This window comes from Streptomyces sp. NPDC018833, from assembly GCF_044390825.1.
In the GTDB taxonomy this organism is placed as follows: domain Bacteria; phylum Actinomycetota; class Actinomycetes; order Streptomycetales; family Streptomycetaceae; genus Streptomyces.
The window spans coordinates 284,439-397,394 of record NZ_JBIRZM010000005.1; the positions used below are offsets into that span (position 1 = coordinate 284,439).

The 112,956-nt window shown below is 70.9% G+C and carries 101 protein-coding genes, 1 tRNA gene and 8 pseudogenes (2 of these 110 running past the window's edge); 54 read left to right on the forward strand and 56 right to left on the reverse strand.

Annotated features, from left to right (window positions below):
• The 7 genes and pseudogenes from ACH5AF_RS13325 to ACH5AF_RS13355 all read left to right on the forward strand — a co-directional run.
• Window positions 1-370 carry the end of a nucleic acid/nucleotide deaminase domain-containing protein gene (locus tag ACH5AF_RS13325; protein WP_398901723.1) on the forward strand. Its footprint begins 521 nt before the window's first position, so 370 of the gene's 891 nt are visible here — the last part of the coding sequence; its start codon lies off the left edge, out of view; its stop codon occupies window positions 368-370.
• A gap of 281 nt (window positions 371-651) precedes the next feature.
• Window positions 652-2,241, forward strand: a complete 1,590-nt coding sequence (locus ACH5AF_RS13330; protein ID WP_398901724.1) for a hypothetical protein — start codon at window positions 652-654, stop codon at window positions 2,239-2,241.
• Window positions 2,242-2,398: 157 nt separating this feature from the next.
• Window positions 2,399-3,961 (forward strand): nucleic acid/nucleotide deaminase domain-containing protein, encoded by a 1,563-nt coding sequence (locus tag ACH5AF_RS13335; RefSeq protein WP_398901725.1) that lies wholly within the window; start codon window positions 2,399-2,401, stop codon window positions 3,959-3,961.
• A gap of 46 nt (window positions 3,962-4,007) precedes the next feature.
• A complete protein-coding gene (locus ACH5AF_RS13340) occupies window positions 4,008-4,532 on the forward strand; it encodes an SUKH-4 family immunity protein (protein ID WP_398901726.1) in 525 nt (174 codons plus the stop codon).
• A 376-nt stretch (window positions 4,533-4,908) separates the two neighbouring features.
• A pseudogene (locus ACH5AF_RS13345) lies at window positions 4,909-5,082 on the forward strand (transposase family protein); the annotation flags it as partial.
• Window positions 5,083-5,322: 240 nt separating this feature from the next.
• Window positions 5,323-5,787, forward strand: coding sequence for a tyrosine-type recombinase/integrase (locus ACH5AF_RS13350; RefSeq protein WP_398901727.1), 465 nt, complete (start codon window positions 5,323-5,325; stop codon window positions 5,785-5,787).
• A gap of 6 nt (window positions 5,788-5,793) precedes the next feature.
• Window positions 5,794-6,864: an ATP-dependent DNA ligase gene (locus tag ACH5AF_RS13355; RefSeq protein ID WP_398901728.1), complete on the forward strand. Its 1,071-nt coding sequence runs from the start codon at window positions 5,794-5,796 to the stop codon at window positions 6,862-6,864.
• Between the two features lie 81 nt (window positions 6,865-6,945).
• Here ACH5AF_RS13355 and ACH5AF_RS13360 read toward each other — a convergent pair.
• Window positions 6,946-8,030: pseudogene (locus ACH5AF_RS13360) on the reverse strand (AMP-binding protein); the annotation flags it as partial.
• A gap of 235 nt (window positions 8,031-8,265) precedes the next feature.
• Between ACH5AF_RS13360 and ACH5AF_RS13365 the strand changes: the two are divergent.
• Entirely contained in the window at window positions 8,266-8,526 is a 261-nt protein-coding gene (locus tag ACH5AF_RS13365) for a hypothetical protein (RefSeq protein ID WP_398901729.1), read from the forward strand.
• Window positions 8,527-8,548: 22 nt separating this feature from the next.
• Here the strand turns inward: ACH5AF_RS13365 and ACH5AF_RS13370 are convergent, their stop codons facing one another.
• Window positions 8,549-8,983 (reverse strand): YchJ family protein, encoded by a 435-nt coding sequence (locus ACH5AF_RS13370; RefSeq protein WP_398901730.1) that lies wholly within the window; start codon window positions 8,981-8,983, stop codon window positions 8,549-8,551.
• A 113-nt stretch (window positions 8,984-9,096) separates the two neighbouring features.
• Here ACH5AF_RS13370 and ACH5AF_RS13375 point away from each other — a divergent pair, with 113 nt between their 5' ends.
• Window positions 9,097-10,890 (forward strand): FAD-dependent oxidoreductase, encoded by a 1,794-nt coding sequence (locus ACH5AF_RS13375; protein WP_398901732.1) that lies wholly within the window; start codon window positions 9,097-9,099, stop codon window positions 10,888-10,890.
• A 72-nt stretch (window positions 10,891-10,962) separates the two neighbouring features.
• On the opposite strand, the gene ACH5AF_RS13380 is transcribed toward ACH5AF_RS13375, so the two are convergent.
• The gene (locus ACH5AF_RS13380) at window positions 10,963-12,222 is read right to left on the reverse strand and encodes an acetyl-CoA carboxylase biotin carboxylase subunit family protein (RefSeq protein ID WP_398901908.1); all 1,260 of its coding nucleotides are present in this window, start codon (window positions 12,220-12,222) and stop codon (window positions 10,963-10,965) included.
• On the reverse strand, window positions 12,125-13,489 hold the full coding sequence (locus ACH5AF_RS13385; protein WP_398901734.1) for an MFS transporter: 1,365 nt from the start codon (window positions 13,487-13,489) through the stop codon (window positions 12,125-12,127). The genes ACH5AF_RS13380 and ACH5AF_RS13385 overlap by 98 nt, the downstream gene beginning before the upstream one ends.
• 176 nt (window positions 13,490-13,665) lie before the next feature.
• Between ACH5AF_RS13385 and ACH5AF_RS13390 the strand changes: the two genes are divergently transcribed.
• The 5 genes from ACH5AF_RS13390 to ACH5AF_RS13410 all read left to right on the forward strand — a co-directional run bounded on the left by ACH5AF_RS13390 (window position 13,666) and on the right by ACH5AF_RS13410 (window position 18,125).
• Entirely contained in the window at window positions 13,666-15,012 is a 1,347-nt protein-coding gene (locus ACH5AF_RS13390; RefSeq protein WP_398901737.1) for a 6-phospho-beta-glucosidase, read from the forward strand.
• Between the two features lie 92 nt (window positions 15,013-15,104).
• Window positions 15,105-16,160, forward strand: a complete 1,056-nt coding sequence (locus ACH5AF_RS13395; protein ID WP_398901738.1) for an NAD-dependent epimerase/dehydratase family protein — start codon at window positions 15,105-15,107, stop codon at window positions 16,158-16,160.
• Window positions 16,157-16,840, forward strand: a complete 684-nt coding sequence (locus ACH5AF_RS13400) for a glycosyltransferase family 2 protein (RefSeq protein WP_398901740.1) — start codon at window positions 16,157-16,159, stop codon at window positions 16,838-16,840. The genes ACH5AF_RS13395 and ACH5AF_RS13400 overlap by 4 nt, the downstream gene beginning before the upstream one ends.
• Window positions 16,837-17,463: a DUF2064 domain-containing protein gene (locus ACH5AF_RS13405; protein ID WP_398901742.1), complete on the forward strand. Its 627-nt coding sequence runs from the start codon at window positions 16,837-16,839 to the stop codon at window positions 17,461-17,463. The genes ACH5AF_RS13400 and ACH5AF_RS13405 overlap by 4 nt, the downstream gene beginning before the upstream one ends.
• Window positions 17,460-18,125 carry a class I SAM-dependent methyltransferase gene (locus ACH5AF_RS13410; protein ID WP_398901743.1) on the forward strand — a complete coding sequence of 222 codons (666 nt, stop codon included), beginning with the start codon at window positions 17,460-17,462 and terminating at the stop codon, window positions 18,123-18,125. Before ACH5AF_RS13405 ends, ACH5AF_RS13410 begins: the two co-directional genes overlap by 4 nt.
• A gap of 165 nt (window positions 18,126-18,290) precedes the next feature.
• Here ACH5AF_RS13410 and ACH5AF_RS13415 read toward each other — a convergent pair whose 3' ends face one another.
• On the reverse strand, window positions 18,291-18,923 hold the full coding sequence (locus ACH5AF_RS13415; RefSeq protein ID WP_398901744.1) for a TetR/AcrR family transcriptional regulator: 633 nt from the start codon (window positions 18,921-18,923) through the stop codon (window positions 18,291-18,293).
• A gap of 62 nt (window positions 18,924-18,985) precedes the next feature.
• On the opposite strand from ACH5AF_RS13415, the pseudogene ACH5AF_RS13420 reads away from it, so the two are divergent.
• Both ACH5AF_RS13420 and ACH5AF_RS13425 read left to right on the forward strand, forming a co-directional pair.
• Window positions 18,986-19,374 (forward strand): annotated as a pseudogene (locus ACH5AF_RS13420) (class I SAM-dependent methyltransferase); the annotation flags it as partial.
• Window positions 19,375-19,500: 126 nt separating this feature from the next.
• The gene (locus ACH5AF_RS13425; protein ID WP_398901925.1) at window positions 19,501-19,821 is read left to right on the forward strand and encodes a hypothetical protein; all 321 of its coding nucleotides are present in this window, start codon (window positions 19,501-19,503) and stop codon (window positions 19,819-19,821) included.
• Between the two features lie 152 nt (window positions 19,822-19,973).
• Here ACH5AF_RS13425 and ACH5AF_RS13430 read toward each other — a convergent pair whose 3' ends face one another.
• Window positions 19,974-20,834, reverse strand: a complete 861-nt coding sequence (locus tag ACH5AF_RS13430; RefSeq protein ID WP_398901745.1) for a helix-turn-helix domain-containing protein — start codon at window positions 20,832-20,834, stop codon at window positions 19,974-19,976.
• Between the two features lie 148 nt (window positions 20,835-20,982).
• On the opposite strand from ACH5AF_RS13430, the gene ACH5AF_RS13435 reads away from it, so the two are divergent.
• A complete protein-coding gene (locus ACH5AF_RS13435) occupies window positions 20,983-21,585 on the forward strand; it encodes an NADPH-dependent FMN reductase (protein WP_398901747.1) in 603 nt (200 codons plus the stop codon).
• Window positions 21,586-21,686: 101 nt separating this feature from the next.
• Here ACH5AF_RS13435 and ACH5AF_RS13440 read toward each other — a convergent pair whose 3' ends face one another.
• Both ACH5AF_RS13440 and ACH5AF_RS13445 read right to left on the reverse strand, forming a co-directional pair.
• Window positions 21,687-22,115, reverse strand: coding sequence for a hypothetical protein (locus tag ACH5AF_RS13440; protein WP_398901750.1), 429 nt, complete (start codon window positions 22,113-22,115; stop codon window positions 21,687-21,689).
• The gene (locus ACH5AF_RS13445) at window positions 22,115-23,185 is read right to left on the reverse strand and encodes a molybdopterin-dependent oxidoreductase (protein ID WP_398901909.1); all 1,071 of its coding nucleotides are present in this window, start codon (window positions 23,183-23,185) and stop codon (window positions 22,115-22,117) included. Before ACH5AF_RS13445 ends, ACH5AF_RS13440 begins: the two co-directional genes overlap by 1 nt.
• A 290-nt stretch (window positions 23,186-23,475) precedes the next feature.
• On the opposite strand from ACH5AF_RS13445, the gene ACH5AF_RS13450 reads away from it, so the two are divergent.
• From ACH5AF_RS13450 to ACH5AF_RS13460, 3 genes and pseudogenes are all read left to right on the forward strand, one after another.
• Window positions 23,476-24,870, forward strand: coding sequence for a glycosyltransferase 87 family protein (locus tag ACH5AF_RS13450; protein WP_398901910.1), 1,395 nt, complete (start codon window positions 23,476-23,478; stop codon window positions 24,868-24,870).
• 4 nt (window positions 24,871-24,874) lie between these two features.
• Window positions 24,875-25,333 (forward strand): annotated as a pseudogene (locus ACH5AF_RS13455) (anhydro-N-acetylmuramic acid kinase); the annotation flags it as partial.
• A 187-nt stretch (window positions 25,334-25,520) separates the two neighbouring features.
• Window positions 25,521-27,458 carry a M64 family metallopeptidase gene (locus tag ACH5AF_RS13460; RefSeq protein ID WP_398901752.1) on the forward strand — a complete coding sequence of 646 codons (1,938 nt, stop codon included), beginning with the start codon at window positions 25,521-25,523 and terminating at the stop codon, window positions 27,456-27,458.
• On the opposite strand, the gene ACH5AF_RS13465 is transcribed toward ACH5AF_RS13460, so the two are convergent.
• The gene (locus tag ACH5AF_RS13465; RefSeq protein ID WP_215177112.1) at window positions 27,451-27,687 is read right to left on the reverse strand and encodes a DUF397 domain-containing protein; all 237 of its coding nucleotides are present in this window, start codon (window positions 27,685-27,687) and stop codon (window positions 27,451-27,453) included. The two genes, ACH5AF_RS13460 and ACH5AF_RS13465, sit on opposite strands and share 8 nt — an antisense overlap.
• Window positions 27,688-28,548 (reverse strand): helix-turn-helix domain-containing protein, encoded by an 861-nt coding sequence (locus tag ACH5AF_RS13470; protein ID WP_398901753.1) that lies wholly within the window; start codon window positions 28,546-28,548, stop codon window positions 27,688-27,690. It abuts the gene before it with no gap.
• A 127-nt stretch (window positions 28,549-28,675) separates the two neighbouring features.
• Between ACH5AF_RS13470 and ACH5AF_RS13475 the strand changes: the two genes are divergently transcribed.
• The 3 genes from ACH5AF_RS13475 (at window position 28,676) to ACH5AF_RS13485 (ending at window position 29,958) form a co-directional block, all read left to right on the forward strand.
• On the forward strand, window positions 28,676-29,149 hold the full coding sequence (locus tag ACH5AF_RS13475; RefSeq protein ID WP_398901755.1) for an ATP-binding protein: 474 nt from the start codon (window positions 28,676-28,678) through the stop codon (window positions 29,147-29,149).
• Between the two features lie 101 nt (window positions 29,150-29,250).
• Window positions 29,251-29,622 carry a hypothetical protein gene (locus tag ACH5AF_RS13480; RefSeq protein WP_398901911.1) on the forward strand — a complete coding sequence of 124 codons (372 nt, stop codon included), beginning with the start codon at window positions 29,251-29,253 and terminating at the stop codon, window positions 29,620-29,622.
• 42 nt (window positions 29,623-29,664) lie between these two features.
• Window positions 29,665-29,958: a hypothetical protein gene (locus tag ACH5AF_RS13485; RefSeq protein ID WP_398901756.1), complete on the forward strand. Its 294-nt coding sequence runs from the start codon at window positions 29,665-29,667 to the stop codon at window positions 29,956-29,958.
• Window positions 29,959-30,120: 162 nt separating this feature from the next.
• On the opposite strand, the gene ACH5AF_RS13490 is transcribed toward ACH5AF_RS13485, so the two are convergent.
• A complete protein-coding gene (locus tag ACH5AF_RS13490; RefSeq protein WP_398901757.1) occupies window positions 30,121-31,056 on the reverse strand; it encodes a transcriptional regulator in 936 nt (311 codons plus the stop codon).
• Window positions 31,057-31,299: 243 nt separating this feature from the next.
• On the opposite strand from ACH5AF_RS13490, the gene ACH5AF_RS13495 reads away from it, so the two are divergent.
• The 5 genes from ACH5AF_RS13495 (at window position 31,300) to ACH5AF_RS13515 (ending at window position 36,941) form a co-directional block, all read left to right on the forward strand.
• Entirely contained in the window at window positions 31,300-31,932 is a 633-nt protein-coding gene (locus ACH5AF_RS13495) for a helix-turn-helix transcriptional regulator (RefSeq protein ID WP_398901758.1), read from the forward strand.
• Window positions 31,933-32,011: 79 nt separating this feature from the next.
• A complete protein-coding gene (locus ACH5AF_RS13500; RefSeq protein ID WP_398901912.1) occupies window positions 32,012-32,542 on the forward strand; it encodes a toxin-antitoxin system, toxin component in 531 nt (176 codons plus the stop codon).
• A 3-nt stretch (window positions 32,543-32,545) separates the two neighbouring features.
• Window positions 32,546-33,733 carry an MAB_1171c family putative transporter gene (locus ACH5AF_RS13505; protein WP_398901760.1) on the forward strand — a complete coding sequence of 396 codons (1,188 nt, stop codon included), beginning with the start codon at window positions 32,546-32,548 and terminating at the stop codon, window positions 33,731-33,733.
• Entirely contained in the window at window positions 33,730-35,172 is a 1,443-nt protein-coding gene (locus tag ACH5AF_RS13510) for an FAD-dependent oxidoreductase (protein WP_398901761.1), read from the forward strand. Before ACH5AF_RS13505 ends, ACH5AF_RS13510 begins: the two co-directional genes overlap by 4 nt.
• 479 nt (window positions 35,173-35,651) lie before the next feature.
• Window positions 35,652-36,941, forward strand: coding sequence for an ROK family protein (locus ACH5AF_RS13515; protein WP_398901762.1), 1,290 nt, complete (start codon window positions 35,652-35,654; stop codon window positions 36,939-36,941).
• Window positions 36,942-37,070: 129 nt separating this feature from the next.
• Here the strand turns inward: ACH5AF_RS13515 and xylA are convergent, their stop codons facing one another.
• Window positions 37,071-38,243: a xylose isomerase gene (gene xylA / locus ACH5AF_RS13520; protein WP_398901763.1), complete on the reverse strand. Its 1,173-nt coding sequence runs from the start codon at window positions 38,241-38,243 to the stop codon at window positions 37,071-37,073.
• A 168-nt stretch (window positions 38,244-38,411) separates the two neighbouring features.
• Between xylA and xylB the strand changes: the two genes are divergently transcribed.
• Window positions 38,412-39,896, forward strand: a complete 1,485-nt coding sequence (xylB, locus tag ACH5AF_RS13525; RefSeq protein ID WP_398901764.1) for a xylulokinase — start codon at window positions 38,412-38,414, stop codon at window positions 39,894-39,896.
• A gap of 567 nt (window positions 39,897-40,463) precedes the next feature.
• On the opposite strand, the gene ACH5AF_RS13530 is transcribed toward xylB, so the two are convergent.
• Window positions 40,464-41,102: an ATP-binding protein gene (locus ACH5AF_RS13530; RefSeq protein ID WP_398901765.1), complete on the reverse strand. Its 639-nt coding sequence runs from the start codon at window positions 41,100-41,102 to the stop codon at window positions 40,464-40,466.
• 211 nt (window positions 41,103-41,313) lie between these two features.
• Between ACH5AF_RS13530 and ACH5AF_RS13535 the strand changes: the two genes are divergently transcribed.
• On the forward strand, window positions 41,314-44,235 hold the full coding sequence (locus ACH5AF_RS13535; protein ID WP_398901766.1) for a LuxR C-terminal-related transcriptional regulator: 2,922 nt from the start codon (window positions 41,314-41,316) through the stop codon (window positions 44,233-44,235).
• A gap of 428 nt (window positions 44,236-44,663) precedes the next feature.
• Here the strand turns inward: ACH5AF_RS13535 and ACH5AF_RS13540 are convergent, their stop codons facing one another.
• Together ACH5AF_RS13540 and ACH5AF_RS13545 are read right to left on the reverse strand one after the other, a co-directional pair.
• Window positions 44,664-45,239, reverse strand: a complete 576-nt coding sequence (locus tag ACH5AF_RS13540) for a cysteine dioxygenase (RefSeq protein ID WP_398901768.1) — start codon at window positions 45,237-45,239, stop codon at window positions 44,664-44,666.
• Between the two features lie 112 nt (window positions 45,240-45,351).
• Window positions 45,352-46,257 (reverse strand): LysR family transcriptional regulator, encoded by a 906-nt coding sequence (locus ACH5AF_RS13545; RefSeq protein ID WP_398901769.1) that lies wholly within the window; start codon window positions 46,255-46,257, stop codon window positions 45,352-45,354.
• A gap of 138 nt (window positions 46,258-46,395) precedes the next feature.
• On the opposite strand from ACH5AF_RS13545, the gene ACH5AF_RS13550 reads away from it, so the two are divergent.
• Complete coding sequence (locus ACH5AF_RS13550) at window positions 46,396-46,521, forward strand: hypothetical protein (RefSeq protein WP_398901770.1); 126 nt, start codon at window positions 46,396-46,398, stop codon at window positions 46,519-46,521.
• Between the two features lie 461 nt (window positions 46,522-46,982).
• Here ACH5AF_RS13550 and ACH5AF_RS13555 read toward each other — a convergent pair whose 3' ends face one another.
• From ACH5AF_RS13555 to ACH5AF_RS13565, 3 genes are all read right to left on the reverse strand, one after another.
• A complete protein-coding gene (locus ACH5AF_RS13555) occupies window positions 46,983-47,627 on the reverse strand; it encodes a hypothetical protein (protein WP_398901771.1) in 645 nt (214 codons plus the stop codon).
• Between the two features lie 128 nt (window positions 47,628-47,755).
• Window positions 47,756-48,202, reverse strand: coding sequence for a DUF3995 domain-containing protein (locus ACH5AF_RS13560; protein WP_398901772.1), 447 nt, complete (start codon window positions 48,200-48,202; stop codon window positions 47,756-47,758).
• Window positions 48,203-48,337: 135 nt separating this feature from the next.
• A complete protein-coding gene (locus ACH5AF_RS13565; protein ID WP_398901773.1) occupies window positions 48,338-48,952 on the reverse strand; it encodes a DUF2867 domain-containing protein in 615 nt (204 codons plus the stop codon).
• Window positions 48,953-49,078: 126 nt separating this feature from the next.
• Between ACH5AF_RS13565 and ACH5AF_RS13570 the strand changes: the two genes are divergently transcribed.
• Window positions 49,079-49,642 (forward strand): TetR/AcrR family transcriptional regulator, encoded by a 564-nt coding sequence (locus ACH5AF_RS13570; RefSeq protein WP_398901774.1) that lies wholly within the window; start codon window positions 49,079-49,081, stop codon window positions 49,640-49,642.
• 113 nt (window positions 49,643-49,755) lie between these two features.
• On the opposite strand, the gene ACH5AF_RS13575 is transcribed toward ACH5AF_RS13570, so the two are convergent.
• From ACH5AF_RS13575 to ACH5AF_RS13600, 6 genes are all read right to left on the reverse strand, one after another.
• Window positions 49,756-50,106, reverse strand: coding sequence for a hypothetical protein (locus ACH5AF_RS13575; RefSeq protein WP_398901775.1), 351 nt, complete (start codon window positions 50,104-50,106; stop codon window positions 49,756-49,758).
• A 39-nt stretch (window positions 50,107-50,145) separates the two neighbouring features.
• Window positions 50,146-50,697 (reverse strand): GTP-binding protein, encoded by a 552-nt coding sequence (locus ACH5AF_RS13580; protein ID WP_398901776.1) that lies wholly within the window; start codon window positions 50,695-50,697, stop codon window positions 50,146-50,148.
• Between the two features lie 25 nt (window positions 50,698-50,722).
• Window positions 50,723-51,088 (reverse strand): DUF742 domain-containing protein, encoded by a 366-nt coding sequence (locus ACH5AF_RS13585; RefSeq protein WP_398901777.1) that lies wholly within the window; start codon window positions 51,086-51,088, stop codon window positions 50,723-50,725.
• Entirely contained in the window at window positions 51,088-51,492 is a 405-nt protein-coding gene (locus ACH5AF_RS13590) for a roadblock/LC7 domain-containing protein (protein WP_398901778.1), read from the reverse strand. Before ACH5AF_RS13590 ends, ACH5AF_RS13585 begins: the two co-directional genes overlap by 1 nt.
• The gene (locus tag ACH5AF_RS13595; protein ID WP_398901779.1) at window positions 51,489-53,834 is read right to left on the reverse strand and encodes a nitrate- and nitrite sensing domain-containing protein; all 2,346 of its coding nucleotides are present in this window, start codon (window positions 53,832-53,834) and stop codon (window positions 51,489-51,491) included. The genes ACH5AF_RS13590 and ACH5AF_RS13595 overlap by 4 nt, the downstream gene beginning before the upstream one ends.
• Window positions 53,835-54,156: 322 nt before the next feature.
• Window positions 54,157-54,552, reverse strand: a complete 396-nt coding sequence (locus ACH5AF_RS13600) for a hypothetical protein (protein ID WP_398901780.1) — start codon at window positions 54,550-54,552, stop codon at window positions 54,157-54,159.
• A gap of 66 nt (window positions 54,553-54,618) precedes the next feature.
• Between ACH5AF_RS13600 and ACH5AF_RS13605 the strand changes: the two genes are divergently transcribed.
• Window positions 54,619-55,107: a DUF6924 domain-containing protein gene (locus tag ACH5AF_RS13605; RefSeq protein WP_398901781.1), complete on the forward strand. Its 489-nt coding sequence runs from the start codon at window positions 54,619-54,621 to the stop codon at window positions 55,105-55,107.
• A 435-nt stretch (window positions 55,108-55,542) separates the two neighbouring features.
• Here ACH5AF_RS13605 and ACH5AF_RS13610 read toward each other — a convergent pair.
• A pseudogene (locus ACH5AF_RS13610) lies at window positions 55,543-56,027 on the reverse strand (ATP-binding protein).
• Between the two features lie 413 nt (window positions 56,028-56,440).
• Here ACH5AF_RS13610 and ACH5AF_RS13615 point away from each other — a divergent pair.
• The gene (locus tag ACH5AF_RS13615) at window positions 56,441-57,127 is read left to right on the forward strand and encodes a tetratricopeptide repeat protein (RefSeq protein ID WP_398901782.1); all 687 of its coding nucleotides are present in this window, start codon (window positions 56,441-56,443) and stop codon (window positions 57,125-57,127) included.
• Window positions 57,128-57,336: 209 nt separating this feature from the next.
• Here the strand turns inward: ACH5AF_RS13615 and ACH5AF_RS13620 are convergent, their stop codons facing one another.
• Entirely contained in the window at window positions 57,337-57,771 is a 435-nt protein-coding gene (locus ACH5AF_RS13620) for a hypothetical protein (RefSeq protein WP_398901783.1), read from the reverse strand.
• Window positions 57,772-57,915: 144 nt separating this feature from the next.
• Window positions 57,916-58,365 (reverse strand): DUF6336 family protein, encoded by a 450-nt coding sequence (locus ACH5AF_RS13625; protein ID WP_398901784.1) that lies wholly within the window; start codon window positions 58,363-58,365, stop codon window positions 57,916-57,918.
• Window positions 58,366-58,598: 233 nt separating this feature from the next.
• Between ACH5AF_RS13625 and ACH5AF_RS13630 the strand changes: the two genes are divergently transcribed.
• A complete protein-coding gene (locus tag ACH5AF_RS13630) occupies window positions 58,599-59,402 on the forward strand; it encodes an N-formylglutamate amidohydrolase (RefSeq protein WP_398901785.1) in 804 nt (267 codons plus the stop codon).
• A gap of 68 nt (window positions 59,403-59,470) precedes the next feature.
• Here ACH5AF_RS13630 and ACH5AF_RS13635 read toward each other — a convergent pair whose 3' ends face one another.
• Window positions 59,471-59,710 (reverse strand): hypothetical protein, encoded by a 240-nt coding sequence (locus ACH5AF_RS13635; RefSeq protein WP_398901913.1) that lies wholly within the window; start codon window positions 59,708-59,710, stop codon window positions 59,471-59,473.
• A 486-nt stretch (window positions 59,711-60,196) separates the two neighbouring features.
• On the opposite strand from ACH5AF_RS13635, the gene ACH5AF_RS13640 reads away from it, so the two are divergent.
• From ACH5AF_RS13640 to ACH5AF_RS13650, 3 genes and pseudogenes are all read left to right on the forward strand, one after another.
• Window positions 60,197-60,340: a hypothetical protein gene (locus tag ACH5AF_RS13640; RefSeq protein ID WP_398901786.1), complete on the forward strand. Its 144-nt coding sequence runs from the start codon at window positions 60,197-60,199 to the stop codon at window positions 60,338-60,340.
• A pseudogene (locus tag ACH5AF_RS13645) lies at window positions 60,337-62,428 on the forward strand (UvrD-helicase domain-containing protein). Before ACH5AF_RS13640 ends, ACH5AF_RS13645 begins: the two are co-directional and overlap by 4 nt.
• 75 nt (window positions 62,429-62,503) lie before the next feature.
• Entirely contained in the window at window positions 62,504-62,956 is a 453-nt protein-coding gene (locus ACH5AF_RS13650; protein WP_398901787.1) for a hypothetical protein, read from the forward strand.
• Window positions 62,957-63,138: 182 nt separating this feature from the next.
• On the opposite strand, the gene ACH5AF_RS13655 is transcribed toward ACH5AF_RS13650, so the two are convergent.
• Window positions 63,139-64,905: a DUF262 domain-containing protein gene (locus tag ACH5AF_RS13655; RefSeq protein WP_398901788.1), complete on the reverse strand. Its 1,767-nt coding sequence runs from the start codon at window positions 64,903-64,905 to the stop codon at window positions 63,139-63,141.
• A 443-nt stretch (window positions 64,906-65,348) separates the two neighbouring features.
• On the opposite strand from ACH5AF_RS13655, the gene ACH5AF_RS13660 reads away from it, so the two are divergent.
• Window positions 65,349-65,573, forward strand: a complete 225-nt coding sequence (locus ACH5AF_RS13660; RefSeq protein WP_398901789.1) for a hypothetical protein — start codon at window positions 65,349-65,351, stop codon at window positions 65,571-65,573.
• A gap of 25 nt (window positions 65,574-65,598) precedes the next feature.
• Complete coding sequence (locus ACH5AF_RS13665) at window positions 65,599-66,348, forward strand: hypothetical protein (protein WP_398901790.1); 750 nt, start codon at window positions 65,599-65,601, stop codon at window positions 66,346-66,348.
• 47 nt (window positions 66,349-66,395) lie between these two features.
• On the opposite strand, the gene ACH5AF_RS13670 is transcribed toward ACH5AF_RS13665, so the two are convergent.
• Window positions 66,396-66,480: transfer RNA gene (locus tag ACH5AF_RS13670), tRNA-Leu, on the reverse strand.
• Between the two features lie 164 nt (window positions 66,481-66,644).
• Between ACH5AF_RS13670 and ACH5AF_RS13675 the strand changes: the two genes are divergently transcribed.
• On the forward strand, window positions 66,645-67,955 hold the full coding sequence (locus ACH5AF_RS13675) for a DUF2254 domain-containing protein (RefSeq protein ID WP_398901791.1): 1,311 nt from the start codon (window positions 66,645-66,647) through the stop codon (window positions 67,953-67,955).
• A gap of 197 nt (window positions 67,956-68,152) precedes the next feature.
• On the opposite strand, the gene ACH5AF_RS13680 is transcribed toward ACH5AF_RS13675, so the two are convergent.
• The 21 genes and pseudogenes from ACH5AF_RS13680 to ACH5AF_RS13780 all read right to left on the reverse strand — a co-directional run bounded on the left by ACH5AF_RS13680 (window position 68,153) and on the right by ACH5AF_RS13780 (window position 94,234).
• Entirely contained in the window at window positions 68,153-68,818 is a 666-nt protein-coding gene (locus tag ACH5AF_RS13680) for a class F sortase (RefSeq protein WP_398901792.1), read from the reverse strand.
• 143 nt (window positions 68,819-68,961) lie between these two features.
• Complete coding sequence (locus ACH5AF_RS13685) at window positions 68,962-69,444, reverse strand: sortase (protein ID WP_398901793.1); 483 nt, start codon at window positions 69,442-69,444, stop codon at window positions 68,962-68,964.
• Between the two features lie 600 nt (window positions 69,445-70,044).
• A pseudogene (locus ACH5AF_RS13690) lies at window positions 70,045-70,382 on the reverse strand (aldehyde dehydrogenase family protein); the annotation flags it as partial.
• 172 nt (window positions 70,383-70,554) lie between these two features.
• Window positions 70,555-71,181, reverse strand: a complete 627-nt coding sequence (locus ACH5AF_RS13695) for an HAD family acid phosphatase (RefSeq protein WP_398901794.1) — start codon at window positions 71,179-71,181, stop codon at window positions 70,555-70,557.
• Window positions 71,182-71,371: 190 nt separating this feature from the next.
• On the reverse strand, window positions 71,372-72,532 hold the full coding sequence (locus tag ACH5AF_RS13700; RefSeq protein WP_398901915.1) for a sugar phosphate isomerase/epimerase family protein: 1,161 nt from the start codon (window positions 72,530-72,532) through the stop codon (window positions 71,372-71,374).
• A gap of 52 nt (window positions 72,533-72,584) precedes the next feature.
• The gene (locus tag ACH5AF_RS13705; RefSeq protein WP_398901795.1) at window positions 72,585-73,973 is read right to left on the reverse strand and encodes a nucleotide pyrophosphatase/phosphodiesterase family protein; all 1,389 of its coding nucleotides are present in this window, start codon (window positions 73,971-73,973) and stop codon (window positions 72,585-72,587) included.
• Entirely contained in the window at window positions 73,970-75,142 is a 1,173-nt protein-coding gene (gene eboE, locus ACH5AF_RS13710; protein ID WP_398901796.1) for a metabolite traffic protein EboE, read from the reverse strand. The genes ACH5AF_RS13705 and eboE overlap by 4 nt, the downstream gene beginning before the upstream one ends.
• Window positions 75,143-75,156: 14 nt before the next feature.
• A complete protein-coding gene (locus ACH5AF_RS13715; protein WP_398901797.1) occupies window positions 75,157-76,005 on the reverse strand; it encodes a TatD family hydrolase in 849 nt (282 codons plus the stop codon).
• Window positions 76,005-76,643: an EboA domain-containing protein gene (locus ACH5AF_RS13720; RefSeq protein ID WP_398901916.1), complete on the reverse strand. Its 639-nt coding sequence runs from the start codon at window positions 76,641-76,643 to the stop codon at window positions 76,005-76,007. The genes ACH5AF_RS13715 and ACH5AF_RS13720 overlap by 1 nt, the downstream gene beginning before the upstream one ends.
• Window positions 76,637-77,518 carry a sugar phosphate isomerase/epimerase family protein gene (locus ACH5AF_RS13725; protein WP_398901798.1) on the reverse strand — a complete coding sequence of 294 codons (882 nt, stop codon included), beginning with the start codon at window positions 77,516-77,518 and terminating at the stop codon, window positions 76,637-76,639. Before ACH5AF_RS13725 ends, ACH5AF_RS13720 begins: the two co-directional genes overlap by 7 nt.
• Window positions 77,515-79,422, reverse strand: coding sequence for a UbiA family prenyltransferase (locus ACH5AF_RS13730; RefSeq protein ID WP_398901799.1), 1,908 nt, complete (start codon window positions 79,420-79,422; stop codon window positions 77,515-77,517). The genes ACH5AF_RS13725 and ACH5AF_RS13730 overlap by 4 nt, the downstream gene beginning before the upstream one ends.
• Window positions 79,419-80,582, reverse strand: coding sequence for an inositol-3-phosphate synthase (locus ACH5AF_RS13735; protein ID WP_398901801.1), 1,164 nt, complete (start codon window positions 80,580-80,582; stop codon window positions 79,419-79,421). The genes ACH5AF_RS13730 and ACH5AF_RS13735 overlap by 4 nt, the downstream gene beginning before the upstream one ends.
• A 94-nt stretch (window positions 80,583-80,676) precedes the next feature.
• Window positions 80,677-84,480: a ThuA domain-containing protein gene (locus ACH5AF_RS13740; protein WP_398901802.1), complete on the reverse strand. Its 3,804-nt coding sequence runs from the start codon at window positions 84,478-84,480 to the stop codon at window positions 80,677-80,679.
• Window positions 84,481-84,712: 232 nt separating this feature from the next.
• A complete protein-coding gene (locus tag ACH5AF_RS13745; RefSeq protein ID WP_398901803.1) occupies window positions 84,713-85,720 on the reverse strand; it encodes a sugar phosphate isomerase/epimerase family protein in 1,008 nt (335 codons plus the stop codon).
• 12 nt (window positions 85,721-85,732) lie between these two features.
• On the reverse strand, window positions 85,733-87,013 hold the full coding sequence (locus ACH5AF_RS13750) for a Gfo/Idh/MocA family protein (RefSeq protein WP_398901804.1): 1,281 nt from the start codon (window positions 87,011-87,013) through the stop codon (window positions 85,733-85,735).
• Between the two features lie 190 nt (window positions 87,014-87,203).
• Window positions 87,204-88,250 (reverse strand): substrate-binding domain-containing protein, encoded by a 1,047-nt coding sequence (locus ACH5AF_RS13755; protein WP_398901805.1) that lies wholly within the window; start codon window positions 88,248-88,250, stop codon window positions 87,204-87,206.
• Between the two features lie 80 nt (window positions 88,251-88,330).
• Window positions 88,331-89,353, reverse strand: coding sequence for an ABC transporter permease (locus tag ACH5AF_RS13760; protein ID WP_398901917.1), 1,023 nt, complete (start codon window positions 89,351-89,353; stop codon window positions 88,331-88,333).
• Window positions 89,354-89,467: 114 nt separating this feature from the next.
• Window positions 89,468-90,991: a sugar ABC transporter ATP-binding protein gene (locus tag ACH5AF_RS13765; protein WP_398901806.1), complete on the reverse strand. Its 1,524-nt coding sequence runs from the start codon at window positions 90,989-90,991 to the stop codon at window positions 89,468-89,470.
• A gap of 405 nt (window positions 90,992-91,396) precedes the next feature.
• Window positions 91,397-92,578 carry an ROK family protein gene (locus ACH5AF_RS13770; RefSeq protein ID WP_398901807.1) on the reverse strand — a complete coding sequence of 394 codons (1,182 nt, stop codon included), beginning with the start codon at window positions 92,576-92,578 and terminating at the stop codon, window positions 91,397-91,399.
• Between the two features lie 220 nt (window positions 92,579-92,798).
• On the reverse strand, window positions 92,799-93,260 hold the full coding sequence (locus ACH5AF_RS13775) for an NUDIX domain-containing protein (protein ID WP_398901809.1): 462 nt from the start codon (window positions 93,258-93,260) through the stop codon (window positions 92,799-92,801).
• A 26-nt stretch (window positions 93,261-93,286) separates the two neighbouring features.
• A complete protein-coding gene (locus ACH5AF_RS13780) occupies window positions 93,287-94,234 on the reverse strand; it encodes a beta-ketoacyl-ACP synthase III (protein ID WP_398901810.1) in 948 nt (315 codons plus the stop codon).
• A gap of 381 nt (window positions 94,235-94,615) precedes the next feature.
• On the opposite strand from ACH5AF_RS13780, the pseudogene ACH5AF_RS13785 reads away from it, so the two are divergent.
• A pseudogene (locus ACH5AF_RS13785) lies at window positions 94,616-94,827 on the forward strand (Fe-S-binding domain-containing protein); the annotation flags it as partial.
• A gap of 5 nt (window positions 94,828-94,832) precedes the next feature.
• Window positions 94,833-95,672 (forward strand): formate dehydrogenase accessory sulfurtransferase FdhD, encoded by an 840-nt coding sequence (gene fdhD / locus ACH5AF_RS13790; RefSeq protein WP_398901811.1) that lies wholly within the window; start codon window positions 94,833-94,835, stop codon window positions 95,670-95,672.
• Between the two features lie 131 nt (window positions 95,673-95,803).
• On the opposite strand, the gene ACH5AF_RS13795 is transcribed toward fdhD, so the two are convergent.
• Entirely contained in the window at window positions 95,804-96,208 is a 405-nt protein-coding gene (locus tag ACH5AF_RS13795; RefSeq protein ID WP_398901812.1) for a (2Fe-2S) ferredoxin domain-containing protein, read from the reverse strand.
• Between the two features lie 904 nt (window positions 96,209-97,112).
• Here ACH5AF_RS13795 and ACH5AF_RS13800 point away from each other — a divergent pair.
• The 3 genes from ACH5AF_RS13800 to ACH5AF_RS13810 all read left to right on the forward strand — a co-directional run bounded on the left by ACH5AF_RS13800 (window position 97,113) and on the right by ACH5AF_RS13810 (window position 99,520).
• Window positions 97,113-98,333, forward strand: a complete 1,221-nt coding sequence (locus tag ACH5AF_RS13800) for a cation:proton antiporter (protein WP_398901814.1) — start codon at window positions 97,113-97,115, stop codon at window positions 98,331-98,333.
• 22 nt (window positions 98,334-98,355) lie between these two features.
• On the forward strand, window positions 98,356-98,715 hold the full coding sequence (locus ACH5AF_RS13805) for a hypothetical protein (RefSeq protein WP_398901816.1): 360 nt from the start codon (window positions 98,356-98,358) through the stop codon (window positions 98,713-98,715).
• Window positions 98,716-99,043: 328 nt separating this feature from the next.
• The gene (locus ACH5AF_RS13810; protein ID WP_398901817.1) at window positions 99,044-99,520 is read left to right on the forward strand and encodes a hypothetical protein; all 477 of its coding nucleotides are present in this window, start codon (window positions 99,044-99,046) and stop codon (window positions 99,518-99,520) included.
• A 27-nt stretch (window positions 99,521-99,547) separates the two neighbouring features.
• Here the strand turns inward: ACH5AF_RS13810 and ACH5AF_RS13815 are convergent, their stop codons facing one another.
• A complete protein-coding gene (locus ACH5AF_RS13815) occupies window positions 99,548-100,711 on the reverse strand; it encodes a PucR family transcriptional regulator (protein WP_398901818.1) in 1,164 nt (387 codons plus the stop codon).
• 153 nt (window positions 100,712-100,864) lie between these two features.
• Here ACH5AF_RS13815 and ACH5AF_RS13820 point away from each other — a divergent pair, with 153 nt between their 5' ends.
• From ACH5AF_RS13820 to nhaA (ACH5AF_RS13835), 4 genes are all read left to right on the forward strand, one after another.
• Entirely contained in the window at window positions 100,865-102,223 is a 1,359-nt protein-coding gene (locus tag ACH5AF_RS13820) for a nodulation protein NfeD (protein ID WP_398901819.1), read from the forward strand.
• Window positions 102,220-103,011 (forward strand): slipin family protein, encoded by a 792-nt coding sequence (locus tag ACH5AF_RS13825; RefSeq protein WP_398901820.1) that lies wholly within the window; start codon window positions 102,220-102,222, stop codon window positions 103,009-103,011. The genes ACH5AF_RS13820 and ACH5AF_RS13825 overlap by 4 nt, the downstream gene beginning before the upstream one ends.
• Entirely contained in the window at window positions 103,008-103,520 is a 513-nt protein-coding gene (locus ACH5AF_RS13830) for a DUF3040 domain-containing protein (protein ID WP_398901821.1), read from the forward strand. The genes ACH5AF_RS13825 and ACH5AF_RS13830 overlap by 4 nt, the downstream gene beginning before the upstream one ends.
• A 103-nt stretch (window positions 103,521-103,623) precedes the next feature.
• Window positions 103,624-105,060, forward strand: a complete 1,437-nt coding sequence (gene nhaA, locus ACH5AF_RS13835; RefSeq protein WP_398901822.1) for a Na+/H+ antiporter NhaA — start codon at window positions 103,624-103,626, stop codon at window positions 105,058-105,060.
• A 241-nt stretch (window positions 105,061-105,301) separates the two neighbouring features.
• Here the strand turns inward: nhaA (ACH5AF_RS13835) and nhaA (ACH5AF_RS13840) are convergent, their stop codons facing one another.
• Both nhaA (ACH5AF_RS13840) and ACH5AF_RS13845 read right to left on the reverse strand, forming a co-directional pair.
• A complete protein-coding gene (gene nhaA / locus ACH5AF_RS13840; protein WP_398901823.1) occupies window positions 105,302-106,600 on the reverse strand; it encodes a Na+/H+ antiporter NhaA in 1,299 nt (432 codons plus the stop codon).
• Between the two features lie 288 nt (window positions 106,601-106,888).
• Complete coding sequence (locus tag ACH5AF_RS13845; protein ID WP_398901824.1) at window positions 106,889-108,427, reverse strand: alanine/glycine:cation symporter family protein; 1,539 nt, start codon at window positions 108,425-108,427, stop codon at window positions 106,889-106,891.
• A 401-nt stretch (window positions 108,428-108,828) separates the two neighbouring features.
• On the opposite strand from ACH5AF_RS13845, the gene ACH5AF_RS13850 reads away from it, so the two are divergent.
• Window positions 108,829-109,041 (forward strand): hypothetical protein, encoded by a 213-nt coding sequence (locus ACH5AF_RS13850; protein ID WP_398901825.1) that lies wholly within the window; start codon window positions 108,829-108,831, stop codon window positions 109,039-109,041.
• Between the two features lie 115 nt (window positions 109,042-109,156).
• Window positions 109,157-110,032 (forward strand): potassium channel family protein, encoded by an 876-nt coding sequence (locus ACH5AF_RS13855; protein ID WP_398901826.1) that lies wholly within the window; start codon window positions 109,157-109,159, stop codon window positions 110,030-110,032.
• A gap of 32 nt (window positions 110,033-110,064) precedes the next feature.
• Here ACH5AF_RS13855 and ACH5AF_RS13860 read toward each other — a convergent pair whose 3' ends face one another.
• A complete protein-coding gene (locus ACH5AF_RS13860; RefSeq protein ID WP_398901827.1) occupies window positions 110,065-111,129 on the reverse strand; it encodes a PucR family transcriptional regulator in 1,065 nt (354 codons plus the stop codon).
• Between the two features lie 238 nt (window positions 111,130-111,367).
• Between ACH5AF_RS13860 and ACH5AF_RS13865 the strand changes: the two genes are divergently transcribed.
• Window positions 111,368-111,973 carry a hypothetical protein gene (locus tag ACH5AF_RS13865; protein WP_398901828.1) on the forward strand — a complete coding sequence of 202 codons (606 nt, stop codon included), beginning with the start codon at window positions 111,368-111,370 and terminating at the stop codon, window positions 111,971-111,973.
• Between the two features lie 49 nt (window positions 111,974-112,022).
• A protein-coding gene (locus tag ACH5AF_RS13870) for an SPFH domain-containing protein (protein WP_398901829.1) crosses the window boundary here: on the forward strand, window positions 112,023-112,956 show its beginning. 1,112 nt of this gene lie beyond the right edge of the window; only the first 934 of its 2,046 coding nucleotides appear in the window; its start codon is at window positions 112,023-112,025; the stop codon falls past the right edge of the window.

Below are 112,956 nucleotides of genomic sequence, written 5' to 3' on the forward strand. Positions count from 1 at the left end.
GCCGCGTGTCCTGGACGATGTGCGACACACCCTCAACTTCCCCTTCCACGCGGCCTTCGAGTTTCGGATGGACGACGGCCGGCAGGAAATCGTGACCGACGCGACGGGGCCGGGACGCGCGCACCCGGAGGAACGTATCTGGCAACGCCTGTCCGCATCCGGCATTCGCCCCGAGCAGGTCACTCGCGTGTACTGCGAGCTGGAGCCGTGCCTGATACCCGGCCACTACTGCGCTGTCTGGATGCGCACCACCCTCCCCCACGCCGAATTCACCCACAGCTTCGACTACGGCGAGACGGCGGAATCCCGGGAGACCGGCTTCAAGGAACTCCTCGTCGAGGCGGCCAGGCAGGCGCGGGAGGGGCAGTGACCGGCGGCGTCTCCGCAGGGGGCGGGACGGGTGCGGCCGGTATACGCCTGCGCAAGCCGGGGGCCGGTCGCGAACCCGCGGCGGGCGCCCTGGTCAGTTGGCTGACCGATCCCCGAGCTCCGCGCCTGTGTGCCGTAACCGGCCCTGCGGGCGCGGGAAAGTCGCACCTGCTGGCCTGGCTCGTCGAGCACGGTGGCACACGAACCGACAACAGCGCCCCTGACCGAAGAGTGCATACCGTGGCGCCGCTGCGCGAACGGAGCCTGCGAACAGCGAGCTGGATGTTCGCCGACGACCTGGGGCTCGTTGCCCGGGCGCCGCACGAACTGATCGCGTCCCTGGCCTCAGATCCTCGCCGTACCGTGTTCGTCGTGCCCGAACTGCACGGAGCGTACGAGCCCGTGGACATCGTCGAGCACCTACTGCTGCCGCTCCTGACACTTCCCCACGTGCGGATGGTGATCGAGACGCGGACCGATGCTCCGTGCACGGAGGTGCTGGTCGGCTCCGTCGCCGGTCCCGCTGTCATGGATCTGGCCGACCCCCGCTGGACCGACCGGGCCGGCTTCGACCGGTGGGCCGCCTCGATCGCGCCAGCCACCGCTGACGCGAGTTCGGACCTTGTCGAGGTGACCGATTCCTACCCGTCGCCGGGGCGGGCTCTGGCCTGGACACCCGACTCGACAGCGCGCCCCGTTCTGTCGTCCTTCGACGCCGGCACACTCCTGGCCGCCGATCCGTACCGGGTAACGGCTCGGCTCGAGGAATCCGAACGAGCAGGGGAGCACCTCGGCGAACTGGGCCGCGCCTGGATTCGCGCCGGACAGTCCCTGAGCCTCGTTCAGTCGCGCGCTTCGCGTGCTCTTGTCCTCCTTGCCGCGCTCGGAGGAAGTGGCGCCGCGCACGCTGAGGCAGCCTCGGATGTACGGGCACGGCTCGCCGAGGATGCAACACTCGGCCCATGGCGGGTCGTGTGGTCGACCACGCGGGACGACGACGGCCCCGGCTGGCCCGGGCCCGTCGTCGCCATGGCGCCGGGGACGGCGCAGCGCGGCGGACAGGTGCTGATTGCCGGTCTGTCAGGCGACGTGAAGGGCATTCCTGCTCAGGGCGGGGTTCCGCACGCTCGGCTGGCTGCGGACACGACAGGCACCCCCTTGGCCGTGTTCGGGCTGCCGGACGGAACCGTGGTCGTGCTCGACGAGTGGGGCCGGGTCCACACGGTGGGTGAGGCCTCGTATCCGGTCGGCGGAGGACTTCGCGGGCTGCTCGACGCGGCAGTGGACGAATGGAAGCCACTGCGGGAAGCCCTTCTGGAGTTCCCCGGCCGCGTGCCGGGAGACGCGCGCCTGACTGCTGCCTGTGCGGTACAGGGGGGCGCCGCATTCGGGGACGAGACGGGTCGGGTGCACGTACTCGTCCGACAGCCGTCAGAGCACCCGGGAACACCGGATGTCCTCACAAGGCAGGTTCACGAGGGCCCCGTCACCGCCCTTGCATCGCTCACCCTGGCTGCCGACGGCGGTGCGGAGGGACCGTGCCTCGTCTATTCCGGCGGAGCCGACGGGAACGTCCACGTGTGGGGCATGGGCTCCGAACCGCTTGAGGTCCCTGTCCAGGCCCGGCCGCACCCCGTGACCGCCGTGTCCGCTGGTGGCGACGGCGGCGCAGCGTCCGGCACGGCGCTCGCCGTGGCCTGGGCGGACGGTCTCGTGCGGCACGAAGTGCTGGACCCGGGATCCGATCACTCCGAATCTCGCACCGCCGTACGGGAGTTCCGTCCTGGGCCACCGGTTCGTGCGCTGTGCTGCCTCGACCGCTACGTGGTGATCGGCACCGACGAGATGACCGTGGTGATGGAACCCCGCTGAGCTCCTCGGCCCCGGTGTCGAGGAGAGCGCGTGAGGATTCTGTCTCACCTGTGTCACCGTCAGTCGGCATGGCCCGTAAGTCAGTTGGGTCCCACACCCGTACCCATACACTCGATGGAGTGATTCCGGGTTCACGCGTTGACGACGGGGGTCGGGTATGGGTGTCCAGCTGCCTGAGGATCTGCGGGACGTCCTCGAACTCGTAGGCATCGACTGGCCGGACATCGACGAGGACGAGCTGCGCGACACGGCGCGGGAGTACCGCGAGTTCTCCCAGGAGCTGCTGGACACCGTCCGCGACACCAACAAGGCCTGCAGTAACGTCACAGCAGGTAAGAGCAAGGGCGTCGCCGTGGACGCCTTCAAGACTCGCTGGGGCAAGGTGTCCGGCCAGGACATGAAGAACCTGGCCACGGCAGTCGACCTGCTCGCCGACGCCATGGACAGCGGGGCAGGCTACGTCACGACCTGCAAGTACGTGATCATCGGCGACCTGACTGCCGCGGCGGCGACCATCACCGGCAGTGTCATCGCCGCGTTCTTCACCGGCGGACTCACCGCGCTCCTCGGGGCGGCCGCTGCGGCGGCACTCAAGATCGCCGTCAGAGAAGCCATCGACCTCCTGGTCCAGCAACTTGTCGACCTCGCCGTCCAGAAGATCGAGGCCGAGGTCCTCTCCAAGCTGGAAGGCCTGTTCGACGACAACGTCGAATCGGGTGGACACGACGAGAACGGCAAGCTGCTGCCCGAGGGCTCGGATGCCGTGGGCCAGGACCTGTGGATCGAATTCGCGGAGTTCGCCGACGCCATCGACCAACTCGGCAAGGAGCACGGCCGGTTCCAGAACAAGAAGACCAAGTTCGACGGCCGGCGGGAGAAGCGCAGCATCGTCTCGAAGAAGGACGACCGCTTCTCCAAATTCGGCCAGGCCATCGACAAGGCCGAGGACAAGGTCGAGTCGACGACGCTCAAGATGTCGAAGGAGATCGAGAAGAACGTCGACGGTCTCGACAAGACGAAGAAGAGCAACGACAGCACTGACAAAGACGTCAAGGACAAGATCGACAAGTGCGACTACAAGAAACTGCGCCGCGACGACGACGTTCCCATGTACCTGCTGTCGAAGGACGGCACGGTGCAGGAGCTGCTGCCCAACGGAAAACTGAAGCCGCTCTCCGCGACTGACGATTCAGGCATTCACGACCTGCTCCAGCCGAACGGAAAGGCGTGGCGCCCGAAGGGGGCCGAGGAGCGCGAGATCGCAAAAATTACGCAGAAGCACCCGGGCAAAGTGACATCAACCAAGGTCGACGCATACAACGACAGGTTGGGGCATGCCACACAACTCGCGCGCAAGGCACGGGACGACTACAAGACCAGCAACAACTACGCGTCCGGCTTCTACGTGGATCCCGACACCGGGAAGAGAATGATCTTGGTCGGTCACAGCCAGCAGGGCCTGCATTCCGAGCGCTCCATCGGATACCCTCTCATGGACAAGGGGAAGGAGGCCGGTCTCAAGACGGTTTTCACAGAGCGGGCTCCATGCCAGTCGGGGACGAACTGTGAGCGTTGGCTGGACAAGTACTTTGCTTCAAAAAACCCCTCCCTGGAAGTTCATCATGCCGCCGAGTACGACTCCTCGGAGACAGACGGCAAAAAGCGGAACAAGCCACATCTGGACTACATAGAGGCACTGAAGAAGAATCATGGAAGATAGCTCCCCAGGAAGTGATATCCCGACCGCCCGGCTGACACACGAGGATGTGATCGCGGCATTCGGTCTGGACGGCGTCGTCTTCTTCCCGCGTCCGACGGGAGAGTCTTCGGAATTCCCTGAGTCTGCCCAGTTCTTCCTCAGCAGCACGGGACTGCCGAACGACTACTTCTTTCTCTCGGCCGGCGTTTCGACATCGCCGGGTGATGCCGTCCACGTCGGCCCGTGGGCTGACAGCGAGGACTTCGACTTCGACGTCCCGGATGTGTGCCGCTCCTGGCTGAGAGTCGGCTACTTTCCTTGTTCCATCGCGGCGCTCGATCCCGCCGACGGCAGAATCTACGGGTTCTCGCACGACGGTGACGGACAGCCTGTTCTGATTCATCGTGACCTCGACTCCCTCGTGCGCTCCCTCCTCGTGCTGAAAAAGTTCTGCGAAGAGCGTGAGGAGAACGAGGACATCGCCCCGGACGAGCTGCGCAGGCGAATCGAGGCATTCGACCGTCTCCCCTTCGCCGACGCGAAATCCGAGTGGAACGCGATGCTCCAGGAGATCGAGGACGGAATCTTCTGAGGTCACGTCGTAGCGGATCGCCGGACCGCACCTGTCCCGCACCGCCGTATACGGAACCGAGGCCAGGGGATTGATCGCAAAGGCCCTCGATTCCGTGGGCTGACCTGCCAAACTACTCGCCGGTATTGGTGACTGCAATGGGCACCCAGAACTCGTATGCATTCGGCGGATCCCACGGCCCTTCCGGACCTTCGGGATCCAACCCGTCATCCGTGAATTCACTGCGGAAAATCATCAAAAGCCTCCCTGAAATACTGCGGACCCCCCTCCATGCCCTCAGCCTTGATGGGGGAGTACCGGAACGGCCAGAGGGAGCTCCCTGGCAGAGCACCGTCGTGAATCCGAAGCCATGCCACAAGGTGGGCATGAAGCGGAACGCGCGATGCCGGGCCGGACCCACGATCTGACCGCGGCTCGCGCCCACGGCATCGTCCAGGCCTGCCTCACCAGACAGATCCTTGTTCTCGCCGACCGCGCCTACCAGGGCGCCGGCGCCACCGTCCGCACCCCGTACTACCACCACCGCGAACAGCCCGAGCACTACCAGCAGAGCCGACACCCGGGCGGCCTTTGTCGATGACCTCTGCCAGCCCCAGGTACCGGGCAGCCCTGCTGCTCGCGGCGGGGGGCGGGCCGCGGCAGGGGGAACTGGCTGGAACCGCGCCACATCCCGCCGGGCAGATCGAGGTACGGCAGTAGCTCGCCGTCGTCGGCTGTAAGGGTGTCCACATCGCCCCCGTGAAGAAGTCAAGCAGTCGCCGGATCGTCTCGGTACCGGTTGCCGTCACCGATGCGCCAGGCCCACCTGAAGGCGTGCCCAGCCCCTTCCCGCGCCCTGGCTGACACCAGCGACGGCACACGGAGAGAGCGCAAGGTCCGGCTCGCATTCACGACCGATTCCGGCGACCCCGTCCAGCGGTCGCCGTGCGCGAGGACGTGGCGCAGGATCGTCAAGGAAGCGAGCGCGAAGGAGGCAATACGAGATGGAATCACGCTCCACACCCTCCGACACACGTACGCCTCGCTACTCATCAAGCACGGGGAATCCGTCAAGGGCGTGCGGAAGCGTCTGGGGCACTCATCGGCGGCGGTCACGCCGGACACTTACAGCCACCTGTGGCCGGACTCGGACAGCACAACCCGACGGGCCGTTGAGCAGGGGCTCAGCGAGACCCAGGGAGAGAAACCCGGGGCGGCACCGGGACAGACTGAACCACGAAAGGTTCCAGTCACGATCCGTAGTTTTGGCAGGTGAAACGCCATGGATCTGCCCGTGATGCCGCCCGTGAAGCCGATGCTGGCCAAGTCCGTGAAGAAGATCCCGCCCGGAATGCAGTACGAGGCGAAGTGGGACGGCTTCCGGGCGATCGTCCACCGCGACGGCGACGAACTCGTCATCGGCTCCCGTACCGGCAAGCCGCTGACCCGGTACTTCCCCGAGCTGGTCGACCAGCTCCTCGGCCAGTTGCCCGGGCGCTGCGTCGTCGACGGGGAGATCGTGATCGCGCACGAGGGCCGGCTGGACTTCGACCGGCTCACCGAGCGCATCCATCCGGCCGACTCCCGGGTCCGCATGCTCGCCGAGCGCACACCCGCGAGCTTCGTCGTCTTCGATCTGCTCGCCCTCGGGGACGAGTCCTTGCTCGACGCACCGCTCACGGCACGGCGGACCACCCTGGAGCGGGCCCTGACGGGCGTCCGGCCGCCGGTCCATCTCGCCCCCTCGACGACGGACGTGGCGGTGGCGGAGCAGTGGTTCGAGCAGTACGAGGGCGCCGGCCTCGACGGGGTCGTCGCCAAACCGCTGGATCTGCCGTACCGGCCGGACACCCGGCTGATGTACAAGATCAAGCACGAGCGGACCGCGGACGTCGTCGTGGCCGGTTACCGCTTCCACAAGAGCGGCCCGGTCGTGGGCTCGCTGCTGCTCGGGCTGTACGACCATTCCGGGGCGCTCCAGCACGTCGGCGTGTGCGCCGCGTTCTCCGTGCGGAAGCGTCAGGAGCTGGTGGAGGAGCTGGAACCGCTGCGGATGGAGGACGTCTCGGAGCATCCGTGGGCACGCTGGGCCGAGGAGAGCGCGCACGAGAGCGCGCGGCTGCCCGGCGCTCCGAGCCGCTGGTCGGGCAAGAAGGACCTGTCCTGGGTGGCGCTGCGGCCCGAGCGGGTGGTGGAGGTGGCGTACGACCACATGGAGGGCGACCGCTTCCGGCACACCGCGCAGTTCCGACGGTGGCGGCCCGACCGGGAGCCGTCCAGTTGCACGTACGAGCAACTTCAGGAGCCGGTGCGGTACGACCTGGACGAGGTGCTGTCGCCTCCCGGGCGGTGAACGGCGTTCCGCGCGCCCGGTGGGCGCGGGGAGGGCCTGCTTCCGGTGGGCTCGGGCCCTGCCGGGCCGGGGGGCGGCGCCGCCGAAGCCGGGTCCTCTGCCGGTGCCCAGGAACCTGGCGAGATACGCCTCCGCGAACCGTACGCCGAGGCGGTGGGCGCGGTCGAAGGAGGCGCCGCGGCCGATCCTCTCGGCCGTGGCCCGGCCGGTGTCGTGGATCTTCTCGAAGAGATGAGGGCCGCCGACGAGGAAGGTGGGCCGGAAGCTCCGCAGCTCCGGCCTGAGCTCGTCGGTCTTGATGCTCGGGCAGTGGCCGAGCTCGATACGGGCCATCAGACAGGCGATCTGGATGGTCCGGCCGAGAATGTGGGCGAGCGGCAGGAACAGGAGCGTGGACGCCGTCTGCCCGGTGACCGCCTGGAGACGGGGTGCAGCAGTTCCACGGTGTTGGCGGCCTCGGCGTGCAGGTTCGCGTGGGTCAGGACGCAGCCCTTGGGCTTCCCTGTGGTGCCGGAGGTGTAGCAGAGGGTGGCGATCGTGTCGGGCGTGAGGACGGCCCGCCGCTTCGTGATCTCCTCCTCCGGGACGTCCCGGCCGAGTGTGGCGAGTGTCTCCATCGCCCCGTCGTCGAAGATCCACACCCGGAACTCCCCGTCGAGCCCCCGGGCGGCGGCGGCCACGGTCGCCGCGTGCTCGGCGGACTCGGCGACGACATGCCGTGCGCCGCTGTCGTGCAGGATCCAGGCCACCTGCTCGACGGAGGAGGTGGCGTAGACGGGGACGCTCTGGCCACCAGCTGCCCAGATCGCGAAGTCGATCACGGTCCACTCGTAGCGGGTGCGGGACATCACGGCGGCCCGTCCGCCCGGCTGAAGCCCCGTGGCGATCAATCCCTTCACGGCCGCCGTGACTTGGCGGGCGAAGTCGGCGGCCGTGACGGGGCGCCAGTGACCATCGTCACCCTTGCGCCTGAGGGTCACCGATGCGGGTGCCTCCGCGGCGTTCGCGTAAGGTATGTCGGCGGTGCTGCCGGAGATGGACGGCCGGGCGAGATGTGCGGTGCGCACCTCTCGTACGACGCCGTTCTCCCTGACCAGTTCCACCGGGACGCGGTCGGCGAGATCGCTGTGCTTTTTCGCCCTCTTCAGATCCTTGTGTACGCCCATGGTCGGCTCCTGTTCGCGGCTCTCGCGTTGCGCGGGCGGGGAGTTGACGGACCTCGGCACTTACTCGGGGGTCAACTTACTCTCGCGTATCGACAAAGCAACGGGGCGCTCAGCAACCGATGCCACACAAAGACACCCCCGCCGCGGAACCCGGACAGCGCTCCGGTAGTCATGGAGGGGTGGGAGGCCGACCGACCGACGGACTCCCGACGGAAAAGCAGACAAGGACTTCGACGTGACCGCCTCCAACCTCGTCCCGGTACCGATCCCCGACCGCGTGGCCGTGATGATCGGCTCCTGCATGCCGTCCCATGTCCTGCACGCCGAGATCGAGGCCGAGTGCGCCGCGCGCGAGGTGTACCGGTTCCGCGGCCCGCTGTGCGCCGACGACCGGGCCGACCGCGAGCACGCACTGTCCGCGCTGGCCCGGGCGAACAAGGTGCTCGCGGCGTACGACCCCCGGCTCGCGGTCAGGCCCGGCCGCACCCACTGGTGATCGCCGGCTGCCCGGCGGCCGCTCACTCGATGAAGGTGCCGTCCACGTAGACCCACGCCCCGTTCTCGCGGGTGAAGTTGCTGCGTTCGTGCAGTTCTCCGCGCTTGCCGTGGTGCCGGTAGCGGGCCCGGAAGGTGACCGTGCCGTTGGTGTGGAGCGCGCTGCCGTCCGTGACGTCGGTGATCTCCAGGCTCGACCACTGCATCCCCGGATCCAGTTTCAGATGCCGGGGCCTGGTCGAGGAGTGCCAGGTGCGCAGCAGATACGCCGCGTCCTGGGCGGCGAAGGCGCTGTAGCGCGAGCGCATCAACAACTCCGCGGTGGGTGCCGTCTCCTCGCCGCTGTGGAAGCGGCCGCAGCACTCCGCGTACGTGGCGGGCAGGCCGCAGGGGCAGGGCGATGCGGGGGTGAGAGCGGGCGTTTCGGTGCGCCCGGGGCGCTTGATGCGTCGTGCCATGGCTCCATTTTCCGCCATTGAAGGAATGGGCCCACGCGTGGCTTCCGGGTCACGAGGGTTCTTCGTATGCTCCTGCGCCGGACGCGAAAAGTTACCGTCGGTAAGGGGATCGGATGGACGGTTCGGGCACCTCACGACGCACCTCACGACGCACGTCACGACGCACCCTCATCGCGGGAGCCGCCGCGGTCGGCGGCACCGCGGCGCTCTCCTCGGTCGGGGGCGTCGCCGCGGCGGCCCCGGCCCCGGCCCCCGGGTCGGTCGCCGTGCTCGGCGGCGGCGTCGCGGGGCTGACCGCCGCGCACGAGCTCGCCGAGCGCGGCTTCCGCACCACCGTCTACGAGCGGCGGGCGCTCGGCGGCAAGGCCCGCAGCATGGACGTGCCCGGCAGCGCCCGCGGCGGGCGCAGACCGTTACCGGCCGAGCACGGCTTCCGCTTCATCCCCGGCATCTACCACAACCTCCCCGACACCATGCGGCGCATCCCCTTCCCCGGGAACGCCAACGGGGTCTGGGACAACCTCGTCGCCCCGCCCGAGATGTCCCTCGCCCGCACCGGACGCGAGGATTTACGCATCCCGCTCCCGTGGCCGGGGCACCGGCCCGCCGAGCTCACCCTCGACGAGATCCGCCGCGCGCTCACGGCGATGCTGGACACCGCGCTCGGCATCCCCGTCCACGAGACGGCGTACTTCGTGAATCGCGTACTCGTCTTCCTCACCAGCTGCGACGAGCGCCGTGACGAGGTCTGGGAGCGCACGCCCTGGTGGGACTTCATCGGGGCCGAGCGCATGAGCCACGACTATCAGCGCATCCTGGCGATCGGGATGACGCGCAACATCGTGGCCACCAAGGCCGAGGTGGCGAGCACGCGCACGGTCGCCACGCTGCTGGAGGCGTTCGTCTTCAACGCGCTGGGCCGCGGCGCCGACGGCCCCCTCGACCGCATCCTGGACGCCCCCACCAACGAGGCGTGGATCGACCCCTGGGTGGCGCATCTGGTCTCGCTGGGCGTCCGGTTCGCGGTTGGCTGGACCTTACGGGAGATGGCGTACGGCGACGGACGGATCACGGCGGCGGTCGTCGAGGACCCGCAGGGGACGCGCGGCTCGGTGACCGCCGACCACTACGTCTGCGCGCTGCCCGTCGAACACGCCCGGCGCACCTGGGGTCCCGCGCTGCGGGCCGCCGATCCGCAGCTCGCCCGCTGCGACAAACTGCACACCGACTGGATGACCGGCATCCAGTTCTATCTGACCGAGAGCGCACCGCTGCTGCACGGGCATCTCAACTGCGTCGACTCCCCCTGGTCGCTGACGGCCATCCAGCAGGCGGGGCACTGGCCGGACCGGGACTTCCCCGCCGACTACGGCGACGGGGTGGTGGTGGACTGCCTGTCCGTCGACATCTCCGAATGGGACCGGCCCGGGATCCTGTACGGCAAAGCGGCCAAGCAGTGCACCCGCGCCGAGGTCGCGAAGGAGGTGTGGGCGCAGCTGAAAGCCGCGCTCAACGACACGGGAAGGACCGTTCTCAAGGACAGCGCCCTGCACTCCTGGTTCCTGGACCCCGGCGTCGACGGCCTCGGCACGCCGCACCCCACCAACGAGGACCAGCTCCTGATCCATCCCGTCGGCACCTTCCACAACCGGCCCTCCGCGGCCACGGCGGTCCCCAACTTCTACCTCGCCGGGGACTACGTGTCCGTCGACATCGACCTGGCCACGATGGAGGGGGCCAACGCCTCGGCGCGCGCCGCGGTCAACGCCCTGCTGGACCGCACCGGTTCGGCCGCGCCCCGGTGCACCGTCACCCCCCTGTTCCGGGCGCCCGAGCTGGAAGCACTCAAACGGCACGACCGCGGCCGCCACCGGTGGGGCCTGCCGAACGCCTTCGACCTCGGCTAGTTCCCGTCGGCCGCAGAGGTGGCAGAGAGAGGGGGTGTCCGCCCGGTCACGGACGGACACCCCGGCGGCGTCTCAGACGCCCACGCCCACCGGGGTGCGCAAATGCGCCGGGGCGATCAGGCGGTTGTTGGGGTTGTCGCCCAGTGGCTCACCGTTGACGATCGTGTTCCGGCGGGCGTCCATGAGCGCCGTGTGCAGTTCCTCCGCCGAGCCGGCTGTCACCACGAACAGCGTGACGCTGTCCAGCTGGTCCGAGCGGCCGGTCAGCCGTGCGCCGATCTCCTTGGTGATCCGTACGTGGCGCGCGGCCGGGGGAACCGTGATGTCACGCAGCTCGGTGGTCCCGGGCCGGGGCAGCACGAGGCACTCGGCGGCCCACCGCACCGGGTGGAGCCCGGCCAGATCCGGCGCGACCCCGCAGGCGAGGTCCGTCAGCAGTTCCTCGTAGGGGCTTCTCAGAACCTCCGAGAAGGCGAGCACCGCCCCGGCGCCGGCGACCCGCAGGTTGAAGTCGATCAGCTCCACGGGGCCGTCGTCGGGGACCATCACCTCCAGATGGGTGGGGCCGTGGGTGATGCCCAGACAGCGGTGGAACGCCACGGCCGCCTCGGCGATCTCGTCGTACCGCGGGTGCCGGTACGGGAAGACCGCGGCCTGCTCGACAACGGGGTCGTCGGCGAGTACGTAGCGGCCGAGCATGCCGATCACGTTCACCTCGCCGCCGTACACGAGCGACTCGACGGACAGCAGCTCGCCCTGAGCCTTCTGCTCCAGGACGAATTCACCGGTCCGCAGGACGTAGTCGCGGGTCATCCCGGCGTCGAGTGTGGTGCGTTCGATGTCCGCGGCGGCGGTGCGCAGCGCGTCCAGGGAGTCGACGGTGTAGCACAGGGCGCTGCCCGTGCCGTGCACCGGCTTGAGGATCGCCGGTCCGTCGAAGCCCCAGGTGTCCCAGAGCAGGGCGCCCGAGAGGGTGGTGGAGCGCAGCCGGGACAGTCCCGCGGCACGGAGCCGGTCGCGCACCCTGGCCTTGTCGAGCGCGGCGTCCAGGGTGGCGGCACCGCTGGTGGGCAGCCCGAGGAGGTCGCGGAACTCCGCGTCGTAGGGCAGCGCCGCTTCGAACGCGGCGTAGGTGCCCACGACGTCGTAGCGTCCGTGCAGGTCGTCGAGCGCCGCGCGCACCCCGTCGGCGTCGGACCAGCCGGCGATCGGGACGAACTCGTCCACGACCCCGTCAGGGACGGCGTACGGACCCTGCCGCGGCAGCGGGCTCTGTCCCACGACCACCACCGCCAGGCCGCGGGCCTTCGCCGACCTGGCCACCAGCGCCACGTGATTGACCAGTTCCAGCAGGACGAATGCTTTCCGCATGACGACTCCCAGATCGGTGTGCGCGGGCTTCCCAGCCGATGACCAGCAGGGAGATGAGGACGAGATCGAGGGCGACGGCCCACTCGGCGCCGAGTGCGTCCATGCCCCAGGAGAAGACGAAGCCGAAGACGGCCATCAGGCTGTAGCCCACCGCCGACATCAGGCCCACGACCGAGGACACCTTGGCCTCGGGGGTGTGGGCGATGAGCCGCTTGTACTGATGGGCCCAGACGACCTCGCCGGCGAGGACGACGGCGACGAACGCGGTGAGCGCGAGGGCAAGGCTCGACCGGGAAGAGCCGAGCACCGCGTACATGCACACCGCGAAGCCGGTGACGGCGAGGTTGAGGAGCCGCTGGCGGTGCTCGGGCACGAGGCCGCGGCGGCTGAGGTACTGGTAGAGGAACAGACCGGCGATGACCGCCAGGGACTCGGCGGTGAAGAACAGCGCCGTGCCCGACTCGCCGAGCGAGAACCAGAGGTCGGGGACGGCGGTGATCAGCACTTCGTACGTCGCCTGGAACGCGGTCACCGCGAGGACGATGTAGAAGGCGGCGGTCGAGACCGCCGGGGTCGCCGCGATGATCCGCGCGGCCGACCTGACGTTCTGAGCGGCGCTCTCCCGCTTCGCGCCCGCCGCGGCCCGGGCCTCGTCGATCCGCGCCCGGTTGGGGCGTACGCACGCGAACAGGGCGGCCGAGACGAGGAACGTCGCCACATCGATGAGCACTACGGTGCCCATGCCGGTGAAGTTGAGGATGATCGTGCCGACCGCGCCCGCGGCGGCGATCGCGATGAACAGACTGGAGTTGAGCACGGCCGAGTAGATGTCGGTCTGCTGCTTGTCGAAGAACTGCACCAGGGCCTTGACCCGGGCGGCGTTGACGGCACTGTTGAGCAGGGCCCGGACGAAGATGACGCAGACCGCCACCGGGAACTGGTCGGGCGTCAGGCAGGCCAGGAACGCAAGCGTGACAGCCGCGGCCGCCAGGTTGAGCCGCAGCAGCAGGCGTTTCGCATCCGCACGGTCGATGTACTGCGTGGTCAGCAGACCGACGAAGAGATTGGCGATCCAGTCCGCGGCGAAGACGGCCGAGGCCAGGGTGGCGCTGCCGGTCTCGCCGTAGACGAAGGCCACATAGGAGATCATCAGCAACTTCGACCCGAACAGCGAGATGAACGACGCGGCGTAGGTCAGCAGGAAGTTGCGGTCGAGGTAGACGCGCATGCGGGCGCTCCTTGATGAGGGCTCCGTGACGTGGGGTCTGGACGCCGACGACCGTAGACAGCGCCACTCGAACAGGGGAACGGCCGCCTGGGGACTTCATCAATTCCCGTGCGTGACGTACCGCCGGGAAAGGGCGGCGCCGACGTCCGGGAAGGGTGCCGACGTACCGTACGGGGATGAAGCTCACGATTCTCGGCGGTGGCGGATTCCGGGTGCCCCTGGTGTACGGGGCGCTCCTCGGCGACGGCGGTCAGGGCCGGATCACCGACGTGTGCCTGTACGACGTGGACGCCGGCCGGCTCGGGGCCATGGCCAGGGTGCTGGAGGAGCAGGCCGCCGGACGCCCGGACGCGCCGCGGGTCTCGGTCACCACGGACCTCGACGAGGCAGTGCGCGGCACGGACTTCGTCTTCTCCGCGATCCGGGTCGGTGGCCTCGAAGGGCGCGTGGCCGACGAGCGGATCGCGCTGGCCGAAGGGGTGCTGGGGCAGGAGACCGTGGGCGCGGGCGGCATCGCGTACGGGCTGCGTACGGTCCCCGTGGCCATGGGCATCGCCCGCCGCATCGCGGCGCTGGCACCCGAGGCGTGGGTCGTCAACTTCACCAACCCGGCGGGTCTGGTCACCGAGGCGATGAGCCGGGTCCTGGGCGACCGGGTCATCGGCATCTGCGACTCGCCGGTCGGGCTCGGCCGGCGGGTGGCCCGGGTGCTCGGCGCCGATCCCGCGACCGCCTGGGCCGATTACGTCGGGCTCAACCATCTCGGCTGGCTGCGCGGGCTGCGCGTCGGCGGCCGGGATCTGCTGCCGGGGCTGTTCGCCGACCCGGAGGCCCTCGGCTCGTTCGAGGAGGGAATGCTGTTCGGGGCGGACTGGCTCCGCTCGCTGGGCGCGGTCCCCAACGAGTATCTGCACTACTACTACTTCAACCGGGAGACCGTCCGCGCCCACCAGGAGGCCAAGCAGACCCGGGGTGCGTTCCTGCGGGACCAACAAGCCCGGTTCTATGAGGAGATGAAGCGTCCGGGCAGGCCGGCGCTGGCCATCTGGCGGCGCACGCTCGCCGAACGGGAGGCCACCTACATGGCGGCCAACCGGGAGGCCGCCGGGGTGCGCGAGCGCGCCGAGGAGGACCTGGAGCCGGGCGGCTACGAGCAGGTGGCGCTCGCGCTGATGCGCGCCGTGGCGCGCGACGAGCGCACCACCCTGATCCTCAACGTCCGCAACCGCGGCACGCTCTCCGTCCTCGACGAGGACGCCGTGATCGAGGTCCCCTGCCTCGTGGACGCGGGCGGGGCGCATCCCGTCGGTGTCGACCCGCTGCCTGGGCACGCCACCGGCCTGGTGACCTCCGTGAAGTCGGTGGAGCGCGAGGTGCTGGAGGCGGCGGGGAGCGGATCGCGTTCGGCGGCGGTCAAGGCGTTCGCCCTGCATCCGCTCGTGGACTCGGTGAGCGTGGCCCGCCGCCTCGTCGACGCCTACCGCGCCGAGCATCCCGGTCTGGCGTATCTGCGCCGCCCCTGAGGTCCCCGCCCGACGGCACCACTCCTTACGGACCTGTGACGCACCGGCGCGGACCGGCCGTCTTTGCGTCCCCGGACCGTAGCGTCGGCCGTATGCGTGTACTCGTCACAGGAGGCGCGGGCTTCATCGGCTCGCAGATCGTCACGGCCCTGGCGGCGCGCGGGCACGATCCGGTCGTGCTCGACGCCCTGCTGCCCGCCGCCCATCCCTCGCCCCCACGGCTGCCGGAGGCGGAGTGTGTGATCGGGGACGTACGCGACCCGGACGTCGTGACCCGTGCGCTGCGCGGCGTGGACGCCGTGTGCCACCAGGCCGCGATGGTCGGCCTCGGCACGGACTTCCGTGACGCCCCCGACTATGTGGGCTGCAACGACCTCGGGACCGCCGCCCTGCTGGCGGCGATGGCCGGGGTCGGCGTCGGGGACCTCGTGCTCGCGGGCTCGATGGTCGTCTACGGCGAGGGCCGCTACGACTGCGACCGGCACGGTCGGGTCCGGCCGGGTCCCCGGGCCGCCGTGGACCTCGCGGCCGGGCGGTTCGAACCCCGGTGCCCCCAGTGCGGCGCGGAGCTGACGCCCGGCCTGGTCGGCGAGGACGCGTCCTGCGACCCGCGCAATGTGTACGCCACGACGAAACTGGCCCAGGAGCACCTGGCCGCGGCGTGGGCGCGGTCCACGGGCGGCCGGGCGGTGTCCCTGCGCTACCACAACGTGTATGGCCCCGGGATGCCGCGCGACACCCCGTACGCGGGCGTCGCCTCCTTCTTCCGCTCGGCGCTGGAGCTCGGCGAGGCCCCGCGGGTGTTCGAGGACGGGCGGCAGCGGCGGGACTTCGTGCACGTGCGGGACATCGCGGAGGCGAACGCGATCGCGCTGGAGGCCGTGCACGGCCGGGAGCCGGGTGTGCTCGGCGCGTACAACGCCGGCAGCGGCACCCCGCACACCGTGGGTGAGATGGCGGCGGCCCTGGCCGAGGCCCGGGGCGGGCCCGCCCCGGTCGTGACGGGCGAGTTCCGGCTCGGCGACGTACGGCACATCACCGCCGACTCCCGCCGCCTGATGACCGAGTTCGGCTGGCAGCCGAGGATCACGTTCGGCGAGGGCATGGCCGCGTTCGCGACGAGCGGGATGCGGGGGGCGCGGTCGTGAACGTCGATGTCGTACTGCCCTGTCTCGACGAGGCGGCGGCGCTGCCGTGGGTGCTGGAGCGGATTCCGGCCGGGTGGCGGGCGGTCGTCGTCGACAACGGGTCGACGGACGGTTCGGACCGGATCGCGCGGGAGCTCGGTGCCTATGTGGTCCGGGAGCGGCGGCGGGGTTTCGGGGCGGCGTGTCATGCCGGGCTGCTGGCGGCCGAGGCGGAGTACGTGTGCTTCTGCGACTGCGACGCGTCGCTCGATCCGGGGTTGCTCACCGGCCTCGTACGCCGCGTGGCGGGCGGGGAGTGCGACCTGGTGCTGGGACGGCGGCGGCCGCGGGCCCGAGGGGCGTGGCCCCTGCACGCCCGTGCGGGCAACGCGGCCCTGTCGTGGATGCTGCGGGGGCGGACCGGGCTGCGGCTGCACGACCTGGGTCCGATGCGGGCGGCCCGCAGGACGGACCTGCTGGCGCTGGATCTGACGGACCGGCGCAGCGGCTACCCGCTCCAGATGGTGGTGCGCGCGGCGGACGCGGGGCTGCGGGTGTGCGAGACGGACGTCCCGTATCTGCCGCGAACCGGGAAGTCGAAGGTCACCGGCACCTGGCGCGGCACCTGGCACGCGGTGCGCGACATGCGGGCGGTGCTGGCGGAGAAGCCTCGCGTGCCGACGGCCGGTGGCGCGCGGTGAACGGGACGCTGCTGGTGATCGCCAAGTCGCCGCTGCCGGGCCGGGTGAAGACCCGGCTGACGCCCGCGTTCTCGCCGCAGCAGGCCGCGCGTCTGGCCGAGGCGGCGCTACGGGACACCCTCGACGCCGTACGGGCCACGCCGGCACGTCGGCGTGTGCTCGTCCTGGACGGCGCGCCCGGCACATGGCTCACGCCCGGTTTCGACGTGGTGGCGCAGTGCGGGGGCGGCCTCGACGAGCGGCTGGCGCACGCGTTCGGGCTGTGCGAGGGTCCCGCGCTGCTCGTGGGCATGGACACTCCTCAGCTCACGCCCGCGATGCTGGCGCCGGGGCTGGAACTGGCGGCGGACGAGGCGGCGTTCGGGGCGGCCGAGGACGGCGGCTTCTGGGCGCTCGGCCTCGGCGCGCCGCGGCCCGCGCTGCTGCGCGGCGTGCCGATGTCCACGCCGTCGACGGGGGCGGTGCAGCGGGCGCGGCTGGTGAAGGCGGGGCTGAGGGTCCGTGAACTGGCCGTGCTGCGCGACGTGGACACGGCGGACGACGCCTTCGCGGTGGCCGCCCTCGCTCCGCGGTCCCGTTTCGCGGCGGTCCTGACCTCGCTCGCCGGGGCCGGGGCGCGATGACAGCCCCGGCCTGGCAGGCGGACCCGTACACCGACGCCCTGCGCACCGAACGCGGCCCGCTCTTCCTGCGGCGCCCGGACGGCTGGCTGCTGCCCCTGGACGTCGAACGCTGGTGCGCGGAACCGGACGACGCGGACCGGACCGTGCTGGACCGCTGCCGGGGTGCGGTGCTCGACATCGGCTGCGGGCCCGGCCGACTCGTCGCCGCGCTCGCCGTGCGCGGACGGCCGGCGCTCGGCATCGACGTCAGCCCCGAAGCGGTGGCCCGTACGACACGCATCGGCGGCAGCGCTCTGCGCCGCTCCGTCTTCGACCCGCTGCCGCGGGAGGGCGCCTGGGACACCGCCCTGCTGATCGACGGCAACATCGGCATCGGCGGCGATCCGGTTGCCCTGCTGGCGCGGACTGGCGAACTCCTCTCCATGCGGGGCGGGTTGATCGTCGAGACCGCGCCGGTCGAGGTGGACGAACGGGCGGAGGTCCGCGTGTTCGCGGGCCCGGGCGCGGAGGGCGCGCTGTTCCCATGGGCACGGGTGGGTGCGGGGGCGCTGCGGCGGTACGCGGGCGCGGTGGGGTGGGGGGTGGTGGAGTCGTGGGAGTCGACGGGGCGGTGCTTCGTGCGGCTGGGGCGGGGGTCTCCCTCACTCGTCCCCTTCCCGTAACCGGGGCCGGCGCACTGACGAAGGCGGACTTCGACCGGCGGGCCGCGGGCTGGCGGGCCGCGGGCCGGCGGGCGCGAGCTTCAGGGCTCCGACCCGGGACCGCTTTCGCGGTGTCGTCGCCCCCCACACGAGTAGTTCCTCTGTGGGCAGTGATCCGAGCCGGTTCTAGGTGGAGCAGAGCTGGAGGCGCAGGGTGTCGTAGGCCCACCGTTGCCACTGTTCGGGTGACCAGCCGCGCTCGTGCACGAACAGCAGGTAGAGCTCCGGGCTGAGCAGACCGAACAGCACGTCGGCGGCTCGCTCGACAGGGAGCCCTTCGCGTGCCCCTTCCTTGGCCATCAGGGCTTTGGCTGCGGTGGCCTGCACGGTGAATCGCGGGTCCTCGTCCTGCCGCCACAGTTCGGCGATCTCGGGATCCATCGCAGCCGCGGTGTCGATCACCTTCATCATCGGCGCGACACGTTCGAGGATCTCCCGCGTCCCGCTGATATGCGCCTGAAGTTGTGCGTCGGCGGTTTCGGCGGCCAAAGCGTTGACGAACCACGGCCTGTCCATCGTGGCCTCGGGCTCATCGTCACCGGCGATGGAGATGTCGACGAGCTCCTTCAGCAGAGTCCGCTTGTTACCGAACACGAAGTAGATCGTCTGCACGGCTACGCCCGCTTCGGCCGCGATGTCCTGGAGCGTCGTCACGCCGTAGCCACGCTCCACGAACAGCGCGCGGGCGGCCTCCAAGATACGCCGCCGCGTCTCCCGGGCCTTCAGAGTCTGCCTGCCGACCCTCTTGACATCACCCATGACTGCACTCTATCTCTAGAGTCAAGCTCTAGAGTTGAACTCTAGTAACCTGAGGAGCGTCGATGCAGCCGATCGTCAACACCCAGCAGGCACAGGCGTGGAACGGACATGAGGGGGCACACTGGGCCGCCAATTCCGACCGCTACGACACGCTGAACGGCGGATTCAACGAAGCACTGTTCGCGGCGGCCGCGATCAGCGACCGCGACCGCGTGCTCGACATCGGATGCGGTACCGGCCAGACCACCCGCCTGGCCGCACGCCAGGCCGCGTCAGGGCAGGCCGTGGGGATCGACATCTCAGCGCCGATGCTGGATCGGGCGCGCGCCATCGCCGCCAGGGAGGGCATCGACAACGCATCTTTCGAGCGGGGCGACGCGCAGGTACACCCCTTCCCTCCGGTGGTTACGACCTGGCCATCAGCCGGGGCGGGGTCATGTTCTTCGCCGACCACATCGCTGCGTTCGCCAACATCGGCCGTGCGCTGCGGCCCCGCGGCCGACTCGTCTTCATCAGCCCGCAACTGCCCGCCCCCGACGGGGACTCCGCCCACGTCTTCGCTCCGGTGAACGCGCTCATGCGCAAACCCTCCCCCGCACAGCAGGGCATGATGTCGCTCTCCGACCCCGCCCGCATCCAAGAAGTGCTCACGGCCGCCGGATTCATCGATGTGACGGCGACCTCTGTCGAGGGGGCCGTCGACTGGGGGCGGGAAGCCGGCGAGGCCGTGGACTTCTTCTTCGCGATGGGACCAGTCCGCTTCAACCTCGAGGGCGTGCACGAAGAGGTCGCCGAGAAGGCCCGCGCGCAGGTGAAGGCGGCGCTCCAGCCCTACGCAACCCCCGAAGGAGTCCGGCTGCGCGGCGCCGTCTGGCTGGCCACGGCCACCCGTCCCTGACCTTCGCCATACGGCACCACGTCAACAATGCCCCGGAATCGGATGGGCCGCCCACAGACCCAGATCGGCCACTGCCCGAGTAGCCGTCCGCGCGCGGGGGCAGCGCCCCGGAAACCGTCACGCGCACGGGACAGCAGCGCCCCCGGAAACCGTCACGCGCCCGTCGGGAGCGCGCGGAGGGCGCCCGGGCGGCGGCCCGTCAGGGTGTCCAGGGCGTGGCCCGTCGCCTCGTCCGCCGGAAGGTGGACCAGCAGGCGCTGGTCGTCGTCGGCGGGGAGTTCCAACGTCTCGTAGGACAGTCGCAGGGCACCCGCCTCGGGATGCGTCAGGCGCGCGACGCCGTTCGCGCGCGGCAGGCCAGGCACGGACCGGAGGCGGTCCGCGAACTCCGGTCCCGCCGTCACCGTCAACTCGTCGACGAGCTGCGACACATGGGGATCGGCGCGGAACGGCCCCTGTTTCAGCGCCGCCACCTGTTCGTCGGCCACCCGGCCCCAGTCCGGGTACGCCTGTCTCGCCCGGGCGTCGGTGAACACGAACTGCGCCAGGTTCGGTGGGTCGCCGTCCAGCAGGCCGAGTGGGCGGACCAGGCGCTCGTAGCCCTCGGTCCAGGCGAGCAGTTCGCCCAGGCGGTTGAGCACGACGGCCGGGGCCGGCTCCAGGCGGTCGAGGAGCGCGCGGACAGTCGGCCGCACCAGCCGGTTGACCTGGGCGTCGCCCATGCACGTGAAGCTGCCGTCCGCTCCCTTGGAGAGCCGGTACAGATGGATCCGCTCGGCAGGGGCGAGGCGCAGCGCGTCGGCCAGGGCGGACAGCACCGGCGGGGACGGCCTGCGGTCGCGGCCCTGCTCCAGGCGCGTCACGTACTCGACGCTGACTCCCGCGAGGGTGGCCAGCTCGGAGCGGCGCAGGCCGGGGGTGCGGCGGCGCGGGCCCGCGGGCAGGCCGACGTCCGCCGGTGCGAGGGCCTCGCGGCGGTTGCGGAGGAACAGTCCCAGCTCGTTGTCGCTCACTCCTGGAACGTAACAGCCGTGCGCCGGCGGATCGTGGCCCTGCCACTACCAGCCTCGGCCCGGCCTTCCTGCGCCGCGGCCGGGCGGGCAGGTTGGTGTCCGCGCCGCTTTCCGGGCGCCGATTCCGATCTGTACAGGGAGCATCCCCATGTCCGAGAACAACCTCCGCCTCGCCGTGCTCATCGGCAGTGTCCGGGAGGGCCGCTTCGGCCCCGTAGTCGCCGAGTGGTTCGCCGAACAGGCCCGACAGCACGGCCGGTTCACCGTCGACGTGGTCGACCTCGCGGACACCGACCTGCCGCTGAAGCTGCCGCCCGTGCCGCCCGCCCTTCAGCCCGAGATGGACCGGCCGGCCGGGATGGCGGACCTGACGCGGCGGTTGAAGGCGGCCGACGCGGTCGTCGTGGTGACGCCGGACTACAACCGCAGCTTCCCCGCGGCGCTGAAGGCGGCCATCGACTGGCACTACACCGAGTGGCAGGCCAAGACGATCGGATTCGTCGGGTACAGCGGTGCGAGCGGCGGCCTGCTGGCCATCGAGCAGTTGCGCCAGGTGTTCGGCGAACTGCATGCGCACTCGGTCCGGGACTACGTCAGCTTCCCGCGCTACTTCGAGCTGTTCGCCCCCGACGGCACGCTGCGTGACCCAGAGGGCCCGGGGGGCGCCGCGAAGGTGCTGCTGGACCAGCTGGAGTGGTGGGCGACCGCACTGAACGACGCCCGGCGAGCGCGGCCGTTCGTCACCGCCTGAAAAGGCCGGCGGGGGGACAGTCTGAGACGGGTGGCAGGGCTCGTCGCCGTCTGAAGCGGCTGGCTGGAGTCGTCACCGCCGGAAAACGGCCCGGCCGTTCGTCACCGCCTGAAACGGCGGACGCGCCAGTGGGGGCGGAACCGGGCACGACGGCTCCACAGCCACCGGCCGCCTACCAGTGCCGCCGTCGCCAGGGCGACGGCCGCCAGTGTCAGCAGCCAGTTGCGCGGGTAGTCCAGCGGCAGCACGGACGTGTTCCGGGGCGTGCCGGGGCGCAGCAGCACCGGCAGGGCGACGAGCGTGAGGCAACCCGCCGTGATCAGCGCCCCGCGCACGGTCCCCCGCGCCGGCAAGCCCGCCACGAGCAGGCCCACGCCGAGCACGAGGGGTGCGACGATCCCGTCGTGGATCACGATCGCTCCGGCCAGCCAGAGGGCGACGTCCCTGATCTGTCCACCGTTCACCAGGAGCGAGGCGCCAACGCCCATCAGGGCGAGGCCCACCGCGCCGGTCAGGAGCCGCAGACGCATCACAGCACCTCGATCCTGCTGACCCACTTGGTCTGCAGCACGCCGGGACGGTTCGGGGCGATGATGCGGGCCGGGTAGCCGTGGTCCAGGGAGAGCACCTCGCCGTTGAGGCGCAGGGCGAGCAGCGTGAGCGGGTCCTCCGTGTAGCCGGCGCCCATCTCCGTCACGCGCCATGCGCCGCGGCGTTCGAGGGAGGTGATGCGCAGGGCGGAGCCGGGCGGGGCACCGGCCCGCTCCAGCAGGTCCCTGATGCGTACGCCGGTCCATCGGGCGTCCTTGCTCCAGCCCTCGACGCAGGCGATGGGCAGGGTGACGGTGTGCTGGGGCAGGGCGGCGAGTTCGTCGAGGGTCAGTGTGCGCGGGCGGGGGCCGGACACGGTGAGCCGCCAGTCGGTGACGGCATGTGCCGTCACCCCGGCCACGGCGGCGGTGCGGTTGACCGGCAGGCCCTGCGGGCCGTGGTCCGGGTGGCGGGGCGCGAGCAGGTCGAGCCGCCGCAGCGGGGTGAACGCCTGGCCGACGGTCGTCACGGTCACCGCGCCGACGGCCGCGGCCAGCCCGATCATCAGCGAGCGCCGGTCGGGCCCGTCCGCGGCGGGCAGTTCGAGCGTTCCGGGTGAGCGTCTGGACCAATGCGCCTTGATCTCGGGGTGCTTCACGGCGATGTGCAGGACGAGCGCGCCGGTGAGCAGCCACGCGACGGCGAAGTGCACCGGCACGAAGGAGAACGGCCACGGGTACCACTGGACGGTGTTGAGCAGCCCGGTGGCGAGCTGGAAGACGGACGCGGCCACCAGCACGGCGATCGACAGCCGCTCCAGTGCGTGGCGTACGGACTTGAGCGGCGGCCACACGAACAGCCTCGGGTACACGGTCCACAGCTTCGCCAGGAGCAGCGGGACCGCGGCGGTGCCGCTCGCCACATGCAGCCCCTGGGTGACGCGGTAGCCCCAGTACGGTCTGCTGGGCAGCGCGTCGGCGAGCCATCCCGGCGGGTTCTGGAGGTAGTGGCTGATCAGGCCGGTCACGAAGCACACCGCGAACGCGACGCCCAGCCACCGGCCGATCATGGTCGCGGTGCGCGCGTCGTGCAGACGGCCGGAGAAGGTTGGCAGCGGCGGCCGGGGCAGGCGCAACCTGGGCAGCGGCGGCCGGGGCAGGCGCAACCTGGGCAGCGGCGGCCGGCGCAGGCCCCGGAGCCGCCCGGCGACGGCCGCACCGACCGTTCGGATCCTCATGTCTCCATGAGACCTCCGCGAGGGCTCGCGTGGTGCGGTCCGACACCTTACGGAATGCGGACATCGCACCCCGCGTCCCGCGTCCGGCGTACTCCGGCTGCGACGCTGGGCCGGTGATCACGATGCGTACCCTCCTCGCCGCCGGTCTGCTGGCGGCGCTGACCGCCACCCTGGCCGCGACCGTGCTCAGGGGCGGTTTCGTCACCGATCCCGCCGGCCTGTCGTGGTGGTACGCCGCGTGCTGGGTCCTGTTCGCCGCGGCGGCGGCCGCGGTGCGGCGGGCGCCCGTGCGGCATGCGGTCGTGCTGGTGCTCGTGGGCGGTGCGGCGGTCGCCGCGACGGGGCTGCTCGCCGAGCCGCGTACGAGTACGGACTCCTACCGCTACGCCTGGGACGGCAGGGTGCAGGCGGCCGGGATCTCGCCGTACGACCATCCGCCGGCCGATCCGGCGCTCGTGGACCTGCGGGACGCGTGGCTGTTCCCGTCGGGCGCGGAGTGCGCCGAGCCGGAGCGGCACCGCATCGCGGGCCCTCGCGGCGAGACGCACTGCACACGGATCAACCGGCCACGGGTGCACACCGTCTATCCGCCCGTCGCGCAGGGCTGGTTCCTGCTGGTGCACGCGGTGTCGCCGGACGACGTGCGCCACAAGGCGCTGCAGACGCAGGGCGCGCTCCTCGCGGTCGGCACCACGGCGGTGCTGGTCCTCGTCCTGCGCAGACGAGGCGACCCCCGCATGGCCGCGTACTGGGCGTGGTGTCCGGCCGTGCCGGTGGAAGCGGTGAACAACGCCCATGTCGATGTCCTCGGCGTGCTGCTCTCGGTCGCGGGACTCGCGGTCGTGGTGCGCAACCGGTGGGGCGGCGGGGTGCTGCTCGGTGCGGCGGTGGCCACGAAGCTCCTGCCCGCGGTGGTGCTGCCAGGTGCGCTGTCGGGTGTGCGGCGGATCCGGGACGCGGCGGCCGTGCTGCTGCCGGCCTCGGCGGTGGTCGCTGTGTCGTACCTGCCGTACCTGCTGCTCTCCAAGGGGTCGGTGCTGGGTTATCTGGGCGGCTACGCCGAGGAAGAGGGGTACGACGACCCCGCAGCCCGCGGCCGGTACGGGCTGCTGCGGCTGGTCCTGCCGGACGCGTGGGCGCAGGCCGCCGTCGCGGTGGTCATGATGGCGGTGGTGGCGTATGTGCTGTGGCGCGGGGCTCCCGAACGGCCCTTCAGCGGCGCGCTGTTGGTGACGGGGACGGCGTTCCTGCTGATGACCCCACGCTATTCGTGGTACGCACTGCTGCTGGTCGCCCTGGTGGCCCTGGACGGGCGGTGGGAGTGGCTGGCGGTGGCGGCCGCGGGCGCGGCGCGCTATGTCGCGGCGTCCGCCGTGGCGGACGTGGATGTGCTGGGCAACATCGCGTACGGGGCGGCGGCCGTCGCGGTGCTGATCGGCGCCGCCGTCCGGCGGTCGGCGCACCGGCCGCAAGCCGGGCGGGATCGCCAATGCGACGGCCGTCCCTGCGTCGGGTGATCCGGTGGCCTTCGACACGGGCCCGGCGAACGCCCTGCTGGATGCGGCCGCCGGGGAACTGACCGGCGGCCGGGCCAGGTACGACGCGGACGGCGCGCTCGCCGCGGCGGGCAGGGTCCACGGCCCGCTGCTGGAACGGCTGCTCCAGGAGCCGTACTACTGGCGGCCGTCGCCGAAGACGACGGGCAAGGAGCTGTTCCACCACGGCTGTCTAGGGACGGTGCCGGCCGGGTTCGGGGCGCTCCCGCCCGAGGACGTCCTCGCGACACTCACCCGCCTCACCGCCCGCACGGTCGCGGAGGCGGCGCGTCCACTGGGCGCGACCGAGGTCGTCGCCCCGGGGCCGCGGCACCCGCAATACGGTCCTGGTGGGATGCTCCGCGCCGAGCCGGCCGGGATCCGCCTGCGCACCTCCGACGAACTGGGGGTGTCTTCGGCGGCGAAGGAGGCGTACACCTTCGCCGTACCCGGGTTCCTGACGGTGCACGGACTGCCGGGGGGCCTGCCGTCGTGCACGGGGCCCGGGGGGCACGCGCGCTCGGTTCGATCACGCCGGAGCGCCTGCCACCGCGGCTTCCCCCGCCTGGGAAGGATTTCTTCAACTCCCTCGTATTTACTGTCTGTTGATCCCACGCGTACGCTGCATCACCATGACCTCATCCGTCACACGGGCGCGCGGAGCGGCGCTGTTCGCCACCGCGGGCGCAGTGCTCGCCGCGCTGTTCCTGGGCACGGGCGCCCCCTCGGCCACGGCGGACGCCGCCATGACAGACACTCTTGTGCCGGAGGCTTCTCCGACTCAGGCGGCCAGGGTCGTGCCGGTGCAGACGACGGGCCCCGCCGAAAAGCGCTTCAACCTGGTGGTCCTCGGGGACGGCTATACGGCGGCCGAGCTGCCCGAGTTCCGTGCGGACGTCGAGACCCACCTCAATGTGCTGTGGTCGACGGAGCCGTTCGCCTCCTACCGTTCGTACATCAATGTATGGGCCGTGGAGGTCGCTTCCGCCGAGTCCGGCGTCGACTGCGACCCCGGCCTCGACGCACCGCGCCGGGACACCGCGCTGGGCATGGGTTTCTGGGGCGGCTGCAACGCCGGCAGCGTGCAGCGACTGCTCACCGTGGACAGCGGCGCGGCGACCGCCCTGGCCGATATGGTGCCGGGAACGGCGAATGCCAACCGGCAGATCGTGGCCCTGGCCAACAGCGACACCTACGGTGGCGCGGGCGGCACCTACGCCACCGCCTCGGGCGGCAACGCCCTGTCCTCACTGATCACCCCGCACGAGATCGGCCACTCGCTCGGCGGGCTCCAGGACGAGTACGACTACTACGCGCGCGGGGTGCCGGGCGGCGCCTACAGCGGCGGCGAGCCGGCGTCCGCCCACCACACGCTGCTCACCGAGGAGCAGATGCGTGACCGGCGCGCCAAGTGGTGGCGCTGGCTGGGCGAGGAGAGCGAGTCCGGCGGGGTCATCGGGCGACACGAGGGTGGGATGTACACCACCAAGGGTGTGTGGCGGCCGAGCAAGCACTCGATCATGAAGACCCTCGGGTACCCGTTCGACCAGGTCGAGCGCGAGGTGATGGTGCAGAAGATCTCGGCCAGGGTGAAGCTCGTGCAGGGCCACGCGCCGAACTCCGCTCCCGTCGGGGACGACCGGACGGTGTGGGTGGACACGTTGCACCCTGTCGGCGGTGAACTCGCAGTCGTGTGGCGGCTGGACGGGAAGCGGCTGCGTGCGGTGGGTGACGCCCGCACGGTCGACCTGCGCCGTCTGCGCCTTTCGCCCGGCTCGCATACGCTCACCGCGACCGTCACGGATCCCACTCCCTTCGTACGCGACCCGGCCGTACGCGCTTCCGCGGCTCTGACGCGCACGGTGAGCTGGACGGTGGACACCTCGCTCGCCACCGCGCCACAGGACTTGGCGGCTACGTTCACGGAGCACACCGCGACCGCTGCCCCGGTCGGTGCCGCGTCCGTGGTGTACGCCGAGACCACGCACCCCCTCGACCGCACACCAGCGGTCCGCTGGACGCTCGACGGCCGTCCGGTCGCCAACCCGGGCAACGACCGCGACCTGGACCTGGGCGCCCTACGGCTGCGACCCGGCACGCACCGGCTGACGGCACGGATCGCGGGCACGGACCAGGAACTGACGTGGAGCGTGGACGCGTCGGCGGCCACCGCCGCGTACGAGCTGTCCGAGCCGCTGCGGACGGTCCACCGGCCGGGCCGGCCGGTGGAGTACGTCTACGACGGTCCGTTCACCATGCGGCTGACCGCCCGGGACGACCGGGACGGTTATGTGGTGCGGCAGTTCAGGGTCGACGGCGACGGATGGCAGACGTACTACGGCTGGCCCACCGACGGCGACGCTCCCTACCGGTTCACCCCGCAGGGAACGGTGATCGACGGTCTCGTGTACGGAAAGCTGGGCACGCCCCGCGTGGTGCCCTGGGACGACGCCACACCCGACTACGGCAGCCACACCGTCGAGTACCGCACGGTCGACGCGGCAGGGAACGTCTCGTCCGCGCAGCGGTTCCTGGTGACGCTGCTGCCCCCGCGGCAGCAGGTCAGCTGACCAGGAAATCCGCTTTGCCGGACTTCGCACCCTGGATGAAGGCGGCTATCTCGTTGGTGGTGTAGATGAGCGCCGGACCGTCGGGATCCGCGGACTGACGGACCGCGACCCGGCCGTCGGCGAGCTTCATGGTCTCGACGCAGTTGCCGCCGTTGCCGCCGCTCCAGGGTTTGTGCCAGCCGTCCTCGCCCAGCTCGGCGGCGGGCATGCCGTTGTATATGCGACTCATTCACAACTCCTTGCGGAGATCGTTCAGGATCTCCTTCGTACGGTGTGCCGTCGCAGCCTGCGCCGCCATGCGGTCCATGACCTCCAGATGCGTGGCGACCTCGGGGCGCGCGTCCAGATAGACGGCACCGGTCAGGTATTCGCTGTAGACCATGTCCGGGAGCTCGGGCATGGCGAACCGGAAGAGGACGAAGGGCCCGTACGTGCCCGGGTGGTGGCCGCTCGCGAACTCGGCGAGCTGCAACGTCACATGGGGCAGCCGGGTGCTGTCGAGCAGCTTCTCGATCTGTGCCCGCATCACGCCTGGGCCGCCGACGGGCCTGCGCAGCACCGTCTCGTCCATGATCACCCATAGTCGGGGCGCATCGGGCCGTGCGAGCAGCGCCTGACGCTCCATCCGCAGCGCGACGTGCCGGTCGATCTCATCCGCATCGGTGTGACCAATGGCTCCGGCGTACATGATCGCCCGTGCGTAGTCCTCCGTCTGCAGCAACCCGGGCACGAACTGCGGTTCATACGCACGGATGAGGCTCGCGGCACCCTCCAGGCTGACGTACATGCTGAACCAGCCGGGCAGGACGTCGTGGAAGCGCTGCCACCAGCCTGGCTTGTTCGCTTCCTCGGCCAGCTCCACAAAGCCGCGGGCCTCCTCGTCGCCGATTCCGTAGGCCCCGAGGAGCAGTTGGACATACGGAATCTTCAGGGCGACCTCGGCCGTCTCCATCCTTCGGATGGTTCCGGGGGCGACGCGGAGGACCTTTGCCGCCTCCTCGCGCCTGAGACCGGCGCGCTCCCGCAGATCCTGCAGGCGCTTGCCGAGGACGACCTGGCCCACGGTGGGGGCGGACCGCGGTTCACTCACTTCGAGACCTCCCCACGTGCTCTTGTGCGAGCAGTGTGCCACGGCGGCTCAACGATGAATATGCCCACTCTGCATTTTCCACAGTGACTCTTGCCAATGTGCGCGTTCCAGCGGGAGACTGGGACGTGTGAACCGTGACGCGCTCACCACCCCCCTCCTGGACGCGAGTCCAGACACCGCCCCCACGTCCCGATACGGCTTCGAGGTGCCGGCGCGCGTCGAATCCGTCTCCTGCGCGAGACGACGGGTGAGTGAGCGGCTCGACCACTGGGCCATCGGCGGTGACACCCGTGACACGGCCCTTCTGATCGTCTCCGAACTGGTCACCAACGCGGTCGTGCACACCGGAGGCCATCTGGTGTCCTGTCAACTGGCCCTGGAAGGCGGTCATTTGCGCATCACGGTGCAGGACCAGGGCTCCGCCCCGAGCGGCCCCCGCGTCTGCCACGGCCTGGAGGAGGAACGCGGCCGCGGACTGCTGCTCGTCGAAGCGGTCAGCGCCGCCTGGGGGACGTACGACCGCGAGTGCGGCACGGGCCGTGTCGTCTGGGCCGAACTGCCCTACGGCAGCGCGCCGTTCGAAACCGCGTGGCCGTGCTGAAGATCCTGGCGACGCTCCTTGCCCGGGGTGTGCGCCACGAGCCGCCCGGCCGGACGCCACACCGGCACCGGCAGCCGTGGCCCGTACAGCAGTGTCATCGCCTGGAGGCCGCACTCACCCGCCTGCCCCTGCCCGACTCGCCGCCCGCGTCACTGGGCTGCGACGCCGTGGGGGTGCCCGCCCGTTTCGGCTTCAGGCTCCTCGGCAGTGTGCCGCGCAACGGCTGCGTCTTCGCCGACGACCAGTGGTGGTGGTGGATCGTCCCGGCCGGGTCGGATCTCGACCTGTTGTGGCCGCTGCCGGCGCACTACGCCCGGGGCGCCCGCGTGCCCGGCAACACCCCGCGGCTGATCCGCGGTCCGCACGGCACGAGCCCCTACACGCCTCCCCTCCCGCTGTATCTGATGGCCTGCCGGCTCACCGACACAGCACCGAAGTGGCCCGCCAAGGCGAGCAGCACACAGAGTGTGTGATCCGCCGGACGGTCCCCGGGACCCTGCGGATAGGCTTTCGACATGTCAGAAGCCGATACGAGCCCGGAACGGCAGGGGCTCACACCACGCCAGGCCCGCCATGTACGCATAGCCCTCTCCGCGGCCATCATGATCGCGGTCGGTGCCGTCCTGGTGCTGCGGCTCGGCAGTACGCACTCGGTGCTCACGCTCGGCTTCTACGGCATGGCGCTGATCCTCTCCGGCAGCGCGCTGGTCCTCAGCCGCGCCGGCCGCACCCGCTGGGCCACGCTGGTGCTGGGCGTCGGTGTGGCGGTGGCCATCGTCGCGGAATGGGCGGTTGCCGCGATGCGCTGAGGCACGGCGGGGTCCGGACCGCAGCGCAGGCGCCGGAGTACGTGCACAGAACCCCGACCGCCGCGCAGCCCGTGGAGATCCCGCGCGGGACCCGGACCGCCGCTCGGCGACCAGAGACTGAAGGGAACGGAGCCGCGGTTGAGAGCGCGTGCGGGGCCCCGTTCAGCCGCCCGAGACCGCCCGCAGATGCGCCCTGCCGCGGGCCACACCCGGTGCTGCCGAGCGGTTCTCGCGGAGCACCAGGGTGAGCCGGGTGTACCCCTTGCCCTGGAGCGTGGCGGGCGTCTCGTCCACGATCCGGCAGTCGGTGCGCCCCCAGCGGGGGTCGGGGTGGTTCACCGGCCGTACGGCTCCGTCGTGGTGGATCGCCGCCGCGCCCACCGCGCTCATCCAGAGCGGCAGTCCGCACCGGTAGGCCGCATCCATGATCGGGTCCAGCGCGATGTCGTCACGAATGGCCGAAAGGCCGTCGTCCTCGCCGTCGCCGTCGCCCTCCAGGGCACCGGCCAGCTGTGCCATCAGCGGCAGGCACCAACTGGTCTCGTGCTCGGCGAGCACCGTGCGAGCGTCGGGGTGGAAAAGCGCGAAGCGGAGGAAGTTCTGGTGGGGCATGGCCGTGGGATGCGGGCCCATGTTGCGGAACAGGGCATCGAAGGCCGGGTTGGTGTGCACCACGTCCCAGCCCCGGTCGAACAGCAGCGACGGCAGCGGCACGGCGTCCATCAGGGCGGCGTAGTCGCGCAGGTAAGCCTGGGTGGCGGGGTCGGCGGGCTCCGCGGGCCGCGGGCCGGACGCGGGCACCGGGGGGCGGACGGGAACGGGCGGGTGGGGAGGCCCGGCAGGGCGGACCGGGGCTGGCCTGCGGACCGGCCCCGAGGGCGGAACCGGACCCGACGGGCGCAGCGGGGCGCTCCACTCGCGGAAGCTGTCGCGGTCGCCGTCGATCCTGCGGAGCCGGCCGCGCAGCCCGGCGTCCGTCTCCAGGGCGTCGCCTTGTCGTCTCGTACGGGCGCTGCCGCGGGTGGTTCCCGCGCGGCCGGGGCGTCCCTGACCTCCAGGGCGTTCGACGCCCGCCTCGTACGTCATCGAGAACGCCACCCTTCCGAAGCTTCTCGAAGTCCTGCCAAGTCCCGCTGTGGCAGCCCCCTTTGGATCTTCATACTGCTTGGCGATCCTCTTACCGCCAAGGCAACTATGTCAACTATCGTGGCATTCCCCGGAGTTCAACGCGCGATTCGCGCCACAGCTGTGGCAAGACCTGGTTGCATTCACTCGAAGCGGTTAATCTCCCGGCAGCCCCTTGAATGCGGGGCCGCCTCGTGCGATCTAGGAGACCTACAGGTGACGGACGGCTTCTCGGTTCCGGGTCCGGCCGCCGGTGACCCTCTGTCGGCATCGGTCGCCCGGCTTGCCGACCTCGCGGACAAGCTCGGAATCAGCCACGACGAGGTCTTCGACGTCGATCCGCTCTCCGAGGCCTCGGGGGTGCCGGCCGATGTGGTCCGCGCCCTGCTGGACGGGCACCCGGCCGGCGAGACGGACCTCCAGGCCCGCTTCCTGCAGCGCTTCGATCTGCTGCGCAGGACCCGGCTGAAGCCCAACGGCCGCCGGTACACCCAGCAGGAGATCGCCGACGGCGCCGGCATGTCGCGCCAGCAGGCGGGTGCGCTGATCAACGGCGACCGACGACCGACCATGGAGCACTGCGACGCGATCCAGCGGTTCTTCAAGGTCCATGCGGGCTTTCTGACCGCTGACGACTCCGATGCGCTGGTCGGCGCCCTGCACGCCACCGAGCAGAGTCTGCTTCAGGACATCGTGGGTGAGAGCGACCCGCTGGAGCGGCTGTTGCAGGACCATGGGGTGCGGGGCATCGCCTGGCGGGCGGCCCAACTGCCCACCGACAAACACCGGGACAAGGTCACGGAGTGGCTCGACCTGCTCCTCGAGAGCGTCAGGCCGACGGACCCCTGATTTCCGGACAGGCTGGGAGTCAGGACGTGTCCCGACGCGTGCGCGCGGGGAAAGGAGAGCGGTGAGCATAGGCAAGGACATGCGCCGACTGTGCGGCGAGCTGGTCGCCGGGATCGACCTGCCGGCCCCCGCCGCCCCCGCCGATCTCTACGGTGCGCTGTGCGCGGGCATGAGCAGACACCGTGGCAGGCCCGTCCGTTACCGCATGGCCTCGTTCCCGCCCGGCACCGCCAGCGGTCTCTGGCTGGACATGGCGGAACAGGATCTGATCGTCATCGAGGAGCGCACCGCCCCCGACCACCAGCTGGTCATTCTCGGTCATGAGCTGTGGCACATGAAGGCCGGGCACTGCAGCCACCACATCGAGGGCGCCGCCGTCGCGGCACGCCTGCTCACCGACGAGGCCGACCTGCAGGCCACGGTGCTCAAGGTCGCCGCCCGGTCCCGCTCCGACCAGGCCGAGGAGCGCGAGGCGGAGAGCTTCGGGCTGCTGCTCGGCAGCAAGTGCCGTGCCTGGCTGGCCGGTTCGACCGGGCGCGGCCCGGTGCGCCGGGAGTGTCTCGCCGGACGCATCGAGGCATCCCTGGGATACCGCGGGCCACAGGGCTGATGCGTGGACGGACCCGACTACTACATACCGGCCGCCGCCCTCGGCACCGCACTGGCGTTCAAACTGCCGGGGATGCTCCGCGACTGGCGTGACCCGCTGCTCCGTTCCGTGTGCGCCCTGCTCGTGCTCGCGGCCTGCACCTTCTTCTTCGCCGCGCCGCCCACCATCGCCGCGGTCAACCGCATCACCGGCATTCCCAACGTCTCGGCCCCCCTGGTCTACTGCATCCTGGCCGCGTTCAGCGCCTCCTGCCTGGTCCTGCTGGTCAACTGGCGCGGCGGCCCGCCGGAGGAGACCCGGCGCGTCTCCCTGCGCTGGGTCGTCTGCTACGGCGTCGTGGTCGTGCTCCTGATCGTCCTCTTCGTCCTCGGCGACGCCCCCGAGGAGCGGCTGCGCGACCTCGACACGCACTACGCCACGACCCCGTACATCCGCGAGATGATCGTGCTGTACCTGGTCGGGCACAGCGTGGCGGCCGTCGGCATGACGGCGCTGTGCTGGCGCTGGTCCCTCCGGGTGTGCGGCTGGCTGCGCGGCGGACTGGTGGTCATCGTCTTCGGCTCGCTGTTCAACCTCGCGTACGGGGTGAGCAAGTTCTCCGCCGTCTTCGCCCGCTGGGCCGGCCACGACTGGGACGCGCTCAGCACCCTGGCCGCGCCGCCCCTCGCCTCCATCGGCGCGCTGCTCAGCGCCATCGGGTTCATCCTGCCGCTCGTCGGCCAGCGCCTGTCCGACAACTGGTACGCCTGGGCGGCCTACCGGCAGCTCGGGCCCCTGTGGCGGGAGCTGCGCTCCGCGGCCCCTGCCGGCACACCCACGGTACGCATCTCCGTCCTCGCCCCCGTCGAACTGCGCGTCACCCACCGCGAGTCCGACATCCACGACGGTCTGCTCCAGCTCGATCCGTACTTCGACCGCGGGCTGCGGACGAGCGCGTACGAGGAGGCGGTCGCGGCCGGCGCCGACCCGCGGGAGGCACAAGCCGTCGCGGACGCCGCGATGGTCGCCGCCGCGCTGCGGGCCCGTGCCGCCGACCCCGAGGGCGAAGTCATAAGCTCGGCCCGGACCTACACGTCCGAGGCGGCACAGGGACCGCGCGATCTCGTGCGGATGTCCCTGGCACTGCGTCATTCCCCCGTCGTCGCTGCAGCGCGCGTGCGCGCGGCCAGGTCAGAGAGCGGCACCCGATGAGCGATCCTGTGAGAACCGGCCTCGGCGCGCCCCGTACGGCGGTCGTGATCGGCGGCGGTCTGGCCGGCATGCTGGCCGCCGGCGTCCTGCGCCCGTACGTCGACGAGGTCACCGTCGTCGACCGCGACGCGCTGCCGGACGGGCCGCACGCGCGCAGGAGCCTGCCGCAGGCCCACCATGCCCACCTGCTGTGGTCGGGCGGTGCGCGGGCAATCGAGGCGCTGCTGCCCGGCACCACGCAGCGCTGGCTCGCGGCGGGCGCCCGCCGCATCCCGCTGCCGACCGGCCTGGTGTCCATGTCGGCGCTGGGCTGGTTCCGCCGCTGGCCGGAGATGCAGTTCCTCATCGCGTGCAGCCGTGACCTCCTCGACTGGGTGATCCGCGAACAGGTCACCGCCCGGCCGGGGATCACCGTTCTGCAGCGCACCGAACTGCTGGGCCTCCAAGGCGACACGACGCGGGTCTCCGGCGTACGGGTGCGCGGCGCGGAGGGGGACGAACGAGTGCTCCCCGCCGACCTGGTCGTGGACGCGAGCGGCCGCGGCTCGCGGACGCCCGACTGGCTGAGGGCGCTCGGCGCCGGCGAGGTCCGCGAGGAGAAGGTCGACTCCGGGCTCGCGTACGCCAGCCGTCTCTTCCGGGCGCCCGCGGGGACCGCAATGTTCCCCGTGGTCAATGTGCAGGCGGACGCGCGGGAACCGCGGCCGGGGCAGACCGCGACCATCGTGCCCATCGAGGGCGGCCGCTGGCTGGTGACCCTGTCCGGCACCCGCGGGGGCCAGCCCACCAGCGCCGCCGACGAGTTCGAGAACTTCGCCCGCTCGGTGCGTCACCCGATCGTCGGCGAGCTGATCGCCCACGCCGAGCCGCTCACCGACGTCGTGGTCAACCGCAGCACGGTCAACCGGCGGCGCTACTACGAGAAGGCCGCCGACCTGCCGGAGGGCTTCGTCGCCATCGGCGACGCGGTCGCCACGTACAACCCGGTCTACGGGCACGGGATGTCGGTGGCCGCCCAGGGCGTGCTGGCGCTGCGCGAGGCCCTGGCGTCCCGGGGCGTCGGTGCGCCGGGCCTCGCCCGCGCCGTGCAGCGCGCCGTCGCCGGCCCGGTCTCGACGGCGTGGGACCTGGCCACCGGGCAGGACATCCTCTACCCGGGCGCGATCGGCAGGGAGCCGGGCGCGAGCGCGCGGGTGCTGCGGACGTACGTCGACCGCCTGATGCTGACCGCGACCGGGCGGCCCCTCGTCACCAAGGCGCTGTTCGACGTGATGACGCTGTCCGCCCCCATCGCCTCACTCCTCAGACCGGAGATAGCGCTGGCGGTGCTGCGCGGACCGAAGCTGCCGCAGCTGCCGGGCCCGCCGCTGACGACAGACGAACGGCGGCTGGCGAAGGAGCGCCGGGGCGAGAGGGAGCCGGACGCGGCGGAGGCGTGAGGGGTCGGAGGCGGAGGGGTCGGAGGCGTGAGGGGTCGGGCCCGGTTGGTTCGGGCCGCGATACCGACGGGCAGTCCCGGCCGGGTCGTTGGCGCGACGGGACGACGGGCTCGCGGAGTCGTGATGCCGGAGCCTGTCGGCTGGCCGCCCCGGCCGGAGGCTTGTGCGACGCCGCGACGGACCCGGTGACAAGGGCGAGCGGCGTCCGGTCCGGCCGGGGGCCTGATGCGACGGGACGGGGGCGCGGTGCCCGGTGCAAGGTGCCTGTCGGCTGACCGCCCCGGCCGGAGGCTTGTGCGACGCCGCGACGGACCCGGTGACAAGGGCGAGCGGCATCGGGTCCGTCGATGCGCCGTAGGTCCTCGGAGGCCCGTCCATCGGGTTCGCCACGGGCCGTCCGTGCGGCCCCCCTCGGGCTGATCCGGAGGTGGCCGTTGCCGTATTGCGGCGGCGCGGCATCGCTTAGGCTCGGCCGCAATATGAACGGCAATCACACAGGCGCGGGACCGGGCAGCGGCGCGAGTGGCCGGGCGGGGCGTCACGCGCCGACTCCACTGGGGCCGAAGGCCGACCGGGAGACGGTCCGGCGGCACAACCTCAGCCTGGTCCTGCGCGCCGTCCGCGACGAGGGTGAGACGACCCGCGCCGGTGTCGCCGCACGGGTCGGGCTCACCCGTGCGGCCGTGTCGTCACTGGTCGAACAGCTTCTTGAGAGCGGCTTCCTGTCGGAGTCCGGCAAGACCTTCAGCGGCCAGGCAGGACGGCCCGGCACGGTGCTGAAGGTCGCTCGCACGGGCGTCGCGGGCTGCGGCGTCGAGATCAACGTCGACTACGTCTCCGTGTGCGTGGTCGACCTCGCGGGCACCGACCGCGTGCGCCTCGTGGAGCACCTCGACAACCGGGGCGCACCGCCCGGCCTCGTCCTCGGCCGCGCGGCCGGCATCGCGGCGCGCGCGCTGGCCTCGGCCGCCGAGCAGGAGCTGCATCCGGTGGGGGCGGCGCTGGCGCTGCCGGGCCTGGTCGCGGAGGGATCCGTCCGGCACGCCCCGAACCTGGGATGGACAGCGGTCGCGGCCGAAACCCCGTTCGCCGAGGCCCTCGCCGCGCTGCGGCCAGGTGCGCCCGCCCTGCCGGTGGGATCCGAGAACGAGGCCAACCTCGCGGCGCTCGCCGAGCTGTGGTTCGGCGGTCTCGGCGACGTACGCAGCTTCCTCTATCTGACGGGCGAGATCGGCGTGGGCGGCGCGCTGGTCCTGAACGGCGAACTGCTGCGCGGCGCCCACGGATTCGCGGGTGAGATCGGGCATGTGTCCGTCTCGGACGACGGCCCCTTGTGCCGCTGCGGTTCACGCGGCTGCCTGGAACAGTACGCGGGCCAGTCCGCGCTGCTGCGGGCGGCGGGCATCGACGAAGGAGCCGGCGCGGCGGGCGTGGTGGACCTGGAGCGCCGCGCCCGCGCGGAAGAGCCCCGGGCGGTGGCGGCGCTCACGCAGGCGGGGGAGATGCTGGGCCGGGTGCTGTCGGGAGCGGTGAATCTCTTCGACCCGGACGCGGTGGTCCTCGGCGGGATCTACAGCCCGCTGCTGCCGTGGCTCGCGCCGCCGACGGGGGCGGAACTGTCGACCCGGGTGGTCTCGGGCCTCTGGCCGCCGGGCAGCACACGCCTGCGCGCCTCGTCCCCGGCGGCGGACGCGGCACGGGGCGCGGCGGCCCTGACGGTCCAGGACGCGCTGGCGGACCCGATGGGGTACGGGGGGCGGGGTCGCTGACGCGGGGGGTCGGTTCCCCACCCGCCCAGGATCAGGCCCCGGGCGACGAGATACGCGGCCCCCTCGCCGAGGGAGGCGTACGCGTACGAGTAGGGGCTGCCCGCCACCGGCGGCACGCCGCTCCCTGGTTCAGCCGGCCACCCCCAGGAGGTGGTCCATCGCCAGCTGGTCCAGGCGCTCGAACGCCATTCCCCGCTCGGCCGCCGCGTCGACGTCGAACTCCTCGTACGCGCCCCGGTCCGCGAGCAGCCCCGCGAGGCCGTCGTCCGCCGTCGGGCGGGCCAGTTCGTCCAGTCGCGCGGCGCGCAGCGCCTGCCACACCTCCGGATCGGCACGGAAGGCCGCCGCGCGCTCCTTGAGGATCAGGTAGTTGCGCATGCAGGCGGCCGCCGACGCCCACACGCCGTCGAAGTCCTCGGTCCTCGGCGGCTTGAAGTCGAAGTGGCGCGGGCCGTCGTAGCCGGCCGTCTCCAGCAGGTCGACCAGCCAGAACGCCGCCCGCAGGTCGCCCGCGCCGAAGCGCAGGTCCTGGTCGTACTTGATGCCGTTCTGGCCGTTCAGGTCGATGTGGAAGAGCTTGCCCGCCCACAGGGCCTGCGCGATCGAGTGCGGGAAGTTGAGCCCGGCCATCTGTTCGTGGCCGACCTCCGGGTTGACGCCGTACAGTTCGGGCCGCTCCAGGCGTTCGATGAACGCGAGCGCGTGGCCGACGGTCGGCAGCAGGATGTCGCCGCGGGGCTCGTTGGGCTTGGGCTCGATCGCGAAGCGCAGGTCGTAGCCCTGCTCGGTGACGTACTCGCCGAGCAGGTCGAACGCCTCCTTCATACGGTCCAGGGCGACACGTACGTCCTTGGCCGCCCCCGACTCCGCGCCCTCGCGACCGCCCCACGCCACATACGTCTGCGCGCCGAACTCGGCCGCGAGGTCGATGTTGCGGATGGTCTTGCGCAGCGCGTACCGGCGCACGTCGCGGTCGTTCGCCGTGAAGCCGCCGTCCTTGAAGACCGGGTGGGTGAACAGGTTGGTGGTGGCCATCGGCACGACCAGACCCGTCTCGTCCAGCGCCTGCCGGAAGCGCTTGATGTGTGACGCGCGCTCACTGTCGCTCGCGCCGAAGGGGATGAGGTCGTCGTCGTGGAAGGTCACTCCGTACGCGCCGAGACCGGCGAGCCTGCGGACCGATTCGGCGGGATCCAGGTGGGGCCGCGTCGCGTCGCCGAAGGGGTCACGGCCCTGCCAGCCGACGGTCCACAGACCGAAGCTGAACCGGTCACCGGGGGTGGGTGCGAAGTGTTCCGTCATGGCCCTGTCCACCTTTGGAGCGCTGGTTTGTTTTCTTACCTCACTAATGATGCACGCTCCCGCCACGCTCACAGAAGCCCCGCGCCCTCTGGTGCACCCGACCGGACGTGGCGTAATTTGTTCCCCGTTCGGCCAAATAAGGGCCATGCCGGAACGAGAGGTGGGGCAATGCCGACAGACGCGGTCGTCATCGGGGTGGACAGCTCGACCCAGTCCACGAAAGCGGCGTTCACCGACGCCGCCACGGGCCGGCTGCTCGCCGTGGGCCGCGCCCCGCACCGGGTCGACGGCGCGGGCGGCGCGCGCGAGAGCGATCCCGAGGTCTGGTGGCGGGCACTGCGCGAGGCGGTCGCGGGCGGCCTCAAGGAACTGAGGGCCACGGGTGCCGACGCGGCCGCGATCAAGGGCATCGCGGTCGCCGGCCAGCAGCACGGCCTCGTCGTCCTCGACCGGGCCGGGACACCGCTGCGCCCCGCACTGCTGTGGAACGACACCCGCTCGGCGCCCCATGCCGCGGCGCTGATCGACGCACTGGGCGGCCCGGACGCCTGGACGGCGCGCACGGGCTCGGTGCCGGTCGCGTCCATGACGGCGGCGAAGTGGCAGTGGCTGCGGGAGAACGAGCCCGCTTCCGCCAAGGCCGCGGCCGCCGTACGGCTCCCCCACGACTTCCTGACCGAGCGCCTGGCGGGCACCGCGGCCACCGACCCGGGCGACGCGTCGGGCACCTGCTGGTACTCCACCGCTACGGGCGCGTACGACCCCGAACTGCTCGCCCTCGTCGGCCTCGACGCCGCCCTGCTGCCGCCCGTGGCGGCGACCGGCGGCACCCGCGTCGGCACGCTCACGGCCGCGGCCGCGGCCGAGCTCTGCCTGCCGGCCGGGACCGCCGTGGCCGCCGGCACCGGCGACAACATGGCCGCCGCGGTCGGTCTCGGCCTCGGCGGTCGGGGGCTGCTCGACCATCCGGCGCTGAGCCTCGGCACATCGGGCACGGTCTTCGCCGCGACCCGCACCCGGCCCGCGTCGCCTCTGCTCGCCGGATTCGCGGCGGCGGACGGCACCTACCTGCCGCTCGCCTGCACCCTCAACTGCACACTGGCCGTGGACAAGATCGCCGCGCTGCTCGGCCTGGACCGCGACGCGGCCGAGGCGGGCGGAGAGCTGGTGGTCCTGCCGTACCTCGACGGCGAACGCACGCCCGATCTGCCCGCGGCCGCCGGTCTGGTCACGGGCCTGCGGCACACCACCACCCGTCAGCAGATCCTCGGCGCGGCCTACGAGGGCGCGGTGGTCACGGTGCTCCGCGCCCTCGACGAGGTGGTGCGCGCCTGCGGCGAGGACCCCGCGTCGCCGGCGGCGGCCGCGCGCCCGCTGCGCCTGGTCGGCGGCGGCGCGAAGGGGCGCCACTGGATCGAGACGGTGCGCCGCCTGTCCGGCCGGCCCGTGCTGATCCCGAACAGCACCGAACTGGTGGCACTGGGGGCCGCGGCACTGGCGGCGTCGGCGGCGACGGGCGAGGACGCCGTATCGGTCGCGACGGACTGGGGAACGGGCGACGGCAGGGAACTGCCGCCACTGGACCGGGACATGGAGACCTGGGACCGGGTCTCCTCGGTGCTGACCCGCGCGACACCTGCGCTGCTGAGGTGATGTGAAGGTGGCGGTCGGGGGCTCGCGAGGTGTGCCGCCCACGACGACGGCGGGCCGCGGACGGGACACGCGCGGCGGGGGCACGCGAAGGGCTCCTGCCCCGCTGAGGTGACGCCCCGTGGCGCGCGGCCCGCGGCGGCGTGGCGCCCTGCTGACCCGCGCCCATGAGCGGTGCGACCGCCGACGGCCACCGCGTCATGGTGACGCGACGCGCGCGGCGGGGCCGCGCGGCGGCGCATCCGCCGACGGGATACGCGCCAAGCGGGCGGCGGGACGACGCCGGGCCCGCTGACATGACACGCGCAAGACCGGAGTGCACCGTACCCCTGGTGACCTGATGGCCCCGTGGCGGGCGGACCGCGACGGCCCCTGCCCGCTGACGGGACACGCGCGGGACGGGTGGCCCGCTGCGGCGCCGCGCCCTGCGGGCTTGACGTCCACGAGCCGTGAACCGGCCCGCCCGCCACCGTGCCCGCCGGCCTGGCAAAGCCCGCCGGCCGTGGCCGGCCCACGGCAACGTGCCCGTTGACCCGGCAGCACCCACGGGCGATGGCCCGCCCTTCACCGTCACGTCCGCAGGTCGAGGTCCAGGTCCAGATCGAGGTCCTCGAGCTCCAGTTCCGCGTCCACGTCCAGGTCGAGGTCCTCGTCCCCGAGGCCGAGATCCTCGTCCAGGCCCAGGCCCTCGTCCAGGTCCAGTTCGTCGAACGGATCGAGGTCCAGGGCGGGCGCGTCGCCGTTCGGGCGGGGATCGCCGCGCAGGGCGATCTCGGCGCGGACCACGCTGCCCGTTTCCGTGCGGTGCGCGACTGTGCGGGCCGCGTACGCATCGACGAGGCGCAGGCCGCGCCCGCAGGGCACGTCGGCGTCCAGCGGCTCCTGCCGCGGATTGGGGCGCGACTTCCAGCAGCCCGCGTCCATGACCTCGACGGTCAGCGCCTCGCCTCGGACACTGATCACCGCGGACACCCATGGGCTGCCGCTGTGCATCACCACATTCGTGACGAGTTCGGTGACGATCAAGGACAGCGCCTCGTCCAAGTGCTCGGCGAGCCGCCACCGATGTGCGACCGCCCGGACGAAGCGCCGTAGTGCGCGCGCGGCCTCCGGCGAGGCCGGCATCGCGCAGTGGGCCAGGCTTCGCAGAGCAGAGGTGGGTCCGGCCCCATCCGGGTCCGGGTCCGGTGCACGTTCTATGGCAATCACTTGGGCTCCTGTTCGGCCGGGCTGCGTTGCCCTGACCAAGGTCCAGCGGCACGGGAGGGCGGTACGCGCCTCTCCGGGCCGTCGACAGCCATGCAGATCTTCTGCGGCAGCTCAACATTGGTGGCCGTGCACGAACGGAGCAATCAGGGACACTGAAACCCGTATACGTAAAGAATCGAATTGCCCCGAAACCTCCTAGGAGAGTGATTCGGTGGACACTCTGAGTGACCTCGCGGCGGACCTCTGGCTGACCCGTGTGCTCACCCACGGCGGCGAGGAGGCCGGCCGCACCCGCGAGTCGGCTCTGTTGCTGGTCGAGGGCGCGGCCGGCACAGGCAAGTCGCGGCTGGCGCGGCGACTCATCGAGGCCGCGCGGGCACACACGGACACCGAGGCCGCCCGGCCGCACACCGTCACCGTGACCTTCTCCTCCTTCGGTGTGTCCGTGACCGACTTCGGTGTGTCCGTGACCGAGTCCTTCGGCGTGCCCCCGACCGAGCAGCACGGCCGCCCCACCCCGCCCACACCGCGCACCCCTGCCGCGGCGTCGCGGCCCGCCCGTCCACCGGCGCGGGAGCCCGGCGCCGACCTGTCGGCCGCCCTGGCTCCTCTCCTCGCGGCCGGCAGCCGGGACACAGCCGGGGCCGCGCGGGCCGTCGGCGCCATCGGCGACCGGCCAGTCCTCCTCGTCGCCGAGGACCTCCATCTCGCCGACGACGCCTCGCTGGACCTGCTGCGCCGTCTCGTCGCGCAGCCGCCCCCCGGACTGGCCGTGGCCCTGACCTACCGTCCCGAGGAGCTGCGCGACCCCGGACTCGCCCTGGGGCGCGGCGCCTGCTACCCCGCCGCGCTCACCGTGCAGCGGATACGGCTCACGTCCCTCGACGTGGAGCAGGTACGCGAGCTCGTGGAGGAGGGGCTCGGCGCGGACTGCGGTCCCTCGGAGCTGTTCGCCCGGATACGGCAGCGTTCCGGCGGCAACCCCCAGGTCGTCACCGATCTGGTGCGGCTGCTGCGCGAGACCGGGGTACCGCGCGAGCGGTACTCGCTCAGGGACCTGGACAGCGCCGGTGTCCCGCCCCGTCTGGCTGACCTCGCCCTCGCCCGTACCACGGCGCTGGAGACGGGGATGCGCCGCGCCGCCTGGGCCGCGGCCGTGCTCGGCGACCCCGCCGAGGCCGAGGAGGTCACGGCGGTGGCGGGGCTCGCGGGCGAGGAGGGCATCAGCGCTCTCGTGGGCGCGCTGCGCGGAGCCGTACTGACCGAGGACGAACTCGGCAGGTACGGCTTCTTCGTACCGCTGGCCGCAGCGGCGGTGTACGACGAGGTCCCGGGCCCGGTCCGCCGCCGGATGCACCGCAGGGCGGCCGCCGTGCTCGCCCGCAGGCAGCCGGTGCCGTGGGGCGCGCTCGCCCGGCACCGGCGCCACGGCGGCGAGATCGGCGGCTGGCTGCGCTCGGTGGAGCGGGCCGCGCTGGAACGGGCGGCGGCGGGCGACCACCAGGCGGCGATCGACCTGCTGGAGGAGACGCTGTCGCTGCCCACGGTTCCGCCGCAGGCCCGTGCCCGTCTGGCGCCGCTGCTCGCGCACAGTGCGGTGCTGGGACTGCGTTCCGAGCAGACGGTGAGCGTGCTGCGGCAGATCGTCGACGATCAGACGCTGCCGCCCGCGGTCCGTGGCCAGATCCGCCTGGACCTGGGCCTGCTGCTGTGCAACCAGGCCGTGGCCGGGATGCAGGGCTGGCTGGAGCTCCAGCAGGCGGTGGAGGAGTTGCAGGAGCGGCCGGTGATGGCGGCCAGGGCGATGGCCGCGCTGGCGATGCCCCTGCTGTCGACGGTCCCGCTGGAACGGAACCTGTACTGGCTGGAGCGGGCCGAGAAGGCGGGCGCGGACAGCGGTGATGAGGAGGCACGCACAGCGGTGGCCGCCAACCGCGTCGGCACGCTGATGTACGTGGGCGACCCGTCCGCGTGGCAGGCGCTGGAGCTGCTGCCGAGGGACACCGACGACGCGGTGTACCAGCAGCATGTGGCCCGGGGGCTGTGCAACGCGGCGGACGGCGCGATGTGGCTCGGCCAGCTCTCCCCCGCCCGTGAACTGCTCGTGGAGGGCGTGGAGCTGGCGGCCCGCAGCGGCGCGGCGTATGTGGAGCAGGGGGCGGGCGGCACATCGCTGCTGCTCGACTGGGCCGCGGGCGCCTGGGGGGATCTCACCGCCCGCGCCCGGGCGTTCGTGGCCGAGTCGGACACGATGCCGGGCATGGCCCTCGACGGCCGCATCGTGCTGGGGCTGCTCGCGCTGTCGAAGGGCGAGTGGCAGCAGGCGACGGCGTGGCTGGCCGGCGAGGGCCCGCGCGCACCGGACGGGACGTCCGTGCCGCACATGGCGACCGCCTCCGGTGCCCTGATCCGTATGGCGCTGGTGCGCGACGACGTCGACACCGCCGTGGAGGAGGCGTCGATGGCGTGGGACCGGCTGCGGGACAAGGGAGTGTGGGTGTGGGGCGCGGAACTGGCGCCGTGGGCCGTGGAGGCGACACTGCGCGCGGGCCGGCGGGCCACGGCGCAGAGCATGGTCGCCGAGTACGCCGCGGGTCTCCAGGGCCGCCAGGCGCCCGCCTCGGACGCGGCATCGCAGTGGTGCCGTGCGCTGCTCGCCGAGGCCGACGGCGACCCGGGCGGGGCGGCGGAGCTGTTCCGGCAGGCGGCGCTCGTGTACGCGGGACTGCCGCGGCCGTACTCGGCGGTCCTGGCCACCGAGGGCGCCGCCCGCTGTCTGCTGGACGGGGGCAGGGCCACGGAGACTGCGGTCACCGAACTCACCACATGTGTCCAGCAGTTGACGGAGCTGGGGGCGGTGTGGGACGCCGCCCGCATCCGGGCGATGCTGCGCGCGCACCAGCCCGCGGACGGGCAGCGTCCCCGCGGCCGCCCCGCTTACGGGGACCAGCTGTCACCGCGCGAGCAGGAGGTCGCCGATCTGGCGGCGACCGGGCTGACGAACCGGGAGATCGCGGCGACGCTGCACCTGTCGCCGCGCACGGTGGAACAGCATGTGGCCCGGGCCCGCCGCAAGTTGGAGTCACAGTCACGGCAGACGCTGTCCCGGGCGCGTTCACAACGTGCCGAGTAAGGACGGCCGGGGCGTGGCGTGGTTTCTTTGCGTATCCGTAGATCGGCGGTACGGATGGCGGGCCGGAATCAGTGGCCGTAGCGTCCTGCCGGTGCCCGGGGCCACCGGGTGTCGAACGGCCGTGCCGACCCCCCACACCGACGGCGGCGCGGACGTACGGCCATGGGAGCCCGGCCCCCGGGCACGACGGCCGCCGCGCCGCCGCTGCTCGCACTCGGTCACGACGGGCCGAGGGGCGGTGCGGCGGGCCTTCGCGGTGAGGCGGGCGTCGGGGCGGTGCGGCGGGCCTTCGCGGTGAGGCGGGCGTCGGGGCGGTGCGGCGGGCCTTCGCGGTGAGACGGGCGTCGGGGCGGTGCGGCGGGCCTTCGCGGTGAGACGGGCCCTCGGGGCGGTGCGGACCGTGCGGGGGTGGCCCCTCGGCCGAGCGTTCACCGATCGGCCGGCAGGTCGTAGACGCGGCGGACGCTGGTGCCGAGACGGAAGATGTCGGCGCCGTAGGCATGCAGCGATATCGCGGTCCCCGGCCCCGCGTTCCGCACACGGTGGATGTCCCCGGGTGGCGCGAAACCGCAGAACTCGCCCTGCCGGGAGACCACATCGGCGGTGGCGACGAGCCGCGCCGCCGTATGCGGGCCGTCGGCGGGGACGAGCCGGTAGCGCCGTTCGTACTCCTCCCCCTGGTGCACTCCCGTGGTGCACCAGGACACGTGGTCGTGCACCGGGGTGCCCTGTCCCGGGAGCCAGACGAGGGCGACGAGCGAGAAGCTGCCGTCGTGTTCGGCGTGCAGAAGGTGCTGGCGGTAGCGCTCCGGATCGCTTGCGCACTGCTCCGGCGTGAGCAGGTCGTCCGCGCCGAGGTGCGGTGCGAGGCGCTCGCCGACGAGTTGGGCCGTCGGGTCGGGCGGCAGGCCGCGCCCGACCGCCTCGCGAACGCCGTCGATCAGCGAGTCGAGGCGGGCGGTGGTGCGGGCGGCGGTGAACGCGGTGGGAGGTGGTGTCGTCATACGGGCAGCGTCCGGGCGCACCCAATGTCACGTCCAACAACGATGTCCTGGGTTCTCCCAAGCAGCGCTTATGGACAAGGTGGTGGAGACGGCTCCTTCGTCCGTGCTGCGGTCAGCAGCCGACCTTGTTCGCGGCCACCGTCCGCAGTTCCTCCAGCACGCGCGCGGTGGCCGGAATGCGCAGGTGCTCCCGCAGCACATAGGCGAAGATCTTGCGGTGCGAGAAGGGCTGGAGAGGACGGCCGGCGACCTTCTCGTGGCGCATGAAGTTCAGGACGAGCGCGGGGGTCATCGCCACCCCGAGACCCTCGGCGACCAGGCTCTGCACGGCGAGGTTGTCGTCGGTCATGAAGGCGATGTCGGGTACGAAGCCGGCTTCGGCGCACTCGTGGAGCAGGTTGGCACGACAGCGCGGGCAGCCGGCGATCCAGCGCTCGCCGGCCAGATCGGCCAGTCGCACCATGCGTCGCCGCGCGAGGGGGTGGGGCCGTGGCAGCAGGACGGTCAACCGGTCCTCCAGGAGCGGCATCTCGACCAGCTCGCCGGGCACCTGCTCGCGCAGCCCGGGATAGCTGAAGGCGAGGGAGATGTCGCATTCACCGCGCGCCAGGCGGTGCAGCGACTCGGGCGGCTCGTTCTCCAGCAGGTCGACCCGGATACCGGGGTGGGAGGCGGTCAGCCGGGCGAGCGTCTCGGGCACAAGGGTGGAGTTGGCGCTGGGGAATGCGCACAGGCGGACCCGGCCGGAACGCAGCCGGGTCAGGGCGTTCATCTGCTCCTGCGCGGCCGCCATGGAGTCCAGGATGCTTCGCGCGTGCCGTGACAGCGCCTCTCCCGCCTCGGTGAGCCGCATGCGGCGCCCGACGCGTACGAACAGGGCGGAGCCGACGTCCCGTTCGAGGGCCTTCATCTGCTGGGTGACGGCGGGCTGGGTGTAGCCGAGGACACGGGCGGCGGCCGAATAGGAGCCGGTCCTGACGACTTCGTGGAAGGTCTTGATGTGCCGGGAATCGAACACCAGCGCATCATAGGCGGGGGCGCACCATAAGCGGGATTTGGGGTGGCGCTCGGGGTAGGCGGCGGGGCGGCCGGGACCGCCCCCGTGGGGCCCGTGCTCCCGTCCTGCGGCTTGCGGGCCACGGCCCCGTACAGGGAGATGACCGCGTCCTCGTTGACGACCGCGTCCCGCGACAACCCGAGCACGCGGACGTTCTACAAGTCGCTGGGGTTTGCGGAGTTCGATGGGAAGATCGTCTATCGGGTGGACACCGGTACGGCATGAGGGTGGGGCTGGGCGGCTGTGAAGGAAGAGCGCTGCGAGCGCCGCGGCTTTGTCATCGGGCTGGGCTGTGCGTGCCCGCCTGACGGGTCCGCGCCGAAGGCGCGCCTCACGAACCGTTCGAGGCGGGAGTGGCGGCGCTTCCCCGCGAACACGATCCTGGTCTCACCGACGCGGTACGCGCACCTGCCCGGTGCCTGTACCCACCTGACCGAGGAGTTGGTGACGGCCCCGCGCTGGGGCTGGATCCCCGAACCGCCGCCCGGGCTCTGGAACCGGTTGAGCAGCGGTTGCCCGGCGACCGCCACGGAGGGGAACACCGCGAGGCAGGCGGTACGTCGGTGCGAGGAGTGCCAGGCGACCTCGGGTCGGTAGGCGTCCAGTCACTGTGCGCTTCGCACCAGTCGCCAGTAGAGGGCCTGACCACAGCGCGGCCCAGACCTCCACCCGCACTGACCCCGTTGTCATCCACGCAGCTGGGTCGGTGCCCCCTGGGCAGGGAGTTCCGGCTCGTTCCACCCGTTCATGGGTGTGCCCGACGGGTAGCGGGCGCACTCGGAGTACGCGACGACGCCGAGACGGTCACGGGGGTACGCCTCGACCCAGACCGTGTCGTCAGTGCCAGGGGGCTGCGTACGCAGTTGGATCGCGTGATTGACGCTCTCGTATGTGGTGACTTTCCAGCCGTGCTCCGTCAGTTGCTCCCGTGCCCGTCGCAGCGCCGTCTGTGCCTGACCCCAAGAGACACCCTTCAGCGCCCACTCGCTGCTCACCTTGACCACACCGGGCATGCTCGGCGGGGTGTCGTTCAACTGCTTGGAGAAATGCTTCAGACCTCGGTAGTTGCAGCTGGAGCTGGCCTCCTGACCGCCTCCGGGCCAGTCGGGGTCCAGTTCGGCATCCGGCAGACCAAGCGCGTCGTAGAGGGACTGGGTGTGACCGTCCAGTCGCAGGGCTGTGGCAGAGGGATCCTCGACGGGATACGGATCGCCCTCCCAAAGCCGCTCGGCCCACTGGGCCAACCCCACCGCCACGGCCACCACCAATACCGCAGAGGACGCAACGAGGATCTTCCGGTGCGGTCCGAGGCGGTTGCGCCGCTGTGTCATGCGCAGCATCGTGCGTCAGACACCGCGCGGCCGGCATGAGTACCCGTACTCAGTATCACCTGCACGAGTCCTGCCCGAGCGCCGACCTCGTCCGTGTGCGGTGGGGTCAAGGGGCGTGGGGCCAGGCCTCATTCCGTGACAGGCGACAGCTCGCGAGCGCGCCGGGGCGCGGCCAGCCCGACGGTCACGGCGAGGAGGCCGAGCCCGATGCACAGCGGCGAGTACAGGGCGGAGTTCCACGTCTGGAACTCGCTGGTGGCGTCCGAGTTCATGAAGTAACCGCCCAGGCCGCGCAGGAACATGACGCCGGCCAGGACGTGGATGCCGAGGCGGCGCAACCGCTCTGGGCCGATACCGGGAATGTGCTCGCTGACCATGAGAGTGAGCACGGCACCGCCGATGAGCGCCGCGCCCACCAGCGCGGTGGGCACATCAGGCGGCATCTGGCCGCTGTCCTCGCCGACCAGGGTCCTGGCGAGCGTCTCCGCGTCCTGCAGGGGCCAGGGGGTGAATATCCAGACGACGTGGAGGCAGCCGATGGCCGCTAGGACGCTCGCCAACGTTGTGGGAACCACGGTCCTGACCATCTGTCTGCCTCGCTCCGCGACTTGGGATATTCGTTACGTATGCAGTAATGCCAAACCTTGTCCCGTATAAGAGACCGAAGATCAAACCGTTGCCCAGTCAGCCCCTGTCGGTGCCGGCAGCGATCACGGTTGAGGGCTGGCGCCCTCGGGGAGCAGAAGTGCGCGGTCCCGCCAGGCGCGCTCCCACTGGCGGGTCAGTGCCGGGTAGACGATCAGGTAGCGGAATGGCGCGATGAAGGCCATGTACAGCCGCCCGAACCGGCCGTTGGGCTTGACCATGACCGCCATCCGCAGTTCGTGGTCGCCGTCACCGGCCGGCACCCACCCCAGGTGCATGAGGGTGTGGACGGTCTTGTTCGCCAGTTCGCGGACGGACTCGTTGCCGAGCTCGTACACGGGGGTGAACGGGGTGCCGCCGGAGTCGGAGCCGTCCACGGTTTCGCGGAAATCGCGCGGCAGCCGGTCGCGCAGCGGTTGGACCCGCGACCCAAGGCCCGCCTTGCGTCTGTCCCATCCGAGCAGGGCACCGAGCTTCCAGCGCACCGCGAACAGGAACCGGACCGGAGGGGTCTGCTTGGCGAATCCGCCGCCCGCCCGCATCGCGGCGAGCATCACGGGGAAGTCGTCCGGCCCGGCGCCGGGGGTGCGGAAGGACCACACGTCCTCGATCTCGAAGTCGCGGGCGAACTCGTGGAGCCGCCACGGCTGATCGGTATGGGAGGTGCTGGGAAGTTTCATGGCCACCGCCGCCTTTCCGGCCTCGGGACGTCGCCGCCGCGCCCCGTTATACGCTTACGTATAGAACGAGGCTAGATCGAATATGCGGTTGCGTATATCCGGTGGACGGGTGAGGTGGAACACATCATGGGCGCTGCTCGCACACCGCCCGGCAGGTGGGTGGAGGAAGGTCTGCGGGCGCTGGCCGACAGTGGTCCGGACGCCGTCAGGGTCGAGGCGCTGGCGAAGCGGCTCGGCGTCACCAAGGGCGGGTTCTACGGGTACTTCCGCGACCGCGAAGCGCTGCTGGAGGCGATGCTGGACACCTGGGAGCGGGAGAGCACCGACGAGGTGATCGACCGGGTCGAGCGCGAGGGCGGCGACCCGAAGACCAAGGCCCAGCGTGCGGGCATGCTCACCTTCTCCGACGACCGGCTGCTCCCCATCGACCTCGCGGTCCGTGACTGGGCGCGGCGTGACGAGGCGGTCGCCGAGCGCCTGCGACGGGTGGACAACCGGCGTATGGCCCTGTTGCGCGAGATGATCGGCACCTTCTGCTCCGACCCCGACGAGGTCGAGGCCCGCAGCCTGATCGCCTTCTGCGTGGCGATCGGACACCACTCGCTCGCCGCCGACCATGACGGCCGCACCCGGGCCGAGGTTCTCGCCCGCGCCGGCGACCTGATCCTCGACCGCACCCGCGGCCGGTAGGGCACCCGGCCCGGGACTGGGGACGGCCACCGCCGACAACTGCGTGGAAGCCCCCCGGCCTTGGTGCGGGAGGTGATGGGCCGCTGGAACAACTCGACGTATTCCTCGGCACGTTACCGGTTGCCGACCGGCAGCGCGACGCGCTTGACCACCACACCGTGACGGTCACGTGCGATGGCCATCGGCACATTGCCGGAGGGATCGTCGACGGCGGGCCGCCCGTCGGTGGATTCGGCGACGGTGCACTGCCCGTCGGTGGATTCGGCGACGGTGCGCTGCCCGTCGGTGGATTCGGCGACGGTGCGCTGCCCGTCGGTGGTTCGGCGCCGGCACAGGCGCCGCCGAGGGCGAGGAACAGGGCGGCGGTGGCGGCGAGGGCGGTCACGCCCCGCCGGCGCCCACTGCCCCACCGGGCCGGGCCGGCGACACGCCGGCCCGGCCCGTGCCAGCGCTGACGCGTCCACGCGGACGCGTCCACGCCGATGTCGCGGCGGCTTCCTCCTTCAGACGGACGCGGAGGTCTTCGCGTTGGCGATGAGCGTGTCGAGGAGCGAGAGCAGGGCGCCTAGGGCGTCCTGACGGGAGCGGGCGTCGAGCAGGAGGATGGGCGTGTTCGGGTCACGCAGATGCAGCGCCGCCCCGATCTCCTCCGGCGTGTACAGCTGCTCGCCGTTGAAGCAGTTCGCGCCGACCACGAACGGAAGCCCGCGGTTCTCGAAGAAGTCGACTGCCGGGAAGCTGCGGTCCAGGCGCCGGGTGTCGACCAGCACGATCGCTCCGAGAGCCCCGTTCAGCAGGTCGTCCCACATGAACCAGAAGCGCTCCTGGCCCGGCGTACCGAACAGATAGAGGACGACGCCGGCGTCGGTGAGGGTGATACGGCCGAAGTCCATCGCGACGGTGGTCACCGTCTTGGACTCGATGCCGTCGAGGTCGTCCACGCCGACACCCGCGGCCGTCAGCCGCTCCTCCGTACGCAGCGGCTCGATCTCGGACACCGTCTCGACCAGCGTCGTCTTGCCGACGCCGAACCCCCCGGCGATCAGGACCTTCACGGGGGCCGCTTCCTGGGCAGGGGATTCATATCCGGGCAAGGCTGTCCCTGATTCTCATGAGCAGGTGGACATTGGTGGTCTCGGCCTCCGCCAGCGGCGGCCGGTGGTGGATCAGCCCGCGGTCCACGAGTTCGCCGAGCAGGACCGTCATCGGAGTGAGTCGTATGTGCATCCGGGCCGCGATCTCGGCGACCGCCCGCCCGTCCGGCGCCGGGCACATGGAGAGGATGGCCTGCCACTCCGTGGGCAGGCCACCGTGGGCGTCCGCGGCGACCGCCGCCGTGATCGTGGTGTCCATGGTCAGGACGGTGTGCGGAGCGGCTGTACGGCCATCGGTCAGTGCGTACAGCCGCGTCCGGCGGCGGCCTCCGTGCTGTGGATCGTCCGGCATTACGACGTGGACGCCTGGCTGCGCTCAGGTGTGCCCAGCCACTCGCCGAGCGCCTGCGCGGTCCGCACCGCCTCGCCGCCCAACTCCCCGAGCCGTGCCTTGCGGGAGGTAACGACGATGAGCGTGCTGCCCTCCCCGCACCCGACGATGCAGAGATACCTGTCGTCCATCTCGACCAGCTGGCGGATCACCCGGCCACCGTCGATCTCCCTGGATATCGCCTTCATCGTGGCCGCGATTCCGGAAGACGCCGCGGCTATGCGCTCCGCCTGTGGCCGGTCCAGCAGGTACGCGCTGAGCTTGATCCCGTCATTGGACAGGAGCACGGCTCCCTGGACACCGGCGATCCTGCTCAGATTGTTGTCCAGGATGCTGTAGATCATGTCGTTCGATGTCGTCGTCATGGCCGATCCTGTCGGAGCTCTTGTTCCACTGTCTGGGTTCCGTGTTCGTAGTCCGCCCATGCGTCGGCCACCTCTTCAGGTGTCGCCGTGTTCTGACCGACCACAGGTTCCGGTGCGCGTGGCTCGCGCAGTTGCTCGGCGATATGGGTCTGCGGGACACGCTCGGGCAGGGAGGGCCGCGAGTCGCCGTCCGACGCCACGGGCCGCACCGGGAGCGTGCTCTCCTGCGACCGCTCAAGCCTCCGACGGCTCGGCAGACCGGACCCCGAATGCAGAACCAGCTCGGGCTTGCGTTCATCGAAGCGGCGCGGCACGGGGACGGGCTCGGCGGGCACACGCTCGGCGGGAAGGGGCTGAGAGGGAACGGGCCGCACCGACTTGCTCGGCTGTTCCCGCTCGGTCGGCACGAGGAGCTCCTTGGGAATGATCACAATGGCCGACGTCCCGCCGTACACCGACCTGCGCAGCGTGACCGTGGCCTGGAGTTGCTCGGCGAGGTGGCCGACGACGAAGAGACCCAGCCGGTGTGCGTTCTCCGCCAGGACGGCGTACGGCGGGGCCGAGTGGAGCCGCCTGTTCATCTCGTCGTAGCTCGCGGGGGTCACTCGCGGACCGCGGTCCTCGATCTCGACCGACAGACCGTCGGCCACCAGGTCAGCCCGGATGACGACCTTCGACTTCGGCGGGGAGAATCGGGTGGCGTTGTCGAGCAGCTCCGCCAGGAGGTGGCTGATCTGGCTGATCACACGCGGTTCCACGCTGATCTCGTCCAGGGCCTGCCGCTCGATCCGACGGAAGTCCTCGACCTCCGCGGCGGCCTCGCGCAGCAGGTCGGCGACGCGCATGGGCTCGGTGTGCGGGTCGGGGATCTCGCCGCCCGCCAGGATGAGCAGGTTCTCGATCTGCCGCCGCATGCCCACCGTCAACTGGTCGGATCGCATCAACTGGGCGAGGAGCGCTTCGTCGTGGCCGAAGGTGTCCTGGAGGTCCTCGGTGAGGCTCAACTGGCGGCTGACCAGGTTTCCGGTGCGTGAGGCGATGCCCGCGGCGAACATGCCGAAGCCGTGTCGCTCGTCCGCGAGGGTCCTGTGCCCGTCGACGGACACGGCGACGACCCGGGCGAACGCGTCGCTGATACGTCCGACTTCGTCCCGGTCTCCGTGGACCGTGGGCAGCGTGTCGGCTGCGACGAACTGCCCCCGCTGCAGGCGGTCGACGACGTCCGGCAGCGTGTGCTCGGCAATGGTCACCGTGCGTTCGTGCAGACGGTGCAGGCGGCGCAGCACCGAGCGTGTGATGAACACGACGACGGCTCCGACAAGCAGCAGCGCGCCGCCGCTCGCCGTGATCAGCCAGGCGACCTCCGCCTCGAGCTCCGACGCCTTGGCGTCGGCCTGCGCGAGCAGCCCCCGCGCCCGGTTGGCGTTCAGCGTGTCCGACTGCGGCGCCCACTTCGCGCGCGCGGCCGGCCAGCCGCTGACGTCCCTCGGCAGCTTCACGCCGAATCGGGTGTCCGTGTGCTCGGACACGACCTCGTCCTCGATGCGGGTCTTGGTCTGCCACGCGTCCGAGTGGGCCATCTGCGCGTAGAGCTCGTTGTCCTCCGCAGGCAGGTACGGCACGATCCACATGTCGTACAGGTACCTGTGGGCGCCGATGGCGTTGACGATGTCGGCGAACCTGGAGGTGGTCAGCTCCCTGGACGGCCCGGCCTGCGCGAGGATCGTGTCCTGCTGCGCCATCATCTCGGAGGCCGAGAACATGGCGACGACCACGCGGCCTTCCTGAGTGAGCCCGCCGTCCTCCGTGTGGCTGAACTCGTCCTGGTAGAAGCGGACCATCTGGCTGATGACGCCGGTGTAGTAGGCGATCGTACTGTCGGCGCTGCCGCTGCGGGCGTCCGCGCGTTCGCGGTAGGCATCCAGGTCGTCGAGGCCTTCCCGCACCTCCTGGAGGCGACGGTCCGCCTCCTCGGATCGCGTCCCACCGGTGGACGACGACCGGCGGAACTCGGCGGCGGCCCGGTCCGTGGTGGCACGCCGCTTCCGCAGGTCCTCCTCGGGCACGGAGGAGCCCGCCCACAGCGCGGCAGTCATCGTCCGCTCGGCCTGCATCTCGACCATGAGCTCGTACAGGGGTACGCCGATCCGCTCACCGGCCACCACGTCGGCGCGCAGGTGCTGCGCATGGTCCCGCAACCCGTCTGCGGCAACGAGGGTTTGGGCACCCATCGCCACGGTGGGAACCACCGCCAGCCAGATGAGCAGCGTACGCAGACGCAGGGTACGGCGCCGACGAACCGTCGACCGGCCTGGTGACCCTTCGGGTTCTATGGGAGACATCAATCCTCGGGAGCGGGGAAGTGAGCGAAGGGCCCGTAACCGGGCCGGGCACAGCCCTGGGGAGGGGGCTGGGGGAACGGCCGGTCCGGCTTCGGGGACGTAGGGGTGCCGATCATAACCAGCCACACCGAGAAAAGAGAGCTTGCAGCACTGGCCAATTACATGGTATAGGCTCCGGGAGCGTTGCAGATCACAGGCTGCGTCGGACCAACCGGTGCACCCTCGAAGGGATCCGGCACCGCAGACCCCCTCACCTGACGGCCGGCCATTCCGGTTGGACGCACTTCGTGCACTACGCGACCGAAGTCCGAGCCCTGATGCTCTATCCGCACGAGGCCGGGCGTCTGTCGTCCCGGACGATGCGCAGCTTGTCCTTGGCCAACTTCAGCACCTGCCGCCCACCCGCGTCCCACAGGACGACGGTCCCGCCCGCATCGCCCACCTTGAGGTAGGGGCGCCAGGGAACGAACTCGCCACCCTCGACGGGTATCCCCGCAGCATTGCCGATGGGATGGGCGCACACCCATTCCGGGGCGATCCCGAAGTAGGCGACAGGAGTGCGGCCGCCCTTCGCCGCCGCCACCGCCTCAGTGCCGGCTCTTCCGGCGGACAGCATGCCGAGTTCCAGGGCACCCTCGAGCAGCAGCACGAGACTCACGACAGCGAGCACGACATTGCCGAACCAGCGGTCCTTCACGTACAGGTGCAGGTGCTTCATGTATGCCGGGCCGTGTCAGTGGTCCGTGAGAGAGTCGGCTCTCACCATGCACCACGGGAGTGACACATGACCGTACTGCGCAAGATCACCGGGCGAGACGAATTCGCTGCGCTGATCATCCGGACCGCATTCGGCGACGAGGCCGCGTGGCAGGCAGTGGTGGCGGATCTGGCTCAACCGTGGGGAGACGAGGGCGAGTACGAGGCCGACGTCCACCTCGTCGACGATCCCGCCTGGGCCGGTGCGACACCCAGCGACGTCGTCGCCGCGGTACGGGCCGACGAGGACCTGAGTGTGGTGTTCCTCGCGGACAGCGTCACGATGCAGTGCGCGCAGCGGGGGCTGTTGGCCCTCGCCGTGCATGACGAGGACGCGGATCTCGACCCGGTGCACGACCAGGAGCTGATCGGCGACCCGCCACCTCGGGAGTTTCGGACCGTTCCGGCAGGCGTCCACACCGTGCACGCGAACCTGTCGATCGCCAACATGGACTTCGAGGACTTCGCCGAGGCGGCGCTCACCGATCCGGACGGTGTCTTCCGGTCCTTCTCGTAGGACCGCGGGCCGCTGCGAAACGGTAGCGACGGTTTGCCAGTTGGGATGCGTGTAATGGGTGTGCGTTGGCCGTGCGTGAGCCGGACGACGAGCTCGATGCCGTTCTGCCGGCAACCCGGTGACCATCCATGTAAAGCGTCGTCAATTAGCTACTCATATGAGGCACGTATGCCTAGCACAGCCGGCCGTCCGGTTCCCGTTCCTCGCGGGCCGTAGTGCAGACGCGTTCGCCCGCGAGGAGCCACCCCTGTCAGGTCGGGGTTGCTTCTCCAGGTCCAGCCGGAATGACGGGCAGGTGTCCGGGTCGCCGTTCCTGTCTGCCCGAATGCGTTCGGCCCGGGGTTCTCGCACCTTCGTGAACACTGTGCCGTTCGAGGCCGCCTCCCGGCATCGCGCTCGCTGCCGAATCCCGGGACCGCCGGACCCGCACGCGAGTCATTCAGCGTGCCGGACATCAGGGGCCGGAGCCGGTTCGAGCGTTGCCCATACCGTCTTCCTCGCGGGCGGCTCCGCGCTGAAGTCGACGCCCCAGCGGGTCGCGAGCGCCTCCACGATGAGCAGTCCTCGCCCGCTCTCCCGGTTGTCCCGTCACCTGATGCGGGAGTGGCCGGCACAGGAGGCAGGCGCTCGGCGCGCACATCGGTCACCTCGACACGCAGGACGCCTTGGGTGTCCAGCAACAGGGTGAGCCTGAAGTCTCCGCCGGGTCCGCGCCCGTGCTGGACGGCGTTGGCGGCCAGCTCGGCCACGATGTGCTCGGCGGCCTCGGACGGCTGCCGCCAGTCGGCGAGCTGTCGCTCCGTCAGCCGCCGTGCGAGCCGGGCTCCGCGCCGGGTGGGCGACAGCAGCACGGTGAAGCGCCGGCCCTCGCGAGCGGACTCGGAAACGGAGGGGGAAGCTGGTGAAGACCGGGAAGGCATCTGTACGTTCACGTCACTCAGCGTGTGTGACGGATCACCGCGCCAACCAGTACGTCGGCCGGTACCGAGACGGCCGGTACGGGTATGGCCAGGGCCGGTACCGGGGTGTCCCGTCGAATACGGCCCGTCCGCGGCCCGGTTGCTGATCGGCCACGGCCACAGCTCGGGCCACTCGCCGACGCACCCCCTCGCCTGCTTTGCGATCCCCCGAATCTGTCCTGGCCAGGCATGATCACGTAACCTCACGGCCTGTGAAGATCGCACGGATGATACGGGGCCGCTCTCGGGAAGCGGCCGCCCTGGAGCGCCTCCATCAGCTGTGGAAGGAAGGCAAGTACGAGGAGGTCGAGGCCCGGGCCAGAGCGCTCGAGGCGGAATCGGGGCGTCGGCGCAGACGAGACCGGGGGGTCGCTGTGGCGCGGCACGCCAAGGTGCTGGCCACGGCGGCGGCCTGTGCCCACGGGCGCGGGGCGCAGGTGCTGGCCGAGCTGGAATCTCTCACGGCGGAGCTGAATGAGATGGCTGGGCCCGGGCGGCTGCTGCTGTTGATGATCCGGAGCAACCACATGTTGGTCCTCAACAGTGAAGGGCGCTACGGAGAGGCGGAGGCCGAGGGGCTGGACATACTGCGTGACCTGACTCGCATCAAGCATCTGGCACCGGTGTGGCACGTCGAGTTGTGCGTGTTGGACAACCTGGTCGACGCTCTGTGCGGGCAAACCCGCTACGAGGAAGCCGAGGCCATCGCCCGGGGGGATCTGCCCAGAGCCGAACGGGGCACGGTCACTGCTCTGCACTGCGGCCTGGTGCGCAGCCTGAACGGGCAGGGACGGTACGACGAAGCGCTCACCGAGGCGCGCCGGTTCGCACCACATTGGGATCGGGGCCTGAGCGGGAGCCTGGGTCTTGGCACGGCCGCTGCCCTGCATGGTCTGGGGCGCCGAAGCGAGGCGGAGACGGCGGTCCGTGAGGCCCTGACCGACTGCGAGCGGTTTCTGCATCCGGACCACTCCCGTATCCGGGAAGCCCGCACGCTGCTGGCCCGCATCACAGCCGACGAACCACCGGCGCCAGCAGCCGAAGAGGCCGCACTCGGCTGATCATTCCAGGCCAGACCGGCTTCAGCCGGTCTCGAACCGAAGAGTCGCGGCGGCGGTCACGGCCGCGTTCGTCGCCCTCGCGTGCGTACGACACTGGTGGTACGCGATTCCTCTCGTGCTGATCCTCACGGCCGTGGTGCGGATGGTGTTCGCACCGGGGCCGTGACGCCGGTGCAACCACACCTTCCGGCTCACGCTCCGCCGCGCCGCTACGGCTTGCTGCCACCCCGCAGTGACGACAGGACGACTCGCCCGTACGGGGTCGTCAACGCGCCTGCCGTCGCGGCGACGGACAGCCCCAGCGCCAGCAGCAGGTGCGTCACGGAGTTGTCGCCGAGGACCTGGAGGATGGTCAGCGCGGTCGTCAGGGGAAGGCCCAGGATCGTGAGGATGCCGAGCGCTCCGCTGATCTGCTGGCTTTCGCGGGTCTGGACGAGTCGGCTGTAGTCGGCGGCCTCGGCGAGGATCTCGGTGAAGCGGGCCGGTAGGCGGTGTTGTTCCTGGAAGGCGAGCAGCAGGTCGTTCGCCGGGCCGTGGGCGGTCAGGTGCTGCCGCCAGTAGGTGCTGCGGAAACGGGCGCCGTGGACGGGGGCAGCCGAGTTCCTTCCTCGTCGAGGCGGGTACTTCCGGCTGAATCGGCGCACGGACGCATCCGCCGAAGGAGATGTCTGTCAACCTCCGTGTCGACCTGTGGCCCAGCCGCGAGGCGGTGAACGGAACGGCAGCGGCCTGTCATTCGTCGGGCGCTGCCGGTCGCAAACACGACCTGGGCAGCGCGGACAGTGATGTCAGGAACCGTAGAGGAAGCTGTCGTACGGCGCGTTGTCGACCAGGTGGTAGAGGCCGAGCGCGCCGGGAAAGAGCACAAGGGCGGCCACACCCATCCGTACGAGTGCGGGCGCCATGATCATGACGCCGCCCGTCTGCCCGGTGATGGTGCGCCAGTCTCGCCAGCGCCTGACGTCCCCCGCACAGGCTGCCCAGAACAGGCCCCCGAACACGATGGCGACCCCGGAGCCGACCATGGCGAATCCCGCCACCACGGCCAGGAACGTCTCGCGGTCGTGATGATCGGCGACGAACAGGGAGCCGACGGCCAGCAGGGCAACAGCGGCGATCCCGTGCACGGCTCCGCGCAGGACCACGTCCTTGAAGCGCAGCCTCGGCAGCCTTACGCCGTCCTCGTCGGTCATCGGTTCAGAGGTGGGCTCCGGTGCGGTTCGCTGGGTGCGCGTCATGACGGCACGCTACCCAGAGCTCGCGGGGCGATGCGAGCGGGTCTCCCAGGCGGGGACGGCTTCCTGCCCCGTCCGGTCGTCCGGTCGTCCGGTCGCCCAGCCGGACCCGTGTGTCGGACCCTCCCGTTAAAGTCGTTCCCCGGTCGTCCGCACCGCGCGGCCAGGCCCCACCACTGGTGGGGAGGCGTGCTTGCCTCCCCGAGCTCGATCCACACCACCCGTGAGGAACGCTCGTGACCGACACCCCGACGTCCTTCCGGCTCCTGCCCGGTGCCGCCGACTCCCCCGTCGTCCTTCATGTCCCCCACTCGTCCCGTGCCCTACCCGCCGACGTCCGGCACGGGATCGTGCTCGGCAACGAGGCGCTCGAGAGGGAGTTGGACCACATCACCGACTCCCACACCGCGGAGATCGCCGCCGTGGCCGCCTCCGTCTGCAAGACCACACCCTGGCGGTTCGTCAACCAGCTGTCCCGGCTGGTCGTCGACCCCGAGCGTTTCCCCGATGAGCGGGAGGAGATGCTCGCCGTCGGGATGGGCGCGGTCTACACGCGGACCACGCACCGTGAGGCGCTGCGGCCCGACGGGTACGAGGGCAGTGACCTGGTCCGGCGCTATTTCGAGCCGTACGCCGCCGCCATGACCGCGGCCGTCGACGCACGGCTCTCCGCCGCCGGGCGGGCCGTGGTCATCGATGTGCACTCGTACCCGACCGAGCCGCTGCCGTACGAGCTCCACGCCGGCGGTCCCCGGCCGCCGATCTGCCTCGGGACGGACCCGGTCCACACGCCGGCCGGTCTCCTCCAAGCCGCGCAGGAGGCGTTCTCGGGGTTCGGCGGTACGGGGCTCGACAGCCCGTTCGCGGGGACGTACGTGCCGTTGAAGCACTACGGGCGGGACGAGCGTGTCAGTGCGCTGATGATCGAGATTCGGCGCGACGTGTACATGAAGGAGCCCGGCGGTGAGGCGGGACCCGGTCTGGAGGCGCTCGGCGCTGCTGTGGCCGGCCTCGTGGAGGCCGTCGGCGCGTTGGGGTGATCCGCTCCTTACGCGCGTGCCGCGCACGGCCCGCTTCCGGCGACGCCCCGCCGGTCAGGCGCGTATGTTCATACTGACCGGCCAGGAGCCCGTGGGCGGTGTCCAGCCCTGGAGTGTGGCCGGGATGCCGACGCGCGTGTCGCAGTTGATGACCTGGAAGTGCAGGTGTGCCCCGTCGGCCGCTCCCGTGGCGCCGACCAGCCGATGGTCCGGCCCTGCGGGACCCGGTCGCCCGTGTTGTAGAGGGCGCGGTTGAGATGCGCGTGGTGAGTGCACTGGCCGTTCGGGTGCCGGATGATGACCTCGATGCCGTTCTGCCAGTACGGCGACCAGCCCGAGACGAGGACCGTGCCCCCTGCGCGGCGGAGACCTCATGGTTCGCCGGGAGCCCGAAGTCCCACGCGTATTCGTTGTACGGGCCGGTGTGCGAGTACGTGCCCTCCGGCCCTTGGGTCACCAGGTAGGACTCGCCCGACGGGTAGGGCAGTTCGTAGTAGTGGTCGACGGCTGCGGCGGGAGGGGCTCACGCCAGGCCGATGCCTGTGACCGCCGCCACCGCACTGACCGCGGCGGCAATTCTGCGCAGGACCGTGTGGGCATGGCGCACCGTGCGCCCTCCGTTCTCGTGAACGACCGGACCAGGCTTGGTTGCCCTCTCAACTGACCTATAAAATAAGGAGGTTGAGGAAAGGGCGCCGTTCAACCTCGGCGCTCCGCGACCCGCCCTGCCTCGGCCGGAGGTCCGGTCTGGCAGCATTCCGCTGCGTATCGGCCGAGAACGAAGGAGAAGCCGGATGAACGGTGGCCCGCATTCCGTGGAGCGACCCGAGCGCGCCTTTCCCACCCCCAACGGGCTCGTCGGCGTCGGTGTCGTCGTACTCGATGCCCGGGGCGCGGACCTCACTTCGCTGAACTCCCCAAGCTCCAGCCCCCGGTGAGAAAGGGTGTGCTCGACGCCTGGGAGAAGTTCAACCGGCTCACGCTGGACCAGCTCTTCCAGGATCAGGGTCTGAAGCTGGAGAGCCTCGTGAAGGCGAAGGACAAGCAGATCCGGACGATCCGCATCGACCAGTTCTGGCGCGGTGTGGTGCTCGCACCGCCCTCCGGGGACACCTTCGTCCTGCTGAGGGTCATGGCTCACGACAAGGCCATCGCCTGGGCCATGAAGCAGAAGTCCAGCATCAACGAGGTGACGCGCGCGGTCGAGATCCGGGACGCGGCGACCCTGGACGAGATCACGCCGGCGTACGAGCGGGTGGCCGAGTCGTCGCCGAAGCCACGGCTGTTCGCGAAGTTCTCCGACGGGGACCTGAAGGCTCTCGGCATCGACGACGAGACACTGCGGCAGGCGCGGTCGCTCGTCGACCAGGAGCAGCTGGACGTCTTCGCGCCGCTGCTGCCGCAGGACCAGCGGGAGGTGCTGCAGTACCTGGCCGCGGGCTGCACGGTGGAGGAGGTCTGGCAGGACATCGTGGCTCCGGCGCTTCAGGCGTCCACGCAGCCGGTGGACACGGGGGACTACGAGACCGCGATCCAGTACACGCGGGCGCGTATCGCGCTGGTGACGGCTCCCGAGGAGCTGCGGGACATCCTCGAGAAGCCCTTTGCGGCCTGGCGGGTGTTCCTGCACCCCTCCCAGCGGAAGGTGGCCTACCGGGCGTCGTACTCGGGCCCCGCGCAGGTCACGGGCGGGCCTGGCACCGGCAAGACCGTCGTCGCGCTGCATCGGGTGAAACACCTGCTCGGCCACCTGCGCGAGGGTGACCGCATCCTCCTCACCACCTACACCAACGCGCTCGTGGGCGCACTCCGATCGGGCCTGGAGTCCTTGGTGGACGACCCGGAGCTGCGCGAACGCGTGGACACGTCCACCGTCGACGGCTTCGCGAGCCGGGTCGTCGCCGAGGCACCGGACGCGGTCCCGCTGCGGCCGCTGATGAACAACGAGGAGCTGAGCCGCTGGGGCAAGGCCGCCAAGGTGACGGGCTTCACCGGCAGCGCGCAGTTCCTCGCCCAGGAGTACCGGCATGTCGTCCTGGCGCAGGGCATCACCACCCTGGCCGAGTACGAGGCGGCGGACCGGCGGGGCCGGGGCAGCCGGCTGACAACCGCCGAACGGCCGCTGGTGTGGGAGACGGTGGAGCGGTTCACGGCCGACCTGGCCGCGGACGGCGCCCGGACCTGGCTCCAGACGTGCGCGGAGGCGGCACGGCTGCTGGAGGCGAAGGGGCCGGCGTACCGGCACGTCGTGGTGGACGAGGCGCAGGACCTCCACCCGGCGCAGTGGAGGCTGCTGCGCGCGGCCGTCCCCACCCACCCGGACGACCTGTTCATCGCGGGCGATCCGCACCAGCGCATCTACGACTCGCGGGTGTCGCTGAAATCGCTGGGCATCAAGGTGACCGGACGGTCGGTGAAGCTGCGCAAGAACTACCGCAGCACCCAGGAGATCCTGCGCTGGTCCACCGCCCTGCTGATCGGCCGCCCGATCACCCAGCTCGAGGACGAGGGCCGCAACGAAACCCTGCTCGGTTACCGCTCCGCCCTCCACGGCGACGGCCCCGTCGTACGGGACGCGTCGACCGAGGAGGCCGAACTGGACCTGCTCGTCGATCAGGTGAGGGCGTGGATGGACGCGGGTGTCGGCGCGGGGGAGATCGGGGTCAGCGCCCGGTTCAACAAGACGTGCGCGAAGGCGGTCGCCCGCTTGAAGGACGCCGGCGTTCCCGCCGCCACCCTGCGCGCCGCCGACGCCTCCCCCCCAGGACGGGACGACCGTGCGCGTCGGGACCATGCACTCGTTCAAGGGCCTGGAGTTCCGCTGCGTCGCGGTCATCGGCGTCACCGAGGACGCGCTGCCGTTCCCGAAGGCGGTCACACCGCCCGAGGTGGACTCCAAGCAGCACGAGACGGACATGCTGTCGGAACGCTGCCTGCTGTTCGTCGCCTGCACAAGGGCCCGCGACAGCCTGTACGTCTCCTGGTCGGGCAAGCCCAGTCCGTTCCTGGTGGAGGCGGGAGTGTAGAGCGAGTTCCTCACTGTCTGGTTCTGCCGACATGGGTCCGGCAGACCCTCTTCGTCAGAGCTTCGTGTCCCGCACATGGACACGGACATGGACACGGAACAAGGCGATCGCCACCCGTGGCGCCTCCGCAGCCGGCCTGCCCACCCGTACTCAAGCGACGCGATCCGCGCTTCGGTGAACGGGCTCATCAACCGAAGCCGCCTCACCTGGGAAACAGGAAGCTGCGCGGCCGACGGCGTTCTTCACTTTCCGGCCCGTCCGGGCGAGAGAACGGTCCGCCTCGTCTGCTACACGCCCTTCGTACTGCCCAAGCCGAAGAAGCAGCGGGTCGTACATCTGCCGAGCGCCTCTTCACGGCACGGCGTCGCGGGGCACCTGATGAAGATAGAGCACCTGGGCAAGCAGGCCAGCGATACGGCCCAGGCCGCGTACGCCGAAGCTCATCGCAGCGCCGGCCTGACCGGGACTCATCAGCTGCCGAAGGGACACACCTACGTCAAACCTCACAAGCGCGGAGGCCTGACGTAGGCAGGCGGATGGAGGGGCCGTCCCCTACCGAATGCTCTGCAACAACCGTCCCGTTGCAGTGACGGTCCAGAAGTTCCATCCGTTCCGATTCGGATTGACGTGCGGGTTCAGGGCGTGGACCACGGCGACCGCCGCCCCGCTGGGAGTCTCGTACTCGCCTCCGCCCGGACCGGAGGGGATCCTCACGACGCGGGACGCGGGATCGTAGTAGGCGTCGACGCGCCGGTCTTCGTAGACCGCGTGGATCTCAACACCGTGCTTCGGCGAAGTTCTTGGACCTCCGCCCCGACGAGCGTGGGTGCGGTCGGTTCCTCCACGATCAGCTGCTCGTCGGCAGGCAGCTCGTCGGTGTCCCGGTGGGTGGCCTGTGCGTCGTAGCGGGGAAGACCCAGCAGCTCGTTGAGGACGTTGGCCAGCAGACTCCGCCGTGCCGCCAGGAAGTCGGGGAAACGGTCCAGGGACCGCAACTCCGGATCGCCGGGGATCCACTGCTCGGCCAGGCGCTCCGGCGCGATCCCCGCCATGTAGTCGACGGGCAGCCTGGAGGAGATCATCTTGTTCGTCTGACCGGTGACGAAGGCCAGGTTGGCGAGGCTGTTCCACTCCTCCTTCGCGTATGTCCCCTGGACTCGGGCGCGCGGGAACACGTGATGGAATTCGATCTTGGCGCCGCTGTTCATCGGCTGGTCGCTGATGGCGATGTTGGTGGCCCAGTCCCGCGCCGTGCTCCGCAACGCGGCGATGTAGAGCAGTTTGAAGAAGGGATGCGTGGAGTACTTCTGCTCCAGGTCCCTCGGATGGAGGGCGCTGTCCCGGGACCGGGTGCCGGAGGCCCGGCGGATGAGTTCGGCGAACAGGCCCTCGCCCTCACGCGATTTGATCAGCCTTGCCTCCGCGTCGAGCTTGCCCTCGACCTGCAGCGAGTAGTGGCTGAACGCCATCGCCGTGTACACCCAGCGGCGCAGCAGCTGAGCCTCCCCCGGACGCAGTTTGCCGTCCCGGTGGTGCAGCAGCAGGGCGGGCACGATGGTGACGTTCGGCGACGAGAGGACCTCGGACCGGGGGACCGCGCACTCGCCCTTCAGGAAGTCGATGGCGAAGCGCAGCGCCCTCTCGGTGGCGTGCCAGGCCTCCTTCAGCGCGGCTTCGTCCATGTCCGCCCCGATGAGCTTGATGTGATGGGCGCCGGTTCCCGCGAGAAGGCTCGTGAGACGCAGGACGGCTTCCCTGTTCAGGGCGAAGTTGCTGTCCTGCAACTCCTGGTGGAAGGCGTCCATGGTGTCCAGGCCGTCGGACCAGCGCGCCGCGATGGCGCTGTAGACGAGGTCACCCTTGGACAACCTTCGACCGCCCTTGTTCAACCGGGCGAAGAGTTCGGCGACCTCCTCGTAGTCGTCGGACTCGTAGGTGATGACGGCGATCTCCTGCTTGCGGATGTCGTGCACCTTCTGCAGGCGCTGCATCCATGCGCCGAAGTGCGGGGTGGAGTAGTCGACCCCGGCCGCTTTGAGCACCTCGTGGTACTGCACGTTCTCCTGCAGCAAGGTGGAAACGGGGAACAGGAGCGGGTCCTTGCCTTGGATCGCGCTCGGGTTGACGAACTCCTCGGTGCGCACGTCGAAGCGCAGGTCGATGAGCCGGCCGTCCGCCTTCGACTCAGGACGGTACACCCAGGCGAGGGAGGTCAACCGCTGTTGCCCGTCCAGCAGGTAGAGAGGCTGGTGCGCCGACTTGTCGGCCTGGACGACGGCAGCCGTCTTGAAGGGGACGGTCAGATTCGTCTTCCACAGCAGCAGGGCACCGACGGGGTAGCCCCGGTAGAGGGAATCGAAGAGATCGCGTACGTCGGGCCTCATCCAGACGAAGTCGCGCTGGATGGAGGGAATGACGACCCTGCCCTGCAACAGGTCCTCGATTTGAGAAGCGATCTTTTGGTTTGCCAGCCCCATGCTGCCCCCAGCCGTGCGTGCTCCGCCACACACACGCTATCAACTGCCGAGAAGGGCCAACTGCGGCCGAGCGGTACCGGTTTCGCTTACCAGCGTTGTCGCGTGCCCCGCTCGGCCCTCCGGATGCCCGTACGCACGCTCCGGCACCACGCGCGGGGACACCACCACGCCGACTCGTCGGTGAGTAGTCGGTGACGCGGCCGAGGCGGACCGGCCCCGGCGGACTATGCCCGGGACCACGCTCCCTTTCGCCGTGCGGCGATCCGTCGCCGTACACCACCCCGCTCATACGTCCCTCGACCGTCCTCAACGGCGTTGCCGGTGCCCTCCCACAGCGCGCGGAGGAGCATGCGCCGCGAGCGCCGGGCGCGGCCGGGGTCCCCGCAAGCCGGGTGGTCCGTGCGGGAGCCGCCCGCACCGACGACGCAGTCAACGCGGGCGCCATGCAGCCTTTCAAGGGGCTCGAGTACCGCTCCACCGCCGTCGTCGGCGTCAACGACCGTGCCCTGCCGAACCCTTCGGCCACCACCCCGCAGGAGCTCGACCGGCTCCAGCACGAGGCCGCCCTCGCCGCGGAACGCTGCCTGCTGTTCGATCACGGGGTCGGCAACCTGGGCCGAGGACCGTCTTTCGCGTCGGCAGGGTGCCGATTACCGGGCACCTGGTGACGATGAGCGCCACTCTCCCGAGGACATGAAGGACGACATCGACGCGGTCGTCGCCCGCCTCACCAAGGAGTCCGTGGCCGCAGCCGGGGCTCAGGGGTTCATCACCGGACTCGGAGGTCTGCTGACCGCAGGCGTGACGATACCTGCGAACGTGGCCGCATCCTTCGCCGTCAACATGCGGATGGCCGGCGCCATCGCGCACCTTCGGGGATGGGACATCCGTGATCCGCACGCGCGGACCGTCGCGATGATGCTCGCGATCGGGATGAGCACGCAGCGCGTCCTCGCGGCCTTCGGGGTGAAGGCAGGCCAGAAGTTCGGCGAGCAGATGATCAAGAAGATCCCGATCGCGATGATCCGGGCGATCAACAAGAAGGCAGGGACCCACCTGGTCGCGAAGTATGGGACCCAGCGCGCTGCGATCACGCTCGCCAAAGGGATTCCCAATCCTGGGGGGCCTTGTCGGAGGAGCTGTGGACGCAGGAGCGACTGCTGTCATCGGGCGGGCCACGGACAAGGCCATGCGTGGCGACACCCTGCGGGCCGAGGAACCGAAGTAACGAAGAAGCGAACCAGGTGCACGAGCGCGCGCCCTCGTGCAGGGCCACCACCCTTTCGGACCTCGACGATCGGCAGCAGCGCGAAGGTGGTCGGCCGGTTCAGGTCACGGGGCTGGGGCAGGCGGGAGTGCGAGGGCGGCCTGGCCGTCGTCGACGGCGGCGCGTTGGCCGTCGGTCAGCGGGATGGAGAAGCTCAAATGCTACGAGGGCCTTGACCGTAAGGTCGAGGCCCTCGCATCCGTATCGCTATAGCGAGTCCTTGTGTCCGAGGGGGGACTTGAACCCCCACGCCCGATAAAGGGCACTAGCACCTCAAGCTAGCGCGTCTGCCATTCCGCCACCCGGACCGGTGGTCGGCCCCGGTCTCCCGCGGCGACAGGGACAACAATACCAGGGGTTAGAGGCGCCCTTCACCCGCATATCCCGTGGTCAGGGCTGTCCGGACGGGCCGAACCGGCGCAGTACAGCGTGTATCCGCGCGAGCGCGCAGCGTGCGGCTACCGTCGGCTCCGTGAGTCATCGCACCTACCGGCGGCCCCGCGTCCTCTCCTCGCTGCGCGAGCACCTGCGCGACACCTTCTGGTTCGCGCCCACCCTCACGCTGGTCCTCGTCTTTCTTCTCTGGCTCGCGGCGGACGCCGTCGACACGGCGCTGGTGGACGCCCTCAAGGAGGCCGGCGACTACGAGTCAGTGCGCTCCCTCGCCGCGATCTCCGAGGACGCCAAGACCATCGTGACCACGGTCAGCTCCGCGATGATGACCTTCATCGGTGTCGTCTTCAGTATCTCGCTCGTCGCCGTCCAGATGGCCTCGGGCAACTTCAGCCCCCGCATCGTGCGGATCTTCATCCGGAGCCGGATCAGCAAGCTCACCTTCTCCGTGTTCCTCGGGACGTTCCTGCTCTCGCTTCTCGTCCTCACCTCGTACGACAGCCAGGCCGATCCCCGGAAGGTGGTGTCGGTGCCTCTGGTGCAGTCCGCACTGACGCTGCTGATGGTCGGGCTCAGTCTGCTGCTGTTCATCGCCTATGTGACCCAGACGCTCCAGCTCATGAAGGTGGGGCCCGTGGTGGAGCGGTTGACCAGGGAGTCGTTCGGGGTGCTCGACAAGATGCCCGTCCAGGACGCGGACACGGCGCCGCTGCCCGCCGAGGTGGCGCGTGTCGGGCATCAGGGGCGGGCGGGGACACTGCGGGACGTGCATGTGGCCCGCCTTGTGCGCGTCGCGCGGCGCAAGGGGCTGGTCCTGCGGCTCATCCCGCGGATCGGGGACTTCGTCGTGCCGGGGACGCCGGTCCTCGCCGTGCACGGCGGAGGGGGCAGCCTGCCGTCCCGGCACGTCCTTGGGTCCGCGGTCTCCGTCGGGGTGGACCGCACCTTCCACCAGGATCTCGGGTTCGGGCTGCGCCAGTTGTCCGACATCGCGCTGCGGGCGCTGTCCCCGGCGGTGAACGACCCGACCACGGCCGTGCAGTGCGTCGACCGGATCGTGCAATTCCTGGCGGCCGCGGCCGGCCGGCCGCTCGGCGCCGTGCACTACCGCGACCGCGACGGTGTGGTGCGGCTGGTGCAGGACGTGCCCGGGTGGGGCGATCTCGTGGACCTCGGGTTCGCGGAGATCCGGGGGTGCGCCGTCGGGAGTCCGCAGGTGTCCCGACGGCTGATCGCCGGCCTGGAGGATCTGCTGCGGTTCGTGCCCGAGGCGCGGCGCGAGCCGCTGGAGCGGCATCGGGCGCTGCTCGTCGCGGCCGTGCAGACCGCGCTGCCCGGGGCCGCCGAGCGCGCGTTCGCGCTGGAGCCCGACCGCCAGGGCATCGGCTGAACGGGAGCCCCGTCGGCACGCACCGGCTGACGCAAGCCGACCGCCAGGGCATCGGCTGAACGGGAGGTCCGTCGGCACGCACCGGCTGACGCGAGCCCGATCACCAGCGCATCGGCTGAACGGGAGCCCAGCCGTCGGCACCGGCTGACGGGACCCGGCCACCAGGCATCAGCTGAACGGCCCGCGGGACCGGTGCGCTACTTCACCGCGCTGAGCGTCGCGTAGACGACGATGTTGCTCTGATAGCCGGTGCTCGGGGAGTAGTCACCGCCGCATGTGATCACCCGTAGTTCCGGCCGGTCCGCCTCGCCGTAGACCTTCTCGTCCGGGAAGTCGCTCTTGGCGTGGAGCTCCACGGCGTCGACGGTGAAGACAGCCGTGCGCCGGTCCTCCCGGACGACGTCGATGGTGTCCCCCTTGGTGAGGGCCCCCAGCCGGTAGAAGACCCCGGGGCCGGCGGGGGTGTCCACGTGGCCGACGGTGATGGCCGTGCCCGTCTGACCGGGGGCCGTGCCGTCGCCGTACCAGCCGGCCAGGCCGGGTTCGTCGCCCGGCGGCGGACGAAGCGCGCCCGCGTCGTTCAATTCCACCCGTGTCAGAGGGGCGTTCACGCCGGCTGCCGGGATCATGAGACGGACGGGATCCGCGGGGGGCAGAGGCTCGATGCCGGTGCTCTGCGGTGCGCGGTCCGGAGCGGACTGCGCGGAGGAGGCCCAGGGCTGCGTCGGCGAGGGCTGCGGGGGGTGGTCGTCGCGCAGCGCGCCGGCCACCAGCATGGCCCCCGCGACAGCGGCACAGGCGAGCAGCTTGTACGACGGAAGACGGGCGGCGTCGGTGCTCCTCGTAGTGGAGGTGTCATCCATGGGGGTGGTCCTTCGCACGGCAGCGGGCCGGGACCCGGCCGACCCCCGGCACCGGGACGGTGGCCAGGGGCCGGTGGGCAGGAGGGATGGTCGGGTCCTGACGGTGCCGCGGCGGCGGCGCGTCCGAGCCACGCCGCCGGGGGTCAGCTCCCGGCGGTGTCGCGGCGGCGCATCCTCGTCACGCCGCCGGCGACCGCTCCGGTCAGGAGCAGACCGCCGAGTGCGAGCTGCGTGCTGTTGTCGGTGGCGTCACCGAAGCCGGCGTCGACCCCGCCGCTGGGGCGGCCGTTGATCTGGTGGGTCCCGGTGACCTTGGTCCGCGGGGGGCACTTCAGCGTGATGGTGTCGGTTCCGGAAGCGGCGTCCTCAGGGATCTGGAACTCGCCCACCAGGACGCCTGCCCGGTCCCCCGCCAGGAGGTGGAACTTCCCGCCCGCCTCCGACTCGCCCTTGCCGTAGGTCTCCTTTCCGCAGGCGGTGGTGCTGACGGTGACCTTGGTCCCCGGGGAGGCGTTCCGTGGGCTGATGTCGATGTCGCTCCCCTCGGCGGCCGTGGCGGCCGGGGCGGAGAGAGCAAGGGTGCCGAACACCAGGGCGATCTTCAGACCGGCGCGTGCGATTCGCATGTCTTCCTCCAGCGGAGCCGTGTCCGGCCTGTCTGCGCGGCACCTCTTCCGTGCTCCGTACACGAGGCAACCACAGTCGGTGATCATCGCAATGTCAGACCGGGCGCAGGGTCACCCGGTAGGGTGCCGGGAATCGGGCCTCCTTTCGGCTTCCCGCAGGTCGTCGCGGCGAGCGCACCGCGGTGAACGTGACGACACGGGAAGCGCGAACGGGCTAACGAGCTCTCCGTGTCGCCACCGGTGCGGGCGTCCGTCGTCCTCCTCCACGCCGAGGACGACGTCCGCAATGGGCCGCGGGCACCGGTCCGGCAGGTCGTGGCCGGACATGGCACCGGTCCCGCCGATCCCCGGGGCATGGCACCCGTCCGGCCAATTCCCCGGACACGGCACCCGTCCGCTGATCTCCCCGGGCACGGCACCGGTCCGGCAGGTTGTGCCCGACCCGTGTCAGGCGTTGAGCTGGTACTCGGGGAAGCTTCCGGGGCAGCCGCTCCCCGCCGGGCCTTCCGTCACGGCCCGCACCAGCAGTTCGCCCCGACGAACGCGCCGCGCCAGGAGGCGCCGAAGCCGCCGAAGAGCTGGTCGCGGTCACCGCGTGACGGCGAGGGCCTGGACGAGCATGGCGTGGACGAGCACGGACATCGGGTAGTTCCAGCTGGCGATGTTGGAAACCGGGCCGGCGAGAGCGCTGAGGCCTTCGAGCATGGCTCGATGCCGTCGACGTACCAGCGCACGCCGTCGATCGCGCGGTCCACGTCCGCCTGCGCGCGCCGCCACGGCTTGCCGATCTCCCGGACGAGCAGCAGGGCCAGCAGCTCGCGGTGTTCGGTCAGGGCGTCGAGAGCGGCGGCGACGCGTGCGCGCCGTTCGGGCAGCGGGATGTGGCGCCAGGCGCGGTGCTGGTCGAGCGAGGCGCGTACCGCCCGGTGGGTGGTGGCCGCTGTTCCAGCTGATCGATCCGCCGGAGCGGCCGCGGAGGGGCCGATCATGGCCAATCCGCAGCCGATCAGCCGGGAATGGGCTGAGCCGGCGTTCCGGCGGGGCCACGGGTGGTGGCCGCGGCGGCCGGGAGACCGGTCACCGCGGCCACCCGACCGCGTGCAGGGGTGCTTACGACAACTGGCCGTCGTAGTCGGGGAGCTTGAACGTCCGCTCGGCGTGGCCGCCGACCAGGTCGGTGGTGTTGTTGCCGATGTTGGCGATGATCGTGTAGCCCTTGGCCTCGATCTCGGCGCGCTTCTCGGTCTTGTAGGCGCTGACTTCGTCGAAGAGGTCGGGCAGGTCGCGCACGTACAGGCCGTCGACCGGGTAGCCGGTCTTCTTCAGGTTCCAGTCGGTGAGGGAGTGGATGATGCCGGGGCGCGCGGTGACGAAGAAGACGGCGACGCCGCGGGAGTCGGCGTAGCGCGCGAGGTCGCGCATCTGGGCGATGGCCGGGGTGGGCAGCTCCCAGAACGGGTGGAAGTGCGTCTCCAGCGAGGTGTTGTCGATGTCGAGGACGATCGCCTGCTTCTCGCCTCCGGCGTTCGCCGTGCGCTGCTCGATCCAGGGGCGGGCCTCGGCGACGACGACGGCGACATCGCGCAGCCAGGTGTCGTAGTCGACGCTCTGCGTCCGCACGGTGGTTGTCGTCGTGGCCGGGGTGCCCGCGTGAGCGGTGGCGGCGGGCAGGGCCGCGACGAAGGTCAGGGCGGCTGCGGTCGCGGTCGTACAGACCGTCCAGATGCGTGCATGCATGGGGGGTTCTCCTGGGTGGGGAGGCGGCTCAGGGAGCCCGTTCGGCCATGATCGACCGAACGGGTTGACATGCTCGCGCTTAATGATGGACGGCAGGCGACATTCTTACTACTGGTCGGTAGCGTCTTTCCGGGCACAACAGCCGGGCCGCCCGGTGGAGTTCTCCACCGGGCGGCATTGGGCCGTGCGGTCAGCGATGGGTGCGCAGGGCCGCGAGGTTGTCGTAGCCGATGCGGGCGTGGTCCAGTGACTGGCCGAGGTCGGTGGAGCTCGGCGCGTTGTCCTGCTCCACCATCGGGTTGTGGTAGTGCTTCGCACCCACGCGGGAGAAGAACGCGCGGTAGTCGATGTCGCCCGTGCCGAACGGCACCATGTCGTAGCCCTGCCCGCTCTGCGTGTTGACCGTGCCGTCCTTGGCGTGGAACAGCGGGTAGCGCAGGTTGTTCGCCGCGACGAGCGCGGCCGGATCGAAGACGTTCCTCTGCTGCGAGCCGTCGTGGGCGGTGTAGGTGTGGAACTTGTACTGCGCCACGTGCGCCCAGAAGATGTCCATCTCCAGCCAGACGCACTGCCGGTCGGTATTCCTGAGGAAGTACTCCAGCTTGCGGAGGCCGGAGCTGCGGGTCGGCCGGCCCAACGCGTCGAGCGGTCCCCCGTCGAGCAGGAAGCCGTAGGCGGAGTCGTGGTTGTGCGTGTACAGCTTGACGCCCTCGCTGCGGGCGATCGCGCCGAGCGCGTTCCACTTGTCGGCCGCCGCGTCCCAGTCCGACCGGTAGGAGCTGCCGGTGGGGTCGCCTCCGGTGCCCATGTGCGCCATGCCGAGGATGTTCGCGATCTCCAGGTGGCGCTTGAAGGTGTCGACGTCGGACGGCGTGAGCGGCCACGACGACGGGATGAAGCCGTGGTTGCCCTGTGCGCGCAGGCCGTACTCGTCCAGCCAGGAGCGCAGCAGCCTGGCCCCCTGGACCGTCTCCAGGTTCGCGCCGCCGGGCGCGCCCGCGTGCTGGCGGTATCCCGCGAACTCCACCTGCTGGTAGCCGTAACGCGACAGCTCGTGGAAGACCTCGCGGAAGCCGGACGGCAGGTCCGTGGACATCGGGTCGCGGCCCGTGGCGTCACGGACGGTGTAGAGGATGATGCCGCGCTTGTGCGGCGGGACGAGGGCGGGCCCGTGGCCCGCCTCTCTGTCGCCCTGTTCCACCTGGGCCAGGGCCGGTGAGGCGCCGAGCACCGGGGCGGCGATCGCCGCGGCCGCGGCGGCGGTGCAGGTGCTGAGGAAGCGGCGGCGGCTGACGCCGAGTGTGCGGCGCAGCGCTTCGCCGGTGCGGGAGTCGTCGTTGAAGGCGGTCACGGTGATTCTCTCTCGTGTCACGGGGGTGCGGATGCGGAAGCGTCCTGCTGCCTCAGCCGAGGCCGGCGAGCCGGAGCAGCAGCGACTTCACCTCGGTGGCCGCGGTGCGGCCTGACAGGGCGCGGGGGGTGGAGCACAGGATGAGCGGCCCTTCTTCGTCGCTCATGGGGAGGCGGCCGTGGCTGCCGCGGATCGGTGAGGGGTCCAGGGGCACGACCGCGAGGCGATAGCGCATGCCGAGCTTCTTGCGGGCCACCGCCTTGGCGGCCTTCAACCGCACATAGGGGTCCTCGGGGTCCATGAACAACTCGACGGGGTCGTAACCGGGTTTGCGGTGGATCTCGACGAGCTGCGCGAAGTCGGGAGCCCGGGCGTCGTCGAGCCAGTAGTAGTACGTGAACCAGGCGTCGGGGTCGGCGACGGCGACGAGCTCCCCCGAGCGGGGATGGTCCAGGCCGTGAGCCTTCTTGCCCTCGTCGTCGAGGAGCTCGTCGACGCCGGGGAGGTCCTTCAGGACCTCACGGGTGACTTCGAGGTCCTCCGGGCGGCGGACGTAGACGTGGGCGAGCTGGTGGTCGGCGACGGCGAAGGCCCGTGAGGCCATCGGGTCGAGGTACTCCATGCCGTCCTGGGTGTGGACTTCGAGCAGGCCCGCACGGCGCAGGGCGCGGTTGATGTCGACAGGGCGGCTGACGCGGGTGATGCCGTACTCCGACAGGGCCACCACGGTGCGGCCTTCCTGGCGCGCGTCGTCGAGGAGGGGGCCGATCACGGTGTCGAGGTCGGCGGCCGCCCGGTGCGAGCGGGGGTCGTCGGGACCGTAGCGTTGCAGGTCGTAGTCGAGGTGCGGCAGGTAGCACAGGGTCAGGTGCGGGTGGCGGCTGCGCATGATGTGGCGGGTGGCGTCCGCGATCCACCGGCTGGAGGCGAGGTCGGCGCCCGGCCCCCAGAAGTGGAACAGCGGGAACGTGCCGAACTTCTGGGTCAGTTCGTCGTGCAGGGCCGTCGGCCGGGTGTAGCAGTCGGGCTCCTTGCGTCCGTCGGCGTAGTAGACGGGGCGGGGGGTGACGGTGATGTCGGTGTCGGCGCCCATGGCGTACCACCAGCAGATGTTGGCGACGGTGTATCCGGGGTGGGCGCGGCGGGCCGCGTCCCAGATCTTGTCGCCGGAGACGAGGCCGTTGTGCTGGCGCCACAGCAGGACGTCGCCGAGCTCGCGGAAGTACCAGCCGTTGGCGACGATGCCGTGTTCGGCGGGGAGGGTGCCGGTGAGGAAGGTGGACTGGGCGGCGCAGGTGACGGCGGGCAGCACGGTGGCCAGCGCCGACCGGGAGCCAGCGGCGGCGAGCGCCTTCAGGTGCGGCATGTGGTCGAGGAGCCTGGGGGTGAGACCGACGACGTCCAGGACAAGGAGCGGGGTGGGGCGGCGCGTGTCGTTCACGGCAGTTCCCTGAGGCCGAGGTCGGTCAGCAGGTCGCGGGCCAGGGTGAGTTCGGCGGCGATGCCGTCGGCGAGCTGAGTGCGGTTGCGGGGCCGCAGCTCAGGCGGCAGCGCCTGCCAGGTGTAGGTCTCGACCTCGAGGTGGCGGGTGAGGGGCCGGGGGACGCCGACGAGCCGGGTCAGGGTGTCCTGGAGCACGGGCAGGGTGGAGGTGAGCGGCGGGGCGGGCGGCGCGTGCAGGGGCACGTGGAAGTGGGCCCGCCACGGGGCGCCGTCGGGGAGCGCGGCACCGCCGACGGCTTCCGCGAGGTCGTCGGTGCCGCGGAGCCCGGCGGCGGTGCGGGTACGGGTCTGGTGCAGGAAACGCGGCTCGGCGAACGCGGCGAGCGAGTCGCGCACTTCGGGCAGGTGGGGGTGCTCGGCGTGCAGGGCGGCGGACAGCTGGGCCTTGGGGACGGTGATGCCGGCCGCTGCGAGCCCGGCGAGTGCGGCGCGGGGTTCCTCGAAGGAGGTGGCGAGGTGGCAGGTGTCGACGCAGACGCCGAGACGGTCCGGCGCTCCGACGTCGGTGAGGGGACCGATGGCGTCGGCGGTGGTCTCCACGGTGCAGCCCGGTTCCGGTTCGAGGCCGATACGGATGGACTTGCCGGTCAGCTCCTCAAGGGCGTCGAGCCGTTCGGCGAGCGTCGTCAGCGCGGCGCGTGCGGCGCGGGCCGCCCGCGGGCCGAAGCCGGTCCGCCAGGCGAGTGGCAGGGTGGAGACGGTGCCCTCGGTGACGTCGTCGGGCAGCAGGGCGGCCAGGAGGCGGGCGAGGTCGGTGGTGTGGGCGAGGCGCTCGGGGTCGGTCCAATCCGGCTTGTAGACGCGGTACTTGACCTCGTCGGCGCCGAATCCCTCGTAGGGGAAGCCGTTGAGGGTGACGACCTCCAGTCCGCGGCGGTCCAGTTCGGCGCGCAGGCCGCGCAGCGCGGCCGGGTCGTCGACCAGTGTGCGGGCCGCGTCCCTGGCGAGCCACAGCCCGATGCCGAGCCGGTCCCTGCCGAGCCGTCTGCGGACGGGTTCACTGTGGTCGCGCAGCTGGGCGAGGACGCCGTCGAGGGTCTCGGCGGGGTGGACGTTGGTGCAGTAGGAGAGGTGGACGGTGGACCCGTCGGGATGGCGGAAGCGCATCGACGGCTCTCCTCTCATTCCCCGCCGCGGAGGAGGGAGTTGCCTTCGTGGAGTGCTTCGGGGGCGGACACGTCGAGCCGGAGCCGGCCGCTGAGGCCGTAGAAGGCGACCGGGTTGCGCCACAGCACCTGGTCGACGTCGTCCTCGGTGAACCCGGCGGCGAGCATCGCGTCGGCGACCTTGCGGGTCTTGAGCGGGTCGCTCCTGCCCCAGTCGGCGGCCGAGTTGACGAGCACCTTGTGCGTTCCGTACGTCTTCAGGATCGTGACCATGCGGTCCTCGTCCATCTTGGTGTCGGGATAGACGGAGAAGCCGAGCCAGCAGCCGCTGTCGAGGGCGTGCTCGACGGTGGTCTCGTTGAGGTGGTCGAGCAGCACCCGTTCGGTGGGCAGGTTCGACTCGCGGACGACGTCGACGGTGCGGTGCAGTCCGGCGAGCTTGTCCCGGTGCGGGGTGTGGACGAGGGCGGGCAGACCGTGGTCGGCGGCCAGCTGGAGCTGTGCGGCCAGCGCGGTGTCCTCGGCCGGTGTCATCGAGTCGTAGCCGATCTCCCCCACGGCGACGACACCGTCCTTGACGAGATAGCGGGGCAGGGCGTCGAGGACGGGCGTGCAGCGGGGGTCGTTCGCCTCCTTGGGGTTGAGGGCGATGGTGCAGTGGTGCGCAATGCCGTACTGGGCGGCGCGGAAGGGCTCCCAGCCGAGCAGGGCGTCGAAGTAGTCGAGGAACGCGGCCGGGGAGGTGCGGGGCTGGCCCAGCCAGAAGGACGGCTCCACCAGGGCGCGGACACCACAGGCGTACATCGCCTCGTAGTCGTCGGTGGTGCGGGAGGTCATGTGGATATGGGGGTCGAAGATACGCATCACAGCTCCTCGGGCTCTTGGCCGGTCAGGGTCAGCACGCGACCGAGATCGTGGGGGACGTCACGGCCGGCGGCGGTGCGCTCGACGGCGAAGTCGGTGAGCATGCGGGCCAGTTCCGCGTCGCCGGCGGCGCGTCGCTCCAGTCCTGCCACGACGTCGGTGGGGACGCCGGTGAAGAGGCATTTGAGGACCGCGTGCCGCCAGCCGTGCGGATCGAGGTGGGCGGCGGCGTAGGGGCCGACGGCGGCCGCGATGAGCCGGGTGTCGTTGGTGCGCAGCGCGTCGTCGATCAGCGGCAGGGCCTGCGGTCCGCGGACTCGCGCGGGCAGGGCGAGGAGCACGGCGCGGCGTTCGGCGGCGCTGCCCTGCTGGTAGAGGCGGGTGAGTGTGTCCAGGCCGGCGCGTGCCTCGCCGAGGATCAGGGTGCGGGCGGCGTCGGCGTGCGCGTGCCCGCAGTGCCGGCCGGCCGCCGCGAACCGCAGTTCCCAGGTGTGCGCGGCGTACGGGGACGACGCGGCCGGGGGTGCGGCGGCGGCCCGGGCGGCCTCGGCGAGGGCGTCGCCGAGCCAGTCACGGGCGCCGTCGTCGAGCAGTTCCTCGAGTTCCTTGCGGGTCGGTACCGGTGCGGGCGTCACGATGCCGGTGTTCCCTTCGTGCGGGGCCTGCGCGCGGTGCGCAGGAACTCGATGGAGGTACGGGCCAGTTCGGGACCCGCGTGGGAGTGGCGGGGCAGTTCGACGACGGTGAGGCCCTGGTGGCCGGTGGCGGCGAGGGCGTCGAGGGCGGCAGGGAAGTCGATCTCTCCGTCACCGAAGGGGAGATGCTCGTGGACGCCGCGGCGCATGTCCTCGATCTGGACGTGCCGCAGCCAGGGGGCGGCATCGCGGATGCAGTCGGCGGGGGGCGCGGGTTCGAGGCACTGGCAGTGGCCGATGTCGAGGGTGAGACCGAGCGGCGCCGGGTCGCCGAGCGCGGTACGCAGGTGGTGGAAGTCGTCGAGGGTGGCGAGCAGGTGACCCGGCTCGGGCTCGATCGCGACGGGTACGCCGGCCGCCGCGGCGGCGTCGAGCACGGGCATGAGACCTTCCTCCAGACGCTTCCAGGCCGTGTCGGCGTCGGTGCCGGGAGGGGTGATGCCGCTGAAGCAGTGCACGGCGTGTGCGCCGAGGGCGGCGGCGACGTCGACGGCGGTGAGCAGCAGCCGGGTGCGGGCGGCGCGGCCGTCGGGGTCGGGGTCGAGGAGGGAGGGTCCGTGCTTGCGGCGGGGGTCGAGGACGTAGCGCGCGCCGGTCTCGACGGCGGCGGTGAGGCCGAGTTCGCCGAGTCGGCGCGCGACGCGGGCGGTGCGGGTGGCGAGGTCGGGGGCGAGCGGGTCGAGGTGCATGTGGTCGAGGGTCAGCCCGACGCCGTCGTAGCCGAGGTCCGCGAGGAGGGCGAGGGCGTCGCCGAGGCGCAGGTCGGTGAGCCCGTTGGTGCCGTAGCCGAGGCGGAGTCCGCCGGGGTGGCGGGTCATGTGGGGCTGACCTTTCGTGCGAGCCGGCAGGCGATCGGTACGAGCCCCATGACGGCGAGAGCCGTGACGTTCGCGCCGGACCGGGCGGCGAGGGCTGCCTGGAGCGGGATCACGGCCCGGATTCCGCCGCCGACGGCGCGCTGGGTGAGGGGCGGTGAGGGATTGAGGGCGGCGTGGAGGTACGGGGTGGCGGCGGTACGGAGGTAGGCGGCGGTGAGCAGGACGGGGGCGACTGCGCTCACGGCACGCCAGCCGGGGGCTCCCGGTTCGCCGAGGCGATGCCGAGGCTGCCCCACCATGGCGCCCACTACGGCCGTGGCGGCCAGCGCCGCCAGCGGCGTGAGCGTCGAACCGCCGTGCGCCTCGTGCCGGGAGACGGCGGTGACGGCGTAGGTGTGCGCGGCGAGCGCGGCGGCGGCGTGGGTTGGCGTGGGCAGTCCCCCACCCCACCCCGCCCCGAAACCCTGACGGGACCCTGGGGGCTCCGCCCCCGATCCCCCGGCGGCAGCCACGCGCCGCACCGCACGGATCGCGGCGGCGGTCACCCGGACGACGCCCGGCGGAACCGGGTCGGCGGCGCGGCCGGTCGCGGCCGACGGCGTGGAGAGTCCCCTACGAGACCCAGGGGACTCCGCCCCCGACCCCCCGGCGGCAGCCACGCGCCCCACCACACCGGCCGCAGCGGCCGCAGACACCCGGACAGCGCCCGGCGGAACCGGGTCGGCGGCGCGGCCGGTCGCGGCCGGTGCGGAGAATCCCCCCCCCCACCCCTCCCCCAAACCCTGACGGGACCCAGGGGACTCCGCCCCCGATCCCCCGGCGGCAGCCGCGCGCCGCACCGCACGGGCGGACACCGTCGGTTCCCGGCGGGGGCGCGCCCACGGCGCATGGTCCCCGGGCCGGGCTGCCCCGGACGTGCCGCACGGGCGGACACCGTCGGTTCCCGGCGGGGGCGCGCCCACGGCGGTCCCCCGGTGGGCAGGTCGGGCGGGCGGCCTGGAGGTGTTGCGACCCGAGCGGGTTGCCCCGCGCCCGGGCGCGGGGGGCCGGGGGCCGGTGGTGCTGCCCGTGGGCAGGACCCGGACCGGGGGCGTGGCAGGCGGCAGGGAGGCATCACGACCCTGCGCTGCGGGCCGGGGGCCGATGGTGCTGCCCATGGGCAGGACCCGGACCGGGGGCATGGCAGGCGGCAGGGAGGCATCACGACCCGAGCGGGTTGCCTCGCGCCCCTGCGCTGCGAGCCGGGGGCCGGTGGTGCTGCGCGCGGGCAGCGCCCGCAGCGAGGGCATGGCAGGCGGCCCGGAGGCCTCGCGGCCCGGCGCCTTCGGCCGGGGGCCGGGGGCGCTGCGGGTGGGCAGGGGCATGGCGGACAACGTTGCCGTCGCGCCCAGCAGGAGGTCCAGGCCGCGGGCCGTCGCCATTGCCGCCGGGCCGGCCTTGGTGTGTTTGAGGCGGAGGTCGTACGCCCACACCGTCGCGGACAGGGCCGTGGCCACGGCCAGGGCGGGACGGCCCGCGCGAGAGGCGAGGGCGAGGCCCGCCGCGGTGAGGGCCCCGGCCGCCGTCAGCGCCGCGCCCGGGGTGATACGGCCCGAGGGGAGGGGGCGGTGCGGCCGGTCGAGCGCGTCCTCTTCGCGGTCGGCCCAGTCGTTGAGCGCCATGCCCGCCTCGTACAGGCACAGCGAGGCGCCCACGGCGAGTGCTGTGCCCCGGTTCGGGCGCAGCCCGGCCGCCGCGGCGCCCGCGAGGGCGTCACCTGGCACGGTGAACAGGGCGGAGACGCGCAGCAGTTCGGCCCAGTCCCGCAGGGTCGCACTCCCCCGGGGCCGCAGGTGGTCGGGCCGAGCCCCGTCGGCGGCAGTGGCGGCCGGGGGCGCGAGGCGGGCGAGCAGGGAGCGGATCACCGGGTCTCCCGCAGGCGGTCGGCGAAGGACAGCAGCGCGGTGAACTGTTCGGACAGGCCCGAAGGTCCGCCGTCCGGGTCCTTGAAGTAGAAGCCGAGTTCGGGGAGCGGCCCGGAGATGCCCGCCTCGTGGGCGCGGGCGACGAGGCGGGCCAGGTCCAGGACCAGCGGCGCGGCGAGTGCCGAGTCGCAGCCCTGCCAGATCGTCTGGAGGACCATCCGGGAGCCGAGGAAGCCGTCGAAGGCGATGTGGTCCCACGCGGTCTTCCAGTCGCCGAGCGTGGGGACGTCGTCGATGTGGACCTCGCCCTCGGGGCTGTGGCCGAGGGCGTCGGCGAGGACGCGCTCTTTGCCGGCGTTCTTGGCGGCCGCGGCGGCGGGGTCGGCGAGTGCCGCTCCGTCTCCGCCGCCGAGCAGGTTGGTCCCGGACCAGGCCCGTACGGACAGGGCGCGCTGTACGAACATCGGGGCGAGCACGGAGCGGAGGAGGGTCTGGCCGGTCTTGCCGTCACGGCCCGCGTGGGGAAGTCCACTGGCCGCGACGGCGTCGGTGAGGGCCGCGGTGCGCAGCCCGGTGGACGGGGTGAAGTTGACGTAGGGGCAGCCGGCGCGGACGGCGGCGGCCGCGTAGAGGGAGCTGGGCGGCAGTCGTACGGCGTCCGGCCCCGGCAGCGGTTCGGTGGAGGAGACATTGACGACGACGACCCGTGCGAGGCGGTGTCTGTCGCGGAAGGAGGTGAGGTCGGCGGCGAAGGTGGTGATCAGTTCCTCGTCGGTGCGGGTGTCTCCGGCGAGTGGGCCGCCGGGGTGTATCTCCTGGTCCGCCGACGCCAGTTCACCGCGGACGGCGGGCACGAGGCCGTGCGGGAGGACGCCCGCCTCGGTGAGGTGCTCGGCTCGCTTGGGCAGTGGGCAGGCGGCGGTGTCGTGGCCGCCGAAGAGGAGGGAGGGCAGGGGGGGCAGTCCGGTGCCGGTGAACGACGGTGTCTCGGTGACCATGCCGGTCGGCGGATGCAGTCCGGCGGTGACCGCCGCGCATCCGGCGACGGCCGTGGTGGCCACCGATCCGCGGGCTCCGACGAACCAGACCCCCGTGCGCGCCTGGCCGACCTGGGGCTCGCTTGCGTTCCCGTCGTCGTTCACGGGCTGCCTCCCTGCCATGTCGATGTTCCGATGTGGTTGGAGGACGGCGGGCGGGGGTACGGCGCCTCCCCGCCCGCCGCCGGCTCAGTGGCGGCCCTGAAGGGGGCACTCTTCAGGAGCGCAGCTCCTTCAGCTGGATGTCGCGGAAGGACACCTGGTCGTCGGCGCCGTGGTTCTGGATGCCGACGTAGCCGTCCTTGAGGCTGCGGACCGGGTCGGCGTTGGTGAAGTCGTTGATCTTCTCTCCGTTGAGGAAGACCCGCAGACGTTCGCCCTCGACCCGGATCTCGTAGGTGTTCCACTCGCCCGGGGGCCGCAGCACCCGGTCGCGGGTCTCGATGTCGGCCGACTTGAAGCCGTAGACGGCGCCGGTGGTGCGGTCCGGGGCGTCGGTGGCGTCGATCTGGATCTCGTAGCCGTTGTGGACGGCCGACCACGGGTCCTCGGAGGCCGGGAAGCCGACGAAGACTCCGGAGTTGTCGTCTCCCTCCGTCTTCCAGTCGAGCTTGAGGGAGTAGGAGTGCAGCTCCTTGGCCTGGTACCAGAGCATGCCCATGCCGCCTTCGGTGCGCAGTTCGCCGTCGACGACGTCGAACCTGCCCGGGCCGGCCTGCTTCCAGCCGTCCAGCGACTCGCCGTTGAAGATCGGCCGGTAGCCGGTCCTCGGCTCGCAGTCCGCGCTGACCTGTCCGGTGGCGTAGCGCAGTCCGCCCAGGAGGTGCTGCCGGAAGGCCGGCTCGGCGTAGGACTCCTTGGTGTGGCCGCCGCCGGTGTAGAAGGCGCGGCCGCCCTCGTAGGTCTGGCACCAGGCGATCGGGTGGTCGCCCTTCATGGTGCCGCCCTGGTAGGTGGTCTCGTCGAGGGTGGCGAGGACGCGTGCCTGCTCGCGGGGGTTGGTGCGGTAGTTGTACCACTCGTCGGTGCGCTGCCAGGGTCCCTCGACGTGTGCGGTCGCCGGGTGCTCGTGGTCCTCGACGCGTACGGTGGCGGGCTGGATCTGCGGGTGGGACGCGAAGTAGGCGCCGACGAGTCCCCCGTAGAACTGCCAGTCGTACTCGGTGTCGGCCGCGGCGTGGACACCCATGTAGCCGCCGCCGGCGGCGACGTAGTCCTCGAACGCCTTCTGCTGGTCGGCGTTCAGGACGTCACCAGTGGTGGACAGGAACACGACCGCGTCGTAGCGGGCGAGGTTGGCGGCGGTGAACTGGCGGGCCTCCTCGGTGGCGTCGACGGTGATGTCGCTGCTGCTGCCGAGCTCCTTCAGCGCGGCGACGCCGGCGGGGATGGAGTCGTGACGGAAGCCCGCGGTGCGGGAGAAGACGAGGACGCGCTTGGCGGCCTTGTCCACGGGTGTGTCGGAGATCTGGAAGTCGTCGACGTCGTACAGCGCTCCGGCCCCTCCCTTGAAGACGAGGAACAGTTCGGTGGTCCGCTGCGGGACGGCCCGCAGGGTGACGTCCACGTTCTGGAAGGTCTCCCAGCTGCCGGTGACGGGCACGGGCGTGGAGCCGAGCAGGGTGCCGCTCGCGGACCCGGCCCGCACTTCCAGGATGCCGCCGGACCCGCCGGAGGAAACGCGTGCGGTGAGCTTGGTCGAGCCGGCGAGGTGATACGGCTTGAAGGAGATCCAGTCGCCGTTGTGGATGTCACCGACCGTCTTGCCGCCGTGCGCGCTCGCCTTGTCATAGGTCTTGATGCCGGACGCGTTGTCGAAGTGCTCGGCCTGGCGGAGGCGCGGCTGGAGCTTCGCCTGGTCGTGTGAGGTCAGCGCGGCCTGGCCGCCGCCTCCGCCGTCGGTGTACTCGGCGTCGAAGACTCCGAAGATGTTGGCGTTGGGGTCGTGGCCGCCGTCGGCCGAGGTCTTGATGGTGCCGGTGCAGCCGTTGGCCGAGGTCTCGGGGTGGCCGTGGCTGTCGTGGCCGAGGATGTACGTCACCTTCACCTTGGCGCAGTCGATGGTCCCGTCTTCCGGATCGGTGACCGTCACCCTGAAGGGGATCTCGTCGCCGGAGTCGTACAGGGCGCCGTCGGCGGGCAGTTCGAGGGTGACCTTGGGCGCGGTGTTGCCGACGACGACCCGTACGCTCGCGGAGCCGGTGCGTCCGCTGGGGTCCTCGGCGGTGACGGTGGCGGTGTAGGTGCCGTTCTTCCGGTATGTGTACGTGGGATCGGCCACCGTGGAGGTGCCGCCGTCTCCGAAGTCCCAGCGGTAGGTGAGGGCGTCGCCGTCCCCGTCGGTGGTTCCGGCGGAGGAGAAGGAGACGCGCAGGGGCGCCGTGCCGGAGGTCTTGTCCGCGCCGGCCTCGGCGACCGGGGAGCGTCCGCCGGTGGCGTTCTCGATGCGGTAGAGGCCGGAGTTCTCGTCGCCGCCGAACCAGGCGGTCCCGTAGTCGAGGACGTAGAGCGCGCCGTCGGGGCCGAAGGCCATGTCCATGATCTGGGTGCCGGTCCACGGGACGGGGTTGATGGACTGGACCGCGCCGTCCGTGCCGTGCTCGATGCGCTTGATCCAGCGCCGGCCGAACTCTCCGGCGAGGAAGTCCCCGTCGTACTCCTCGGGGAACTTCACCGGCGAGGTGGAGGCGGCGTCGTAGCGGTAGACGGGACCGCCCATCGGGGACTCGGAGCCGGTGCCGAACTCGGGCACCGATCCGCCGTCGTAGGGGATCCACGCGGCTTGCGCGGGCGGCAGGTCGACCAGGCCGGTGTTGTGCGGCGAGTCGTTCTTCGGGGCGGCGCAGTCGAAGGTGGCGCCGGAGGTCCTGGTTGCGAAGTCGTAGTCGACGTACGGGTCGTTGTCGCCGGCGCAGAAGGGCCAGCCGTAGTTGCCGGGGCCGGTGACGCGGGCGAACTCCACCTGTCCGGCGGGCCCGCGCTTGGGGTCGGCGGTTCCGGCGTCGGGGCCGTAATCGCCGACGTAGACGACGCCGGTCTTCTTGTCGACGCTGAACCGGAACGGGTTGCGGAAGCCCATGGCGTAGATCTCGGGCCGGGTCTTCTCGGTGCCGGGGGCGAAGAGGTTGCCCTCCGGGATCGTGTACGAGCCGTCGTCGGCCACCTTGATGCGCAGGATCTTGCCGCGCAGGTCGTTGGTGTTGCCTGAGGTGCGGCGGGCATCGTACGCCGGGTTGCGGCCGGGGCGCTCGTCGATGGGCGTGTAGCCGTCGGAGGCGAAGGGGTTGGAGTCGTCGCCGGTCGACAGGTACAGGTTTCCGGCCGCGTCGAAGTCGATGTCACCGCCGACGTGGCAGCAGATGCCGCGGGTCGCCGGCACGTCGAGGATCTTCTTCTCGCTGGCGTTGTTCAGGGTGCCGTCCTCGTTGAGGACGAAGCGGGAGAGCCGGTTGACACCGTCGAACTTCGCGAAGTCGGCGGCGGTCCCCTCATTGGGCGCGTCCCCGGCCGGGGTGTCCAGCGGGGGTGCGTAGTAGAGGTGGACGAAGCGGTTCTCGCTGAACTTCGGGTCCAGGCCGATGCCCTGGAGTCCCTCCTCGTCGTGTGCGTAGACGGGGATGGTGCCGACGACCCGGGTGTTGCCGGCCGGGTCGGTCATACGCAGCTCGCCGTTGCGCGAGGTGTGGAGCACGCTGCGGTCGGGGAGCACGGCGAGCGACATGGGCTCGCCGGTCTCCTCACCGCCCTTGGCGAGGGTGACCTGCTGGAATTCCGCGGCGGCCGGGGCCGCTTCGGGGTCGGCGGCGGTCGCCGTGGTCGGCGCGGTGAGGACGAGCGAGGTTGCTGCGAGAAGACTGCCGGTGAGGAGCGCGAGGGCCTTGCGGACCTTGGGCCTTTGTCTGTGCACGGATGTCCTCCGGTAGTGGCCGGTCGAACGAGCGGGTTGCCGTGGAGCGCTGGGGCTGTCCCCCGGGCCGCGCTCGCCTCGTGGAGCGGTGCTGTCAGCGGGTGCTCTTCGCATGGGGGTGCGAGAGCTCCGCGCCGGGCTGGACGCCGTGGAACCGGAATGCGCCGTCACTCCGGAACCACCTATGTCGTGTACACGAGATGGGACGGTAGCGGGGTTCATCCTGAACGGAAACCCCTTGCGCATTAGGAGAGTTGAACTTCTTCCCGTAGCAGGACAAAGGCTTGCCCGGGCGTGCTGGACCGGCCCGGCGGCACGTGCGCAGCCGGGCTCGGACCTGGGTGTTCTACTGATCGCCGCCCGAGAAGGCGGCGTCGAAGGAGGCGCTGGGAGGGTCGAAGTCGAACTGCTTCAGATGCACAAGCGCTTGTGGCGCACCGGCCAGCCGGTTCATTCCGGCGTCCTCCCACTCCACCGAGACGGGCCCCTCGTAGCCGATGGAACGCAGCATCCGGAACACGTCCTCCCAGGGCACGTCGCCGTGTCCCGCGGAGACGAAGTCCCAGCCGCGCCGGGGGTCGCCCCACGGCAGATGGGAGCCGAGCCTCCCGTTGCGCCCGTCCAGCCGCCTGCGGGCCTCCTTGCAGTCGACGTGGTAAATCCGGTCCCGGAAGTCGTAGAGGAAGCCGACCGGGTCCAGGTCCTGCCAGACGAAGTGGCTGGGGTCGAAGTTGAGCCCGAAGGCAGGCCGGTTGCCGACCGCGTCCAGGGCCCGCCTGGTGGTCCAGTAGTCGTAGGCGATCTCGCTGGGATGGACCTCGTGGGCGAAGCGGACGCCCTCGGTGTCGAAGACGTCGAGGATCGGGTTCCACCGCTCGGCGAAGTCCTCGTAACCGCGCTCGATCATCCGCTCCGGGACGGGCGGGAACATCGCGACCAGGTGCCAGATGGAGGAGCCGGTGAAGCCGATGACCGTGTCGACGCCGAAGGCCGCCGCGGCGCGCGCCGTGTCCTTCAGCTCGGCGGCGGCGCGCTGCCGCACACCCTCCGGGTCCCCGTCGCCCCAGATGCGGGCGGGCAGGATGGCCTGGTGCCGTTCGTCGATGGGGTTGTCGCAGACGGCCTGGCCGACGAGATGGTTGGAGATCGCCCAGCAGGCCAGTCCGTACTTCTCCAGCAGCGCGTGCCGGCCGTCCAGGTAGGACGGATCCGTCAGTGCCTTGTCGACCGCGAAGTGATCGCCCCAGCAAGCGAGTTCCAGGCCGTCGTAGCCGAAGTCACGGGCCAGCCGGCAGACCTCCTCCAGCGGCAGATCGGCCCACTGACCGGTGAACAGTGTGAACGGGCGTGGCATCGGACCTCCTTGTCAGACCTGCGCCTGTACTGCCTGTGCTGCCTGTACTCCCTGTACTCCCTGTGCTGCGCCGTCCGCGCCCGCGTGCGCGGTGGCGGCCGCCGGCACCGGGGTGTAGACGGCGTTCTTCCGCGCGCTCTCCTCGACCGCCGCGAGCACCCGCTGCACCTGTAGTCCGTCGGCGAACGACGGCAGGGGCTGCGCCCCGGTGGCGATCGCCTCGACCAGGTCGCGGGCCTGGTGGGCGAAGGTGTGCTCGTAGCCGAGTGCGTGGCCCGGCGGCCACCACGCGTGAAGGTAGGGGTGCTCCGCCTCGGTGACGAGGATGCGGCGGAAGCCCGCGGTGACGGCCGGCTCCCGGTGGTCGTGGAAGGAGAGCTCGTTGAGGCGTTCCAGGTCGAAGGCGAGCGAACCGAGTTCGCCGTTGACCTCCAGGCGCAGGGCGTTCTTGCGGCCCGACGCCATCCGGGTCGCCTCGAACGAGGCCAGCACCCCCGAGGCGAGCCGTCCGGTGAACAGGGCGGCGTCGTCCACGGTGACCGGTCCGCGTTCCGTGCCACCGGATGCCGTGAGGCCCGCCGACGCCCCCCGCAGCAGCGGACGTTCCTTCACAAAGGTCTCCAGCTGGGACGAGACTCCGACCAGCGGCTCTCCCGCCAGGTACTGCGCGAGGTCCACGATGTGCGCGCCCAGGTCGCCGAGCGCCCCCGACCCGGCGTGTTCGCGTTCCAGCCGCCAGGTCAGCGGGAAGTCGGGGTCGACCAGCCAGTCCTGGAGATAGGTGACCCGGACGTGGCGCAGTGTGCCGAGCCTGCCGTCGGCGATGAGCCGGCGTGCGTAGGTGAGGGCGGGCACACGCCGGTAGTTGAAGCCCACCATCGCCAGCTGCCCGCGTGCGCGGGCCGCTTCGGCGGCCGTGACCATCGCTTCGGCCTCGGCCACCGTGTTGGCCAGCGGCTTCTCGCAAAGAACGTGTTTGCCCGCCTCCAGTGCGGAGATGGCGATCTCCGCATGGCTGTCCCCGGGAGTGCAGATGTCGACCAGGTGCACATCCTCCCGGGCCACGAGGGCGCGCCAGTCGGTCTCCGCCGCCGCCCAGCCGTGTCTGTCGGCCGCGGCACGCACGGCGCTGGCGTCACGGCCGGCGATCGCGGCGAGAACCGGCCGCAGCGGCAGGTCGAACACCCGGCCCGCGGTGCGCCATCCCTGGGAGTGCGCGGCGCCCATGAACGCGTATCCGACCATGCCCACGCCGAGTGTCGGCGCGGTGGCGTCACTGTCCCTGTGTTCCATCGGTCTCCTCGCAAGGTGGCCACCGGTTGAACCGGTGGAAGAATCGCATCCCGGTCGGGTGATACGTCCTTGATGTTCCGTCATGGGCCTGTTCTGGCTGGACCGCGAACCTTGGGTCGGAAGCCCCCTTCATGGGGAGCGGAGTCACACGGATCCTCCTCGTCGATGGCGGTAGGGGGACAGGCGCCGGTCAGTTGAAGCCGGTGGGCAGGTACTCGTCGACGTTGTCCTTGGTGACGACGGCCGAGTACAGGGTCAGCGAGGCCGGGATCTCCAGTTCGGCCATCCCGCTGACGCCCTTGCCCTGTCCGAGCGCACGCGCCAGGTCGATGGCGGACGCCGCCATCGTTGGCGGGTACAGGACGGTGGCCTTGAGCACGCTGTTGTCGGCCTTGATGGCGTCCATCGCGGACTTGGCGCCCGCTCCGCCCACCATCAGGAAGTCGTCACGGCCGGCCTGGGCGATGGCGCGCAGGGCGCCCACGCCCTGGTCGTCGTCGTGGTTCCACAGGGCGTCGAACTTCGACTGGGCCTGGAGGAGTTGGGCCATCTTGGCCTGCCCGGACTCCACGGTGAAGTCGGCGGCCTGGCGGGCGACCTTCCTGACGTTGGGGTAGTTCTTCAGGGCGTCGTCGAAGCCCTGGGTGCGCTGCTTGGTCAGTTCGAGGTTGTCGAGGCCGGCGAGTTCGACGACCGTGGCGTTCGGCTTGTCCCTGAGCCGTTCGCCGATGTAGTTGCCCGCGTTGAGGCCCATGCCGTAGTTGTCGCCGCCGATCCAGCAGCGGTAGGCCTGCGGGGAGGCGAAGACGCGGTCGAGGTTGACGACCGGGATGCCCGCCTTCATGGCCTGGAGGCCGACCTGGGTGAGCGCCTTGCCGTCGGCGGGCAGGATGACGAGGACGTCGACCTTCTTGTTGATGAGGGTCTGGACCTGGCCGATCTGGGCGGCTGTGTCGTTGGAGCCCTCGGTGATCTCCAGGGTGACGTCGGAGTACTTCTCCGCGCGCGACCTGGCGTTCTGGTTGATGGCGTTCAGCCAGCCGTGGTCGGCCTGGGGGCCGGCGAAGCCGATGGTGACGGCCTTGCCGGGCTTGTCGTCGGCGACCGGGGCGTTGCCGGTGGCCCGCTCCTGGTTCTTGGGCTCGTTGCTCGTGCAGGCCGTCAGGAGTGCTCCGGCGGAGACGGCGGCAGTGCCGAACAGCAGTCCTCTGCGGCTGGGGGATGGTGTGTGCGGCATGGCGGATCGACCCTTCGACTGGGCGGTGGGACAGAGGGGACGTGCGGGGGTAGAGGGGGCGTGCGGGGGTGGAGGGGTGGTCAGGCCTCGCCACCACGCAGGGTGCGGCGCTGGACGAGGACGGCGGCCACGATGATCGCGCCCTTGGCGATCTGCTGGACGGCGGTCTCCAGGTTGTTGAGCGCGAAGATGTTGGTGATCGTGGTGAAGACCAGGACGCCGAGGACGGAACCGACGATGGTGCCGCGGCCTCCGCTGAGCAGCGTGCCACCGATGATCGCGGCGGCGATCGCGTCGAGTTCGTAGAGGTTGCCGTTGGTGTTCTGCCCCGAGCCGGCGAGCACGATCAGCATGAACGCGGCGATGCCACAGCACAGGCCGGACAGCAGGTACAGGTACAGGCGCTGGCGGCGTACGTCGATGCCGGCGAGCCGGGCGGCCTCCGCGTTGCCTCCGACGGCGACCGTGCGGCGGCCGAAGGTGGTGCGGTTGAGCAGCAGCCAGCCGACGACGGTGACGGCGGCGAAGAGCAGGACGAGGGGCGGGACGCCGAGGATGTAGGCGTCCTTGACGCCGAGGTCGAGCACCTCGTTCACGGTGACGATCTGGGTCTTGCCGTCGGTGATCTGCAGGGCGAGTCCGCGGGCCGAGGCCAGCATGGCGAGGGTGGCGATGAACGGCACCATCCCGCCGTACGCGATCAGCAGGCCGTTCACGAGTCCGCAGCCCACGCCGACGATCACGGCCGTGAACAGGATTCCGGCGAAGCCGTACTCCTGGGTCGCCAGGGTGGTGGCCCATACGGAGGCGAGTGCGACGATCGCGCCGACCGACAGGTCGATGCCGCCGCTGGTGATGACGAACGTCATGCCGACGGTGACGACACCGATGACGGACGCCTGGGTCAGCACGAGCTGGAGATTGCTCGCCGCGAGGAACTCGTCGGGCTTGGTGACGCCGCCGACGGCGACGAGTACGGCGAGGACGCCGAGCAGTGAAACGGTACGGACATCCGTGCTGCCGAATCGCGAGCGCCACGAGCCGTGGCCCGGCGCGTCGGCCGCGGGCGCGGACGGCTCGGCAGCCGGTCCACTCGGGTGCAGTTTGCTCAGCACGAGGAACTCCCGTCGTGTACAGGTAGGTTGCACATCTGTCTTCGGCGGCGGTCAGGGCTTGGCCGTCATGAGGCCGCACGCAGCGGCCGAGTAAAAGCCTTCTCATTCGTGAGAGGGAGGAGTGACCACAAGGTCGAGGACGCGGTACTCGTCAAGGCCTCGTGAGGGTCCGGTGTGAATGACCTTGCCCTCGCGAAGGACCACCACTCGGTCGGCCAGCCCCAGGACTTCCGGTATCTCGCTCGAGACCAGCAGTACGGCGAGGCCGTCGTCGGCCAGCCGGCGGATGACGGCGTAGAGTTCGGCGCGGGCGCCGACGTCGACGCCGCGGGTGGGCTCGTCGAGGAGCAGCACCTTGCAGCCACGCAGCAGCCAGCGGGCGAGTACGGCCTTTTGCTGGTTGCCGCCGGAGAGGGTACGGATACGGGCGTCGGGATTGTCGGGCCGCAGGGACAGTTCCCTGGTGGCCCGCCGGGCGGCGGCCCACTCCCGACCGTGGTCCAGCCAGCCGGCGCGGGAGAAGCGGGAGAGGGTGGAGAGCGACACGTTCCGCGTGACGGACTCCAGCATCAGCAGGCCCTGCGCCTTGCGTTCCTCGGGCGCGAGACCGATGCCGGCGCGGACGGCCGCGCGGACACTGCCGGGGCGAAGTGGGGTGCCGTCGACGAGGACACGGCCGGCGGTCGGCCGGCGGGCGCCGTAGATCGTCTCCAGGATCTCGCTCCTCCCCGAGCCGACGAGCCCCGCGAGGCCGACGATCTCCCCGGGCCGCAGCTGAAGGTCGACGGGCGCGAACTCGCCCTGCCTGGCGAGCCCTTCGGCACGTAGGACCGGTTCACGCGTGGCGGCGACCGGGCCCGGGGAGCGCTCGGGGAAGACGTACTCGACGGTGCGGCCGGTCATCAGCGAGACGACATCGCGGGTGGGGGTGGACTCGGCGGGCAGGCCGCCGGCGACGGCGCGGCCGTCCTTGAGGACGGTGACGCGGTCGCCGATGCGGCGGATCTCCTCCAGCCGGTGGGAGATGTAGACGACGGCGACGCCCTCGGCCGTGAGGTCGCCGACGATACGGAAGAGGTTGTCGACCTCGTCGGGATCCAGCGCGGCGGACGGCTCGTCCATCACGATCAGCCGGACGTCGTGGGAGAGGGCGCGGGCCATGGAGACGATCTGCTGCTGGGCGGCGGACAGGTCGCCGACGTGGCGGGCCGGATCGATCTCGGTGTGCCCGAGCCGCCGCAGCAGCTGGGCGGTCGCGGCCCGGGCGGCGGCGCCGCGTACGACGAAGCCGGCCGACGTCGGCTCGTGCCCGAGGAAGACGTTCTCGGCGACGGACAGCCCTTCGACCAGGTCGAGCTCCTGGTAGATGGTGGCGATGCCGAGGCGCATGGCGGTGATGGGCGACTTCAGGGAGACGATCTCGCCCCGCCAGGTGATCTGCCCGCCGTCGGGCTGGTGCGCACCGGCGAGGACCTTGATCAGCGTGGATTTGCCCGCGCCGTTCTGGCCGAGGAGGCAGTGGACTTCGCCAGCCTGGACCTCCAGGTCCACGCCGTCCAGGGCGCGGACGCCCGGGAACGACTTGGTGATGCCGGACATGGTGAGCAGGGGTGGTTCTGGTGCCATGACGAATCCCCTCGGCGGGTGCGGCCGGTGAGCGGGCAGGGCGGATGGGACTACGAGGGCGGGCTCGGGGCGCCCCCGTCGGTGCGGCGGGGGCGTGCGGAGTGCGGAGTGTGGGTGCACGTCGTGGTGCGGCTCGTGCGTCGACCGGTGCGGGTGGTGCCAGTGGTGCGGGCGTGCGGCGTTGGTGGTGCGGGGCGGTGCGAGCGTGCGATGCGTGGTGCGTGGCCGTACAGACGGTGCAGGTGATGCAGTGCAGGGTGCAGGTAGGGCGATGGAGCGGTGGTGGTGCCTGGCCGCGCCGAAGGTGCGGGTGGCGCGGTGCGGGTGGCGCGGTGCGGGTGGCGCGGTGCGGGTGGTGCCTGGTCGGGCGACCGGGTCGAGGGGTCGGCCCTGAGTGGACAGGGGTCAGGCCGGTGAGAACAGGTGGTCGCTGATGAGCCGGGCCGCTCCGATCACTCCGGCGGTCGCCCCCAACTCCCCCAGTACGATGGGCAGATTGCCGGTGGCCAGCGGCAACGACTGCCGGTAGACCTGGGTACGCACACTGGCCAGCAGCGTGTGCCCGAGCCCGGTCACCCCGCCTCCGATCACCACGAGGCCGGGATTGAAGAAGCTGACCAGTCCGGCGATGACCTGGCCGACCCGGTTGCCTCCTTCGCGGATCAGATCGAGTGCCGTGGCGTCTCCGGCGGCCGCGGCCGCCGACACGTCCACGGCCGTCAGCTGCCCGGCCGCCTCCAGCCGGGCGGCGAGCCCGGGGGAGAGACCGGCGCGCGCGGCGTCCTCGGCGTCGCGGGCGAGTGCGGCACCGCTGAAGTGCGCTTCCAGACAGCCCTTGTTGCCACAGGCGCAAGCCCTGCCGTCCGGCTCGACCTGGATGTGTCCGATGTCCCCGGCGCTGCCTGTCGTACCGCGGTAGACCTCGCCGCCGACGACGATGCCACAGCCGATGCCGGTGCCGATCTTGACGCAGAGGAAGTCGCCCACCGATCGGGCGACGCCCGCGTGCTGCTCCCCCATGGCCATCAGGTTCACGTCGTTGTCGACCATCACCGGGCAGCCGAGGTCCTGGCTCAGCGCCTCGCGGACCGGGAAGCCGTCCCAGCCGGGCATGATCGGCGGCGCGACGGGCACGCCTTCGGGGAAGCGCACCGGGCCGGGCACCCCGATGCCCGCTCCGTCGAAGCCCTCGGCCAGCCCCGACGCCTTGAGCTTGTCGGCCATCGACAGCACCTGCTCGAAGATCGCCACGGGCCCTTCGCGGACGTCCATGGGGTGGTTGAGATGCCCCAGGACCTCGAGCTCCGCGTTGGTGACGGCGACGTCGATCGAGGTGGCGCCGATGTCGACGCCGAGGAAGCGCAGGGCGGGTGCCAGCCGGATGTTGTGGGAGCGGCGACCGCCGCGGGAGGCGGCGAGTCCGTCCGCGACCACCAGGCCGGTCTCCAGCAGCCGGTCGACCTCGACGGCGAGCTTGGACCGGGACAGGTCCACCTGATCGCCCAGCTGTGCACGGGAGTTGGGCCCACCATCACGCAGCAGCCGAAGCAGTCGCGCCTGGTGCGCGTTCGCGGGTCGAGCGGTCATGCGTCTCACGTACCCCTCCCCTCCCCTGCCCTCGGCCTCAGCCCTCTCGGCGCGGGGAACCCTGGCCTTCCGTCTGCTTTCGAGGGGAACGTAGCAGCGCTTTGCCGGAGTGGGAAGAACTTGCGCACGATTCCGGTTGAACTTCTTCCACGCTCAGGACAAAGACCGGTCGCCGGGCCCTCCGGGGGCCCCGCGCGGGCGAGTTGGGACCGGCGCGGGCTCACAGGAACGGTTCGAGGCGGTCCAGGAAAACGCGCTGCGACGCCACGAGCTTCTGCCGCGCGGCCCCGACGCTGAACCACTCGGCACGGTCGATCTCCGGGAACTCCCGCTGCACTCCCGATCCTCGCGGCCACTCCATGGTGAAGGTGCCGGGCACGACGAGGGCGGTGTCGAGATCGCCCTCCATCGCCCACACGGTGACGACCTTGCCGTTCGACTGCCGTGTCTCGCCGAGGGGGATCCAGTCGCCGACGGGCGGCTGGAGCCCCAGCTCCTCCTCGAACTCCCGCCGCGCGGCGGCCATCGGATCCTCGTCCGGCGTGTACTCCCCCTTGGGGATCGACCAGGCCGCCTCGTCGCGCGACGCCCAGAACGGGCCGCCCATGTGCCCGATGAGGATCTCGGCCTCCGCGTCCCGCCGCCGGTAGAGCAGCAGTCCGGCACTTCGCTTCGTCTCCATGCCGCCCAGTGTGGCGGGGCGTGCGCTCACGGGCAGCGGATGACCTGGCCCGCGTACGAGAGGTTTCCGCCGAAGCCGAAGAGGAGTACGGGATCGCCCGAGGTGATCTCGCCGCGCGAGACGAGCTTGGACAGCGCCATCGGGATGGATGCCGCGGAGGTGTTGCCGGACTCGACGACATCGCGGGCGACGACCGCGTTGACCGCGCCGATCCGCTGGGCGACGGGCTCGATGATCCGGAGGTTGGCCTGGTGCAGGACGACGGCGGCCAGTTCCTCGGGAGCGACGCCGGCCCGTTCGCAGACCTGGCGGGCGATGGGCGGGAGCTGGGTGGTGGCCCACCGGTAGACGGACTGCCCCTCCTGCGCGAAGCGGGGCGGGGTGCCCTCGATCCGTACGGCGTGCCCCATCTCGGGCACCGAACCCCACAGGACCGGACCGATGCCGGGCTCCTGACCGGGCCGGGTGGCCTCCACCACGGCGGCCCCGGCGCCGTCGCCGACGAGCACGCAGGTGGTCCGGTCGGTCCAGTCGGTGACGTCGGCCATCTTGTCCGCGCCGATGACCAGGGCCCGGGTGGCCGCCCCCGCGCGCACCGTGTGGTCCGCTGTGGCGAGTGCGTGGGTGAAGCCGGCGCACACGACGTTGAGGTCCATCACCGCGGGGGAGCCCATGCCGAGCCGGGCCGCCACGCGCGCGGCCGTGTTGGGCGAGCGGTCGACGGCCGTGGACGTGGCGACCAGCACCAGGTCGATGTCGGCGGGGGTGAGCCCGGCCGAGGCGAGGGCCTTGGCACCGGCGTGAGCGGCCAGTTCGTCGACGGGCTCGTCGGGGCCTGCGACGTGCCGGCTCTTGATGCCCACACGGCTGCGGATCCACTCGTCGCTCGTGTCGACCATGGCCGCCAGGTCGTCATTGGTGAGCACCTTGGCGGGCTGATAGTGCCCGACGGCGACGACACGTGAGCCGGTCATGGAGGGTCCCCCTCGGTGAGATGCAGGAACCACCCAGTCTTCGCGGCTACCCGCCGGTACGACGGCAGGTGATCCGACAAGCTTCACCGGGCGGTCTTTGGAGCTTCCCCAACGACAGCCTTGCGTTTGCGCGGCGCGACCCTTGAGCGCGCCTCGAAGGCATACTGTAGACAATTTTGTCGACTTCATTTGCGGGGCGGTCCCCCGTCCCGAAACCGAGGCTCCGCTCCGGACCGCGTAAAGCACCTTCGGCGGTGTCCTCACTCGCCGGAGGGGCTGCAGATGCCGTGCGCGGCACCCCCAGCCCGCGAACGGAGGCAGACCCGGCCCCGCCGGCGATTGCGGCGCGGTTTTCGGGGCGGAGCCCCGACGCGGGGCAAATGCGACATGCGGGCGGCGGGCACCCGGGGCGCGGCGGCGCAGACGCGAACACCACGGCGTGCGCGTACTGCGGCGTCGGCCGCAACCTCACCCTGCACGTGCAGGACAATGAGATCGTCAAGGTCACCTCGCCGTACGACAACCCGGTGACCCAAGGCAACCCCTGCGTCAAGGGTCGCTTCGGCTACCGACACGTACAGAATCGGGATTGATCGCCATGGGACGGGTCACCGAGCGCCGCCGCACCCTCCGGATCCGAGACGGGGTGGTCTCCTCGCGCGCCGACACCCTGGTAGCGGAGGAGCCTTTGGAGATCCGGCTGAACGGCAGACCGCTGGCGATCACGATGCGCACCCCGGGTGACGACTTCGCGTTGGCGGCGGGCTTCCTGGTGAGCGAGGGGGTGCTCGGAGCGGCCGGGGAACTGCGGTCCATCGTGTACTGCGCGGGAGCCCAGGACGACGGCTCCAACACGTACAACGTGGTCGACGTGCAGCTCGCGCCCGGTGTGCCGGTCCCGGACATCACGCTGGAGCGCAACGTCTACACGACGTCGTCGTGCGGGCTGTGCGGCAAGGCGAGCCTGGACGCCGTCCGGACGACCGCCCGTTTCGCGATCGCCGACACTCCCCCGGTCCGTATCGAGCCCTCGCTGCTCGCCGGCCTCCCCGAACGGCTGCGCGCGGCACAGCGGGTCTTCGACCGGACCGGGGGCCTGCACGCGGCGGCGCTGTTCTCGCCCGAGGGGGAGCTGCTGGACATACGGGAGGACGTCGGCCGGCACAACGCGGTCGACAAGATCGTCGGCCGGGCGCTGCGGGACGGCAGGCTGCCGCTGTCCCGGTCGATCCTCCTGGTCTCGGGGCGGGCGTCGTTCGAGCTGGCGCAGAAGGCGGTGATGGCGGGCATCCCCGTGCTCGCGGCCGTCTCGGCGCCCTCGTCGCTCGCGGTGGACCTGGCGGCCGAGACGGGCCTGACGCTCGTCGGCTTTCTGCGCGGCGCCAACATGAACGTGTACGCGGGCGACGAGCGCATCGCCCTGGGCACCGGGGTCTGAGGCCGCCCCGCGGGCGCGGCCCCTGCCGACGGGGAGCGCCCCCTGCACCGGCCGGTTCCTTCCGTCCCCTGGTGTCCCGCGGATGCGAGAGCCCTCGCGCGCCCGGCGGGGCCCCTGTGCGGGACGCGGGCTCAGCGTCCCGCCCGGCGTCCGGCGTCCGAGGGCGGCGGGATCATCTGGAGCGTGAGGGTCGCCGGCGGCTCGGCGATGCCGGGGCCGCCCGCCTCGGCCCACGCGATCACGTCATCCGTCGCATCGTCGTCGAGGGCCCATCCGATCCACGCGGCGCGGGCACCGCGGCGGCGGCCCTCGGTGGAAGGCTGCACGACGATGACGTTGGCCTGGCCGCAGGGCCCAAGACAGTCACTGGTGCGGAGGGCGAGCCGCCCGCCGGACGCGGCTGCGGCGTCACGCAGTCTGGCGAGCTGGCCGGCGTGGTCGGTGCCGGGGTTCTTGCGCGCGTCGCCGCAGCAGCACCCCCGGCAGACGACCAGGGTGCAGGGGCGGGCGCCGAAGGGGCGTATCGGATACGTCATCACCGGGTGATCTTCGCAGTCGCACGACGGGGCCGCGTCGGCGCGGCGGCAAACCGGCCACACCCGGGCGGGCATCCGCACGACCTGGTGGCGGCGGCGGACTCCAGCACGGGTGGCGCCTCTTCCGGGCGCCGAAACCAACGGAGCTCGCTCGTAAGCCCGTCGGCGGCACCGAGATCCAGCGGTCACCCGCAAGAGAGCGCCGGTAGCTGCTGAGGGTCCCAGTTGTACTCGCCGAGAAAACAACGGAGTAGCCCCTGACTTGGACCGTTGCCGTTGAGTCGTCGGCTCGTGGGCTGTACGTGTGGGGGACGGTGGTGGAGGGGTGGGCGGAGCAACGCGAGTCCGCGCATCGCCACTCGGAGCCCGTACACGGGCCGCTTGCCCGCCTCCTGCGCTGGCACGACGTGGCCGTACGCCGGTCCATGACGGCCGACCTGACCGACCGAGTCGACCTGGTCTCGGCGCGGGCCTCGAGCACCGTGCGCGGGAACTGGACGCGGTGAGAGCCCCAGCACCCGCCCCCGACTCGACGAGATCGCGGCCCGCACCCGGCATCCCGGAACCCTGGGCGCGGTCAGCGGTTCGCCGACGTTGTCGGCGAACCACCGGACAATCGCGTCGTGATGGATGTGGACACCGACGAAGCCGCGTTGCAAGCCCTGGACGCCGCGTACGGCGCGTCAATGATTCGGCCGCCGTGCCCCAGTCGCATCGGCGGGGGGGTGTGGGGCGCCACTGAATGTGCGGTCGTTGCCGTGCACCGGCAGCGTGGACAGATCGGGTGTGCCCGTCAGGCACCTGTCAGGAACGCGTAAGAAGCATGTAGAGTCCGCTGCGGTGTGCCGGGAAGCCTGGTCGGCGAACAAGGGACAGTTGTCTTCGCTGATCGGGAGTTTCTCGCATGGTGCTCGTAGCCGTCTTCGGCGCCGCTCTGCTCATCGCGGTGCTGCTCTCCGGGCTCGCGGCCCGGACCGTACTGTCCACGTCCTTCCTCTTCCTCGTCGGCGGCGCGCTCGTCAGTGACGGCTTCCTCGGGCTGATCCACATCACGCCGGAGAGCGAGATCGTCGCGGTCACCGCCGACTTGGCGCTGTTCGCCGTGCTGTTCACCGACGGCATGCACGTGTCCTTCCCCAAGCTGCGTGCCAACTGGAAGAACCCGGCCCGGGCCCTCGGCCTCGGGATGCCGCTCGCCTTCGTCGGCATGGCATTGGTCACCCACTACCTGGTCGGCCTGGACTGGACTACGTCCTTCCTCGTCGGCGCCGTCCTGGCGCCGACCGACCCGGTGTTCGCCTCCGCCATCGTGAGCCGCAAGGAAGTGCCCGCCAAGCTGCGGCAGCTGCTGAATGTGGAGAGCGGCATCAACGACGGGCTCGCACTCCCGGTCGTCCTGGTCCTCATCGCCGCTGCCGGCCCGAGCAGTGGCCACGCCGAGGCGTCGTTCGGGAAGATCGGAATGGAGCTGGCGCTGGGGCTCGCCTTCGGCGTGCTGCTGCCGCTGCTCGTCAACGGGCTCGTACGTTTCCGTCTGTTGGGCGCTGAGCCGAAGCTGCAGCCGCTGCTGCCGCTGGCCACCGGGATCATCCTGTACGCCGTGTGCCACCTGACCCACGCCAACCCCTACCTGGCGGCGTTCTCGGCGGGCGCCGTGATCGTGGCCGTATCGCCGGAGGCCAAGACGGCGTTCGAGCCGCTCGGCGAGGCGCTGGCGGAGTTGGCCAAGTTCGCCGCCCTGCTTGTCTTCGGCGCGCTCCTGACGCCGCAGCTCTTCGGAGACCTCTCCTTCGGCGGATACGTCGCGGTGTTCCTGGCGATCGTGCTCATCCGACCCGCATCGCTCCTGCTCTCGCTCATCGGCACGCGGTTCGACCGCCGCGAGAAGCTGGTCGCCGCCTGGTTCGGGCCCAAGGGGTTCGCATCGGTCGTCTACGGGCTGCTCCTGCTCCAGGCCGGTATTCCGCAGGGCGAGCAGGCGTTCACGCTCATCGCCGTCTGCATCGCGTTCTCGATCATCGCCCACAGCAGCACCGACGTACCCATCGCCAGGCTGTTCGACGTCGATGACCTCGCCGGGATCCCGGACAAGGAGGACGATGCCACGGTTGCCCGGCAGCACTGAGGGCGATGCCCAAGGAGGAGACGTGTTGATGTTTCAGTGGCTGTGGATCGCCGTCTCGTCAACCGTGATGCTGCCCCTCGGTGCGGCGCTGATGGCCGGGCGTGTGCCGCGGTGGATGCGGCGGGACTCCACGCCCGGCGGGCTGAAGGTGAAGGGGATCGCGGCGTTCGTCCTGTACGCGGGCCTCCTGGTTCCGCCGGTCACGGCCCTCTCCGGTATGGGACTCGAGGCTGCGGAGCTCGTGCGCATGGTGCTGGTGCCCATGGCCGTCTTCGGCGGACACGGACTCATCCTGGGCGCGACGCTCTGCGAGCGATTCAACCGCCGTGAGGCAGCGAACTGGCCGACCGTCAATGCCGGCGGCGAGGTAGGTGGGTCATGAACGGGCGGTTCAGGCGTCTGGCTTTGGGATGGCTGGCCGGCGGCGGTGCCGTGTTGGTCGGCGGTGGGGCTGTGATGTACGTGTTTCCGGGCCCTGGCTCGCTCATGCTGGCAGCGGGTGTGGTCCTTCTGCTCATGGCGGCGGTTCTGCACCTCTGCTCCCGGGACGGGCGGTGACGGCCGTGGACCGGCGCAGCGCACGGCACAGGCAGCGGTACGAGCGGCGGTTGCGGATCGAGGAACTGGCGCCCGGTATGGAAGCGGCTCTAGTGCCGTTCGTCTGGCGTGCGGGCCTACCCGGCCGGGGTGCCGCCGTAGGCTGGTGTGCTGTGTTCGTCGCCTTCGTCGACCGCCCGGCCGGCGGCGTCCTGGCCGACCCGCAGCCCGGTTCGTTGGTCTTTGCCGGGTGGACTTCGGTGGTCGCCGCGTGGGTGTGCTGCCGTTTGGGCATGTGGCGTGTCGCCGCCGACCGAGAGGGTGTGCACGTCCGCAGGTTCTGGGCGGTGCGATGCATTCCGTGGTCGGCGATCGGTCACGTCGAGCTTCGCCGCGACGGGTTCCTCGGGTTTTCCGGCCCCGAGGCGGAGGTCTTGGCAGGCTCCTTCTTGCCGCCGTGGGCGAACCGGCTGTTGCGTCGTACCAGCCACGGCAGCCACGTGGCGGACACCTTGACGGTGCTCTCCCGCCACCCTGAGCTGCGGCCTCAGGGCCAGGCAGTCCGTGCTGTGACGGGCGTGGCGTTCGTCTGGTGGGTGCTGCCGCTGGCCGTCGTGCTCTTCGCCGCGACGGAGATACTGCACAGGTGACCCTTCCCGGTGGTGGATGAGGAGGGGTCAGTCGGCGGGCTGGAGGGGGCTGGCGGGCCAGTCGAGGAGACGGGCGCCGAGCGCGGCGGTCTGGAGGACGTATCGCTGCTCGGGATCGGTGGGGTCATGGCCGGTGAGCTGCCGGATGCGCCCGAGCCGGTAGCTGACGGCTCGGACGCTGAGGCCGAGCAGCCGCGCGGTGGTGGTGTTGAGGCAGCCGCTGGCGAAGTACGCGGTGAGGGTTTCCAGGAGCGGCTGGGGGCCGCCGCGGGCTCCTTCGAGCCCGCCGAGCACGGTGGCGACGAGGTCGGTGATGGCCGCTCGGTCCCTGCCGAGCACCTGGAAGACCAGGACGTCGGCGGCGTCCACGACCTGGGTGCGCAGGCCCAGGGTCGCGGCGAGGTCGAGGGTGCTGCGGGCTTCCCGGTAGGAGCGGACGATGCCGCTGGGTCCGGGCCGGGGCCGACTGACGGCGATCCGATAGTGGTCGCCGACGGCGTGGCGCACTGTGTCGGCGAGGGAGGCGGGTACCTCCGTCGCCGCGCCGGGGGACACGCACACCAGCAGGCCCTCCTTGGTGGTGATCAGCACTTCGCGGGCGCTGAACCGGGCCACCAGCGCCTCCTCGACGTAACGGGTCGCGGCATCCCCAGCCCCGAAGGCGTCTGCTGCGCGGACGACGGCGATGACGTGGGGGCCCAGCAGACGGAACCCGAACCGCTCGGCCCGTTCGGCGAGCCGGCCGAGGTGGGTGCGGCCTTCCAGGAGGTCGTCGACGAACTCGCGCCGTGTCGCCTCCTCTCCGCGGATCGCCGCCCGGTGAGCGGTCTCGTACGCCTCGGTCAGGGCCACCGTCGTATCGCCGACGGCCCACAGGACCGTGGAGACCACCTGTTCGAGGGCTTCGCGGTCCCGTGCCTGTTTCGTGCCGGGCAGATCCGACCAGTGGCGGCAGGCGGAGCCCAGGCAGGCGCCGACAAGGGTCCGCAGCGGAGTGCCGTCGTCCGCCGCGGCGATCGCGAGTTCCCTGAAGGGCTCGAGGTCTGCCTCCGCCAGCCGTCGCTTGTTGAGGGAGACTTCGGCGAGTTGCTCCTCGAAGCCCTCCAGCGCACCGGCCGCCGGCAGGTCCCTCTCCGCTGCGGCCGTTCCCGCGGCTGCCTGCGCTGCGTCGCCCCGCTTGCCCGTCTCCATGGTCCCATTTTGCCGGACCTCGGCAATATGTGATGGTACGAGACGGCCGTCGCTGTACATCCTCGGCAGGCGTCCGGTCGAAGGGCACGGGTAGCCCGTGAATACATAGCACCCGGCGATGTCCGCGCTCGGACTCGAAGGGGGTGCCGCGTCGTGCCCCGAACCCGCTCTCCGGCGTTGATGCGGAGGCTGACCCACCTCCTCCTGCTCGCTTTGGCCTGCCTGCTCGCGGCCCCGTCGATCAGCGCGGCGCAGTCGCCGTCGACCGTGCTCGTCACCCGTGTCGACGGCACCATCACCCCCGTCGTCGCCGATCACCTCCGGCAAGGGTTGCGCACCGCCGAACAGGACCGGCACGCGGCGTATGTGATCGAGCTCGATACGCCGGGCGGGTTGCTGCAGTCCACCAGGGAGATCGTCCAGGACTTCCTCGCGTCGGAGGTTCCCGTGGTCGTCTACGTCGCCCCGCCCGGAGCGCGCGCCGCGTCCGCGGGGGCCTACATCGCCATGGCCGCGCACGTCGCCGCCATGGCGCCCGGTACCCACATCGGGGCCGGCACGCCGGTGACCGGTCAGGGCGAGGAGGCGAGCGACAAGGTCGTCAGTGACGCGGCCGCGTTCGCGGTGTCGATCGCCGAGGAGCGAGGGCGCAGTACGCGGTTCGCCGAGGACATGGTGCGCAAGGGCATGGCGGTGCCCGACCAGGAAGCCGTACGGATGGACGTGGTCGACCTGGTCGCGCCGTCCCGGGACGCCCTGCTCACCGAGCTGGACGGACGGCGGATCGTCGTCGGCCCGGCCGACGCCCCGCACGAGGTCGTCCTGCGGACGACCGGCGCTCAGGTGGTGGAGCACGACCTCGGCTTCTTCGGCGAGCTCCGGCAGCTGCTGGCCAGCCCCGAGCTGGCATTCCTCTTCCTGTCGATCGGCACACTGGCATTGATATACGAGCTGGCCAGCCCCGGTATGGGCCTCGGAGGGGTTACGGGGGCGATCCTCCTGGTCCTCGGATTCGTCGCGCTCAGCGTGCTGCCGTTCAACGTCGGCGGCCTGCTGCTCCTTGCACTCGCCGCCGCGCTGTTCGTCGCGGAGGTGCTCACACCAGGGGTCGGGATCTTCGCCGCCGGAGGGACCGTGTCGCTCGTGTTCGCGGGCGTGCTGCTCTTCCGGGGCGAGCTGGGCGTGGATCCCGCCGTCCTGTGGCCCACCGCCGTGGTGGTGGGAGGCGGTTCGCTGCTGGCGGGCCGGCTGGCGTGGCGTGCCCGTCGGGCGCCTGCCACGACCGGGCACGAGGGGCTGGTGGGCCGTGAGGCCGTCGTACGCCGAGTCGATCCCCGCACCGGTACAGGTCAGGTGCTGCTCGAGGGCGCCTGGTGGACCGCCCGCGGCCGCGACGCCCCGATCGTCGCAGGAGAGCACGTCCGCGTCGTGGATCTCGAAGGACTGGACCTGATCGTCGAAGGTGCCGGCCCCGAGGGGGGCCGGGAGACCGAACAGGAGGCTGGACCATGAACTCAGGACTGATCGGCATCATCCTCGGCGCAGCGGTGCTGCTCCTGCTGCTGATGGCCGCCGTGAAGGTGGTGCCGGAGTACGAACGCGGGGTGATCTTCCGGCTCGGACGGATCATCGGAGCCAAGGGGCCAGGGCTGTTCGTCATCATTCCCGTGGTGGACCGCATGGTTCGCGTCTCGCTGCGGACGGTGACGATGGACATCCCGCCGCAGGACGTCATCACCAAGGACAACGTCACCGTACGGGTCAACGCCGTGACGTACTTCAACGTCGTCGATGCCAACCGCTCCGTCGTGTCGATCGAGGACCACATCAAGGGCACCTCGCAGATAGCCCAGACCACGCTGCGCAGCATCCTCGGCCAGGTGGACCTGGACGAGCTGCTGGTCAACCGTGACGAGATCAACCAGCGTCTCCAGCAGATCATCGACGACGTGACCAACCCCTGGGGCGTCAAGGTCACCCTGGTCGAGGTGAAGGACGTCGAGCTGCCGGAAGCCATGCGCCGCGCGATGGCCCGGCAGGCCGAGGCTGAGCGCGACCGGCGCGCCAAGGTCATTCACGCCAAGGGCGAGTTCGAGGCCGCGCAGACGCTCGCGGATGCGGCGGAACGGCTTGAGGGCCACCCCGCCGCCATGCACCTGCGGATCCTCTCCACCATGGCCGAGGTCTCCTCCGAGCGGAACTCCACCCTCATCTTCCCGCTGCCCATGGAGGTGCTGCGCCTCGTCGACATGCTCCGCCCGCCCGATGCCGGGAGTTCCCCCCGTCCCGTACAGACATGAGAACGCAGGTGATCGGAGTGAACCCTTCGATGGACGACCGGCGCATCCTCGCGGAGATGGAGCGGCACCTCGCCCGGGACGCCCCGGAGCTGGCCTCGCTGATGGACGCCCTCAACCGTCAGTTCCCGGAGGACGGCCATGAGAACGAGAGCGACAACAAGGCATCACACGAGTGGTACGGGAAGCTGGCCATCGTGCTCGCCGTGGTAGCGGTGGTCGGCATGCTCCTCACGGCGATCCTCAGCGGGCAGACGTCGCCCGACGACAACCAGAGCCCGCCGCACGGCGTTACTCCGGCCCATTCCCTGCACATGCAGCGCCGCGTCCTGCCGGCAACGCCGGCGAAAGGACGGCGCGCGCAGCGATCCGCTACCCCACGGCACGCGCGGGACGGCATTCCGACCCTCTCACCTGAGGCCGTCGGAAGGATTTCGAGAAGGCGTCCACCGGTGACCCCATGTCAGTTGCGCTCGCCCCCTCTCCGGCCCATCCGATCCCCACGCCGTTGATCGACGAGCCGCACGCCTACCGCCCTGAACGCGCACCACCCGGCCGCTGGCAGGCTCCGACCCGAAGCGTACGAAGACCCCTGACCGCCGAGAGATCAGCCGCATGCCCCGGAGAAACCGCCGGACCCGCACCTTCCTCGGGCGGCTCCCCCTGCCGGAGCACACCTTCGTGGCAGACGCTCTGCGCACGGAGACCGTGGGCGGCATGGTTCTGCTCGCCGCGGCGGCCGTCGCGCTGGTGTGGGCGAACACGCCGCTGAGCGGCGCGTACGAGTCAATACGCGACTTCCACTTCGGCATCGAAGCACTGGGCCTGAACCTCTCCGTGGCCCACTGGACGGCGGACGGACTGCTGAGCATCTTCTTCTTCGTGGCCGGCGCCGAACTCAAGCGCGAGTTGGTCATCGGTGAACTGCGCCATCGGGGAACCGCCCTCCTGCCCGTAGTCGCGGCCGCCAGCGGCATGCTCGTGCCGGCACTGGTCTACGGACTCGTCGCCACCTCCAGGGGCGGTACGTGGAACGGCTGGGCCGTCCCCATGGCCACGGACATCGCCTTCGCACTGGGCGTGCTCGCGGTGATCAGCACCCATCTGCCCTCCGCCCTGCGCGCGTTCCTGCTCACCGTCGCCGTGGTCGACGACCTCGGGGCCATCGTCGTCATCGCCATCTTCTACACGTCCACGATCCACCTTCCCGCCCTCATCGGCGCCGTACTCGGCCTCGGGCTGTTCTTCCACTTGCATGACCGGAGGCGGGTGCACGGCTGGTACTGGTACCTGCCCCTGGCGCTGGCCATCTGGGGGCTGACGCACGCCAGCGGCGTCCACGCCACCGTGGCTGGAGTCGCCATGGGGCTCATGCTGCGCGTGGCGAAGGACGGCGAGCAAGGCAGGCGTCCGGCCGAGCGGATCGCCCACCTGGCCCGGCCCGTCTCCGCCGGGGTGGCCGTCCCGCTCTTCGCGCTCTTCGCGGCCGGAGTGAGCGTTTCCGGCGACACTTTGGGCGACGTCGTCGAACGCCCCGAACCCCTGGGCGTGGCGCTCGGCCTGGCCGCCGGCAAGGTCCTGGGCATCGCAGGCGGCTCCTACCTCGCCGTGCGCTTCACCCGAGCCCGACTCAGCGAGGACCTCGCCTGGGCCGACGTCGTCGCCGTGGCCATGCTGGCCGGCATCGGATTCACCGTGTCCCTGCTCATCGGCGAACTGGCCTACCTCGATCCGGCCGAGCTGGAGCACATCAAGGCCGGAGTCCTCCTGGGCTCCCTGACTTCTGCCGTCGTGGCCTGCCTGCTGCTGAGGCTGCGGAACAACAAATACCGGCGGCTGTACGAGGCGGAGACCGCCGACCAGAACGCGGACGGCATTCCGGACATCTACCAGCTTGGCGATGCCCATGAGCGTCGGCGCGGCACGCGCCCGAAGGCCAGGGAGCCCGACCACCCTCCCTCGAGCAACGGCCAGGGCCACCAACCGCGCTCATCAGGCCCACGCCTGCGAAAGGGTGGTCATTACCGAGGTGGACGGCGGCCCACGACGTAGGCGACGAGTACACCGGCGAGCATCGACCACGCCACCGCTGCACATCCCGTTCGTCATCCCACGATGCCGAGGAGGAGCGCAGCTACCAAGCCGCCGTCAGAGCCCGTGAGTTGGTGACGAAGGCCCCACTCCCGGCGCGCGCTCGCCGGTTCCCGTATCTCCGCAACTGCGGTCCTGATGACAAGGGCGGCGGCGATGATCACAACCGTCGGAACGGAGGGTCCATGGTGCTTGCTTCCCGTCAGTGTTCCGGAGCACCGGCTCGCTGGTAGATGTCGGGGATGCCGTCGTGGTCGTCGTCGCGGTTCTCTTCCTCGTACAGGCGGCGGTATACACCGTTGCGCCGCTTGATCAGGAGGGCGGCGAGGCAGGCGGCCACGACGGAGCCGACGAGAACGGCGGCCTTGATGTGTTCGGCGGTGGCCGGATCGGGGAAGGCCAGTTCGCCGATGAGCAGCGCGACGGTGAAGCCGATCCCCGCCAGCACCGCGAGCGCGAAGACGTCCGCCCAGGCCAGTTCGGGGTTCAGACGGGCTCGGGTGAAGCGGGCCGCCAGGTACGTGCCGGCGAAGATGCCGAGGGCCTTGCCGGCGACCAGGCCCAGCACAACGCCGAGCGGCTCCGGTTCGGTGAAGACCTGTCCCAGGGAGGCGGCCGTGATGCTGACGCCGGAGGCGAAGAGCGCGAACAGAGGCACTGCGATACCGGCGGACACGGGGTGCAGGAGGTGGGAGGTGCGCTCGGCGGGGGAGGCGTCCTCGCTCTTGTCGCGGGTGGTGCGCAGGATCAGGCCCATCGCGACACCGGCGACGGTGGCGTGGACGCCGCCGTTGTACATCAGCGCCCAGATCGCGATGCCGAGCGGCACGTACCACCACCAGCCGCGCACGCGGAAGCGCTGGAGCAGGTAGAAGACGACCAGGCCGGCGAACGCGCCGCCCAGTGCCGCGAAGTTCAGGTCGCTCGTGAAGAAGATCGCGATGACGAGGATCCCGCCGAGGTCGTCGACGACGGCGAGCGTGAGCAGGAACGCCCTGAGTGCGGCGGGCAGATGGCTGCTGAGGACCGCGAGCACGGCGAGCGCGAAGGCGATGTCGGTGGCCATCGGCACGGCCCAGCCATTCACGTTTCCACCACCGGCGGAGGCGGTGATGGCGTAGAAGGCGGCGGGAACGACCATGCCGCTGACCGCGGCGATGACCGGGAGGGCGGCGGTGGCGGGCGTGCGCAGTTCACCGACGACCAGCTCTCGCTTCAGCTCGATGCCGGCGACGAGGAAGAAGACGGCGAGCAGTCCGTCGGCGGTCCAGTGGCCGACGGAGAGGTCCAGGCCGAGTGCCGGGATGCCGAAGTGGAAGTCACGTATTCGCTCGTAGACATCGCCCCAGGGGCTGTTCACCCACACCAGCGCCGCCACGGCGGCGGCGAGGAGCACCAGGCCGCCGACCGTTTCCGTCCTGAGGGCCTGGACCACGGCGTTGCGTTCCGGCAGGGGCAGCAGGCCGAGGAAGGGGGAGCGCTCGCGTGGGGCGGCAGCCATCGGTGGACCTCCGGAAAGTGATCGGCATATGGGCACACGGGCCCAAGGACGCCGACCAGACTTCCCGGCACACCGCGCGTCTCACACGGCCGCTGGGCAGCCGTCGTTGACGCGTTCTTCACACCCTAACCGCACCTACGCGATCCCACTAGAGGGCGTTTCACCTGCTGAAACGCACTCAGAGACATGACGAGCGGGCCCGTCCACACCAAGGGCGCGAGGTGTGGACGGGCCCTCCCCCTGCCTTCGGCGGGGGGGGGACCCCCAGGAGCCGGACCGCGGGGGCGGTCAGACGGTGGTCTTCACCGACTCCTGGTCTTCGTCGTCCTCGGTGATCTCACCGGCGTTGCGAGCGCGGACGAACTCCAGGAAGGAGTTCAGCTCGCGCTTGACGACCGGGACGAGGAGGTACAGGCCGATGATGTTGATGACGGCGAGCATGAACAGCACCGCGTCGGCCATGTCGATCAGCGTCTGCAGCGTGAGCAGCGATCCGGCGACGGCGAACAGGGTGTAGAAGACCTTGAAGGTCAGCTCGCTGGCCTGGCTGCGGCCGAAGAGGTGCGTCCAGGCCTTCATGCAGTAGTAGCCCCAGGTCAGCACTGTGGAGATCGCGAACAGCATCACCGCGATGGTGAGGATGTACGGGAACCAGGGCAGCACCGTGGCGAAGGCGTCGGAGGTGATCGTGACGCCGCCGATGGACTCATCGCCCTCACGGACCTCGACATAGCTGGCGGGGTTGGCGATGACGATGGTCAGCGCGGTCATCGTGCAGATGACCACGGTGTCGATGAACGGCTCCAGCAGGGCGACCAGGCCCTCGCTGGCGGGGTGCTTGGTCTTGACCGCGGAGTGCGCGATCGGCGCGGAGCCGAGACCGGCCTCGTTGGAGAACGCGGCCCGCTTGAAACCGATGATCAGCGCGCCGAGCACACCACCGGCGACACCCTGCGGGTTGAAGGCGCCCTCGATGATGGTGCCGATCGCGGCCGGCACGGCGGAGACGTGCACCAGGATGACGACCAGGCAGGCCGCGATGTAGATGCCGGCCATGGCGGGGACGAGCTTGCTGGTGACGCTGGCGATGGAGCGGATGCCCCCGAGCAGGACGATGCCGACGAGGGCCGCGATGAGGATGCCGAAGAACAGGGCGCCGGCGGAGGAGCCCATCAGGCCGTCCTCGCCGCCGGTGACGGAGACCAGCTGGGCGTAGGACTGGTTGACCTGGAACAGGTTGCCGCCGAAGAGGCCGAAGAACAGGATCATGAAGGAGGCGAGGACCGCGAGGACCTTGCCGAGGGTCTTGCCGTTCTTGCCGAAGCGGTCGGCCAGGCCCTTGGGCAGGTAGTGCATCGGGCCGCCCGAGACGGTGCCGTCGGCGTGTACCTCTCGGTACTTCACACCGAGCGTGACCTCGACGAACTTGGTGGCCATACCGAGCAGGCCGCACAGGATCATCCAGAACGTGGCGCCGGGGCCACCGATGGAGACGGCGACGGCCACACCGGCGATGTTCCCGAGGCCGACCGTGCCGGAGACGGCGGCGGTCAGAGCCTGGAAGTGGTTGACCTCGCCGGCCGACCCCTTCTCGTCGTACTTCCCTCTCACCACGTCGAAGGCGAGCTTGAACTTGCGGACCTGCACGAACCCGAACCAGCCGGTGAAGACGAGACCGGCGACGACGAGCCAGGCGACGATGAGGGGCAGCTCCGTCCCGCCTACAGGAACGGAGTAGAAGACGACTTCCCCGAGCCAGGTGGCTATGGGCTCGAAGAATCCGCTGACGGCTTCGTCGACGGATGTGGTGATGGAGTCGAGTGACACGTTGGCTACCTCGTGGGCGCAGGACCGGCGTGGGGGTGGGGCCGGTTGGTGTGCGGGCTTGAGTGAACGCCGTTGTCCGATCGGCGACGGGTGCGCTCCGCGAACTCGGAACGTGATCACCCTGGTCTTGCAGCTGGGCATGGGCCCGGGTCCCCGAAGGCCGCGACAGGCGGCCGCGGACGAGTTGCGTAGTTCTACCACGGCCTTTACGAGATCTTTAGTGACTCGAATCACATAACGGTCAGTAACATTCGAAAGTCCCAGGAAGCGAGACCGGACCGTTATTCGGACAGCCTGATTCGTTCACCGGACATTTACGTCCCGTCGGTCCTCTGGCGCGGTCGTGGCGGGGTTGGGTGAACTCCCTGCGATCCGTGCCGGGCGCGAGGCACTCTACGCGGATGACTTCCCTTCCCCTTCAGTCCTCGCCCGGCGGCCGGTGCTCGCCCGGCGGCGTCGGACACCTGAGTGTCCGCGGTGACGAGGCACTGGCCGACCGCCTCGCCGCCAAGCTCCAAGATGTCTACCGGGAACGGGTCACACCGGCCGCCACCCGCCGGGGACTCGCCGAACTCCTCAGGCGCTACCCAAAGCCGCGTACTGCCGGGTGCTGATCCCGGCAGCGCCTCGCCGACGGGCCGTTGGACCACCGATTTCGTCGCGACGCCTTTAGGCTGGCGCATGAGTTCCGTCTCTCCCGCCCCGAAACGGCTGAGCCAAGGATGAGCAGTGGCGAAGTGGCTGGTGACGCTTGGCGGCCTCGCACTGGCGATGCTCGCCCTCAGGGACGTGTTCCACACCCTGTGGCACCCGACCCGCCACGGAGGACTCAGCAGAGGCGTCATGACCGTCGCCTGGCGAATCTCAGCCCGTTTCGGCAGACGGCGCGCGGTCGGCCTGGCAGGCCCTCTCGGCATGGTCACCGTCGTGGCCCTCTGGGCGGTCACGGTCATCGCCGGGTGGGCTTTGATGTACTGGCCGCACATGCCGGGCGGCTTCTCGTTCGCCACGGGGCTGGCGCCGGCGGAACACTCGGGCTTCCTGGACGCCGTCTACCTCTCCATCGTCACCATGGCCACCCTGGGCCTCGGCGACATCGCGCCGACCGACGGGTGGCTGCGCATCCTCGGCCCCATCGAGGCCGTGGTCGGCTTCGCCCTGCTGACGGCCACGGTGAGCTGGGTCCTGGGCATCTATCCCGCCCTGGCCCGCCGCCGAGCCGTCGCCCTGCGCATCTCCCAGCTACGGCGCGCCGGCCTGCGGGAGCAGCAGCTGTCCACGTCCGTGGCCTGCACCGCCTTGCAGAACCTCGCCGCCGACCTGGCTCACGTCTGTGTGGACTACCGGCAGTACGCCGAGTCGTACTACTTCCACGACGGTGACGAGAACACCTCCCTGGCCGCGAACATCATGTACCTCGCCGCCGTGGCGGAACAGCTGCCGGACGGCACCGGTGAAGAGCGCCGGCTGGTCAAGGAGCTCTTGCGCGTTTCCCTGCACGATCTTGCGGTCACCCTCGATGAACGGTTCCTCCACACCGGTGGAACGACTCAGCAGGTCCTCGCCCGGTACGCACAGGACCACGGGCGCGCCGCGAAGGTGTGACGGCCAGTCCGTGGGCGAGATCCGGCGCGCCGTCAGAGATCCTGCTCGGGCCAGTCCAGCAGGCGTGCGCCGATGACCGCTGTCTGGAGCGTGTAGCGATCGACGGCGTCCCCGGGGTCGGCGCCTGTCAGCTTATGGATGCGTTCCAGCCGGTAGGTCATGGCCCTCACGCTCAGGGAGAGGCGGCGGGCCGCCTCGGCGGACACACAGCCGGTGTCGAAGTACGCAGTGAGGGTGTCGAGGAGCGGCTGCGCGCCGCCGCGAGCCTGTTGGAGCGGGCCGAGCACCGTGCGCACGAGGTCGGCCATGGCCTGCCGGTCGCGAGTGAGGACCGGGTAGACGAGGAGGTCCGCGGCGTGCAGCACCGGGGCCTCCAGATGCATGCGGGCGGCCAGGTCGAGGGCGTTGAGCGCCTCCTCGTAGGAGTGGACGACTCCGCCGACGCCTGGGTGGGGCCGGCCGATGGCCACCCGGCCACCGTCCGTCGCGGCGTACGCCTGCTTGGCGAAGAAGCCGAGGACGTCGGCCTGGTCGCCCGGTGCGATGCAGATCAGCCGGCCGTTCTTGGTGGTGAGCAGAATGCGGCGGTTCCCGAAGCGTGCCGTGAGGGACGACTCGACGCTTCGTGTGACGGGATAGCCGTCGTCGTACGGCTCTGGTCCCTGTGCCACGGCGACCGCGTGGGCGTGCGACAACAACAGTCCGAAGCGCTCGGCCCGTTCGGCGAGACGGCCGGCGTCACTGCGCCCGTGGAGCAGGTCGTCGATGAACTCCCTGCGGGCTGCCTCCTGTTGGCGGATAGCGAGCTGCTGGGCCCGTTCGTGTCCTTCCGCGAAGGCGTCCACTGCCTGCTCGACCGCCGTCAGAAGGTGATCGGCGGCGGCGCCCCGCGGCAGTTCGGCTCGTACGTCCTGAGCGGCGGAGAGGTGGGCACGGACCAGGTGGCGCAGCCCGATGCCGGCCTCCGCGGCCCGCTCGCCCTGTGAGCGCAGTGCTTCCAGCTCGTCGCGGGTCAGTCGTCTGCCGGTGGCGCAGGCACCGGTCAGGATCGGGGCATACCCCGTCAGATACTCCTCGGCCGTTTCCAGTTCCGTCATGGCCCCTCCCCGTTCTTGCCGCGCAGATGACGCCTCTCCGACGCGTGAACGTCAAGGGTGGCACGGGTGTACCGAGGGACGGTCACCGGCATCAAGAGGACGTAAAGATTGCCGGTGCACGGCAATGCGAACACGTGTGGCGTCCTGCCAGCATGAACCTGCCGGAGCCAAGCGCACGCCACCGATGCCGGGCCCCGGAAAGCAGGGTGCCGTGCGGAAAACGCGAGGGGGATGGACCATGGCCGAGTTTCTGCAAGCCACCGCCACGTTCCCCACGGCGCTGTTCACCGCAGCCCTCGTCGTGGTCATCGGCTTCTGGCTGCTGGTGCTGATGGGCGGAGTCGACACGGACAGCTTCGACGCGGACGTGGACGCCGACGCGCTGAACCTCGGCGGAGTTCCCGTTTCGGTTTCCACCTCGCTGCTTGTCGCCCTGGCCTGGTTCTTCAGCCTCACCGGATCCGTCCTTCTCGCCCGCACGGGATGGCCCGACGCGCCGCTTCACCTCCTCGGCGCCGTCCTGCTGGCCGTCTCCTTGATCGGCTCCTGGCAATTGACCAGTGCACTCGTACGCCCGCTGGCCAAGCTGTTCCCCGATGAACCCGGGCCGTCCCTGCACGACTTCGTCGGACTGACCTGCACCATCCGCACGGGACGGGTGGACGAGGAATTCGGTCAGGCGGAAGTCGCGGCGCGGGACGGTTCCACCGCCGTCGTACAGGTCCGCCAGAGCGACGGGGCCCGGATGGAGCTCGGCAGCACGGGACTGCTGTACGCGTACGACGACGTCGGCGAGTTCTTCTGGGTCGCGCCGTTCGACAAGGCGCTCGACCCCCGCGGCTGATCCGCCGCCCCTCCCACTTCAGCTTCTACCTCCGAACCGGGGATTGCTCATGGATGCCATCACCGTAGGTCTCGGCGTGCTCAGCGCCGTTGTCCTGCTCATCGCCATCGCCATGCTGTTCGTGATCAGCCGGCTGTTCCGCAAGGTGGAGCAGGGCAAGGCGCTGATCGTCTCGAAGATGCGAAGGGTCGACGTCACCTTCACCGGGCAGGTCGTCTGGCCGGTCCTTCACAAAGCCGAGATCATGGACATCTCGGTGAAGACCATCGACATCTCCCGTACGGGCCGGGACGGCCTCATCTGCCGGGACAACATCCGTGCCGACATCCGTATCTCGTTCTTCGTACGGGTCAACAAGACCGTGGAGGACGTCATCAAGGTCGCGCAGGCCATCGGCACAGCACGCGCCAGTGACCAGGCCACGCTCCAGGAGCTGTTCAACGCCAAGTTCTCCGAGGCGCTGAAGACGGTCGGCAAGCAGCTCGACTTCACCGACCTCTACACCAAGCGGGATGAGTTCCGGGACCGGATCATCCAGGTCATCGGCACCGATCTGAACGGCTACAGCCTGGAGGACGCGGCGATCGACTACCTGGAGCAGACGCCGCTCGCGCAGCTGGACGCTTCCAACATCCTCGATGCCCAGGGCATCCGGAAGATCACCGAGCTGACGGCCGTCGAGCACGTGCGCACCAACGAGTTCCAGCGCACGGAGGAGAAGGAGATCACCCGTCAGAACGTCGACGCCCGCGAAGCCATCCTGGAGCTGGAGCGCCGCCAGGCCGACGCCGAGATCAAGCAGAAGCGCGAGATCGACACGGTACGGGCCAAGGAGGAGGCCGAGACGGCGCGGGTGGTGGAGGAGGAGCGGCTACGTGCGCAGAGCGCGTTCCTCAGGACCGAGGAGCAGCTGGGCATCCAGCGGGAGAACCAGGCCCGCGAGGTCGCCGTCGCGCAGAAGAACCGTGAGCGGGTCATCGCCA

Coding starts and splice junctions, on each gene's coding strand:
- ACH5AF_RS13330 (WP_398901724.1), top strand. CDS start 652: ATGTTCGCCGACGACCTGGGGCTCGTTGCCCGGGCGCCGCACGAACTG.
- ACH5AF_RS13335 (WP_398901725.1), top strand. CDS start 2,399: ATGGGTGTCCAGCTGCCTGAGGATCTGCGGGACGTCCTCGAACTCGTA.
- ACH5AF_RS13350 (WP_398901727.1), top strand. CDS start 5,323: ATGCGCCAGGCCCACCTGAAGGCGTGCCCAGCCCCTTCCCGCGCCCTG.
- ACH5AF_RS13355 (WP_398901728.1), top strand. CDS start 5,794: ATGGATCTGCCCGTGATGCCGCCCGTGAAGCCGATGCTGGCCAAGTCC.
- ACH5AF_RS13370 (WP_398901730.1), bottom strand. CDS start 8,983: ATGGCACGACGCATCAAGCGCCCCGGGCGCACCGAAACGCCCGCTCTC.
- ACH5AF_RS13375 (WP_398901732.1), top strand. CDS start 9,097: ATGGACGGTTCGGGCACCTCACGACGCACCTCACGACGCACGTCACGA.
- ACH5AF_RS13385 (WP_398901734.1), bottom strand. CDS start 13,489: ATGCGCGTCTACCTCGACCGCAACTTCCTGCTGACCTACGCCGCGTCG.
- ACH5AF_RS13390 (WP_398901737.1), top strand. CDS start 13,666: ATGAAGCTCACGATTCTCGGCGGTGGCGGATTCCGGGTGCCCCTGGTG.
- ACH5AF_RS13395 (WP_398901738.1), top strand. CDS start 15,105: ATGCGTGTACTCGTCACAGGAGGCGCGGGCTTCATCGGCTCGCAGATC.
- ACH5AF_RS13410 (WP_398901743.1), top strand. CDS start 17,460: ATGACAGCCCCGGCCTGGCAGGCGGACCCGTACACCGACGCCCTGCGC.
- ACH5AF_RS13415 (WP_398901744.1), bottom strand. CDS start 18,923: ATGGGTGATGTCAAGAGGGTCGGCAGGCAGACTCTGAAGGCCCGGGAG.
- ACH5AF_RS13425 (WP_398901925.1), top strand. CDS start 19,501: ATGCGCAAACCCTCCCCCGCACAGCAGGGCATGATGTCGCTCTCCGAC.
- ACH5AF_RS13435 (WP_398901747.1), top strand. CDS start 20,983: ATGTCCGAGAACAACCTCCGCCTCGCCGTGCTCATCGGCAGTGTCCGG.
- ACH5AF_RS13440 (WP_398901750.1), bottom strand. CDS start 22,115: ATGCGTCTGCGGCTCCTGACCGGCGCGGTGGGCCTCGCCCTGATGGGC.
- ACH5AF_RS13445 (WP_398901909.1), bottom strand. CDS start 23,185: ATGATCGGCCGGTGGCTGGGCGTCGCGTTCGCGGTGTGCTTCGTGACC.
- ACH5AF_RS13450 (WP_398901910.1), top strand. CDS start 23,476: ATGCGTACCCTCCTCGCCGCCGGTCTGCTGGCGGCGCTGACCGCCACC.
- ACH5AF_RS13460 (WP_398901752.1), top strand. CDS start 25,521: ATGACCTCATCCGTCACACGGGCGCGCGGAGCGGCGCTGTTCGCCACC.
- ACH5AF_RS13465 (WP_215177112.1), bottom strand. CDS start 27,687: ATGAGTCGCATATACAACGGCATGCCCGCCGCCGAGCTGGGCGAGGAC.
- ACH5AF_RS13485 (WP_398901756.1), top strand. CDS start 29,665: ATGTCAGAAGCCGATACGAGCCCGGAACGGCAGGGGCTCACACCACGC.
- ACH5AF_RS13500 (WP_398901912.1), top strand. CDS start 32,012: ATGCGCCGACTGTGCGGCGAGCTGGTCGCCGGGATCGACCTGCCGGCC.
- ACH5AF_RS13510 (WP_398901761.1), top strand. CDS start 33,730: ATGAGCGATCCTGTGAGAACCGGCCTCGGCGCGCCCCGTACGGCGGTC.
- ACH5AF_RS13515 (WP_398901762.1), top strand. CDS start 35,652: ATGAACGGCAATCACACAGGCGCGGGACCGGGCAGCGGCGCGAGTGGC.
- xylA (WP_398901763.1), bottom strand. CDS start 38,243: ATGACGGAACACTTCGCACCCACCCCCGGTGACCGGTTCAGCTTCGGT.
- xylB (WP_398901764.1), top strand. CDS start 38,412: ATGCCGACAGACGCGGTCGTCATCGGGGTGGACAGCTCGACCCAGTCC.
- ACH5AF_RS13540 (WP_398901768.1), bottom strand. CDS start 45,239: ATGACGACACCACCTCCCACCGCGTTCACCGCCGCCCGCACCACCGCC.
- ACH5AF_RS13550 (WP_398901770.1), top strand. CDS start 46,396: ATGACCGCGTCCTCGTTGACGACCGCGTCCCGCGACAACCCGAGCACG.
- ACH5AF_RS13555 (WP_398901771.1), bottom strand. CDS start 47,627: ATGACACAGCGGCGCAACCGCCTCGGACCGCACCGGAAGATCCTCGTT.
- ACH5AF_RS13565 (WP_398901773.1), bottom strand. CDS start 48,952: ATGAAACTTCCCAGCACCTCCCATACCGATCAGCCGTGGCGGCTCCAC.
- ACH5AF_RS13570 (WP_398901774.1), top strand. CDS start 49,079: ATGGGCGCTGCTCGCACACCGCCCGGCAGGTGGGTGGAGGAAGGTCTG.
- ACH5AF_RS13585 (WP_398901777.1), bottom strand. CDS start 51,088: ATGCCGGACGATCCACAGCACGGAGGCCGCCGCCGGACGCGGCTGTAC.
- ACH5AF_RS13590 (WP_398901778.1), bottom strand. CDS start 51,492: ATGACGACGACATCGAACGACATGATCTACAGCATCCTGGACAACAAT.
- ACH5AF_RS13595 (WP_398901779.1), bottom strand. CDS start 53,834: ATGTCTCCCATAGAACCCGAAGGGTCACCAGGCCGGTCGACGGTTCGT.
- ACH5AF_RS13600 (WP_398901780.1), bottom strand. CDS start 54,552: ATGAAGCACCTGCACCTGTACGTGAAGGACCGCTGGTTCGGCAATGTC.
- ACH5AF_RS13605 (WP_398901781.1), top strand. CDS start 54,619: ATGACCGTACTGCGCAAGATCACCGGGCGAGACGAATTCGCTGCGCTG.
- ACH5AF_RS13625 (WP_398901784.1), bottom strand. CDS start 58,365: ATGACGCGCACCCAGCGAACCGCACCGGAGCCCACCTCTGAACCGATG.
- ACH5AF_RS13640 (WP_398901786.1), top strand. CDS start 60,197: ATGAACGGTGGCCCGCATTCCGTGGAGCGACCCGAGCGCGCCTTTCCC.
- ACH5AF_RS13650 (WP_398901787.1), top strand. CDS start 62,504: ATGGACACGGACATGGACACGGAACAAGGCGATCGCCACCCGTGGCGC.
- ACH5AF_RS13655 (WP_398901788.1), bottom strand. CDS start 64,905: ATGGGGCTGGCAAACCAAAAGATCGCTTCTCAAATCGAGGACCTGTTG.
- ACH5AF_RS13660 (WP_398901789.1), top strand. CDS start 65,349: ATGCAGCCTTTCAAGGGGCTCGAGTACCGCTCCACCGCCGTCGTCGGC.
- ACH5AF_RS13665 (WP_398901790.1), top strand. CDS start 65,599: ATGAAGGACGACATCGACGCGGTCGTCGCCCGCCTCACCAAGGAGTCC.
- ACH5AF_RS13680 (WP_398901792.1), bottom strand. CDS start 68,818: ATGGATGACACCTCCACTACGAGGAGCACCGACGCCGCCCGTCTTCCG.
- ACH5AF_RS13685 (WP_398901793.1), bottom strand. CDS start 69,444: ATGCGAATCGCACGCGCCGGTCTGAAGATCGCCCTGGTGTTCGGCACC.
- ACH5AF_RS13695 (WP_398901794.1), bottom strand. CDS start 71,181: ATGCATGCACGCATCTGGACGGTCTGTACGACCGCGACCGCAGCCGCC.
- eboE (WP_398901796.1), bottom strand. CDS start 75,142: ATGCGCTTCCGCCATCCCGACGGGTCCACCGTCCACCTCTCCTACTGC.
- ACH5AF_RS13715 (WP_398901797.1), bottom strand. CDS start 76,005: ATGCGTATCTTCGACCCCCATATCCACATGACCTCCCGCACCACCGAC.
- ACH5AF_RS13725 (WP_398901798.1), bottom strand. CDS start 77,518: ATGACCCGCCACCCCGGCGGACTCCGCCTCGGCTACGGCACCAACGGG.
- ACH5AF_RS13735 (WP_398901801.1), bottom strand. CDS start 80,582: ATGGCAGGGAGGCAGCCCGTGAACGACGACGGGAACGCAAGCGAGCCC.
- ACH5AF_RS13740 (WP_398901802.1), bottom strand. CDS start 84,480: ATGCGAAGAGCACCCGCTGACAGCACCGCTCCACGAGGCGAGCGCGGC.
- ACH5AF_RS13745 (WP_398901803.1), bottom strand. CDS start 85,720: ATGCCACGCCCGTTCACACTGTTCACCGGTCAGTGGGCCGATCTGCCG.
- ACH5AF_RS13750 (WP_398901804.1), bottom strand. CDS start 87,013: ATGGAACACAGGGACAGTGACGCCACCGCGCCGACACTCGGCGTGGGC.
- ACH5AF_RS13755 (WP_398901805.1), bottom strand. CDS start 88,250: ATGCCGCACACACCATCCCCCAGCCGCAGAGGACTGCTGTTCGGCACT.
- ACH5AF_RS13765 (WP_398901806.1), bottom strand. CDS start 90,991: ATGGCACCAGAACCACCCCTGCTCACCATGTCCGGCATCACCAAGTCG.
- ACH5AF_RS13770 (WP_398901807.1), bottom strand. CDS start 92,578: ATGACCGCTCGACCCGCGAACGCGCACCAGGCGCGACTGCTTCGGCTG.
- ACH5AF_RS13775 (WP_398901809.1), bottom strand. CDS start 93,260: ATGGAGACGAAGCGAAGTGCCGGACTGCTGCTCTACCGGCGGCGGGAC.
- ACH5AF_RS13780 (WP_398901810.1), bottom strand. CDS start 94,234: ATGACCGGCTCACGTGTCGTCGCCGTCGGGCACTATCAGCCCGCCAAG.
- fdhD (WP_398901811.1), top strand. CDS start 94,833: ATGGGACGGGTCACCGAGCGCCGCCGCACCCTCCGGATCCGAGACGGG.
- ACH5AF_RS13795 (WP_398901812.1), bottom strand. CDS start 96,208: ATGACGTATCCGATACGCCCCTTCGGCGCCCGCCCCTGCACCCTGGTC.
- ACH5AF_RS13800 (WP_398901814.1), top strand. CDS start 97,113: ATGGTGCTCGTAGCCGTCTTCGGCGCCGCTCTGCTCATCGCGGTGCTG.
- ACH5AF_RS13815 (WP_398901818.1), bottom strand. CDS start 100,711: ATGGAGACGGGCAAGCGGGGCGACGCAGCGCAGGCAGCCGCGGGAACG.
- ACH5AF_RS13825 (WP_398901820.1), top strand. CDS start 102,220: ATGAACTCAGGACTGATCGGCATCATCCTCGGCGCAGCGGTGCTGCTC.
- ACH5AF_RS13830 (WP_398901821.1), top strand. CDS start 103,008: ATGAGAACGCAGGTGATCGGAGTGAACCCTTCGATGGACGACCGGCGC.
- nhaA (WP_398901822.1), top strand. CDS start 103,624: ATGCCCCGGAGAAACCGCCGGACCCGCACCTTCCTCGGGCGGCTCCCC.
- nhaA (WP_398901823.1), bottom strand. CDS start 106,600: ATGGCTGCCGCCCCACGCGAGCGCTCCCCCTTCCTCGGCCTGCTGCCC.
- ACH5AF_RS13850 (WP_398901825.1), top strand. CDS start 108,829: ATGACTTCCCTTCCCCTTCAGTCCTCGCCCGGCGGCCGGTGCTCGCCC.
- ACH5AF_RS13860 (WP_398901827.1), bottom strand. CDS start 111,129: ATGACGGAACTGGAAACGGCCGAGGAGTATCTGACGGGGTATGCCCCG.
- ACH5AF_RS13865 (WP_398901828.1), top strand. CDS start 111,368: ATGGCCGAGTTTCTGCAAGCCACCGCCACGTTCCCCACGGCGCTGTTC.